77 protein-coding genes, 2 tRNA genes and 1 pseudogene (1 of these 80 running past the window's edge) are annotated in these 115,343 nt (G+C 67.6%); 41 read left to right on the plus strand and 39 right to left on the minus strand.

Going from position 1 to position 115,343, the window contains the following annotated elements; genetic code table 11:
• Positions 1-183 precede the first annotated feature (183 nt).
• From D187_RS47380 to D187_RS47390, 3 genes are read left to right on the plus strand one after another with little or no spacing between them, the layout of a single operon-like run.
• Positions 184-1,047 carry a ParB/RepB/Spo0J family partition protein gene (locus D187_RS47380; RefSeq protein ID WP_043435644.1) on the plus strand — a complete coding sequence of 288 codons (864 nt, stop codon included), beginning with the start codon at positions 184-186 and terminating at the stop codon, positions 1,045-1,047.
• 2 nt (positions 1,048-1,049) lie between these two features.
• Entirely contained in the window at positions 1,050-1,613 is a 564-nt protein-coding gene (pyrE, locus tag D187_RS47385) for an orotate phosphoribosyltransferase (RefSeq protein WP_043435571.1), read from the plus strand.
• A complete protein-coding gene (locus D187_RS47390; RefSeq protein ID WP_043435573.1) occupies positions 1,610-2,239 on the plus strand; it encodes a hypothetical protein in 630 nt (209 codons plus the stop codon). The genes pyrE and D187_RS47390 overlap by 4 nt, the downstream gene beginning before the upstream one ends.
• A gap of 17 nt (positions 2,240-2,256) precedes the next feature.
• On the opposite strand, the gene D187_RS47395 is transcribed toward D187_RS47390, so the two are convergent.
• Positions 2,257-2,850: an LOG family protein gene (locus tag D187_RS47395; protein ID WP_002624374.1), complete on the minus strand. Its 594-nt coding sequence runs from the start codon at positions 2,848-2,850 to the stop codon at positions 2,257-2,259.
• A gap of 28 nt (positions 2,851-2,878) precedes the next feature.
• Positions 2,879-4,468, minus strand: coding sequence for an L-aspartate oxidase (nadB, locus tag D187_RS47400; RefSeq protein ID WP_002624375.1), 1,590 nt, complete (start codon positions 4,466-4,468; stop codon positions 2,879-2,881).
• Positions 4,469-4,555: 87 nt separating this feature from the next.
• Between nadB and D187_RS47405 the strand changes: the two genes are divergently transcribed.
• From D187_RS47405 to D187_RS47445, 9 genes are all read left to right on the plus strand, one after another.
• Entirely contained in the window at positions 4,556-5,245 is a 690-nt protein-coding gene (locus D187_RS47405; protein WP_002624376.1) for a transglycosylase SLT domain-containing protein, read from the plus strand.
• The gene (locus D187_RS47410) at positions 5,199-6,680 is read left to right on the plus strand and encodes a tetratricopeptide repeat protein (protein ID WP_020918759.1); all 1,482 of its coding nucleotides are present in this window, start codon (positions 5,199-5,201) and stop codon (positions 6,678-6,680) included. The genes D187_RS47405 and D187_RS47410 overlap by 47 nt, the downstream gene beginning before the upstream one ends.
• 11 nt (positions 6,681-6,691) lie before the next feature.
• The gene (gene pgsA / locus D187_RS47415) at positions 6,692-7,381 is read left to right on the plus strand and encodes a CDP-diacylglycerol--glycerol-3-phosphate 3-phosphatidyltransferase (protein ID WP_002624378.1); all 690 of its coding nucleotides are present in this window, start codon (positions 6,692-6,694) and stop codon (positions 7,379-7,381) included.
• Positions 7,382-7,462: 81 nt separating this feature from the next.
• A tRNA-Gly gene (locus tag D187_RS47420) sits at positions 7,463-7,537 on the plus strand.
• Positions 7,538-7,552: 15 nt separating this feature from the next.
• Positions 7,553-7,627 (plus strand) — tRNA-Gly (locus D187_RS47425).
• Between the two features lie 177 nt (positions 7,628-7,804).
• The gene (locus D187_RS47430) at positions 7,805-8,584 is read left to right on the plus strand and encodes an ABC transporter permease (RefSeq protein WP_002624379.1); all 780 of its coding nucleotides are present in this window, start codon (positions 7,805-7,807) and stop codon (positions 8,582-8,584) included.
• Between the two features lie 6 nt (positions 8,585-8,590).
• The gene (locus D187_RS47435) at positions 8,591-9,946 is read left to right on the plus strand and encodes an ABC transporter ATP-binding protein (RefSeq protein WP_002624380.1); all 1,356 of its coding nucleotides are present in this window, start codon (positions 8,591-8,593) and stop codon (positions 9,944-9,946) included.
• A 161-nt stretch (positions 9,947-10,107) separates the two neighbouring features.
• Complete coding sequence (locus tag D187_RS47440) at positions 10,108-13,911, plus strand: rhamnosyltransferase WsaF family glycosyltransferase (protein WP_002624381.1); 3,804 nt, start codon at positions 10,108-10,110, stop codon at positions 13,909-13,911.
• 2 nt (positions 13,912-13,913) lie between these two features.
• Positions 13,914-17,687, plus strand: a complete 3,774-nt coding sequence (locus D187_RS47445; protein ID WP_245592016.1) for a rhamnosyltransferase WsaF family glycosyltransferase — start codon at positions 13,914-13,916, stop codon at positions 17,685-17,687.
• 30 nt (positions 17,688-17,717) lie between these two features.
• Here D187_RS47445 and D187_RS47450 read toward each other — a convergent pair whose 3' ends face one another.
• Positions 17,718-18,179, minus strand: coding sequence for a hypothetical protein (locus D187_RS47450; protein ID WP_002624383.1), 462 nt, complete (start codon positions 18,177-18,179; stop codon positions 17,718-17,720).
• Positions 18,169-19,719 (minus strand): glycosyltransferase, encoded by a 1,551-nt coding sequence (locus tag D187_RS47455; RefSeq protein WP_020918761.1) that lies wholly within the window; start codon positions 19,717-19,719, stop codon positions 18,169-18,171. The genes D187_RS47450 and D187_RS47455 overlap by 11 nt, the downstream gene beginning before the upstream one ends.
• Before the next feature lie 146 nt (positions 19,720-19,865).
• Here D187_RS47455 and rfbB point away from each other — a divergent pair, with 146 nt between their 5' ends.
• From rfbB to D187_RS47480, 5 genes are all read left to right on the plus strand, one after another.
• Positions 19,866-20,885 carry a dTDP-glucose 4,6-dehydratase gene (gene rfbB / locus D187_RS47460; protein WP_002624385.1) on the plus strand — a complete coding sequence of 340 codons (1,020 nt, stop codon included), beginning with the start codon at positions 19,866-19,868 and terminating at the stop codon, positions 20,883-20,885.
• A gap of 16 nt (positions 20,886-20,901) precedes the next feature.
• Positions 20,902-21,801: an SDR family oxidoreductase gene (locus tag D187_RS47465; RefSeq protein ID WP_002624386.1), complete on the plus strand. Its 900-nt coding sequence runs from the start codon at positions 20,902-20,904 to the stop codon at positions 21,799-21,801.
• Positions 21,802-21,901: 100 nt separating this feature from the next.
• A complete protein-coding gene (gene rfbA, locus D187_RS47470; protein ID WP_002624387.1) occupies positions 21,902-22,783 on the plus strand; it encodes a glucose-1-phosphate thymidylyltransferase RfbA in 882 nt (293 codons plus the stop codon).
• A complete protein-coding gene (gene rfbC / locus D187_RS47475) occupies positions 22,780-23,331 on the plus strand; it encodes a dTDP-4-dehydrorhamnose 3,5-epimerase (protein WP_002624388.1) in 552 nt (183 codons plus the stop codon). The genes rfbA and rfbC overlap by 4 nt, the downstream gene beginning before the upstream one ends.
• A 118-nt stretch (positions 23,332-23,449) precedes the next feature.
• On the plus strand, positions 23,450-24,487 hold the full coding sequence (locus tag D187_RS47480) for a YihY/virulence factor BrkB family protein (RefSeq protein ID WP_002624389.1): 1,038 nt from the start codon (positions 23,450-23,452) through the stop codon (positions 24,485-24,487).
• On the opposite strand, the gene D187_RS47485 is transcribed toward D187_RS47480, so the two are convergent.
• From D187_RS47485 to D187_RS47510, 6 genes are all read right to left on the minus strand, one after another.
• Entirely contained in the window at positions 24,484-26,082 is a 1,599-nt protein-coding gene (locus D187_RS47485; protein WP_002624390.1) for an ABC-F family ATP-binding cassette domain-containing protein, read from the minus strand. The genes D187_RS47480 and D187_RS47485 overlap by 4 nt on opposite strands.
• Positions 26,083-26,266: 184 nt before the next feature.
• Entirely contained in the window at positions 26,267-27,475 is a 1,209-nt protein-coding gene (locus tag D187_RS47490) for a cytochrome P450 (protein ID WP_043435580.1), read from the minus strand.
• Between the two features lie 49 nt (positions 27,476-27,524).
• A complete protein-coding gene (locus tag D187_RS47495) occupies positions 27,525-28,742 on the minus strand; it encodes a cytochrome P450 (RefSeq protein WP_002624392.1) in 1,218 nt (405 codons plus the stop codon).
• A 56-nt stretch (positions 28,743-28,798) separates the two neighbouring features.
• Entirely contained in the window at positions 28,799-30,019 is a 1,221-nt protein-coding gene (locus tag D187_RS47500) for a cytochrome P450 (protein WP_002624393.1), read from the minus strand.
• Positions 30,020-30,162: 143 nt separating this feature from the next.
• Positions 30,163-31,380 (minus strand): cytochrome P450, encoded by a 1,218-nt coding sequence (locus D187_RS47505; RefSeq protein WP_002624394.1) that lies wholly within the window; start codon positions 31,378-31,380, stop codon positions 30,163-30,165.
• 73 nt (positions 31,381-31,453) lie between these two features.
• Entirely contained in the window at positions 31,454-32,050 is a 597-nt protein-coding gene (locus D187_RS47510; protein ID WP_002624396.1) for a TetR/AcrR family transcriptional regulator, read from the minus strand.
• Positions 32,051-32,242: 192 nt separating this feature from the next.
• Here D187_RS47510 and tgt point away from each other — a divergent pair, with 192 nt between their 5' ends.
• The 5 genes from tgt (at position 32,243) to D187_RS51450 (ending at position 41,662) form a co-directional block, all read left to right on the plus strand.
• Complete coding sequence (gene tgt, locus D187_RS47515) at positions 32,243-33,421, plus strand: tRNA guanosine(34) transglycosylase Tgt (protein ID WP_043435590.1); 1,179 nt, start codon at positions 32,243-32,245, stop codon at positions 33,419-33,421.
• The gene (locus D187_RS47520) at positions 33,422-34,267 is read left to right on the plus strand and encodes an MnmC family methyltransferase (protein WP_002624403.1); all 846 of its coding nucleotides are present in this window, start codon (positions 33,422-33,424) and stop codon (positions 34,265-34,267) included.
• A gap of 219 nt (positions 34,268-34,486) precedes the next feature.
• A complete protein-coding gene (locus D187_RS56160; protein WP_162159771.1) occupies positions 34,487-39,253 on the plus strand; it encodes an NACHT domain-containing protein in 4,767 nt (1,588 codons plus the stop codon).
• A 419-nt stretch (positions 39,254-39,672) separates the two neighbouring features.
• Positions 39,673-40,725, plus strand: a complete 1,053-nt coding sequence (locus D187_RS47530; protein WP_002624409.1) for an Rpn family recombination-promoting nuclease/putative transposase — start codon at positions 39,673-39,675, stop codon at positions 40,723-40,725.
• A 163-nt stretch (positions 40,726-40,888) separates the two neighbouring features.
• On the plus strand, positions 40,889-41,662 hold the full coding sequence (locus D187_RS51450) for a hypothetical protein (RefSeq protein WP_002624411.1): 774 nt from the start codon (positions 40,889-40,891) through the stop codon (positions 41,660-41,662).
• A 103-nt stretch (positions 41,663-41,765) separates the two neighbouring features.
• On the opposite strand, the pseudogene D187_RS58595 reads toward D187_RS51450, so the two are convergent.
• Positions 41,766-41,849, minus strand: a pseudogene (locus D187_RS58595) (hypothetical protein); the annotation flags it as partial.
• An 86-nt stretch (positions 41,850-41,935) separates the two neighbouring features.
• Between D187_RS58595 and D187_RS47540 the strand changes: the two are divergent.
• Entirely contained in the window at positions 41,936-42,412 is a 477-nt protein-coding gene (locus D187_RS47540) for a hypothetical protein (RefSeq protein ID WP_043435599.1), read from the plus strand.
• A gap of 321 nt (positions 42,413-42,733) precedes the next feature.
• Here D187_RS47540 and D187_RS47545 read toward each other — a convergent pair whose 3' ends face one another.
• Positions 42,734-43,129 carry a hypothetical protein gene (locus D187_RS47545; RefSeq protein ID WP_002624415.1) on the minus strand — a complete coding sequence of 132 codons (396 nt, stop codon included), beginning with the start codon at positions 43,127-43,129 and terminating at the stop codon, positions 42,734-42,736.
• 39 nt (positions 43,130-43,168) lie between these two features.
• Positions 43,169-44,218 (minus strand): hypothetical protein, encoded by a 1,050-nt coding sequence (locus D187_RS51455; RefSeq protein ID WP_155894068.1) that lies wholly within the window; start codon positions 44,216-44,218, stop codon positions 43,169-43,171.
• A 289-nt stretch (positions 44,219-44,507) separates the two neighbouring features.
• Here D187_RS51455 and D187_RS47555 point away from each other — a divergent pair, with 289 nt between their 5' ends.
• On the plus strand, positions 44,508-45,548 hold the full coding sequence (locus D187_RS47555; RefSeq protein ID WP_002624420.1) for an Rpn family recombination-promoting nuclease/putative transposase: 1,041 nt from the start codon (positions 44,508-44,510) through the stop codon (positions 45,546-45,548).
• Positions 45,549-45,883: 335 nt separating this feature from the next.
• Here D187_RS47555 and D187_RS47560 read toward each other — a convergent pair whose 3' ends face one another.
• Together D187_RS47560 and D187_RS56175 are read right to left on the minus strand one after the other, a co-directional pair.
• Positions 45,884-46,603 carry a siderophore-interacting protein gene (locus D187_RS47560; protein ID WP_002624422.1) on the minus strand — a complete coding sequence of 240 codons (720 nt, stop codon included), beginning with the start codon at positions 46,601-46,603 and terminating at the stop codon, positions 45,884-45,886.
• 184 nt (positions 46,604-46,787) lie between these two features.
• Entirely contained in the window at positions 46,788-47,033 is a 246-nt protein-coding gene (locus D187_RS56175) for a hypothetical protein (RefSeq protein WP_155894069.1), read from the minus strand.
• A gap of 52 nt (positions 47,034-47,085) precedes the next feature.
• Between D187_RS56175 and D187_RS58600 the strand changes: the two genes are divergently transcribed.
• The 5 genes from D187_RS58600 to D187_RS56185 all read left to right on the plus strand — a co-directional run bounded on the left by D187_RS58600 (position 47,086) and on the right by D187_RS56185 (position 50,732).
• Positions 47,086-47,265 (plus strand): hypothetical protein, encoded by a 180-nt coding sequence (locus D187_RS58600; RefSeq protein WP_002624426.1) that lies wholly within the window; start codon positions 47,086-47,088, stop codon positions 47,263-47,265.
• A 340-nt stretch (positions 47,266-47,605) separates the two neighbouring features.
• The gene (locus D187_RS47570) at positions 47,606-49,231 is read left to right on the plus strand and encodes an HAL/PAL/TAL family ammonia-lyase (protein WP_002624428.1); all 1,626 of its coding nucleotides are present in this window, start codon (positions 47,606-47,608) and stop codon (positions 49,229-49,231) included.
• An 83-nt stretch (positions 49,232-49,314) separates the two neighbouring features.
• Positions 49,315-49,470, plus strand: coding sequence for a hypothetical protein (locus D187_RS56640; RefSeq protein ID WP_002624430.1), 156 nt, complete (start codon positions 49,315-49,317; stop codon positions 49,468-49,470).
• A 391-nt stretch (positions 49,471-49,861) separates the two neighbouring features.
• On the plus strand, positions 49,862-50,482 hold the full coding sequence (locus D187_RS47580; protein ID WP_081714141.1) for a malectin domain-containing carbohydrate-binding protein: 621 nt from the start codon (positions 49,862-49,864) through the stop codon (positions 50,480-50,482).
• An 82-nt stretch (positions 50,483-50,564) separates the two neighbouring features.
• The gene (locus D187_RS56185) at positions 50,565-50,732 is read left to right on the plus strand and encodes a hypothetical protein (RefSeq protein WP_002624434.1); all 168 of its coding nucleotides are present in this window, start codon (positions 50,565-50,567) and stop codon (positions 50,730-50,732) included.
• Between the two features lie 25 nt (positions 50,733-50,757).
• Here D187_RS56185 and D187_RS56190 read toward each other — a convergent pair whose 3' ends face one another.
• The 6 genes from D187_RS56190 to D187_RS56195 all read right to left on the minus strand — a co-directional run bounded on the left by D187_RS56190 (position 50,758) and on the right by D187_RS56195 (position 57,785).
• A complete protein-coding gene (locus D187_RS56190) occupies positions 50,758-51,096 on the minus strand; it encodes a hypothetical protein (protein WP_155894071.1) in 339 nt (112 codons plus the stop codon).
• Between the two features lie 483 nt (positions 51,097-51,579).
• Complete coding sequence (locus D187_RS47585) at positions 51,580-52,791, minus strand: FAD-dependent monooxygenase (protein ID WP_002624438.1); 1,212 nt, start codon at positions 52,789-52,791, stop codon at positions 51,580-51,582.
• A 57-nt stretch (positions 52,792-52,848) separates the two neighbouring features.
• Entirely contained in the window at positions 52,849-53,346 is a 498-nt protein-coding gene (locus tag D187_RS47590; RefSeq protein ID WP_002624440.1) for a MarR family winged helix-turn-helix transcriptional regulator, read from the minus strand.
• Positions 53,347-53,686: 340 nt separating this feature from the next.
• The gene (gene yghU / locus D187_RS47595) at positions 53,687-54,544 is read right to left on the minus strand and encodes a glutathione-dependent disulfide-bond oxidoreductase (protein WP_002624442.1); all 858 of its coding nucleotides are present in this window, start codon (positions 54,542-54,544) and stop codon (positions 53,687-53,689) included.
• Between the two features lie 702 nt (positions 54,545-55,246).
• Complete coding sequence (locus D187_RS47600; RefSeq protein WP_002624444.1) at positions 55,247-57,478, minus strand: sensor histidine kinase; 2,232 nt, start codon at positions 57,476-57,478, stop codon at positions 55,247-55,249.
• A gap of 136 nt (positions 57,479-57,614) precedes the next feature.
• Positions 57,615-57,785 (minus strand): hypothetical protein, encoded by a 171-nt coding sequence (locus D187_RS56195; RefSeq protein ID WP_155894072.1) that lies wholly within the window; start codon positions 57,783-57,785, stop codon positions 57,615-57,617.
• 35 nt (positions 57,786-57,820) lie between these two features.
• Between D187_RS56195 and D187_RS47605 the strand changes: the two genes are divergently transcribed.
• On the plus strand, positions 57,821-58,960 hold the full coding sequence (locus D187_RS47605) for a sensor histidine kinase (protein ID WP_002624449.1): 1,140 nt from the start codon (positions 57,821-57,823) through the stop codon (positions 58,958-58,960).
• Between the two features lie 103 nt (positions 58,961-59,063).
• On the opposite strand, the gene D187_RS47610 is transcribed toward D187_RS47605, so the two are convergent.
• Complete coding sequence (locus D187_RS47610; protein WP_002624450.1) at positions 59,064-59,429, minus strand: hypothetical protein; 366 nt, start codon at positions 59,427-59,429, stop codon at positions 59,064-59,066.
• Positions 59,430-59,452: 23 nt separating this feature from the next.
• Positions 59,453-60,367 carry an SDR family oxidoreductase gene (locus D187_RS47615; protein WP_043435605.1) on the minus strand — a complete coding sequence of 305 codons (915 nt, stop codon included), beginning with the start codon at positions 60,365-60,367 and terminating at the stop codon, positions 59,453-59,455.
• 76 nt (positions 60,368-60,443) lie between these two features.
• On the opposite strand from D187_RS47615, the gene D187_RS47620 reads away from it, so the two are divergent.
• Positions 60,444-61,346 (plus strand): LysR substrate-binding domain-containing protein, encoded by a 903-nt coding sequence (locus tag D187_RS47620; protein ID WP_002624454.1) that lies wholly within the window; start codon positions 60,444-60,446, stop codon positions 61,344-61,346.
• 320 nt (positions 61,347-61,666) lie between these two features.
• A complete protein-coding gene (locus tag D187_RS51460; RefSeq protein WP_002624456.1) occupies positions 61,667-63,547 on the plus strand; it encodes an NBR1-Ig-like domain-containing protein in 1,881 nt (626 codons plus the stop codon).
• Between the two features lie 121 nt (positions 63,548-63,668).
• Here the strand turns inward: D187_RS51460 and D187_RS47630 are convergent, their stop codons facing one another.
• A complete protein-coding gene (locus tag D187_RS47630; RefSeq protein WP_043435666.1) occupies positions 63,669-64,889 on the minus strand; it encodes an adenylate/guanylate cyclase domain-containing protein in 1,221 nt (406 codons plus the stop codon).
• A 422-nt stretch (positions 64,890-65,311) separates the two neighbouring features.
• Between D187_RS47630 and D187_RS47635 the strand changes: the two genes are divergently transcribed.
• A complete protein-coding gene (locus D187_RS47635) occupies positions 65,312-65,674 on the plus strand; it encodes a hypothetical protein (protein WP_002624458.1) in 363 nt (120 codons plus the stop codon).
• A gap of 170 nt (positions 65,675-65,844) precedes the next feature.
• Here D187_RS47635 and D187_RS47640 read toward each other — a convergent pair whose 3' ends face one another.
• Positions 65,845-66,540, minus strand: a complete 696-nt coding sequence (locus D187_RS47640; RefSeq protein ID WP_155894073.1) for a DJ-1/PfpI family protein — start codon at positions 66,538-66,540, stop codon at positions 65,845-65,847.
• 342 nt (positions 66,541-66,882) lie between these two features.
• Here D187_RS47640 and D187_RS47645 point away from each other — a divergent pair, with 342 nt between their 5' ends.
• On the plus strand, positions 66,883-67,608 hold the full coding sequence (locus tag D187_RS47645) for an SCE4755 family polysaccharide monooxygenase-like protein (RefSeq protein WP_002624460.1): 726 nt from the start codon (positions 66,883-66,885) through the stop codon (positions 67,606-67,608).
• Between the two features lie 126 nt (positions 67,609-67,734).
• Here D187_RS47645 and D187_RS47650 read toward each other — a convergent pair whose 3' ends face one another.
• From D187_RS47650 to D187_RS47690, 10 genes are all read right to left on the minus strand, one after another.
• Positions 67,735-68,274, minus strand: a complete 540-nt coding sequence (locus D187_RS47650; protein ID WP_002624461.1) for a GNAT family N-acetyltransferase — start codon at positions 68,272-68,274, stop codon at positions 67,735-67,737.
• Positions 68,275-68,309: 35 nt separating this feature from the next.
• Positions 68,310-69,329 (minus strand): SRPBCC domain-containing protein, encoded by a 1,020-nt coding sequence (locus D187_RS47655; RefSeq protein ID WP_043435612.1) that lies wholly within the window; start codon positions 69,327-69,329, stop codon positions 68,310-68,312.
• A 94-nt stretch (positions 69,330-69,423) separates the two neighbouring features.
• Complete coding sequence (locus D187_RS47660; protein ID WP_081714142.1) at positions 69,424-71,883, minus strand: acylase; 2,460 nt, start codon at positions 71,881-71,883, stop codon at positions 69,424-69,426.
• Between the two features lie 214 nt (positions 71,884-72,097).
• A complete protein-coding gene (locus tag D187_RS47665) occupies positions 72,098-72,853 on the minus strand; it encodes an amino acid ABC transporter ATP-binding protein (protein ID WP_002624464.1) in 756 nt (251 codons plus the stop codon).
• Entirely contained in the window at positions 72,850-73,548 is a 699-nt protein-coding gene (locus tag D187_RS47670) for an amino acid ABC transporter permease (RefSeq protein ID WP_002624465.1), read from the minus strand. Before D187_RS47670 ends, D187_RS47665 begins: the two co-directional genes overlap by 4 nt.
• A gap of 1 nt (position 73,549) precedes the next feature.
• Entirely contained in the window at positions 73,550-74,245 is a 696-nt protein-coding gene (locus D187_RS47675; RefSeq protein ID WP_002624466.1) for an amino acid ABC transporter permease, read from the minus strand.
• Positions 74,246-74,297: 52 nt separating this feature from the next.
• Positions 74,298-75,131: an ABC transporter substrate-binding protein gene (locus D187_RS47680; RefSeq protein WP_002624467.1), complete on the minus strand. Its 834-nt coding sequence runs from the start codon at positions 75,129-75,131 to the stop codon at positions 74,298-74,300.
• Between the two features lie 133 nt (positions 75,132-75,264).
• Positions 75,265-75,495: a chloromuconate cycloisomerase YkfB1 gene (locus D187_RS56200; RefSeq protein ID WP_020918764.1), complete on the minus strand. Its 231-nt coding sequence runs from the start codon at positions 75,493-75,495 to the stop codon at positions 75,265-75,267.
• 98 nt (positions 75,496-75,593) lie between these two features.
• Positions 75,594-76,166, minus strand: a complete 573-nt coding sequence (locus D187_RS47685; RefSeq protein WP_002624468.1) for a CPCC family cysteine-rich protein — start codon at positions 76,164-76,166, stop codon at positions 75,594-75,596.
• Positions 76,156-76,824: a TetR/AcrR family transcriptional regulator gene (locus D187_RS47690; RefSeq protein WP_002624469.1), complete on the minus strand. Its 669-nt coding sequence runs from the start codon at positions 76,822-76,824 to the stop codon at positions 76,156-76,158. Before D187_RS47690 ends, D187_RS47685 begins: the two co-directional genes overlap by 11 nt.
• A 103-nt stretch (positions 76,825-76,927) precedes the next feature.
• Here D187_RS47690 and D187_RS47695 point away from each other — a divergent pair, with 103 nt between their 5' ends.
• Positions 76,928-78,304 (plus strand): carotenoid oxygenase family protein, encoded by a 1,377-nt coding sequence (locus tag D187_RS47695; protein ID WP_002624470.1) that lies wholly within the window; start codon positions 76,928-76,930, stop codon positions 78,302-78,304.
• Positions 78,305-78,344: 40 nt separating this feature from the next.
• Here the strand turns inward: D187_RS47695 and D187_RS47700 are convergent, their stop codons facing one another.
• The 4 genes from D187_RS47700 to pigA all read right to left on the minus strand — a co-directional run bounded on the left by D187_RS47700 (position 78,345) and on the right by pigA (position 85,706).
• Entirely contained in the window at positions 78,345-80,201 is a 1,857-nt protein-coding gene (locus D187_RS47700) for a HEAT repeat domain-containing protein (RefSeq protein ID WP_002624471.1), read from the minus strand.
• Between the two features lie 67 nt (positions 80,202-80,268).
• A complete protein-coding gene (locus D187_RS51465; RefSeq protein ID WP_002624472.1) occupies positions 80,269-82,869 on the minus strand; it encodes a hypothetical protein in 2,601 nt (866 codons plus the stop codon).
• A gap of 174 nt (positions 82,870-83,043) precedes the next feature.
• Complete coding sequence (locus tag D187_RS47710) at positions 83,044-84,573, minus strand: amino acid adenylation domain-containing protein (RefSeq protein WP_002624473.1); 1,530 nt, start codon at positions 84,571-84,573, stop codon at positions 83,044-83,046.
• Positions 84,570-85,706, minus strand: a complete 1,137-nt coding sequence (gene pigA / locus D187_RS47715; RefSeq protein WP_002624474.1) for a prodigiosin MBC biosynthesis dehydrogenase PigA — start codon at positions 85,704-85,706, stop codon at positions 84,570-84,572. Before pigA ends, D187_RS47710 begins: the two co-directional genes overlap by 4 nt.
• A 403-nt stretch (positions 85,707-86,109) precedes the next feature.
• Between pigA and D187_RS47720 the strand changes: the two genes are divergently transcribed.
• The 6 genes in view from D187_RS47720 to D187_RS47745 are tightly spaced (at most 9 nt apart) and all read left to right on the plus strand, a layout consistent with a single transcriptional unit that may run on beyond the window.
• On the plus strand, positions 86,110-88,287 hold the full coding sequence (locus tag D187_RS47720; RefSeq protein WP_002624475.1) for a beta-ketoacyl synthase N-terminal-like domain-containing protein: 2,178 nt from the start codon (positions 86,110-86,112) through the stop codon (positions 88,285-88,287).
• On the plus strand, positions 88,287-92,636 hold the full coding sequence (locus D187_RS47725; protein ID WP_211241665.1) for an SDR family NAD(P)-dependent oxidoreductase: 4,350 nt from the start codon (positions 88,287-88,289) through the stop codon (positions 92,634-92,636). The genes D187_RS47720 and D187_RS47725 overlap by 1 nt, the downstream gene beginning before the upstream one ends.
• On the plus strand, positions 92,633-101,545 hold the full coding sequence (locus D187_RS47730) for a hybrid non-ribosomal peptide synthetase/type I polyketide synthase (protein ID WP_002624477.1): 8,913 nt from the start codon (positions 92,633-92,635) through the stop codon (positions 101,543-101,545). Before D187_RS47725 ends, D187_RS47730 begins: the two co-directional genes overlap by 4 nt.
• Before the next feature lie 9 nt (positions 101,546-101,554).
• Positions 101,555-107,116, plus strand: coding sequence for a type I polyketide synthase (locus tag D187_RS47735; protein WP_002624478.1), 5,562 nt, complete (start codon positions 101,555-101,557; stop codon positions 107,114-107,116).
• 7 nt (positions 107,117-107,123) lie between these two features.
• Complete coding sequence (locus tag D187_RS47740) at positions 107,124-112,637, plus strand: type I polyketide synthase (protein ID WP_043435619.1); 5,514 nt, start codon at positions 107,124-107,126, stop codon at positions 112,635-112,637.
• Positions 112,634-115,343, plus strand: partial view of a non-ribosomal peptide synthetase gene (locus D187_RS47745; protein WP_002624480.1) — the 5' portion only. The gene runs 1,613 nt beyond the window's last position; 2,710 of the gene's 4,323 nt are visible here — the first part of the coding sequence; its start codon is at positions 112,634-112,636; the stop codon falls past the right edge of the window. Before D187_RS47740 ends, D187_RS47745 begins: the two co-directional genes overlap by 4 nt.

Below are 115,343 nucleotides of genomic sequence, written 5' to 3' on the forward strand. Positions count from 1 at the left end.
CGCCGCCCGGGCCGCCGAGCCGACGCGTCCCGAGCCTCCCCGGCCGCCCCCCGCGGCGCCGCTTCCTCCCTCGGTGGCGGAGGGGGCTCGCAAGAAGGTCGTCGTGAAGAAGAAGGGTCGTTGAAGCGTTGGGGGTACCCGTCCCTAGGTTGACGGGTTGAGCCAAGGGTGCGGATGAACGCCATGAACGCCGAGAACAGGATCGACGAGGTGGACGCGGAGCCGAGCACCCAGGCGGAGGTCGCGCCCGGGGTGGATGCGGCCGAGCCGTCCGGCGCCTCCGCCGATGCCGTGCAGGAGCCCACGGGCACGGTGTCCGGGGGCGAGGAGTCCAACGCCGGGATCGCGTCCGAGGAGGGCGCGTCCCAGGCTGGCGCGTCCGAGGGCGAGGCGCCCGCCAAGGCCGTCGAGGAGAGCCTCGAGTCCGCCACGCTGCGCCGTCATGGCCACGTGGCGCCCGCCCACCTTCCGTTGGAGCGGATCGACGAGGACACCACCTTCCAGATCCGTCCCGCGGGGGACTTGTCCGCGCTGGCCACGGATCTGGCGCGGTTGGGACAGCTCTTCCCGGTGGACGTGCGCTTCCGTCCGCCGGATCGCTTTCAAATCATCTCCGGCTTCCGGCGCGTGGCGGCGCTGCGCTTCCTCAAGCGCGACCGCGTCCTCGCGCGCCTGCACACGGACCTGTCCGACGAGGACGCACTGCTCCTGGCGCTCGCCTCGGCCATCCACGCCGAGCCGGTGAGCCGCGAGGAGCTGGAGGCACGCCGGGACGAGCTCGAGGCGGAGGGGCGGCTCACGCCCATCGCCCGGGACATGCTGGACAAGGCGCTGGCCACCGACGAGTCGCTGGCGCCGGAGACGGTGGAAGAGGAGGTCGACGCGGACGAGCTGGCCGTGGAGGCCACCCAGCGGCTGGTGGACATCAACCAGGATCTGGCGCTGCTGGCGGATGTGTTCGCCGACCTCGACGAGACGCGCAAACAGGAGCTGATCACCCAGCTGCGCTACTCCGCGGATCTCGTGGCCTGGCTGGAGAAATTGTGAAGATGGACACGCCCACGCGTGACAGGGACCGGCTGCTGCAACTGCTCACCGAGCGCTCCTTCGAGCGGCGCAAGGTGGTGCTCTCCTCGGGCAAGGAGTCGGACTTCTACATCGACTGCAAGCGCACGGCGCTGCTGGCCGAGGGGCACTACCTCATTGGCCGGCTGCTGCTGGACGCGGTGCGCCGCGAGGCCCCCGAGGCCGTGGCGGTGGGGGGCCTGACGCTCGGCGCGGATCCGCTCGCCTCGGCCGTCAGCCTCACGAGCTACCTGGCCCAGACGCCGCTGCATGCCTTCATCGTCCGCAAGGAGCCCAAGGGCCACGGCACGGGCCAGTGGATCGAGGGAATGAAGGCGCTCGCCCCCGGTGCGCCCGTGGCCATCCTCGAGGACGTGGTCACCACGGGCGCCTCCACGATCAAGGCCATCGAGCGCGCGCAGATTGAAGGGCTGCGGGTGCTCGGCGCCTTCGCCCTGGTGGATCGGCTGGAGGGGGGACGCGAGGCGGTCGAGGCCAGCGGCCACAAGCTCCACACCCTGTTCACCCGCCGGGACTTCATCCCATGAGGACGGGGTTGCGGTTCGGGGCGCTGCTCCTGGCGCTCGCGGGCTGTGTCACCGTGCCGCCCCAGGTGGGGGACTCGGCGCCGGTGATCAAGGACGAGCGCCAGGAAGAGGCCTACCAGAAGGTCCTGGCGCGCTACTCGGGCCGGGACGAGATCTTCAAGGGCTTCGACACCATCCTCTTCGCCACGGCGACCCTGCAGACCGACGCCTTCCGCGAGGCCCGTCTCCAGCGTCAGGCACTCTTCAAGGTGCTGCCGCCGGAGCGCGTCCGGGAGAGCCTCGCCCAGGAGATCTCGGCGGCGACGGGAACGCACGAGCTCTTCCTCGGCGTCTACGTCTACGACTACCACTACGACGACTTCGATCGTCCCAACTCCATCTGGAACGTGGAGTTGGTAACGCCCGCGGGCACGGTGCGGCCCCTGAGCGTGGAGCGGGTGGGCCGGGCCGACATGGAGATGCGCGCCTACTACCCGTACACGGGCGTCTTCTGGGTGGGCTACCGCCTGCGCTTCCCCGCGCTCTTCGCCAACGGGGCGCTCGTCATCCCCGCGAACGCCGAGTGGGTGCTGCTGCGCCTGGCGTCCACGCTCGGCAAGGCGGAGATGCGGATGCAGACGCGCTGAGACGGGGCCCGTGCGGCTCAGCTCTGCGCGGGGCCCAGCACGGGCGTGGCCGGGGTGAGCGGCTGCTCCGCCTTCAGGAGGGACTCCAGCAGGGCGACCGGCGAGGCGTCATGGACGAAGGGCTGGGCGCGGGCCTCTAGAATGAATCCTTCCTCCACCGCGCGCCGCATGAGGGCGAGCAGGGGCCCGTAGAAGTCCGCCACGTTCAGCAGGCCGATGGGCTTGTGGTGCAGGCCGAGCTGGGCCCAGGTGGTGATCTCGAAGAGCTCCTCGAAGGTGCCCACGCCGCCGGGCATGGCGATGAACGCGTCGGCGCGCTCGGCCATCATCGCCTTGCGCGTGTGCATGGAGTCCACCAGGTGCAGCTCGGTGAGGTTCTTGTGGGCGATCTCCCGGGACTGGAGCAGGTGGGGCAGCACGCCCACCACCTGGCCGCCCTCGGCGAGCACCGCGTCCGCCACGGCGCCCATGAGGCCCACGCTCGTGCCTCCGTAGACGAGGGTGAGCCCCCGCCGGCCCAGCTCCGTGCCCAGGGCGCGCGCGGCCTCGAGGTACTCCGGCCGCGCGCCTATGCGCGAGCCACAGAAGACGCAGATGGATCGGATGCTCATGTTTCGTCGGTTCCTCGGAGCGGGGGGTTCACGGATCGCGCCGCACCACGGTGTCGCGCTTGCCGCGGTGATCGTCGCGCTCCGGGTAGTCCAGGGTGAAGTGCAGGCCGCGGCTTTCCTTGCGCCGGCTGGCGCAGTCGACGATGAGCGTGGCCACCTCGCAGATGTTGCGCAGCTCGATGACGTCCTGGGTGACCTTGAAGCGCCAGTAGTAGTCGCGGATCTCCTCGCGCAACAGCTCCAGCCGGCGGCGCGCGCGCATGAGGCGCTTGTCCGTGCGCACGATGCCCACGTAGTTCCACATGAGGCGGCGGATCTCATCCCAGTTGTGGGCCACGACGACGCTCTCGTCCGAGGCCACCGCGCTGCCCTCGTCCCACTCGGGCGGATCCACCTGGGGCGCGGCGAGGGCGCGCGCCTCCTCGGCGCAGACGGCCGCGGCGCGATGACCGAAGACGAGCCCCTCGAGCAGCGAGTTGGAGGCGAGCCGGTTGGCGCCATGCAGGCCCGTGTGGGCCACCTCGCCGATGGCGAACAGGCCGGGCAGGGTGGTGCGGCCATTCAAGTCCGTCACCACGCCGCCGCACATGTAGTGGGCCGCGGGCACCACGGGGATGGGCTGCACGGCCATGTCGATGTTGAAGGCCTTGCACGTGGCGTAGATGTTGGGGAAGCGCTCGGAGACGAAGGCGCGGCCCAGGTGCGTCATGTCCAGGTAGACGCAGTCGTCGCCCGTGCGCTTGAGCTCGGCGTCGATGGCGCGCGCCACCACGTCGCGCGGCGCCAGCTCCCCCAGCCGGTGGTAGCGGTCCATGAACTGCGCGCCCCCGCGCAGCCGCAGCTTGCCGCCCTCGCCCCGCAGGGCCTCGCTGATGAGGAAGCTCTTGGCCTCGGGGTGGAAGAGGCACGTGGGGTGGAACTGGTAGAACTCCATGTTGGCCACCTCGGCCCCGGCCCGGTACGCCATGGCCACGCCATCCCCCGTGGCCACGTCCGGATTGGAGGTGTAGAGGTACACCTTGCCCGCGCCTCCCGTGGCCAGCACCGTCCCCTTGCCCAGGAAGCGCTCGATCTTCCCCGAGGGCATGAGCGCGTACACCCCCAGGCAGCGTCCCGGCGCGCCCGGCCCGTGCCGCCGCTCGAGGATGAGATCGATCGCCGCGGTGTTGGGGAAGAAGGTGATGTTGGGCTGCTCGGCACATGCCGCGAGCAGGGCGCGCTGCACCTCGCGCCCGGTGATGTCGCCCGCGTGGACGATCCTGCGCTCGGAGTGCCCGCCCTCGCGCGTGAGATCGAACTCACCGGAGGCGCGCCGGTTGAAGTCGGCGCCCAGCTCCACCAGCTCGCGGATGCGCTCGGGCCCCTCGCGCACCGTCACCTCCACGGCGTCCAGGTGGTTGAGGTCCGCGCCGGCCTCCAGGGTGTCCTGGATGTGCGCCGCGAACGTGTCCGTGGGGGACAGGACACTCGCGATGCCTCCCTGGGCATAGGCGGTGTTGCTCTCCTGCGGCTCGCGCTTGCTGAGCACCGCCACCGTGCCATGCCGGGCGGCCTGGAGGGCGAAGGAAAGGCCCGCGACGCCACTGCCAAGGACCAGAAAATCAAACCGATGGGGCATGTGTGGGAGCCTTAACGACTGTAAGTGCCGGAAACAAGGCGATTTCTTGAGGACTTTCGGGCGGGGAATTAAGGTTGGAGCGCTACCATGCGACCCCTCCTCCTTCCCTTGCTCTGCGCGCTGAGCCTGGCCCCGCTGGGCGCCCGTGCCGAAGGTGGCATCTACCGGTACGTGGAGAAGGATGGGACGATCGTCTACACGAACGTGCCTCCGGGGGGAGCCAAGAAGGCGAGCCGTCTCAAGGGCACCTTCTCCGAGGCGCCCAAGGACACCGCGCCGGTGAAGGGCCGCTCGCGCACGCCCGAGGAGTTCGAGGCCCACATCACGGCCGCCGCGACGCGCTACAAGATTCCGTCCGCGCTCGTGCGGGCCATCATGCACACGGAGAGCAACTTCAACACCAACGCGCTCTCGCACAAGGGAGCCAGCGGGCTCATGCAGCTCATGCCCGCCACGGCGTCGGACATGTACGTGCGCGACATCTTCGACAGCCGGGAGAACATCGAGGGGGGGGTGCGCTACCTCCGGGTGCTGGCCAACCTCTTCGACGGCGACATGGTGAAGATGGTGGCCGCGTACAACGCCGGCCCCGAGGCCGTGCGCAAGTATGGGGGCCAGGTGCCGCCCTACCCGGAGACCCAGGCCTACGTGCGCAAGGTGCTCCAGCTCTACTTCCATTACAAGGAACGCGAGCGGCTCTCCAAGGACGAGCCCCGCGGGACGACTTCCGATGCCGACGACGCGCGTGATGGGGCGGGGGCCCAAGAGCCCCGTTGACGAGGAGTTCCTCAAGCAGCTCTTCCAGGGCGGCGAGTTGCTGGCGCAGGGCCGTCTGGACGAGGCCCGGCGGTTGCTCGAGCGGGCCCACCAGCTCCAGCCCCGCAACGAGAAGGGCCGCAACATGCTCGGCCTGGCCTACTTCAAGCTGGGCCACTTCGACCGGGCGGCGGAAATCTACGAGGCGCTGGTGCGCGACAACCCGGTGGACGCCACGCTGCGCGTCAACCTGGGGCTCGTCTACCTGAAGACCAACGCCCTGCAGCGCGCGATGCGCGAGTTCGCCACCGCGACCGATCTGCAACCGGATCACAAGAAGGCCCACAACTACCTCGGGCTGGCGCTGGCCCAGGCGGGCGAGTATGGCCGGGCCCGGCAGCACTTCCTCGTGGCCGGCAGCGAGGCCATGGCCCAGAAGATGGCCCGGGCCATCGCGGGGAACTCCTTCGCCCGGACGCCAGCCAGGGCCGCCACGCCCGCGCCGATCCCGGCGCCCGCGGCGCGTCCGCCTCCTCCACCTCCCACGGAGGGCCAATGGGGCGCCCAGTTCGGCCTGGACGAGGTGCCCCCGGCCACCGACGACGAGTTGCGCTTCGACGAGGACGAGGGACCCGGAGCACTCCCCGCCTCCGACTCGGGAGACGGCGCGCACGCACCGGACGGGACACCTGGGGACGAGGCCCGGGCGACCTCATGGGCCTCGGCCTCGCAGCCGGACGGCGAGCGGTTGCCCGAGTCCCTGGATGGGGCCACGCCCGAGCTGCCCCCGCAGTCTCCGGTCTTTGCTGCCACCGAGGAGGTGCCGCTGCTGGCGGAGCTCACCCCGGCGCTGGCTCTGGAGGGCGCGAGCCCCACGCAGCGCCTGCGCGTGGGCGGTGGCAGCTTCTCCGTCTACGTGGAGGGTGAGCTGCTCACGCGGCTGGAGGGGCTGGTGGCCTTCAGCGGACAGCTCGAGTTCGAGCCGGAGCGCAAGCGCTTCCGGGGCCGCGCCACGGACGAGCCCTTCGGCCAGGGCTCGGCCCGGTTCACCCGGGCGAGCGGCCGGGGCGTGCTCTTCCTGGAAGCCGCCGAGGGGCACTCCTTCCTCGCGACGGACCTGGGGGACACGGGCGTCTACGTGCGCGAGGAGTGCGTCTTCGCCTTCGAGGAGGTGGTGGCCTTCGAGAATGGCAAGGTGCCCTCGGACGTGCCGCCGGACCTGGACCTGGTGTACCTGCGCGGGCAGGGCAGGGTGGTGCTGCGGGTGCGCGGCGCGCTGCGCTCGGTGGGCGTCACGCCCGAGGCCCCGGTGACGGTGCCCATGTCCTACCTGGTGGGCTGGCAAGGCTCGGTCACCCCCCGGGTGGTGTCGCTGTCCCGGGACAACCCTCCGCCCGGCGTTGGAGTGGAACTGAGCGGCGAAGGATTTGCCCTCATCTCCCTGCCACTCCGCTAGAACGCTCCGCCATGGATCGAGCGGAGCGAGCGGTACGGAAGCAGCGCAAGAAGGAGGAGCGGGCACGGCGTCGTGCGGCGCGCGAGCCCAGCATTCTCGTGCAGGAGTTCTGGAACCTGCCGAACATGCTGACGCTCGGGCGCATCGTCCTCATCCCCCTGTTCGTCTGGCTCACCTACGAGGCGGACCCGCTCGACTCGCTGCTGGCGGCGGCGGTGTTCGCGGTGGCCGCCATCACCGACATCGTGGATGGCTACCTGGCGCGGCGCTGGAACCTCATCACCGTGGTGGGCAAGTTCATGGATCCGCTGGCCGACAAGCTCATCGCCATGGCGGCCCTGGTGATGATGGTGCGGCTGGGGCGCATCGCGGCCTGGGTCGTCATCGTGCTGCTGGCGCGCGAGTTCATCGTCAGCGGCCTGCGCACCATCGCGGCGAGCGAGGGCATGGTCATCGCCGCGGGGCAGGAGGGCAAGTGGAAGACGTCCCTGCAACTCGTGGGCATCATCTCCCTGTGCGTGCACTACGAGCACTGGGTGGACATGGGCGTCTACGCGGCGCCGGTGAACTTCAACAAGGTGGGCCAGGTGCTCGTGTACCTGTCCGGGGCGTTCTCCGTGTGGAGCGCCGTCGTGTACTTCCGGGCCTTCCTCTCCATGCTCGCCCGGCGAGGTGGCGGAGGGGGTGAACAGAAGGCTTGACGCCTCCGGATGCGGGGGGTATACCGCCCTCACTTTCGACGGCGCCGCGAGGCACCGCCGAAGGGAATCAGGAGTCGAGACGCGGGAATAGCTCAGCGGTAGAGCATCGCCTTGCCAAGGCGAGGGTCGAGGGTTCAAATCCCTTTTCCCGCTCCAACACTCCAACCTGATGCGGGAATAGCTCAGCGGTAGAGCATCGCCTTGCCAAGGCGAGGGTCGAGGGTTCAAATCCCTTTTCCCGCTCCAAAAAAGGCCCCCTGGGAAACCAGGGGGCTTTTTTGTTTTCCTGATCCAGGTATCGAGCGGAGCAGCCCGGCGGGGGGAGGCTTGCTTGACCGGTAATCGGGCGTCCTCTAAGGTCCGCCCCCCCTGCGCGGCAGGCCTCGCCTGCGGGAGGGGACCTGCGGTAAATGGTGCCGCCACATGCTTCGCAACTTCCGTGAACTCTACCAGTACCGCGGGCTGCTCTTCAGCCTGGTCCAGCGGGAGTTGAAAGCTCGTTACCGGGGGTCGGTGCTGGGGTTCTTCTGGACGTTCCTCAACCCCACCCTGCAGATGCTGGTGTACGCGCTGCTCTTCAGCGTCTACATGCGGCAGAACCTGCCCCACTACACCTTCTTCATGTTCGTGGGCCTGCTGCCCTGGAACTGGTTTTCCAGCTCCTTGGGGGCCGGCGCGAGCGCCATCAGTGATCGGCGCGACCTGATGACGAAGGTGCGCTTTCCCGCCCAGGTGCTGCCCACCACGGTGGTGGTCACCAACCTGTGCAACTACGTGCTGTCACTGCCCCTGATGGTCGGGCTCGGATTGTTCTTTGGCGAGCTGCCCACCTGGCACGTCGTGGCCTTCCCGCTGGTGCTCGTCACCCAGCTCTGCTTCACCCTCGCCGTCGTCTACTTCATCTCGGCGCTCAACGTCCGGTTCCGAGACCTGCAGCACATCGTGACGAACCTGCTCATGATGTGGTTCTTCCTCACGCCGGTGCTGTACCCGGTCACCACCATCCCGGAAGCATTCCGCCAGGGGCTGGTGTTGATCAATCCCATGGCCATCCTGGTGACGTCCTATCAGGCCATCTTCTACGAGCACCGTCTGCCGGACTTCGGGACGTTGTTGGCCCTGCTGGTCGGTGCGTTCGCGCTTCTCTGGGTGGCCTCGCAGGTCTTCGAGCGTCGCCGTGAAGAGTTCGCCGAGTCCATCTAGTCGCCCATGACAGACAACGCCGACGCCATCGTCATTCGCGATGCCGTGAAGAGCTTCCGGAAGAGCACCATCCGGCGCGAATACACGACCTTCAAATCGGAGCTGGTCCGCTTGATTCGTGGCCAGCGCCAGCAGGGGGAGCTGCGCCTCATCGAGGCGTTGCGCGGAATCAACCTGCGGATTCCCAAGGGACGCACCGTGGGGATCCTCGGCCGCAACGGCTCCGGCAAGAGCACGCTGCTCAAGCTCATCACCGGCATCTACTCCCCCACGTCCGGGAGCATCCAGGTCAATGGGCGCATCTCCGCCCTGCTGGACCTGGGCGCGGGCTTCCATCCTGACTTCTCCGGGCGCGAGAACATCCTCATCAACGGCATCATCCTCGGCATGTCGCGCGCGGAAGTCCAAGCGCGCATGGAGGATATCATCGCCTTCAGCGAACTGGGCGACTTCATCGACGAGCCGGTGCGCACGTACTCGAGCGGAATGTACATGCGTCTGGCCTTCTCGGTGGCCACGCACGTGGATCCCGACATCCTCATCATCGATGAGATCCTCGCCGTGGGCGATGAGCACTTCGGCAAGAAGAGCCTCGCGAAGATGACGGAGTTCAAGCAGAGGGGAAAGACGATCGTCCTGGTGACGCATGACCTGAACACGGTCGAGCGCTGGTGCGACATGGCGGCGTGGATCGACGCCGGGCGCATCCGGCGCGTGGGCACGCCCGCCGAAGTCGCCCACGAGTACCGCCAGGCCGTGGCCCTCGCCCAGGAACAGTCCATGGTGATGCGGCCTCCGGCGCTGTCGGCGGACGGGGGCGCGCTGCCCTCGCTCGCGGTGCAAGAGGGCCCGCGGCCCCTCACGGGACCCCAGGTCCCGCCCCAGAAGCGCTGGGGGAGTTTCGAGGTGGAGATCTCCGGCGTGCACCTGCTCAATGCCCAGGGCGCCGCCGTGACCTCGCTGGACACCGAGGATCCCTTGGAGATCTCCATCGACTTCAGCACCCGGCAGGTGGTGAAGGACGTGGGCTTCGGCATTGCCCTGTTTGATCAGCAGGGGACGAAGGTGTATGGCACCAACACCTTCGTCGAGGCGGTGGCGCTCCCGTCTCCGCTGCCAGCCGCGGGAAGCGTGCGCTTGTCGTTCCAACGCATCGGCCTCATGCCTGGTGTCTATAGCCTCGATGTCTGCGCGCATCCGGCCGAGGGGCGTGAGTACGACTATCACCGGGGGCTCTACCAAATCACGGTCAGCTCTTCCCAGCAGGATTCGGGGCTGGTGCGTCCGCCGCACACCTGGTCGGTCCACTCCGCCGAATCCCTTCCGCTCAATGTCCTTCCCATGCGCGTGCAGGCGTCCTGAGCGCCCACCGCATCCCCAAAATCATGTCAACCAAGACATCCTCCAACCTCCGTGCTGTTCCGCCCGCTGGTGAGAAGAGGCTGCAGGCTTTCCAGCGTTCGCTTCCGACGCTGGGAGCACTCAGCGCCCAGCGTCCTTCCTCTCCGGCGAAAGAGCCCACCATGTTGGAACTGGCGGAGATGGTGGCCGCCCAGAGAAGGGTGGTGGAGGAGCTGCGGGAGTGCACGGGCTCGAGGTGCACCGAATTGGTGGCCCACGAGCGCATGCTGCGCTGGCTGACGGAGGAGTTGCGCCAGAAGTCGGGTGCCCTCAAGGCGGCCTCCACGGAGATGGCGCCCATGGCGGACCGGGGCATCGCTCCCTCGCCCGTGAGCTCGCTGGCCAGTGCCGCCAACGTCCTGGTCTTCTCGGTGCCGGACTCGCACCGGCGCACGGTGGGCAAGGCCGTCACGGCCGCGAAGCGGGCGTTCGTCGAGGGACTGAAGCCCTTCCACATGGAGTCCATGCGGCCGCAGTACCGCTTCAACCAGGAGCTCGTCGCGGTCCTGAACGAGCTGGTGGCGCTGCGCGCGGGCTCCGGAGACCGTGAGCGTGCGGAGCGCGTCTGGAGCCGGCTCGTGCCCATGGCCAACCCCACCGAGTGGAACGTGCGTTCCCACCGGGGGCGGGGTTTCGGAATGGTGGTGAAGCTGGCCAAACACTCCTACCTCTCCGCCCTGGGTCCCCTGCTCAAGGCCCTGTTCCAGGGACAGTCGGAGTGGAACACCAAGGCCATCGAGGCCGTTGCCCGCTTCGCGCATGTCGAGACCTCGTCGGTCGCGGGGACGGGTGCGCTCATCGAGGAACTCCGGCGGTTGAGCGATCCCTTCGCGCGCCCGGAGATGCCCGCTGGCGTGAAGGTGATCTCCTCGCTGTGGCGGGAGGTGTTCCGCAGGCAGACCGCCTTCAATCAGGAGCTGACCGAGTACCTGCGCCAGTTGCTGGATGTGCCCGCTCCCGTGCCGACCCTGGGCGTTTCGGAATACGAGTCCTGGTGTGCGCGAAGGGAGCCCGCGCAAATCACCCAGGCCGCCCAGGCCGCGGCCCAGTTGGCGCGCCGGCCCCGCCTCAGCGTCCTCCTGGTGGCGGGCAATGCCTCGGAGGTGCAGCTCCAGGACTCCATCGACTCCCTGGCCCGCCAGTCCTACCCCGAATGGGAAGTCCGCATCGCGGAGGGCGACGTGCCCCTGCGGCCCCTGGTGGCGCGGTGGGTGGAGCGGTATGGATGGGACGCGCACCGGCTCCAGCTCGTCTCCCAGGTGTGGGGAGAAGAACTCGAGCGGGCGCAAGGGGAGTTCTGCGCGCTGTTGACGCCGGGGGATGTGCTGGCTCCCCACGCGTTCGCCCTGGTGGCCTGCCGCGCGAACATGGACGTGGACTTCGATGTCCTCTACGTGGACGAGGACCACCTGGATGAGAAGGGGCTCAGAAGCCAGCCCTTCTTCAAGCCGGATTGGTCCCCGGATCTCCTGCGGACCTGCAACTACTGGGGGGAGTTCCTGGTCGTGCGAACGTCCCTGCTCCGGGAGGTGGGGGGCTCGTTGTCCGGCCTGACGGGCCCGCATGCGCATGAGCTATCGCTTCGACTGAGCGAGCGCACGGCGCGGATCGCCCACCTGGCTCGCGTCCTGGTCCATCGTCGCATGGGGTCTCCCTCCCTCTCCGAGGGCATCGCGGCGGCCCAGGTGGGGCTCGGACGGGTCGTGCTCGCCGAGCACCTCAAGCGCATGGGGGAGGAGGCAGACGTGGAGCTGTCCCCCTCGGGCTTCTTCCGCGTCCGCTACCCCGTTCAGGGCACGCCCCGCGTGTCCATCATCGTTCCGTTCAAGGACAAGCCCGAGTTGCTCAGGACGCTCGTGTCGAGCCTGTTCCGGTACACGCGCTACGAGAACCTGGAACTCCTGCTCATCTCCAACAACAGCACCCAACCCGAGACCTTCGCGCTCCTGGAGCAGTTGACGGATCCCCGCATCCGCAAGCTGACGTGGGATCACCCGTTCAACTACTCGGCGATCAACAACTTCGGTGTCCAGCACGCCACCGGCGAGCTCCTGCTCTTCCTCAACAACGATATCGAGGTCATCGAGCCCGACTGGCTGGAGGAGTTGATCAGCCAGGTGCAGCGGCCCGAGGTGGGCGTGGTCGGACCGCGGCTGCTCTACCCCAACGGTACGCTCCAGCATGTGGGCGTGGTCGTGGGACAGCAGGGCTTCGCCGGTCACGCGTTCGCGGGTCTTGCTCCCCATGCCAGTACGGCGCAGGGGCGGGCGGACTGGACCCGGAACTACCTCGCCGTCACGGGCGCCTGCCTGATGATGCGCCGCGATGTCTTCGAGCGCATCGGCGGCTACGACGAGAGCTTCATCGTCTGTGGCAGTGACGTGGAGTTGTGCCTGCGTGCCGTTCAGCATGAGCTGCGGGTGGTCTACACGTCTCACTGCACGCTGGTTCATCACGAATCGGTGACACGCCGGGCGGATGCCATTCCGGAGAATGACTTCTGGCGGTCCTTCGTCGCCTACCGGCCCTATCTGACGGGCGGGGATCCGTTCTACAACGAGAACCTCTCCCTGCTGTCCTCCCATGGCGCGCTGCGCGAGGCGGGCGAGGATGCCGAGACCTTCGCGCTCCGTGTTCTCACCAGCGAACTGCCGAGCAGCCGGATCGATGATGTCACCGGCACGCGGGCCAATCAGCTCCGGCACCTGTCCGAGCACATGCGCGCGTTGGACTACTCCCTGGCCGACGTGGAGAAGGCGCGGGAAGAGGCTCCCAAGCGGATCGCCGCCCTGCGGGCTGGCTCGCTCGAGCGGGTCACCTGGTTCGTGCCCGGCTTCGGCCATCCGTATGGAGGTGTCCACACCATCCTGCGCTTCGCGGATCTGCTGCGGCGGCGCTACGGGGTCGAGAACAGCTTCGTGGTGTACGACAACAACCAGGTCACCGCCCGGGAGATGGAAGCGCGTGTGATGACGCTCTTTCCGGAGCTGCCGGGCCGCTTCCGGATCATTCAGCGCGCGGATGAGTTCGCCGATCTGCCGCCGTCCGATCTGGCCATCGCCACCTTGTGGACGAGTGCCTACGCGCTGCTCCAGTACCCGCATGCCAAGGCACGCGCGTACTTCGTGCAGGACTTCGAGCCCCTGTTCTACCCGGCGGGTAGCTACTACGCCCTGGCGGAGCAGACGTACCGCATGGGTCTTCATGGCATCTTCAACACCAAGGGACTGCATGACCACGTCACCTCGAACTACCCGATGACGGGTTGCTGGTTCGAGCCCACGGTGGAGCGCCATGTCTTTCATGACAAGCGGCCCGTTCGTTCAGGACCCGTGCGGATCTTCTTCTATGGACGCCCTTCGACGGATCGCAACGCCTTCGAGTTGGGAATGGCGGCACTGCGCCAGTTGAAGCTGGAGTTCGGCGCCGAGGTGGACATCGTCACGGCGGGCGAGAAGTGGGATCCCTCGGTCTTCGGTCTGGCGGGGACGCTCAAGAACCATGGGGTGCTGCCCTACGAGAAGACGGGAGATCTCTACCGGGAGTGCGATGTGGGGCTGTGCTTCATGTTCACCAAGCACCCCTCGTACCTGCCGTTCGAGATGATGGCGTGTGGCGTGACGGTGGTGACGAACAACAACCCCGCCAATCTCTGGCTGCTCGAGCATGAGCGGAATTGCCTGCTGGCCGAACCGACCTACTCGTGCGTGTTGGAGCAGTTGCGGCGCGCCGTGCGCGACGCACAGCTTCGTGACCGCATCGGGAAGGCCGCCGCCGAGCGTGTTCGCCGCACGAGCTGGGAAGAACAGGTGGATCAGGTGTACGCGACGCTGATGGGACGTCCGGTGCAGGCCGGAATGCAGGGGGCTGGCTCCAGCCAGCCGGACGCTGGAGTGCGGGTCAAGCCGGTTGCTGGTGGAGTCTGAGCTTGGCTACCCGTTCGTCTGGACGTTCGGAGGAGACCGCTGGTGAGATCGCCCAGATGATCGCCAGCCAGCGCCGTCTGCTGGAGCAGTTGCATCCCTGTGATGGTTCCCGGTGCCAGGAGCTGTTGGCGCACGAGCGCACGCTGGTGTGGTTGATGGACCGGCTGCGTCAGGAGACCGCGGAGGGGGGTGCTCGGGCCCAGGATCCGCTCCAGGCGGCGCAGGAACTGGCCGATGTCCTGCGCTTCGAGGTTCCTCCCTCGCACCGCGGCTTCTACGGGGTTCCAGTCACGGTCGCGAAGCGGGGGGTCGTCCGGGCGCAGACGCCCTTCCTCATCGAGTTGATGCGCCCCCAGTTCGCCTTCAACCGGGAGGTTGTTGGCGTCCTCGAACAGCTCACGGCCCGCCAGCGCGCGGGCAGTGTCGTGGAGCTCTCCGCGTGGGTCGGCAAGCGTCTGCGGTCCATGGTGGATCCCACCGCCTGGGATGTTCGCTCGCCTCGTCAGCGAGTGACGGCGCGGGCCGTCGAAACGGTGAAGCAGGGCTACCTGAGGGTGATGTCCCCCCTGGTGCGCGAGCTGCTGGACACCCAGCGTCAGTGGAATGAGCTGTTGGTGAGCATCCTCGTCACCATCGCGGGTTCGCGACGCCCGGAGACGGCCGAGGCCGCCGCGCTCATCGCCCGGCTGGAAGCCTTGAGCGATCCCCTGCGAAGGGCCGACAATCGGTTGTTGCTCGTGCGCGCCTCCAAGCCCTTCTGGCGCGAGGTCTTCCGGCGGCAGATCGCCTTCAACCACGAAGTGGCCGTGTCGCTCGCCAACCTCCTGGAGACGCATGCTCCGGCGGGTGCTCCTCCGTCGCTCGAGGACTATCCCCGATGGTTCGCCACGGTGGAGCCCGCGCAGATCCAGAAGGCCAGGGCGGCGCTGGGTGGATTGCCGGCACGGCCCCTCATCAGTCTGGCCATGCCCGTCTACCGCACGCCAGAGCCCGTGCTGCGCACCTGCATCGATTCGGTGCTCGCCCAGCGCTATGAGCACTGGGAGTTGTGCATCGCGGATGATGGCTCGGGCTCCCCGGAGCTGACCACGCTGCTGGAGGAGTACGCGCGCAAGGATCCGCGCATCCGCTTCCGGCAGCTTCCCGCCAACGTGGGAATCGCGCGCGCGACCAACGCGGCCCTGGAAGACTGCCGTGGCGAGTACGTGGGGTTCATCGATCACGATGACAGCCTCGCGCCGCACGCGCTCGCCGAGGTCGTTCTGCGCTTCGCGGCCGAACCCGAGCTCGATTGGGTCTACTCGGATGAGGATCGGCTGGATGCCGAGGGACGGCGCTTCCACCCCTTCTTCAAACCAGACTGGTCTCCGGAGCTGCTCCGGGCCTGTAACTATATCTGTCATTTCGTCGTGGTGCGGCGTCAGCTCATGGCGCGGACCGGAGGGCTGCGCGAGGGCTTCGAGGGCTCGCAGGACTACGATTTCCTGCTCCGGCTGAGCGAGCACTCCAACCGTGTGGGCCACATCCCGCGCATTCTCTATCACTGGCGCTACTCCCCCCTGTCGCTCTCGCATGATCAGCGCAAGCTCGAGGCGGCTTCACGGGCGGGGCGGCGCGCGCTGGCGGAGCACCTCGCCCGGTGCCAGGAGCAGGCCGACGTCGTCGACCTGGGCGAGACTTCCTACCGGGTGCGCTACCGGGTGCGGGGCACGCCCCTCGTCTCCATCATCGTCCCCTTCAAGGACAAGCCGGAGCTGCTGGACACCCTGGTCCGCTCGTTGCTGGAGAAGACCCGCTACCCGCACTTCGAGCTGTTGCTCGTCTCCAATCAGAGCTCACGCCCGGAGACCTTCGCGCTGCTCGAGCGCTTGGTGGATCCCCGCATCCGCAAGCTGAACTGGGACGAGCCCTTCAACTACCCGGCGATCAACAACTTCGCGGCGCGGCAGGCCCGGGGCGAGCTGCTGCTGTTCCTCAACAACGACATGGAGGTGACGGAGGGCGGCTGGCTGGAGGAGTTGATCGCCCAGGCGCAGCGGCCCGAAGTGGGGGCGGTGGCGCCCAAGCTGCTCTTCCCGGATGGCTGTGTGCAGCACGCGGGCGTGGTGGTGGGCATCACGGGCTTCGCGGGGCATCCCTTCTGGCGGCTTCCCAATGATGGGAGCTGGACGCCCTTCGGGCATGCCGACTGGCCCCGGAACTATCTCGCGGTCACCAGTGCCTGCATGATGGTCCGCCGCGAACTCTTCGAGGAGCTGGGTGGCTACGACGAGTCCTTCCAGGTCGTTGGAAGCGACATCGAGGTGTGCCTGCGGATGGTCAGCAAGGGGCTCCGGGTGGTCTACACGCCCTATACCCGGTTGACCCACCACGAGTCCGCCAGCCGCCGCCTGGATGCCATGCCGGAGGATGACTTCTGGCGGTCCTTCGTGGCCTACAGGCCGTACCTGCGTGGGGGAGATCCCTTCTACAACCCCAACCTCACCCTGAGCTCCACGAGTTGTGATTTGCGTTGGCACTCGGAGGATGGCGAGGCCCTGGCCTTGAGGACCCTGGCCTGGGAGCTGCCCGGGGCCCGCGCGCGGGAAGGCGCGGCGATGGGGCGGTACCGGCGCCATCTGGCCGAGCACCTGCCAGGGTTCGATTCGTCCCCCTTGCTCGCCTCGTCCCGCCGCGCTCCTGCCGAGGCACGTCCGCCGCGGCGGATGCAGTGGCTGATTCCGGCGGCGGACCGCGTCACCCCGGGACTTGAACTGGTGGCGCGCATGGCCTCGCTGATGCACGCGAGGCACCACGTGGAAAACCGGTTCATCGTCTACGATGCCCCGTGGCAGGACGCGCACCGGATGGAGGCCCTGCTCACCATGGCGGGTGGCGAAGGTCACGTCCAGGTCTTGCGGAACGAAGGCGAGCTCGCGGAGCTGCCGGCCTGTGATGTGGTCATCGCGACGCATTGGACGGCTTCCTGGCTGGCCCTGAACCATCCGGGAGCGGCGAAGCGGGCCTATCTGGTCCAGGACTTCGAACCCCTGACCCATGCGGCCGGCACCCTCTACTCCCTGGCGGAGCAGTCCTACCGGCTCGAGCTCCTCGGGCTCTTCAACTCTCCGGGCGTCCACGCGTTCGTGACGCGCAACTACCCGCTCAAGGGCGTTTGCTTCGAACCCACGGTGGACCCGCTCTTGCTGCAACCGCGTCCAGCGGCCGGCTCCCGCAAGAGCCGCCTGCTGTGTCTGGCCCACCCGCTCGTGCCGGAGTCGGGCTTCGAGATGGTCCTGCCAGTCCTCCGGCGGATCAAACAGGAGCTTTCCCACGAGGTGGAGATCCTCTGCGCGGGACAGGCCTTCGAACCGGAGCGCTTCGACGCGGGTGGCGTTCTGGAAAGCCACGGCGTTCTGACGCCGCGCGAGGCCGCCGAACTCTACCGCACGTGTGACGTGGCCCTGGGGTTGTCGTTCACCCTGCATCCAACGCAACTGCTGCTGGATGTGATGGCCAGTGGCGTCGCGGTGGTGGTCAACGACAATCCGGCCTTCCGTTGGTTGCTCGAGCCCGATCGGAATTGTCTGGTGTCCGAGCCCACGGCTTCCGAGTTGACCCGGCAGGTCCTGCGTTGCCTGAAGGATCGGGCCTTGCGCGAGCAGCTCGCCGCAGAGGCACGGCGGCGCATGGGCACGAGCACCTGGGAGGAGCAGGTGGACCGCGTGTATGCCTATCTGTCGGAGCCGGGCCAGTCGCGGGACGACCGGCCGCACGGTGAAGAGCACGCGCGCTGAGCCCCGGCTCCAGGGCAACAGCCACCGGGCTCAGGACCCGCGCTTGTCGTCCCGCGCGGTCTTCTCCAGGGCGGCGAGCCGCTCCATGACCTCGCGGCGCCAGGCCGTCTGGGCCCGGGACTCCTCCCGCTGGTGCTCGTAGAGCAGCGCCAGCGAGTCGAGGATGGCCTCGTTGAATTCCACCTGCTTGCGCAGCACCTCGTTGATGAAGGGCTGGAAGGCGAGACGGAAGGCGCGCTTGGCTCCCACCAGCAGTGGGCCCGTCACGCCGGAGCGGTGGGACGTGGGCGGTTCCGCGTAGCGGCTGTCCTTCTTCGCGCGGGGCGCCTGGAGCAGGGGCGGCCACTCGGTCTCGGCCGGGGCACGCTGGGAGGCCTCCAACAGCCGACGCACCGACTCCACCTGCTCCGGTTCCGGCTCCGGCAGCCGTGCCGCCGCCTCCATGAGGCGCTCGGGCGCTGGGGACGTGGTGAGGAGATCTTCAGGTCGCACGGAGGGCTCCAGTGGCGCGCAGGGCCTGGATGAGCGCGGAGAGGGTGGGTTCCAGCTGCTCGGGGTCGATCGTGGCGCGCACGCCCCAGGACGCCACGGAGAGGCGGGCACGGGTCTCCCGCGCGACGAGCGAATCCTCGGGCAGGAAGACGACGGGGGCCCGAGAGGAGAGCAGGGCGGTCTCGAGCGCGGACGAGCCGGGGAGCTCCCGGGCCGCGTCCCGGGGCAGCGGCTCGTCGGGGGTGAAGGCGCGCACGTCCAGCCCCTCGACGGACAGCGCGCGCGGGGCCAACTCCACTGGCTGGGGGTTCGGATCCAGCGCCAGGACGCGGGCTCCGGGAAGCTCCCGCGCGAGCCTCCGCGCGAGCCTGGACTCGAGGGCGTCGGGATGGGCCACGAAGCCGGGGCACACGAGGGACACGGTGGGCGCCTGCTCCCGGCTCCGCGCCGCGTGGGGGGCGCCCTCCAGGAAGGGCTGGAGCCTTTCCCGGATGGCCTCCGCCACGGCCTCCTGTCCGAGCCGCGCCACCCGAGCGCGCTGGGCGCGGAGCATCTCGTCGCGCAGCGCCGGGGTACGCTCCAGCACGGCGAGCAGACGGGCCACTTCCAGGGGCTCGTGGGTGAGGCTGGCCACGCCCGCGCCGCCCATCGTCTCGGGCACGGCGGCGGCGCCATACGCCAGCACGGGAACTCCGCGGTACATGGCCTCGAGCAGGGGTACGCCGAAGCCCTCGTGCCGGCTCATGGAAAGATAGGCGGTGGCCACCGAGAAGCACGCGGAGAGCTGCGCGGCGCTCACCCGCCCGAGGAACTGGACGCGCTCGGCCCCGAGCATCTCCTTGAGTCCATACAGGTAGGCCCCATAGGGCGACTCGCGGTTGAGGTAGCCGGCCACGATGAGCCGGCTGCGCGGCTGATGGAGCCGCTGGTACGCGGTGAAGACGCGCAGCACGTCGTCCACGCGCTTGCTGGGCACCGCGCGGCCCACGAAGAGGATGTTGGCGTGGCCGTCATCCAGCTCGGCGCGCAGCACCGGATCCGGCGCCACGTCGAAGGCGCGCCAGTCCACCGCGAAGGGCAGCACGGAGACGCCGTCGTAGCCCGCCGCCACCAGCTCCTCGGCGCTGAAGCGCGAGTAGGCCCACGCGCGCTCCACCCACGGCCGCATCTCCCGCAGCTCCTCGCGCGCCGCCGTGCAGGCCTCGGCCACCTTGCGCTCGAAGCCCTCGAAGAGCCGCGAGGGCGTGACGTTGTGGTAGACGACCGCCTTGCGTCCCGGAGCGCGGGCGATGAGCGGCACGAGCCTCGACTCGAAGCTGTGGTGGATGAGCAGGGCGCTCCTGTCATCCGCCTCGCGCGGGTAGTCCTTCGCGGGCCGCACCAGTGGCCGGCATTGCTCGTCCCATTGCTCCGCGTAGATTTCCGAGGCGTAGCCCCAGCCACGCAGCAACTCGCGCAGGTAGCGCACCTGATTGCCGACCGCATCGCCCCATGCCAGTCGAGGGACCAACTGGTGGACCGCCTGGCTCGTGGGTGGCACGGCGGATCGTCTGCTGCTCGAAAGGTTCACGATGACTTCAGCGTCTACCTGCCGACACGTCCTCGCACAAGGCTGCCTTGACGTCCCCGGGGCCCTTCGCTAGTGAGGTCGGAATCTTCTCCTCCCTTCACTCTCCGAGTCCGTTGATGAACGTCCTGGTCACAGGTGGCTGCGGTTTCATTGGGTCCAACCTCGTCAAGTACCTGCGCCGGGTGCGGCCCGATTGGACGATCATCAATTTCGACAAGCTCACCTACGCGGGCAACCTGGAGAACCTCAAGGAGCTCGAGGGCGACCCGAAGCACGTCTTCGTGCGCGGGGACGTGGCCAACCGCGAGCTCGTCGAGCACCTCATGAGCGTGCACCAGATCGACGGGGTGATGCACCTGGCGGCCGAGAGCCATGTGGACCGCTCCATCCTGGGGCCCGAGGCCTTCATCCAGGCCAACGTGCTGGGCACCCAGCAGTTGCTCGAGGCCAGCCGCGTGCGCGGCATCAAGCGCTTCCTGATGGTCTCCACGGACGAGGTGTACGGCTCGCTCGGCCCCACCGGCTACTTCACCGAGACCTCGCCGCTGCAGCCCTCCAGCCCCTACTCGGCGTCCAAGACGAGCTCGGATCTGCTCGCGCTCGCCTGGCACCACACCTTCGGCATGGACGTGGTGGTGACTCGCTGCTCCAACAACTACGGCCGCTACCAGTTCCCCGAGAAGCTCATCCCCCTCATGGTGGTCAACGCCCTGCACGACAAGCCGCTGCCCGTCTACGGCGACGGCGCCAACGTGCGCGACTGGCTCCACGTGGAGGACCACTGCGCGGCGCTGCTCGTCGCGCTGGAGAAGGGCAAGGCCGGTCAGGTCTACAACATCGGTGGCAACTCCGAGCGCAAGAACATCGAGATCGTCAAGGCGATCCTCGGCCTGGTGGGCAAGCCCGAGTCCCTCATCAAGTACGTGAAGGATCGGCCGGGGCACGATCGGCGCTACGCGATTGATCCGACGAAGATCCGCACGGAGCTGGGCTGGACGCCCGCGCATACCTTCGAGCAGGGCCTGCAGGAGACGGTGCGCTGGTACGTGGACAACGCGGCGTGGTGGGAGCGCGTGATGAGCGGCGCCTACCGCCAGTACTTCGAAACGCAGTACCGCACCCGCCTCAATGGCTGAGCAAGGGACTCCTTCCATGCGATTTCTCGTCACGGGTTCCAATGGATTGGTGGGCAGCCGGGTGTGCGCGCTCCTGGAGAAGGGGGGCCACGAGGTGGTGGGGCTGGGGCGTGGCCCGCGGCGCACGGAGGGAGCCTATCGCTACGTGGAGTGCGACCTCACACGCGACACGGACGTGGCCGCCGCCCTCGAGGCCGCGGCTCCCGAGGTGATCATCCATCCCGCCTCCATGACGGAGGTGGACGCCTGCGAGCGTGACCCCGAGCAGGCGTACGCGGCCAACGTCGCCGCCGTCGCCGCGGTGGGCCGGGGCGCGCGCAAGCTGGGCGCGCACCTGGTGCACGTGTCCACCGACTACGTCTTCGACGGCGATCACGGCCCCTACGACGAGCAGGCGCTGCCCAACCCGCGGGGGGTCTACGCGCTCACCAAGCACATGGGCGAGCAGGCGGCGCGGACCTTCGTTCCGGGCTGCGCCATCGCGCGCACGGCGGTGGTGTACGGCTGGCCCGCGGCGGGCCGTCCCAACTTCGGCGCGTGGCTGGTCGGGGCCTTCGAGAAGGGGCAGCAGGTGCGCCTCTTCGAGGACCAGTTCGTCTCCGCGAGCTTCGCGGACAGTGTGGCCGCCATGCTGGTGGAGCTGGGCGAGCGCAAGCTCGGCGGCATCTGGAACACCTGCGGCGCGGACGTGGTGGATCGCGTCAGCTTCGGCCGCTCCCTCTGCGAGGTGTTCGGCTTCGACCCCGGCCTCATCACGCCTACCCGTCTGGTGGACATGAAGCTGGCAAGCCCCCGTCCGCTGCGCAGCGGTCTCAAGGTGGACAAGGTCCGCTCCCAGTTGCGCACCCAGCCCCTGTCGCTTTCCGAGTCGCTGGCGCGCTTTCACGCGGCGTGGATGGCGCAGCGGGGTGCTTGAACCGGATGCACCGGGCCGGTATAGGCCGGTCAGGTCTGCGTTCGAGTGCTTCGAAGGGCCGGAGTGCACCGCTGAGGGCAGGACCTCGAGGGACACGTCAATGAAGGGAATCGTTCTCGCCGGGGGTTCCGGCACGCGGCTGTATCCGCTCACGCGCGTGGTCAGCAAGCAGCTGCTGCCCATCTACGACAAGCCGATGATCTACTACCCGATCACCACGCTGATGCTGGCGGGGATCCGGGACATCCTGATCATCTCCACGCCCACGGATCTGCCGCGCTTCGAGGAGCTGCTCGGCTCGGGTGAGCAGTGGGGGGTGAACTTCCAGTACGCGGTGCAGCCCAGCCCGGACGGACTCGCCCAGGCCTTCATCATCGGCCGCGAGTTCGTGGGCGGGGATCCCGTGGCCCTCATCCTGGGAGATAACATCTTCTACGGCCACGGCTTGAGCGAGCAGGTGCAGCGGGCGGGGACCCGCACCTCGGGCGCCACCGTCTTCGGCTACTACGTGAAGGATCCGGAGCGCTACGGCGTGGTGGAGCTGGACGCGGAGGGCCGCGCGTTGAGCCTCGTGGAGAAGCCCGCCCAGCCCAAGTCCAACTACGCGGTGACGGGCCTGTACTTCTACGACAACCAGGTGGTGGACATCGCCCGGGAGCTCAAGCCCTCGCCGCGCGGCGAGCTGGAGATCACCGACGTGAACATCGCCTATCTGCGCAAGCAGCAGCTCCACGTGGAGCTGTTGGGCCGTGGCTACGCGTGGTTGGACACCGGCACCCACGAGTCGCTGATGGAGGCCTCCAACTTCATCCAGATCATCGAGCACCGGCAGGGTCTCAAGGTGGCATGCCCCGAGGAGATCGCCTTCCGCATGGGCTACATCACCGCGGCCCAGGTGGCCGCGCTCGCCCACCCCATGCGCAAGAACGAGTACGGGCGCTACCTGATGGATCTCATCGAGAAGAAGGGAGCGCGGACATGACGCGCCTGGACACCGCACTGCCCGAGGTCATCCTGCTCGAGCCCAAGCGCTTCGGGGACGACCGCGGCTTCTTCATGGAGATGTTCCATGCGAAGCGCTACGCGGAGTTGGGCATCCCGGGCCCCTTCGTGCAGGACAACTTCTCGCGCTCGGCCAAGGGCATCCTCCGGGGTCTGCATTTCCAGGAGCCCAACGCCCAGGGCAAGCTGGTGCAGGTGCTCGCGGGCGCCGTCTACGACGTGGCGGTGGACATCCGCCGGGGCTCGCCGACGTTCGGCCGGTGGGTGGGCGTGGAGCTGTCCGCGGACAACCGGCGCCAGTTGTGGGTGCCCGCGGGCTTCGCGCATGGCTTCTGCGTCCTCTCCGAGAGCGCGGACTTCCATTACAAGTGCACCAACTTCTACTCGCCCGGCTCCGAGCATGGCATCGCCTGGAACGACCCGGACCTGGGCATCCCCTGGCCGGTGACGTCGCCCCTGTTGTCCGCCAAGGACAGCGCCGCCCCGCGTCTCAAGGACGCGCCGCTGCTGCCCACCTACGCGGGTTGACGCCCCCTCGCTCGTCCTGGGGGGGTAGACAGGCGAGCATCCTCGTCCCATCTGGGGGTGAGGTGAGGTAGGCGCCCGGCGTGCGCATCCTTCTGCGAAGTTCACGGGAGGACGCGCGATGGTCTGGCCTGGCAAGGGGATGAGCTGGAAGGAGTTCTTCACCGAGCTGAAGAACGAGTACGTCAACGACAACGTCAGCAACGTGGCGGGCGCGGTGACGTTCGCCGCCCTGCTCGCCATCTTTCCCTTCCTCCTGTTCCTCGTGGCCCTGGCGGGCCTCATCATCGATCCCGCCCAGGCCCAGGTGCTCATCCAGGAGCTGGGCAAGGTGGCTCCCGCGGCCGTGACGGACATCCTGGGCCAGCGGATCAATGATCTCGCGGCGAGCAACAGCGTGGGGCTCTTGACGGTGGGCGGCCTGGGCGCGGTGTGGGCCGCGTCGGGCGGCGTGGTGGCGATGATGGACGCGCTCAACACCGTCTACGACGTGAAGGAGAGCCGGCCCTTCTGGAAGATCCGGGGCATCGCCATCCTGGTGACACTGTCCGGCGCGGTGCTCTCCATCCTCGCCTCGGCGGCCATGGTGGCCACGCCCGCGGTGGCGGGCTGGCTGGGCGAGCCGCTCGGCACCGTGGTGATGTGGCTGCGCCTGCCCTTCGCCGGCCTGGTGATGATGCTGGTGTGGGCGATGATCTACTACGTGCTGCCGGACGTGGAGCAGGACTTCAAGTTCATCACCCCCGGCTCCGTGGTGGGCGTGGTGCTCTGGCTGCTCGCGTCCTTCGGCTTCTCCGTCTACGTGCGTAACTTCAGCAGCTACGACGTGAGCTATGGCGCGCTCGGCGGTGTCATCGTGCTGCTCATGTGGATGTGGATCTCCTCCCAGGTCATCCTCCTGGGCGCGGAGATCAACGCGCTGCTCGAGCACAAGTCACCCGAGGGCAAGGCCCCCGGCGCCAAGCGCCTGGACGAGCCGGGCCCCAATGTGACCAAGGGCGAGCTGCGCCGGGCGGAACAGGAGGAGATCGCCCTGCTCCTTCAGCAGCCGCCGCCCCCGCCGCCCGTGCCTCCTCGCATGTCGCCGCTGAGGGCGGCGCTCACCTGGGCCGCGGGCTTCGGCGTGGGGCTGTTCCTGATGCGCCGCTCCGAGCGCTAGCGACGCGCGGTGTGCACGGGGTGCTTCGCCGTGTACTCCGCCCAGTTGCCGTTGAAGTCGACGATGGGCTTGCCCGCGCCTTCCAGGCTCCAGATGCGGGTGGCCACCTCGGACACCAGCTCCTGGTCGTGCGTCACGACGATGACCGTGCCGTCGAACTTCTGCAGGCCCTCGGACAGCGCGCTGATGGACTCCAGGTCCAGGTGGTTGGTGGGCTCGTCGAGGATGAGCACGTTGTCCTGGTCGAGCATGAGCTTGCACAGCAGCAGGCGCACCGTCTCACCTCCGGACAGCGTGTCCGTGGGCTTCATGCGCTCCTCGCCGGAGAAGAGCATGCGGCCCATGACGCCGGAGATCTCCTCGTTGGTGAGCTTCACCTTCACGTCGCGCAGCCAGCCGAAGGCGGTGGTGCCCTTGCGGATGGTGCCGTGGTGATCCTGCGGCAGGTAGCCCACGCTCGCGTTGTGGCCCCAGATGAGCTTGCCGGTGTCCGGCTCGAGCTGCCCGGCGAGCATCTTCACCAGCGTGGACTTGCCCACGCCGTTGCGGCCGATGACGCAGATCTTCTCGCCCTTCACGATGAGCGGGCTGAAGGGCTTGATGACCTTCTGGCCGTCGAAGGATTTGCTGAGGTCCTCCACGGTGAGCGTCTGCTTGCCGCTGGGCTCCGCCTGATCGAAGCGGATGAAGGGGCGGGCGATGTTCGAGCGCTTCAGGTCATCCGACTTGAGCTTGTCGATCTGCTTGATGCGGCTCTGCACCTGGGAGGCGCGAGTGCCGGCGTGGAAGCGGGCCACGAAGTCCTGGAGCTGGGCGATCTTCTTCTTCTTCTCGCCCACCTCGGACTCGATGCGGCTGCGCACCTGGGACTTCTGCCGCACCATCTCGTCGTAACCACCCGTGTACTGGATGATGGTCTCGTAATCGATGTCCGCGATGTGCGTGCAGATGGAGTTGAGGAAGTGCCGGTCGTGGCTGATGGTGATGAGCACGCCCTCGAACGCGGTGAGGAACGACTCCAGCCAGCGGATGGAGTCGATGTCCAGGTTGTTCGTGGGCTCGTCGAGCAGCAGGCCTTGGGGCTTGCCGAAGAGCGCCTGGGCGAGCAGCACGCGCAGCTTGAGGCCGCCCGTCAGCTGCTTCATCGGCCCCTCGTGGCTCTCGGTGGGGATGCCCAGACCCTCGAGCAGCGAGGCCGCCTCGGACTCGGCGCTGTAGCCGTCCTCCTCGGCGATCACCATCTCCAGATCACCCAGCCGGTTGCCATCCTCCTCGGTGATGTCGGACTTGGCGAGGATGGTGTCCTTCTCCTTCATCGCCTCCCACAGGGCCTTGTTGCCCATGATGACGACGTCCAGGACGCGGTTGTCCTCGTAGCGGAACTGATCCTGGCGGAGGATTCCCAGCTTCTTGGGCCGGGAGATGGTCCCCATGTCGGCTTCCTCGTCTCCGGCGAGGATCTTCATGAAGGTGGACTTCCCCGCCCCGTTGGGGCCGGTGAGGCCGTAGCGGCGTCCGGGCGAGAACGCGACGTTGACGTCCTCGAAGAGCTTCTTGGGCCCGTAGGCCTTGGAGACGTTGATGATGGAGAACATGGGGGGCGCTTTCTAGCGGAAGGGGAAGGCGTCCGGAAGACAGGTGACGCATCGAGTCGCCGGTATGGGCGGCGGACAAAGGCTTACAACCCCCCGGAAGGCACTTTCATGCCCTCCGAGGACGTCTCACCTGATACCACCCCGGTCTCCAGGCCCCTGGATGCCCGCCAGGCCGCGGCCCGGGTCAGTTCTTCTGGAGCCAGAGCGAGCGGGGGCCGCGCAGGGCGAACGAGAGCCCGTAGTCGACGTGCTCGGGCTGGCGCGGCGAGAAGCCCAGACGGGGGGTGCGTGCCATCAACTCCTGCAGGGCGACCGGGGCCTCCACGCGGGTGAGCGGCGCGCCCAGGCAGAAGTGGATGCCGTGGCCGAAGGACATCAGGCCGGCCGTGTCCCGCCGCGGATCGAAGCGCTCCGGGTCGGGGAACTTGCGCGGATCATGGTTGGCCGAGCCGAGCAGGAGCGTCACCGTCGACTCCGCGGGGATCTTCCCGCCACTCACCTCCACCTCCTGGGTGGTCCGGCGAGAGATCGCCATCACCGGCGAGTCGAAGCGCAGGGTCTCCTCGCACACGGCCGCGCAGGCGGCGGGGGAGGGATCGCGCCGCAGCCACTCGTACTCCTCCGGGTGGCGGATGAGGGTGTGGAGGGTGTTGCCCAGCAGGTTGGTGGTGGTCTCGTTGCCGGCGATGAGCAGCAGCACGGTGAAGGCATTCACCTCCTGGGAGCTCAGCGCGGGGACGCCGTCGGACTCCTGGACGAGCAGGGAGATGAGGTCGCCCCGGGGCGCGCGGCGGCGCTCCTCGGCCACCTGGGTCATGTAGACGAGCATCTCCTCGCGGCAGCGGCCGACCTCCTCCGGCTCCTGGCCCGTGCGCATGGTCGCGGTCAGGCCGGAGAGGATCGTGTCGCTCCAGCGCTTGAAGTCGCGGCGGCGCACGGCGTCGATGCCGAGCATCTCCGCGATGATGGTGACGGGCAGGGGCGAGGCCAGCCCGTCCATGAAGTCGAACTCCGGGCTGGCCGTCATCTCCGCGATGAGCGCCCGGGACAGCTCGCGCACGCGCGGCTCCATCGCGGAGATCTGCTTGGGGGTGAAGGCGCGGCTGACCAGGCCGCGCATCCGGGTGTGGACGGGAGGGTCCGAGGAGATGAGTTCGGCCACGGATTCAACCTGGAAGAAGCCCCGCTTCCGGTTGCCGAGCCGGACGTCGGCGGAGGAGAACAGGGCGGCGTTCTTCAGGGCGAACGCCACGTCCTCATGGCGGCTGAGGACCCACGACTTGAAGCGCTCGTTCCAGAACAGCGGAGCCTTCTCGCGCATCTCGGCGAAGTAGGGGTAGGGGTGCTGCTTGAACTTCGGATCGAGGAAGTCGAAGCCATCGAGCAGGCTCATGGGGACGCTCCAGGAAGAGACGGAGAAGGGCACGACGGCCCGCTCGGGCTCAGTTCTTCTGGAGCCAGAGCGCGCGGGGGCCGCGCAGGAAGAACGAGGCCCCGTAGTCGATATTCTCGGGCTGGCGCGGCGAAAAGCCCAGACGGGGGGTGCGCGCCATGAGCTCCTGCAGGGCCACGGGGGCCTCCAGGCGGGCGAGCGGGGCACCGATGCAGAAGTGGATGCCGTGCCCGAAGGACAGCAGACCGGCCGCGTCCCGCCGCGGATCGAAGCGATCCGGGTCGGCGAACTTGCGCGGATCATGGTTGGCGGACGACACCAGCACCATGAGCGTGGTCTCCGCGGGCACCTTGCCGCCGCTCAGCTCCACCTCCTGGGTGGTGCGGCGGCTGAGCGTCAACACGGGCGAGTCGTAGCGCAGCGTCTCCTCGATCACGGCGGCGCAGGCCGCGGGGGAGGGGTCTCGCCGCAGCCACTCGTAGTGCTCCGGGTGGCGGATGAGCGTGGTGAGGGCATTGCCCAGGAGGTTGGTGGTGGTCTCGTTGCCCGCGAGCAGCAGCAGGATGGCGAAGGAGTTGACCTCCGGGGGAGTCAGGGCTTCCTGGCCCTCGCTGTCCTGCACGAGCAGGGAGATGAGGTCACCCCGGGGCTCGCGGCGGCGCGCCTCGGCCACCTCCGTCATGTACGCGAGCATCTCCTTGGCGTTGCGCACCACCTCCTCGGGGGCCTTGCTGGTGAAGGTGACGTTGCTGGAGTTGACGATCGCATCGCTCCAGCGCTTGAAGTCGCGGCGGCGCGAGGTGTCCACGCCCAGCATCTCCGCGATGATGGTGACGGGCAGGGGCGAGGCCAGGCCGCTCATGAAGTCGAACTCGTCGCGGGTCGTCATCTCCGTGATGCACTCCCGGGACAGCTCGCGCACGCGCGGCTCCAGGGCGGAGATCTGCTTGGGGGTGAAGGCACGGTTGACCCGGCCGCGCAGGCGCGTGTGCACGGGAGGATCCGTGGTGAGCAGGCTGTCCACCCCGTCGAGCCCGGACTCCTGGTTGCGCTCCTTCGGGAGCTTGCCGGCGATGCGGACATTCAACGAGGAGAACAGGGCGGGGTTCTTCAGGATGTACGACACGTCCTCGTAGCGGCTGACGAGGGTGGCCTGGAGCTTCGCGTCGTAGTGCAGGGGCGCCTTCTCGCGCATCTCCGCGAAGTACGGATAGGGATTGCGCATCACCTCGGGGTTGAAGAAGTCGAAGCGGCTCAGCAGGTCCATGTGTGGCTCTCCTCGGAGAGGAACCAGTGGGGTGGGACGGCGGAAGTCCAGGGGACTCAGTTCTTCTGGAGCCAGAGCGAGCGGGGTCCGCGCAGGAAGAACGAGCTGCCGTAGTCGATGGCCTCGGGCTGGCGCGGGGCGAAGCCCAGGCGGGGGGCGCGCTCCATCAACTCCTGCAGCGCCACGGGGGCCTCCACGCGGGTGAGCGGGGCGCCGAGGCAGAAGTGGATGCCGTGCCCGAAGGACATCAGGCCCGTGGTGTCCCGCCGAGGGTCGAAGCGCTCCGGGTCGGGGAACTTGTGCGGATCATGGTTGGCGGAGGCCAGCAACACCATCACCGTGCTGTCCGCGGGCAGCTTGCCCCCGCTCAACTCCACCTCCTGGGTGGTGCGGCGCATGAGCCCGATCACGGGCGAGTCGTAGCGCAGCGTCTCCTCGGCCACGGCGGCGCAGGCGGTGGGGGAGGGCTCGCGCCGCAACCACTCGTACGCCTCGGGGTGGCGGATGAGGGCGTGGAGGGCGTTGCCCAGCAGGTTGGTGGTGGTCTCGTTGCCGGCGATGAGCAACAGGACGGTGAAGGAGTTGACCTCCTGGGGCGTCAGGGCCGCCACGCCATCGGTTTCCTGGACGAGCAGGGAGATGAGGTCGCCCCGGGGCTCGCGGCGGCGCGCCTCGGCCACCTCCATCATGTACGCGAGCATCTCCCGGGCGCTGCGCTCGACCACCTCGGGCGTCTTGCCCGTCTGCAGAGCGGCATTGCCGGCTTGGATGAGGGTGTCGCTCCATCGCTTGAAGTCGTGGCGGCGCGATGCGTCCACGCCCAGCATCTCCGCGATGATGGTGACGGGCAGGGGCGAGGCCAGCGCCTCCATGAAGTCGAACTCGGGCCGGGAGGTCATCTCCGCGACGAGCGAGCGCGACAGCTCGCGCACGCGCGGCTCCATGGCCTGGATCTGCTTGGGGGTGAAGGAGCGGCTGACGAGTCCCCGCATGCGCGTGTGCACCGGAGGATCCGTGGTGACGAGGTTGGAGACCGAGCCCAGCTCCTGCACGGTGGCGCGCTCCTCCTGGAGCTTGCCGGCGACGCGGATCTTCGTGGAGGAGAACAGGGCGTGATTCTTGAGCACGAACGACACGTCCTCGTAGCGGCTGAGCACGTGGGCCTGGAGCTTCGCGTCGTAGTAGATGGGGGCCTTCTCGCGCATCTCCGCGAAGTAGGGGTAGGGGTTGCGCATCACCTCGGGGCTGAAGAAGTCGAAGCGGCTCAGCAGGTCCATGAAGGGCTCTCCTCAGTGAGGAAAACGGCGGGGAGGACGGCGGAAGTTCATGCTACGGAGAGGCAAGCCAGGAAGCGAGCGGGCGCGGAGGAGCACGCCCACCCTTCTTCGTCCCCGCGCTCCCTGGCTTGGGGGGGACGCGCTCAGTTCTTCTGGAGCCAGAGCGCGCGGGGGCCGCGCAGGGCGAACGTGGCGCCGTAGTCGATGTGCTCGGGCTGGCGCGGCGAGAAGCCCAGGCGGGGGGCACGCACCATCAACTCCTGCAGGGCCACGGGAGCCTCCAGGCGCGCGAGCGGAGCGCCCAGGCAGAAGTGGATGCCGTGGCCGAAGGACATCAGGCCCGTGGTGTCCCGCCGCGGATCGAAGCGATCCGGGTTGGGGAACTTGCGCGGATCGCGGTTGGCGGCCGACACCACGGCGAACAGCGTGGTGTTCGCGGGCACCTTGCCCCCGCTCAGCTCCACCTCCTGGGTGGTGCGGCGCACGACCGTGATCACGGGCGAGTCATAGCGCAGCGTCTCCTCGGCCACGGCGGCGCAGGCGGCCTGCGTGGGGTCGCGCCGCAGCCACTCGTACTCCTCGGGGTGGCGGATGAGGGCGGTGAGGGCGTTGCCCAGGAGGTTGGTGGTGGTCTCGTTGCCGGCCAGCAGCAGCAGGATGGCGAAGGAGTTGACCTCCGGGGGAGTCAGGGCTTCCTGGCCCTCGCTGTCCTGCACGAGCAGGGAGATGAGGTCGCCCCGGGGCTCGCGGCGGCGCGCCTCGGCCACCTCCGTCATGTACGCGAGCATCTCCTTGGCGTTGCGCACCACGTCCTCGGGCGTCTTGCCGGTGATGCTGGCGTTGCCGGAGTTGGCGATCGCATCGCTCCAGCGCTTGAAGTCGCGGCGGCGCGAGATGTCCACGCCGAGCATCTCCGCGATGATGGTGACGGGCAGGGGCGAGGCCAGGCCGCTCATGAACTCGAACTCGTTGCTGGCCGTCATCTCCGCGACGAGCTCGCGCGACAGCTCGCGCACGCGCGGCTCGAGGGCGGAGATCTGCTTGGGGGTGAAGGCGCGGTTGACCCGGCCGCGCAGGCGCGTGTGCACGGGAGGGTCCGTGGTGAGCAGGCTGTCCACCCCGTCGAGCCCGGACTCCTGGCTGCGCTCCTTCTGGTGCTTGCCGGCGATGCGGACATCCACCGAGGAGAACAGGGCGGGGTTCTTCGTGACGTACGTCACGTCCTCGTGGCGGGTGAGGACGTGGGCCTGGAGCTTCGCGTCGAAGTGCAGGGGCGCCTTCTCGCGCATCTCCGCGAAGTAGGGGTAGGGGTTGCGCATCACCTCGGGGTTGAGGAAGTCGAAGCGGCTCAGCAGATCCATGTGTAGCTCTCCTGTGGGATGGAGTGGTGGGGGGTTGTTCGTGGAGGGTTGTTCGTGTGGGGTTGGCGGACGCTCACCCGGGGCGCGGGCTGGCGCCCTCCAGGAAGCAGCGCAGCAACAGGGCGATCTGCTCGTCGACGGGCGTGGGCTGTCGATCGAGGAACTGCCGCAGCAGGGTGCTCTGCAGCATGCCTAGCAGCAGCGTGGGGTAGTGGGGCGCGTCCTCGGGCCGCAGCACCCCTTGCGTGAGGCCCTCGGGGTTGAGCGAGCCGATCCGCTCGGTCAGCGCGTTCACGAGTCGCTGATGGCGATCCAGTTCCTCGCTCGAGGCGGCCACGCGCAGCGATCTCTCCTCCAGCAACAGGGAGAGGAAGCGGAAGTGCTTCTGGGCGTGCTCCAGGATGGCGCGCAGCAGTCCATGCAAGCGCGTGCGGTAGGGCGCACCCCGGCTGCGCTCCAGCTCCGTGTCCAGCACGGCCATCAACTGTTGAGCCTGCGCGTCGAGCAGCGCCTGGAGCAGCCGCTGCCGATCCTCGAAGTAGTTGTAGAGCGTGCCGACCGAGACGCCCACCCGCGTGGCGATGTCCTCCATCCGCGTGGCGGACAGGCCCTGCTCGGCGATCACCTGCTCCGCCGCCTCGAGGATGGCCACCCGGGCCTCCTCCTTCATCCGCTCCCGGAGGGGCTGAGGCTTGCTTCGCGGTGCTGAGCGAGGACTCATGCCGCTGAATATGATTCAGAAAACGGTAATTCGCAATAGCCCCGTGGGGTGGGGAGAACGGGGGGCTGGTGGTCTGGTGGGAGGGGGGCCGGGCGGAGAGGGGGCGTGTCCAGGCTCGGCCACGGGTATAAGGGGACGCACATGGCCGTCCGCTTCGAACTCGTCACCACCGACCCCACGGGGGCCCGCGCAGGCGTGCTGCACACCCGGCGGGGCTCCATCCCCACGCCGGTCTTCATGCCCGTGGCCACCCACGCCTCCTTCCGCCACCTGGGCATGGAGGAGATCAAGGCCACCGGCTCGAGGATCCTGCTGTCCAACACGTACCACCTGATGCTCAAGCCGGGCATCGACGTGTTCCGCCGCTTCAATGGCATCCATCCCTTCATGCAGTGGGATGGGGCGGTGCTCACCGACTCGGGTGGGTTCCAGATCTTCTCCCTGCCGGAGGATCGGCTGATCACCGAGAAGGGCGCCCACTTCCGCAGCTTCCACGACAACAGCCGGCAGCTGCTCAGCCCCGAGTCGAGCATCGCCATGCAGCAGGCGATCAACTCGGAGGTGATGATGGTGCTGGACGTGTGCATCGACTCGCGCACGGACGAGGCGGGCACGCGCGAGGCGATGGAGCGCACCCACCGCTGGGCGCTGCGCAGCCTGGCGGCGAAGAACCAGGTGGACACGGGCCAGGCGCTCTTCGCCATCGTCCAGGGCGGCGTGCACCCGCACCTGCGCGACGAGAGCGCGGGCTTCCTCACTCAGCACGCCTTCGACGGCTTCGCCATCGGCGGGCTCGCGGTGGGCGAGACGAACGAGGAGCGCAAGACGATGACGGCGCGCGCCGCCGCCCAGCTCCCCCAGGACAAGCCGCGCTACCTCATGGGGGTGGGCACGCCCACGGACCTGCTCGAGGCCGTGCTGCGGGGCGTGGACATGTTCGACTGCATCATCCCCACGAAGATGGCGCAGCAGGGCTACGCGTATACCTTCCAGGGGCTGGTGCGCATCACCCGCCAGGCGTTCCGCCTGTCCGACGAGCCGCTCGACGCGACGTGTGACTGCTACGTGTGCAAGCGCTACAGCCGCGGCTACCTGCAGCACCTGATGAGCGGCAAGCACCACACGGGCTCGCGCATGCTCTCGGTGCACAACGTGCACCACTACCAGATGCTCACCTGGAAGATGCGCGACGCCATCCTCCGAGGCTCCTACGCGCAGGCCTACCGCGAGCTGAAGCAGGCGGTGGCGACGCCCAAGGACCTGAAGGAAGCGCGGCTGGAAGTAGGCGCCAACGCGGTGACGCTCAAGGAAGTGGGCTGAGTGGAGACGGGCAACCCGAGGGACGGGGACTTCGAGCTGGTGACGCTGCGCAATGGGGCGCGCGCGGTGCGCCACCTGGGGCATGGGGAAGTGATGCACCCGGCGACGGGCCCGTGGCAGGAGGCGCAGCGGCTCTACGTGGAGCAGCCGCGCCTGGCCGAGCGCCTGCGCACCCCGGGCGAGCCGCTCGTCATCCACGACGTGGGGTTGGGGGCGGCCACCAACGCGGTGGCGGCGCTCACGTGCGCGAGGGAGCTGGGCGCCGAGCGCCGGCGGGGGCTGGAGGTGGTGAGCTTCGAGGTGGACCTGGCGCCGCTGCGGCTGGCGCTGGCGGACGCGGCGGGCTTTCCCTTCCTGCAACCCTTCCGGGACGCGGCCGAGGCGCTCATGCGCGACGGGGCCTGGGAGGAGGCGGGGCTGCGCTGGCGGCTGCACCTGGGGGACGCGCGGGGGCGGATGGAGGGGGTGCCCCGGGCGGACCTGGTGTTCTTCGACCCGTTCTCCCCGGCGAGCAACCCGGAGATGTGGACGGAAGAGGTGCTCGCGCGGGTGAGGGTGGGGTGCCGGGAGGACGGGGAGGGGGCGCTGCTGATGACGTACAGCGCGGCGACGCCCACGCGGGTGACGCTGCTGCTGGCGGGCTTCTACGTGGGGGCGGGGGTGTCCACGGGGACGAAGGGGGAGACCACGGTGGCGGCCACGCGCCGGGCCGCGTTGGGCTCACCCCTGGGCGAGCGCTGGCTGGAGCGCTGGCGCCGCTCCTCCTCGCGCGCTCCCCACGGGCAGCCGCTGACGCCGGAGGCCGAGGCCCGCGTGCTGGCCCATCCTCAGTGGTTCGGGGACTGAATTTTTGGATGGATTTCTAAAATTCATCAGCTAGCGGGCAAGGTCTTCTTTGCAAGTCGGATGATATCGGCCATCCGATTGCCGCCCGCGCCAAGTTATTCAAATGTACGAAGCTTCGTCTGCGAACAGATGCTTAACTCAGAATCTGAAAAAACAGCGGAAGCTTTGGTCACACAAAGGGTAAAGCAAATGACGGGACGAGTGGCTCGATCGGGTTTCTTGTTCTCGGATTACGTCCTTATCGAACGTATCCTAAGGCACATCGTTCATATTCGTGTTGCAAGCATAGAAGACAGGCCGCCACCCATAACACCGATATTCAGGATCGAGGCGCCAGTAGCACCTGATCTACCAGTTGAATGGGACGTTCAAGAGGAACTCACAGGCGATCCGAAGATCCTGATTTTTGAGGAGGTGAAAAGCGGCGATCTTAAAAAGAAAGATCGTTTGGCACTTTGGACCAGGATTCGCAAAACCGCAGTAGCGCTAGGTACAGAGCAAAAACTCATTCCTCGTCTCAAGGTAAATTCAGACAATTTGCCGTCAAATCCCAATAGATGGCGTGCGCTCGGCTCGAATGCCATGACGGCGCAAGGGACTCGACCAATTAAGAAGGTGAACTCTGCGTCCAAGTTCGCAGAAGAGGCGCTTTACACACTCACCCACGCCAAGGGGGAAGCACCTCTCTCAATCGAGCAGGCTCGAAAAATATTAAAACTTTTTGTCTTTGACGAGACAATAGGGGCCGCAAAGCTCATAGAGGATATCGAGGACCAGATAAGGAAATTGGCGGTTGGCCTCGGAATAGAGGAACTCCGTGCCATGCTCCTAGGATTCGTTAGTGAATTTGGTGCCTCAAGTACTCCTGCACGGCATGAGTTTCGGCCTGAAGAGCTTGGAGCAAAAATTGGCATCATGGAAAAGCTCATCAAAGTCGATCCGTCCAGCGCCACTGCTTGGCGCCAGTTGCGAGGTGGAAACAGTAGAATAGCGGCAGGAAAGACAGCTGTTGTGCCTTTTTCTCCAGGTGCGCTCGCATACCAAGATTGGAGAACAGTGCAGCCTAGCGTCTCGCAGGAGTTCATCGACAGGCCAAGCCTTGTAGCCATTACAGGGCGTGGTGGACTGGGGAAGACGGTTATCCTCAAAAAGCTCGCTGAAGAGGCTGAGGAAAAAAATCGTTTAGTTGTTCGCCTTGAGGGTAACGACCTTCGGGCCTATTCGCCAAACGAATTAGTGCAAGCTCTCGAACTCGGGGCTTTTGTGGGGGCCAATGAGGGACGTCCTTTAGAGGTTTACATAGATGCATTCGAAAACGCAGCAGATGAATCAGCCAGATTGAAAGAGTTTATAGCCGCACTATCAAGCGTTTCAAAAGGGAGCCATGTTCGGGTGCTGCTCTCCATTCGCGCGACGGAATGGACGCAAATAATGGGCTCTCAAGAGAGAGTCCCAAGCTGGCGCCGAGTTCAATTGCTTGACTGGAGTAATGAAATCGTCTCTGCGCTCGCCATAACGAGCAGGCGGAAAGCCGAACCTTCCCTGCTCGCCTTGCTTCGCACGCCACTTGTCCTGGATTTGTTTCTGCGAACGTTCAGCGCTGAGAGTAGTGTGCCGGAAAATTTGCAGACTCGGCACGCATTGCTTCGCGCGTACTGGGAACGACGGGTGTTGCCCTCCGACAACGTTTCTGCTCCCGCCAGACGGCATCTCTTACTTCGTTATGCAGAAGAGGAAGCATCAGGAGTCTTTATACACGAATCTCAGGACGAAGCTGCTCAGCAACTCGCATCTGAGGGCGTCCTGATAGGAGAAGGAGGGGCATTCGCATTTCGACATGCGCTGCTGCGCGATTTCACTATAGTGATGTGGCTTGCAGTTAGTGAGGGCGGTGCCACAGGGATCATTAACCGACTCGCCAAAATTAAGAACGGAGTGGCACGCTGGCAAAGCGCACGTGCATTGATTGATGCGTCCAACTCGGAACGGGGCTCCCTATTTGGTTCACTACCGACGTATTGGGAACTAGTCCGAAAGATGGTGCAATCACCAGGAATGATTGAGGTGGCTTCGGATGCCCTCTGCGAACTTGAGGATCCATCGAACTTGGATCTGACAACTCTAGTGGAGGGGGTCAATGAGTCTGTGGCTGCAACGTTCATTGTTCGGCTATTAATTAGTGCCAAGTCATCTGCAAATATAAGATGGCTAGTTCCGTTGGCCTCGCTGCCGGAAGATGCCGACTGGGCACAACGAACTGACTGGATCCATTCTGAATTCCTGCGGCACGCGGCTGACCTCCTTGAGTTTGTATGGAAGGAGGCCAATCATGAGGACTGCAGTCGTTTCGCGGGATCAGCAAAAGCCGTGGCGATCCGTCTTCGTGAATGGTCATCAGCGACAAAGTTTCGAGATTTGATGAAAAATTTCGAAGGCCACTTGATGATAATTGTTGCTCAGCACGCACCAAGCGTATCAACACTCAATTGGTTGCGCGACCGCAGCGACGGCAATAGTCGCTACTGGTTCACTCGCTGGAAGGCGCTTGAGGCTCTTCTTTTCTTGGTATCTGGAGCCCAAGCAATCGGCTTGACGCTTCGCGAATCCGATGTGTTGGCAGTGTATCTTTTTGGCTCAGGATTGAAATTGGTGGATGGGGTTGTAAGTTCAGATGCGTCAATAGGCAGTTGGCCAAATCAGGATTACGAACGAACAAATATTGCCTTGCTGGGAGAAGGTATCGACAAGCATTCCCTTGGTTTGCTTGATGCCCTTCCAAATACTTTTCTTCCCATTGTGTTTGGAATGCTCGTAGGATTGGCTCAAGAGGAGAATGAGCGAAGCAGGGAAGCGCTCCGAAATATTCGGACTGGGCTAGAGAGCCTGTTTCCATCAGAGACCTCATTTGTCGATAATTCTGAAGCTGGTACGCTTGAGAGAACCCTTCAAGCCCGCGCAGGAACGCCTCTGCGTCAAGAGGATGTGCTGGATCGGCTTGTTGATGACGTTGATGGGTATGACATCAACGATCACGCCGATGAAAGAGGCCGCCTCATCCATGCACTTGAAATTCGTCTCACTGACAGTGCCAATACTGGCGACGATTTTATTGCAAAAAAATATTGGCCAGCGTGCAAATGTTCACGTTCGGCAACGGCTTGGCTCTTGCTTCTTGAAGCTGAAGCTAAAAATGGATTTCCCCATCCTGAAATCGTAGATGAGTTGTTGGCAAAAAAACCATTATATCATATCCAACAGGCCACGTCTTGTTTGCATGTTGCCATAAAGGCCCGTTGGACGGGCATGTCGTCCGATACGCAAAAATGCGTAATAAATCGGATCGCTGAACGCAGACGATCACCTGTCTTGGGGTTGTATGATGTCGCGCCCCTCTTGGTGGCCATACCAGTTCGTGATCAACCAGAAGAATTGAAAGACTACATACGCCTTTACGAACTCAGGGGGGTTGATCCCGCCCCCAATGAAAAGCAAGAAAACATCAAGGTATTCCACGAAGGCGCAAAAACAAGCCAGCATGAGTCAGAACCTAAAAATCCGTGGGAAAAATTTTTTGCACTATCTAGAATATCCATCAATTCAGATGAGTTTATCATTGCTGCCGCGACTCGAAGCCTGAAGGATGCCATTGGGGTGGAGTTTCCAAGCATGCAGATGCTTGAGAAAGATGCAACTCCTCTTGTTGCTATTGAGATGTTCTTGGAGACACTTCGCAGGAGGGTGGCGGCAGGAAGGCAGGAAGTCAGTGAGGCTTTGTTGCGAGATGAGCTTGTTGGAATTGCTTGTTGGGCTTTTGATGTAGCTCGGAGTTGCTCAGTCGCACGGTTAAACGCGGATAGGGAAATTGTGAGCGTGAGACAAGCGCCTCAAGACAAGCATCTTTCCCCGTGGCGAAATGCGATTGGGGTCATTGATGAGACATTGAAACATCCGAGTCTCATTGGGAACCGAGAGTTGACCGCTAGATTGATGGAGGAAGTGCGGAGAGTGTCGCACGATGTTTCACCAAAGGTTGCGGCGTGCATTTTTCTCACAGTTGGGCCCAACCACTGGAGACAGGGAGGGTTTGCTGAAATAACGCTCTTGAATGAACTGTTATTGAGTAGCATCGAAAGCCCTGGGGGGCTTGACTTGGGCCTCGCGAATGTTGCTTGGGTCTTGCCAGAAGATAAATTCCAACGGCTTGCCGAAACAATACTGGCCCGAGGCCGCGCTGCGGAATATACCAGAGTTGCAAAGACCCTCGGGCAACAGATGGGGGCGCGAGCAATGCTCCGCGTCAGTGGCGAACGGTCATGCATTATGGTCCTGATTCTCCAATGGCTGAGGGCTCGCCCAGTCAGTGGATTGTTTGAACAGGAATCAATTTACAAGCTCTGGGTCCAGAGTGTTGCGCTTGGCGCTCAAAGCCTTATCTTTTCCAGGTCGTGGGAAAATGAAATAGTTGTGGACTATGTCCTCTTGGTTGAATCTTGCTGGAACGCACTCCGCACAGTTCCTGTGGAGTCGGTTCAAATGTTTGTCAACAGTGTGTTCCTGCCTGTGTTCAATATCCCTAGGGAGCAAGGTCGCCCTCAAACAGAAGTCCGAGCGCTCTGGCAACGACTGCTGCCAATGGCCTCCTCTGTTGCCCTGGAAGGAAAGGAAGACGATGTCTTCAGTCTCGTGTTTCCGCTACGCGGACATCAAGTTGTTGAGCAGTTGGGCGTTGAGTCTTTGCGCCCTTTGATTGATGGACTGGATCAACGAGCAGTGCGTCTCGGGGAACGTTTGAGGTCCGCGCCATTGAATAATGGTCATTATTGGTTGGATGTTTATGGATACGCGATAAAATTTCTTCAGACAGTCGTCACGGCAACGGGGGGTGATCAGCTTCGTGAGTATGTGCATGAAGTGCTGCAGCGATGGTCTCGATTGGGAATTGAAGAGGCCGTTCTTGCTGCTCGGAAAATTCGAGATTATTCATAAACTGGTCAACTGTCGCTCGGGATTGGGATGCGCGGTATGTTTTCTACCGTGTCATGCCGTCGCCCTGCGATGCCCGCAGTACTCGGAAGGGTGTCCGGAAGGGTGTCAGACGACTCGTGTAGGTAGGCCCCCACCTGACACCCTGGGTACCTCCTGGAAGTGGGAGGACGGGGAGGGGTGCTGCTGATGACGTACAGCGCGGCGACGCCCACGCGGGTGACGCTGCTGCTGGCCCCCGGAGAAGGTGTCAGACGATTTGTACGAGACGGTTCGTCTGTCTCGGGCGGGCCCGTGGGAGACCCCTCCCGGGAGAAGGGCGTCTCGCCGACGAGACCACGGGAGCGCAAGCGGACGTCCACCGCTTGCTGGCTCCCCACGAGGTGCGACTGGCCCGCTCCGTGCTGAAGGCGCCGTGCGCCATGCCCGGACCTCATGACCTCTTCGCCCGCTATACTTTCGGCCGTCCCGAGCGGGCGGAAGCCGAGCTGCGTGCCGTCCTTCCCGCCCAGGTCGTCTCCGCGGTGGACTGGTCCAGTCTGCGCCTGGAGCCCGGCAGCGTGGTGGACCCGGAGCTACGCGAGACGGAGAGCGACCTGCTCTTCACCGCCCGCCTGCGCACGGGCCGCCCGCTGCTGCTGTACGTCCTGCTGGAGCACCAGTCCACGGTGGACCGGTGGATGGCGCTGAGGATGCTGCGCTACGTGGTGCGTCAGATGGAGCGCTGGCGTCAGGAGCATCCGGAGCACTCCCGGTTGCCGGTCATCCTCCCACTGGTGATGTACCACGGGCCGGAGGGGGCCTGGAGCGCGCCGAGGCGGGTGGAGGACCTGTTCGAGCTGCCAGGGGAGAGCGAGGAGGAGCGGGCGCAGTGGCGAACGTGGGTGCCACGCTTCGAGTACCTGCTCGATGACCTGACAACCGAACGGGAAGAAGCGTTGAAAGCACGACCCGGGCCTCCGCTGGCCCGGCTGGCGTGGTTGGTGCTGCGCTACGGACGTACGGGGGAACTGGCGCGCAAGTTGCCGGAGTGGGTGGGCCTCTTCGCCCAGGTGCAAGCGGCTCCAGAGGGCGCCGAACACCTGCGGGTGGTCATCCGTTACCTGCTGTGGACCGGGGACAAGGCCGTCCACAACGCTACAGGTCAGGTGCTACATTCAGTGCTGGATGAGCAACGCGCGGAGGAACTGATGCGGAGCTATGGCGAGGAACTCATCGAGCAGGGACGTCAGCAGGGGCTGGAGAAGGGGTTGGTGCGAGGCAGGCAAGAGGGTCTGGCACAGGGACGTGCCGAGTCCATCCTGCGGATTCTCGCCTTCCGCGGGATTCACGTGGAGGAAGGAGCCCGGCAGCGCATCCTCGACTGCACGGACGTGGACACGCTCGACGGCTGGTTCGACCGGGCCCTCCAGGCCACGACCCTCTCCGAGGTGCTGGACGGCGGGGCACACGCCTCTCGGCGGAAAGACTCGTGACCCGGCCTTCGCTCGCGTGCCTCTGACGTGGTGGCGGCGGGAATCGAACTCGTGTGGGTAGGCCCCCAGCTGACACACCAGTTACCTCCTGGAAGTCGGGCGCGGTCCATGCGAGCACCGGAGCTTGGCCTCCAGCATGCCGAGAGGCCAGTGAGGAGCACTCATGGACGAGGCGAAGAAGTCCCAGGCGAGCGGTGAGGAACCGGAGCGATTGGGGCCGTACCTGATTCAGGAGCAGGTGCAGCAGTCCCATGACAGTCAGGTGGAACTCTACCTGGCTACGAACGAGACGAGTGGGGCCACGGCCCTGGTGCGCAAGCACACCGCCGAGGAGGTCGCGGCACCGGGAAAGGACTGGCGGGTAGTCTTCGGAGCCTGGGCCTCACGGGGCTACTCCGTCATGGAAGTGGAGCACACCGCCTGGGCCCGGGCCCAGGGCAGGCAGTCGGCGGAGTCGCTGCTGCTCACGTTGGAGGAGGTGCTCGAGGAAGCGCGGCGCATGGCCCGCGCCGTCGCCGCTCCCCGCGAGCCCCGCCTCCGGTGGCGCTTGGTGACGGGAGTGGTGAGCGGCGCCACGGTGTGTGCCCTGCTCCTGGCGTTGGTGGCCTCGCTGTCCCACTCCCCGAACACCCCGCCAGCGCCCATGAGCCACGAGGAGTCCACGGCCGCCGAGGTGCCCACTCCCTCCATCGATAGGGTGCTCGCGGACACCACCTCCGAGGAGCCATTCGTGCTCGTCCGGCCTCTGCCGAAAGAGCCCTACAAGGGACAGAAGCGTCCGCCCTGCGCGCGCTACTCCGAGGTGGAGCTGGTGGGCGGGTGCTGGATGCCTCATGAGCTGAAGGCGCCGTGCCCGGACTCCCTCCACGAGTACCAGGGCAAGTGCTACGTGCCCTCGTTCAGCGCGAAGCCGTCGCCCTCGTCGCTGGGTCAGTGAGTGGGGCGGGCGCCTGCGGGCTTCACTGACAGCCGTCCGTACGTGAGGCCACGGTTCCCGTGGAACGAGCGGCCAGTGCCATGCCAATGTCCGCGAGTTCCCTTCACCGAGCGGTGGTGGACCGCGAAGATGACGCTGTCCCCGGCCCCAGCGGCATCACCTCCGAGCGGGACTGATTGCGCGGGCGTTGCTCGGTAAGGACGAACTCGCCGCCATCAGGGAGACGACCCGGTACTTGCGCGAAAAGCGCGCGGGGCTCATAGACTTCACGTCATGGCATGGCATCCCAGGCTCGTCGTGCGGTTTGGCAGGGGGCGAAGCATCGCGTCGCCAACCAACAGCACCGGTTACGATTTCCAGGGAGTCCTGGCCACCTTCATTGCCTGTGGGCTCGTCGCGGTGGCGGCCTCGGGGGAGCCCCTCGTGCTCCTGGCGCTGGCCCTGCCGGGCGTATTCCTGTGGGACGCCTGGGCCTGGTTCGCCGCGACCGAGGAAGAGCGGGCCTCGTTCCGTGCCGAGGTCGAGCGCCTGAAGGCCCGTGGCTGGAGGCCGCCTCCGGACCAGGTCGTTATCAGAGCGCGCTGGGGCTGGCGGGCAGTTGTCGGCCTCCTGGCGTGTCTTGCCCTGTCCATCGCCCTGGTCGCCTTCGTCCACCCCGCGTTCCTCGTCGTGACGCTGTTCATGGCCGCCTTCCTGGCCGCCGCGCTTTTCGATTGTCTGCGCGAGCGGACCCACAAGAGCACGGCCTGAAGCATCAACGTCAGGAGACGGAGGAGGTGAGGGCGGGGTGCCGGGAGGACGGGGAGGGGGCGCTGCTGATGACGTACAGCGCGGCGACGCCCACGCGGGTGACGCTGCTGCTGGCGGGCTTCTACTGGGGGCGGGGTGTCCACGGGGACGAAGGGGGAGACCACGGTGGCGGCCACGCATCGGGTCTCGTTGGGCTCACCCCTGGGCTAGCGGGTGGAACTGTCCAAGCTGTAGCGCGCCGAGCCGGGAGTGATGAGGCGTGCGGCACGCCGCCGTCCACGTCCATTTCTGAGAGCGCGAGGGGTCGATCGTGGCAGCGGTTCAAGCGTCGTCAGGCAGGAAGACGAGGTGATCCTTGGGCAGTCGGCCCGAGCCCGCCAACTCGAGGTATTCATCGCGGCTGCGGACGGTGGCGACGACCTCCGGGGTTCCGTTCTTCATCACGACCACCGCGCCGATGGTATCGGGCTCCTCGGCGTTGAAGATCGCGCTGAGCGCTGCCTGCTGCATGGGGGAGGGGCGTGCGCGGAGTTCGCGGATGAGCGCGACGACGATCCCCGTGACGGCGGTCGACAGCAGCGCAACGAACAGCCAATCCACCTGCCCCGCGGACCCGGGCTCGCGTGAGCTCACGTAGAAGACCAGGCCCGTGACGATGATGGAGGTACCCAGCCATAGCGGCCCCGCGAGCAACCACAGTGGAGTCTGTCTCTTCACCCGCTACCCCGCTAGCCCGTGGTGGCCCTGCGCCCGAGCTCACCGATCCATTGCCTGGCGGACCCCTTGCTCGACTTCATCACCCGCCAGGGCGTCCACGATGTAGTACCCTGCGAAGCCGATGATGAACCCAACGGCATTCCCAAGCAAGGGAACCTCCGAGCCGGCGAGCGCGCCGATAGCCCCCGCTGACAACGCGCCGCCGATGGTGCCCGCGACGGCGGCGCGAGTCCCCGTGGCGACATAGTCCGTCGTCGAGTGTTCCTGATCATCGAGCGCCAGCATGGCCATCGAGAAGACGGGAGCCGCCACGCCGCCTCCCGCGGCCCCGCCTATTCCTCGGCCAAGGCTGGAAGCCGTCCAGGAGCTGGTTCCTCGACTGGTGAGCTGACGTGCCAGAGCGCTTCCCATGTTGCCGGCGACAAGGTTCTCGGTGATACCACCCGTCAGCCCCGACGCACCGCCCGCGAGCCCTACCTTTCCCAGACGAACACCCGCGTTGGATGGCAACCGGTTCAGCAGCATCCCCCCTCCTTCGAAGGCCATGGAGACGAAGGCACCGCCCATCGCGCCCCGCCCCCCTGAGATGCCCGCGGACGCCAGGTTTCCCTGCAGTCCTCCACCGTACCTCTGGGCCATCAACAGCTCTGGGAAGAGCCACGTCCTGAGCTGGGCAGAGGACATCTCGGGGTTGGCGAGGCTCACCTGCCGACGGAAGTTGAGTAGGCGGCTGAGGTGCAGGCTGGTGATACCGTTGGACCGGACACAGCTGGCCAACTGCTGCCGCACGCCGCGAAGCTCGTGCTCGATCTGCTGGCGCACCGTGGATTGGGTCCCGGAAGCTTGCTGGAGACTCGTCAGCGTCTGGTACGAGCGGTACGTCACGCCGTTGATTCGCACGGGCTTTGCGTTCAGGAGCTGGTCGGCGAGCTGCGAGTAGGCCTTCTTCGTGTAGTTGGCGGGGTCCTTCAGCGCGGACTGGAATGACTCGACGTGGTTGGCATTGATGGAGATATATCCATCCCGCATCATCAATGCCCTGCCCTCCGCCGCGGGGAGTTGGGGGTACAGCAGCGTACGTGCTTTCACGAACTTGCCGCTGCTGTAGTCCATCCGGGAAGGACGGTCGCAGGGGCGCGGGTTTTCTGGGGCGCTCGGCGAAGGTGTCAGACGATTTGTATGAGACGGTTCGTCCGTGTCCAAGGTGTCAGACGATTTGTATGAGACGGTTCGTCCTAACTCGGGCGGACAGTAGGAGATCCCTCCCGGAACAAGGGCGTCTCGCCACCGGGACCAAGGGGGCGCAAGCGGACGTCCATGGCCTGCTGGCTCCCTGCAGGGAGCAACTGGCCCGCTCCGTGCTCAGGCGCCGTGTGCCATGCCCGGTCCTCATGACCTCTTCGCCCGCTATACCTTTGGCCGCCCCGAGCGGGCCGAGGCCGAGCTGCGTGCCATCCTGCCCGCCCATGTCGTCTCCGCGGTGGACTGGTCCAGTCTGCGCCTGGAGCCCGGCAGCGTGGTGGACCCGGAACTGCGAGAAACGGAGAGCGACCTGCTCTTCACCGCCCGCCTGCGTACGGGCCGCTCGCTGCTGCTGTACGTGCTGCTGGAGCACCAGTCGTCGGTGGACCGGTGGATGGCGCTGAGGATGCTGCGCTACGTGGTGCGTCAGGTGGAGCGCTGGCGTCAGGAGCACCCGGATCGCTCCCTGTTGCCGGTCATCCTCCCGCTGGTGATGTACCACGGGCCGGAGGGGGCCTGGAGCGCACCACGGCGGGTGGAGGACCTGTTCGAGCTGCCAGGGGAGAGCGAGGAGGAGCGGGCTCACTGGCGAGCGTGGGTACCGCGCTTCGAGTACCTGCTCGATGACCTGACGGCGGAGCGGGAAGAGGCGTTGAAAGCACGGCCGGGTCCTCCACTGGCCCGGCTGGCGTGGTTGGTGCTGCGCTACGGGCGTACTGGGGAACTGGCGAGAAAGCTGCCGGAGTGGGTGGGCCTCTTCGCCCAGGTCCAGGCGGTTCCAGAGGGCGCTGAACACCTGCGGGTAGTCATCCGTTACCTGCTGTGGACCGGGGACAAGGCCGTCCACGAGGCCACGGGCCAGGTGCTACATTCAGTCCTGGATGAGCAACGCGCGGAGGAATTGATGCGGAGCTATGGCGAGGAACTCATCGAGCAGGGACGCCAGCAGGGGATGGAGAAGGGGTTGGAGAAGGGACTGGCACGGGGACGTGCCGAGGGCATCCTGCGGATTCTCGCCTTCCGAGGGATTCACGTGGAGGAAGCAGCCCGGCAGCGCATCCTCGAGTGCACGGACGTGGACACGCTCGACGGCTGGTTCGACCGGGCCCTCCAGGCCACGACCCTCTCCGAGGTGCTGGACGGCGGGGCCCACGCGTCTGGGCGCAAGGACTCGTGACTCGGCCTCCGCTTGCGTGCCTCTGACGTGGAGGCTGGAAGGCTGCCTGGTGGACGCGGTGCACCAGGGCCTGCGCCACGTCGTCCCGGCCTGGACGGCGCGGCTCTCGGCCGTGGCCGCGCGTGTCCGGGAGCTCGGGATGAAGCGCCTGGCGGATGACCTGGGAGCGCTCGCCACCAGCCTCGTCCGCGGCCCGTGCCTCGGGTCAGGCCGCGGACGAGGCTGCGCTCGCTGCAGCGTGGACCGATGCGGCCCTCCGCGTCACGGTGGGGCTAGAACAGCTCGGGACGTGAGCCTTCGGATACGAGCCATGCTCGGCGAGAAGTGAGGGTTGTTCAGTCGAGCCCGCGCTTCCCCGCGGACCAGTACGCCTTCACCTTCTGCGCCGCGCCCACGCCGTCTTGCCGGAGCCGTGCGCGCAGCGCCTGGATGGCCTGCGCCCGACCCGTCATGACGAGGTGCGCGCCCGGATGCCGCCTCAGTGCGGCGCCCAGGCGCTCCGCCACCGCGGGCAGGTGTCCTTCGTCGGGCGCGCGCTCCACCAGGGCGCTGTCCGACAGGTGGAACTCGCGCAGCACCGACTCGGACGCGTCTCTGGAGGAGACCTCGAACACCGGCTCGACACCATCCGCACCGGCCCGCAGGTTCCGCAACGTGTGGGCCACGGCGAAGGACGTCTCGTCTCCGAACAGCACCACGGGCCCTTGAAGGGACGAGAGTGCCAGGGAACCGCGAGGCCCCATGAACTGGCAGCGGTCCTCCACCCGCACGTTGCGGCCCCACTCCGCGCCGGGGCTGTTGCCATGGAGGTAGACGAGCAACTGCATCGCCCCGCGAGCCGAGTCCCACGCCAGGGGCGTGTACGTCCGCATCCCTTCGCGTGGAAGGAACACCTGCACCTTGTCCCCCGCGTTCCAGGAGACACCGCGCAGCGCCTCGCCTTCCAGCTCCATCCAGCGAAAGCGAGGTGAGACGTCACGCACCTGCGCTACCCGCGCGTCGCGGAACAGGAACCGCCCCAGCATGCCTCCGAGAATCGCCTTTCCTGACGCCATTCCGTATCACTCCCGGGGCTTCCTGCCCCTTTCATGCGGGCCATCCTCGCACCGGCCCGCCAGCGCGGGAATGAACTCGTGTGACGGGAATATGAAGAAGCGTGAAGCACTCGGGCGCGACCTCCGGAGAGAGACCACGGTGGCGGCCACGCGCCAGGCCGCGTTGGATTGGGCCGCCGGTAGCTCACGGGGTGAGGCGCGGCGGTCCCAACTCCAGTGGATCCCAGATGTAATCCTCGGTGGGGAGCAGCAACATGTTCTTCAGAGCGTGCCGCTCCACGAAGTGAACGAAGCGCGCGGAGACCACCGCTCTGCCTGGCAAGCCGCGGGCGAAGGGCATCCGGGGACACTGGGCCACCTCGCGCCTGCTGCCCCCGGGCTTCGGCGTCGAGGCCTCGTGGCGGCTCTGGCGCGATCCCCGGCCCGGCACGCGTCTGCTCTACGAGTGCCGCGCGGGCGACCACAACCTGCTGACGCCGGACGTGAACTGCGAGGGGCTCCAGCCGCTCGGACCCGTGGGCTACATCCACACGAGCCAGGTCGCGGGCACCGTGCCCCTCTACCGCTGCCGCGTCGGCGCCGGGCAGGACCACTTCGTCTCCCCCGCCTCCAACTGCGAGGGACACATCCTCGAGCAACTCCTCGGCTACGCGGTGCCGTGAACCCCGGAGTCAATCCCCCCGCTCAGCGGCGGACGTTGTCTGCCGCTGCTGGCCCCGGCGCGCGAGCCCCCTGAGGCCGCGGGGTGTTGAGGCTCGAGCCACCCCAGCCCAGAGCGCCAGGCCTCTGCCGCGCACCTGCTGGGAGCGTGGCCAGGGCCGGCGTGTACCCCAACGGGCTGCGCGGCTTCTCCACCGACTGGCGCACGGCTCGGGCGGCCCCCGTCCGCGGCCCTCCTCGGCTCCTCCGCTCCAGTCCACCCCCTCTCCACAGGCCTTCCATCCATCCTATGCTCCAGTGGTTCGAATCCGGCGCCAGGTAACACAGAGCAGAAAGACATTCATGACTACGACACTCATCGACGGCTTCAATCTCAGCGCGGAACACGTGGTCGCCATCGCCCGCGATCCCTCCATCAAGGTCGGCCTGGCCGATTCCGCCCGCGCCGCGCTCGAGGAAAGCCGCGACTACATCGAAGCCACCTGGATGCATGACGAAGCGCCGATGATGTACAGCTTCAATACCGGCGTCGGCCTGCTCAAGGACACCCGCATCAAGGTCGAGCATATCGAGCTGTTCCAGACCCAGATGATCATGGCGCATGCGGCCGGCATGGGCGAGCCTTTCTCCGAAGAGGTGAGCCGCGCCACCATGCTGCTGCGGGCGAACGCCTTCGCCAGCAATTATTCGGCGCCGCGGGTCGAGGTGCTCGACCGCCTGCTGGCCTTCCTGAACGCCGGCATCCATCCGGTGATGCCGCAGAAGGGCTCGGTCGGCGCCTCCGGGGACCTGGCGCCGCTGGCTTACCTGGCCGCCGCCATCACCGGCTTCGACAAGGCGGAAGTGATTTACCAGGGCCGGCGCATGAGCGCGCCGGAAGCGATCGCCAGTGCCGGCATCACTCCCGTCAAGTTCGACCTCAAGGCCAAGGATGCGTCGGCGCTGATCAACGGCTGCACGGTGTCGCTGGCGGTGGCGGCGCTGGCCGCGAAGGATGCCCGCGACCTGCTGGCCGACGCCTGCCTGTCGCTCGGCCTGACGTTGGAAGCGCTGCGCGCGGAGATGTCCGGCTTCGACGACCGCATTCACAAAGCGCGCCCGCATCCGGGCCAGATCAAGACCGCCGCCATCATCCGCAATTTGCTCAAGGGCTCAACCCGCACCAGCCACGAGGCGCGCGCGGTGCAGTTCCCGGAAGAGCTGCGCCGCACCGATATCCCGTACACGCCGCGCATACAGGATGTGTATTCGCTGCGCTGCGCGCCGCAGGTCTACGGCCCGGTGTTCGATGCGCTCGATTATGTCGACACCATCATCGGCAACGAGATCAATTCCGCCACCGATAATCCGCTGATCTTCGGCAAGGAAGGCGGCGGTTTCGAGATTATTTCAGGCGGCAATTTCCACGGCCAGTACCTGGCGCAGGCGATGGACCTGCTGGCAATGGCGGTGACCGACCTCGGCAGCATCTGCGAGCGCCGCATCGCGCGCCTGATCGATCCCACCCTGTCCTGGGGCTTGCCGCGCAATCTGATGACCGGCATCCGCGGCGTCAACACCGGCTATCCGGTGGTGCAGTGCTCGATGAGCGCGCTGGTGATGGAAAACCGCACGCTGTGCATGCCGGGCAGCGTGGACAGCATTCCGGCCAAGGGCAACAGCGAAGACCACATCTCCAACTCCACCTGGTGCGCGCGCAAGGCGGCCACCGTGGTGGCCAACACCCAGTACATCGTCGGCGTCGAAATGCTGATGGCGGCGCAGGGTCTGACCATGACCGAAGCGCTGCTGCCAGGCTTCGTGCTGGGGCAGGGCACGCAGGCGGCGTATGAGGAAATCCGGCGCCAGATCCCGGCTTGCCTCGACGGCGACCGCTGGTTCCATGACGATATCGCGACGGCGCGCTCCTTCGTCACCACCGGCTCGGTGCGCGCGGCCGTGGAAAGGAAGATAGGCAGCTTCGCCTGAAGGCAGGGCGCCAAGAAGGGTGTCAGACGACTCGTGTGGGTAGGCCCCCAGCCCTTGGCCTGGCCTATGTCTTCGAGGAACTGGTGAGCACCCTGCTTGAGCAGGGCCGTCTGGTGCGGGTCATCGAGGACTGGTGCACCGACTATCCTGGCTTCTTCCTCTACTGCCCCAGCCGCCGCCAGTTTCCGGTGGCGCTCCGGGCCTTCATCGATTTCACGAGGACCGGGCGGTCTGTCTAGGCCGCCGCCTCGGACGGGCGACGGAGAGCACCAGGGCCGCTGCGAGACTCGCCTGGTTCAGGTCAGCACCTTCTCGATTTGTAAGCATAAGACGAATGGGGGCCTTTTCGACGTGTTCGCCCGCGTGAGGTGTGGAGGCAGTCGGCGGGGAGATTTCTTGAATTCTTATACGCGGATGACCAGCAGCGCACCCAGCCAATCTGCGACGAGAGCGACCCGGGCGTCGACGCTCGCCGCTGCCGCACTCACCCAGCGCATATTGTCTGTCATGGTGCGTACGCAGTCCTATGGCACGCGTTGAAAGTTGCGCCGTCCGCGCGCGCCGTGTTAGCCACGACGCGACGAGCGCGCCCCAACGTCGATTCGTCATTCATATTCAAGGAACTCGATCATGAAGGTTGTATCTCAGGTTCTTGTCTCGCTGTTGTGCTCGGCCTGTGTTGCTGGCTGCCTCTCGCCAGAGGAGCCGAGCGGCCAACTCGACACCGCACTCTCGGAGACCGCGGCGGCTGTGACCGACGGCGCCAGCGTGGAGCGCACCGTGCTGCCGCCGCATGATGTCTACGCGGTGAACGCTGGCGGTGACGCGGCGGGTGGCTTCACCGCGGATGACTACTTCACGCAAGGCGACGTGTTCTCGAATGTCTCCCAGCCAGTGAACACCACGGATGTGTACCTCGCGGGGCCGCCCGAGCTCTACTCGGATGCGCGCCAGGGTGGTCAGTTCGGCTACTCGTTCACGGGGCTGACGCCGGGGATCAATTACGCCGTGGTTCTCCACTTCGCGGAGCTGTACTTCTCGTTGCCGGGTCAGCGCCGGTTCAATGTGTCCCTCAATGGGAGGGTGTATACCAACATCGATATCGTTTCTCTCGCGGGCGGTCCGTTCAAGGCAACGACTCTGCTGTACTTCGTGCGTGCGGACGCCAACGGCACCATCAACGTGGACTTTTCGCGCGGAGCGAACGATCAGCCCATGGTGAACGGCATCGAGGTGCGTGTCATCGAGTGAGAACACCGCGCCGCGGTGGGGGCAATGCGCATGTTGTCCGGGGGGGGGGCGACGTCCTTCTGGTTGAAGCAATTGAATCACCGTGCCTCCGCAGGACGGAAAGCACTGGACGTCGGACATCGTCCAGACCTACCCGATGGTCGATTTGTTCCTCATCCTGGTGGACCGCGATGGCGAGGAGATCGAGCTCTGGAGGCGCTTGCTGCCCGTGCGCAAGGCGGAGCACTTGCCGCAATCCTTCAAGCAGTGACTTCGTAACGGTCGAGCCAAGCCGCTCAGGGACCGCAGACCCATTGGCCGACAATATTGGAGGTCGTGCTGCCGCTGCGCTCATGACGCAACGTGGCCGGCCGGGGCGGCGATTCGCCTCCGCCAGTCGCTGGACCCGTGAGGGTAATCCGGAGGGTGTGGCCACTGCCGGAAAAGGTCGCGCCCTTCACCATCCCGTTGAAGCCGCCCGGACTGGAAACGCGCGTCACCACACCGTCAATCTTGACGAGCGCCTCGGCGGGCACCTTCGACGCCACATTCCCGGCGGCAATCAGTAGGAGCGGTCCATTCGCTGTCGTTCCAAAACCGCACCGGAGTTCGCCGTTCAGTGGCTCGTTCTGCATGTCTGACTCTGAAAGCGATGCCAGACCCGGCTGACTGCCCGCTCCCTCAGGAGGGGGTCCACCATCCGTGACGGGCGGTATTGCTGGTGCAGGTGTTTCAGCCACTGTGCCGGTCCCCGTCCCACTGTCCTGGGGTGATGGAACAGCGACGGTGGCCCCGGGTTCACGATGAACCGCCGCGCCGTCCGGTCTTGTGCAGCCGAGCAGCAGAAGTCCCGCGGCAAGTGAGCTCATGCTGGCGCGAACGTTTTTCGCGGGCTTCGCCGGGGTCCATTTTCGAGAACGCATGGCGCCAACCTATGGCTCGTCAGGAACGTTCGCCAGTGGGCCCTGGTGTCACCGCGCAATGCCCGACGGCACGTCAGCGAGGTGGCTTCTCCTCCCTGCGAGGAGTGGGTGCTGGCGGACGTGAAGGGAGAGGGAAGGGGGCGCGCGAGATGATGCGCCCCTTGCGCCCCTCGCGACGGTGAAGGGGCGGGGGGCTCAGGCGGACGTCGCGTGCCCCACGTGGGAGTAGTCCGGCAGGGTGATGCTCTTGTCGGAGGTGGAGAGCAGATGGCCCAACAGCCGGCTGATCACGGGCCGGGTGGCGACGCGCAGCAGCGCGTGCTCGATGGCGATGCCCGCCCGGGTCTTCGGGTTGGCGAGCCGCGGGAGGCCCGGAGGCAGCGACTGGGCGCGCGTGACGTAGGGGCGCAGGAGCGCCTCGTAGGACTCGAACGCGGCGCGATGGTCCGCGTGCCGCGCGAGCTCTCCGGCGAGCACATAGGCGCCCACCATCGCGAGGCTGGTGCCCATGCCGGTGAACCCCGAGGGGCAGTAGCCCGCGTCGCCCACCAGGGCCACTCGGCCCCGGGACCATCTCGGCATCTTCACCTGGGCCACGGTATCGAAATAGAAGTCGGGCGCCGTCTCCATCTCGGACAGCACCCGCGGCGCCTCCCAGCCGACATCCGCGAAGACCCGCCGCAGCCGGGCCTTCTGCTCGGCCGGCTCGAGCCTGTCGAGTCCCCGCTCCCGACTGAAGAAGCCCAGGAAGGCCCGGGTCGTCCCCTGGTTGTCGGGACGGAGGATCACGCTGCGGCTCCCGGGCGCGTTGAGCATCCGGCTCCACGTGCCATCCGAGCCGAGGCGCGGAATGGTGAAGTAGGCGACGTAGGCGCCGAAGCTCTTGATCTCCGCCTCGTCGGCGAACACCAGCTCCCGGGTCTTCGAGCGGATGCCATCGGCGGCGATCACGAGATCGAACGCGCGCTCGGGCCCCTTGAGGAATTGGACGTGGACCTTGTCTCCCCGCTCGACGAGGCCGGCCACCCGGTCTCCGAAGAGATACTCGGTGTCATCGCGCGTGCGCTCGTACAGGAGCTTGGCGAGCTCCCCGCGGAGGATCTCCAGCTCCGCGACCAGGCCTTCCCCGCCGAAGGCCGTCGCGGGGAGCGAGGCGCGCGTGCGGCCCGCCTCATCCACGAAGTGGATGCCCTCCTCCGTGGTGTTCCGCGCGCGGACCTCGTCCTCGAGGCCCATGAGGCGCGCGACCTCCCGGCCCCCGCCGCGCAGGTCCACGTTCTGGCCACCGGTGCGCAATTCCTCCGCGCGTTCCACGAGGGTGGTCTTCATGCCGTAGCGGTTGAGCCAGTAGGCCAGCGCGGGACCGGCGATGCCCGCTCCGGTGATGAGGATGGATGCGTGTGTCATGAGGTTGCTCCTGCAGGTATTGACTGCGCTCCGGGCGGCGACCGCGCCGCTGGAGGATTACTCCTCGGACCGCGCGGGACGGACCGCGGCCCGGTAGAGCTCCACGAGCTGGCCGAGGAAGCGTTCGATCACCTTGCGCTCGGACGCACTGAGCTGGCCGAAGAGCGCCTCCAGGTCGTCGAACGCCGGGGTCATTTCCGCGAGGGCGCGTTGCACGGAGGCCATGGCCGGCACGACGAGCACCTTGCGCCGATCCGCGTCATGTCGTTCCCGGGAGACATGGCCCGCACGCTCCAGCCGATCGGTGATTTGGGTACTCGCCGCGGTGGTCACCCCGAGTTGTGTGGCCAGGACGCCAGGGGTCAGCGGCCCATGGGTTATCAACTGCTCCATCGCCGCCAGGTCCGTGGCGTTCACCTCCAGGACCTCGCCCAGCTTCCTCTCGATCTGGCGCGTGAGGATGGAGATCTCCTGCAGCCGCTGGCCAATCGGATCCTCCGCGACTCGCGCGGCACTGCCCGACAGCCCTCCTCGAGATGAACCCTTTTTCGTCATCGCTGGACCACCGCTCGGAGCCCCGTCCGGGAAATCTAAATTTATTTATTACTAAGTTACTTAAATATGTAGAGATGAGGAGGAGGGCGCGCAAGGGAATCGTCCCGCTGTCGCGTGGGTGCGCCTCATGGACCGTGTCAGGGGAGGTGGGCGGGCAGGGGCATTGCGTGGAGCGCGTCGCCGCATACGCGGGCCGGGGGTTGCTCTGCCGCGGCGAGCCCACGAGCTCGTAGCGGCTCTCGGTCAACGATGGACGTGGGGAGAGAGCCTCCCGTGGTGCGAGGGGCCCGCGGAGCGCGACACCGGCGCCAGGGAGGCCTCGGGAAACAGGACAGCAGGCTCAGTCGAGATCCGAAGCGTCGTGGCGCTCCGCTACCTGCTCTCCCGGCGCGCCGCGCACGCGGTTGACCTTGCGGCCGCGGATCACGGCCGGACGGGCGGCGACTTCGTCGGCCCAGCGGCGCACCTGCTGGTAGTGGTGCACCGACAGGAATTCGGCGGCGTCGTACAGTTCGCCCAGCACCAGGCCGCCGTACCAGGGCCAGATGGCCATGTCGGCAATCGTGTACTCATCGCCAGCGACGAAGCGACGCTCGGCCAGCAGGCGGTCGAGCACGTCGAGCTGGCGCTTGGTTTCCATCGCGTAGCGGTTGATCGGGTATTCCAACTTTTCCGGCGCGTAGGCATAGAAATGACCGAATCCGCCACCCACGAAGGGCGCCGAACCCATCTGCCACATCAGCCAGTTGAAGGTCTCGGTGCGCGCCGGGATGTCCTTTGGCAGGAAGGCGCCGAATTTCTCGGCCAGGTAGACCAGGATGGAGCCGGACTCGAACACGCGCACGGGCGTCTCCCCGCTGCGGTCGACCAGCGCCGGAATCTTGGAGTTCGGGTTGATGGCGACGAAGCCGCTGCCGAACTGGGCGCCTTCGCCGATCTTGATCAGCCAGGCGTCGTATTCGGCACCGCTGTGGCCGGCCGCGAGCAGCTCTTCGAGCATGATGGTGATCTTCTGGCCGTTCGGTGTGCCGAGCGAATACAGCTGTAGGGGGTGTTTGCCGATCGGCAGTTCCTGCTCGTGGGTGGCGCCGGCGATCGGGCGGTTGATGTTGGCGAAGGCGCCGCCCGACGGGGTGGCCGGGGACCAGACCCGTGGCGGGACGTAAGGCGAGAATGGGTTCGAGCTGCTATCGGTCATCGTGTTCTCCTTGTGTGAGTGCTATCTGGGAGAGCGATGATGCCGGAAAATCCGCGGGCTTGCCGGACATGTTTCACGGATGAGGGCGAGCGCTACGCGGTCACGGAGGTGGAGTGCGCTGGCCTCAACGAAGAGCAGTTCGTGAAGCTCAAGGGGGCCGATGCGGCACCGGCGGTTGCGCTGGTTCGCTGGTTCCTGGTCGGCACAGCCCGTACGTGGATCCCGTGCGGCCGATGCGGATAGACTGGATGCAACCTGGCGAGGCGCTACGAACCACCCTGGATGGATTCCGCCACGAGGACTTCGCCGGCCACTTCGCCATACGGGCGATGTGTCCTGTGTCGATCCTTGGTGGGAACGCGTTCTCTCTTCTGCGCCACTTCCCTGGGTTCGACGCCTATCAGATAACCAGGTGTGTTCTCACCTGTGATCGCGCGTCACTTCCGGGGGAGCTGCTTCATCTGAGCTGTGTACGGGAACGGGCTGACCATTTCATGGTCACGGCCCATGATAGCAAGGGCAAGCTCCTGTCCACATTTCACATTGATGCGCGAGCACACCGGCGCTGATGCAAGGCCATCAATGCCTCGCAAGAGAAAGATCCATGCTCAAGGACAGACTCGTCGGCATCTGGCAGCTCGTATCCGTGGAAGGCCTCCTGCCTGATGGCAGCCGGAACTACCCCTACGGGCAGACGCTGGCTCAGCGTTTCACGTCCGCTCGGGGGAGGACCAGCAGGAACTCGGTGTATTGCCCTTCCACGGAGTCGAGCCGGAGCTCTCCCCTGTGCTGCCGGACCACGATGTCATGGCAGATGGCCAGCCCCAGTCCTGTCCCCACTCCCGCGGGCTTGGTGGTGAAGAAGGGGCTGAACACCTTGTCGTGGAGCTTGCGCGGGATGCCGGTGCCGTTGTCGCGGATGAGAAGCCGCACCCGAGAGCCCTCGCTCCGGCTGCTCACGGTCAACTCGGGAGTGAAGCCCGGCCCCACCTGCTTCCTCTGCTCCGCCACGGCGTACAGGCTGTTGTTGAGAAGGTTCAGGAGGGCCCGCCCAACGTCCTGCGGAGCCAGCTTCACCCACCCCAGGTCGGGATCCAGATCCTTGTGGAAGAGCACCTCCAGGCCCGGGTGGGTGCTCCGAAGACTCTGGGAGACCAGGCTCAGCTGCTCCTCCACCAGCGCATTCAGGTCCGTGAGCACTCGCTCGTTGGCCCGCACGTGGGAGTGTAGCTGCATGGTGCGCAGGATGCTGTCGGCTCGCTTGCCATGCTCTTCGATCTTCCCGACGTTCTGCTCGAGCCAGCTCAGCAGCTCATCCATCCGCTGAAGCGAGGCGCCCCCCTGGCCTGACGGCTGCTCCTTCAGCTCCTCGCGCAGCTCCTTGACGAGACCCGCCGAGAGCTGGGCGAAGTTGTTCACGAAGTTGAGCGGATTCTTGATCTCGTGGGCAATGCCAGCCATCAGGGCACCCAGGGAAGCAAGCCGCTCCTTTTCCACCAACAACTCCTGCGCTTCCTCGAGCTGCGTCAGCGCCCCCTCGAGCTCGAGATTCTTCTCCCGCAGCTCCCGGGTTCTCGCCTCGATACGGCTCTCCAGCCCTTCGTTGGCCTCCCGCAGGGCCGCCTCGCGCCGTTGGAGCTCGTGGGCCATCAGCTCGAAGCCCCGGGCCAGCTGCCCCAGCTCGTCGTCGCGCGAGTCGCGGAAGACGACCTGGAAGTCACCAGCCGTCACCTGATCGGTAGCCTGGGTGAAGGCCCTCAGCGGATGGGAGATCTGCCGCCTCAGCACCCAGGACATGATGAGCAGCTCCATGACCAGTGACGCCAGACCAAAGACCAGGACATAGCGCGCGGCCCCAAAGGCCGCCGAGGACACGGTGCTCTGGGGCAGCACCGTCACGAGGTTCCAGTCCGGGCCTTCCAGCCACGCCACGGCGAGGTACTCGTCGTACTCCGGCAGCTCCAGCACGGTCTGTCCGGGCTCGCGGCTCTTCACCCGCTCGAAGATGGCTCGCACATGGGTTCGCTCCTCCGTGGAGAGCGCCTGATCGAAGATGGCCTCCAATGGCCGCTCCTCGTTCAGGATGTCGTAGGCGAAGGCCCCGGTCTTCATCCTCATCTCGGGGTGGACGATGAGCTCGGCCTGGTTGCTGAAGATGAGGTTGTAGGCCCCAGGTGGGCTGTCGTTGAGGGTGCGGGCCTTCAACTCCTCGACGAGGATGTCATGACCGATGGACGCGACGTGGCGGCCGTCCAGATCCACCGGTGTGGCGAGCGAGATGGAGATGGGCTCCACCGTGATGGCCGTCCAGGTCATCCGTCGCTGGGGATTGAGCCTGGGCGTGCTGACGGTGAAGAGCTCGAAGTCAGGGTCCATGGAGGCTGGATCGACATCCCGGCACCACGTCGGCTGCTCCGGCCAATAGATGACGATCGCCGCCTCCGGCAGGAGGATGTATGTATTCGTGAAGCGAACGTGGAAGGCGGGCCCATACAGGTCCACCACGTCATACGCGGCCAGGATCCGGCGGCGGAAGTCGTCATCGACCGTCACGCTGCTGGGAATGAAGACCCCTGGCATGCTCGTGCCATCGAAGCTCTCGGGGCGATTGCGGATCGTCCCATCCGGCAAGGATATGAACAGACTGTCGAAGCGGGGTCGGGGGTCCAGCGCTTGCCAGGCCCGAAGCCGCTCCTGCATGGCCTTCCTGAGAACGACGTGGTGGCCCTCCGCTTGAGAGCGGATGGCCTGCTCCTGCTGGCCGCGCCTGAGGACACTGCGCTCCAGCTGTCCGAGGGCATCCTCGCGGAAGGCCCTGAAGATGTGGAGGTAGCTGAGGAGGGTGGCCAGGGCGATGATCACCGCGACACGCACGCCCATCTGCGTGAGGGTCGAGCGGGCGAGCGAGGAGCGTGGACGGTGAGCCGACAGCATGAAGAGGACTCCTGCGCTGCCTGACGAAACCCACCGTTGTGACACGGCGCCCCTCCGTCCCAAGAAGCGCCCGGAAATCCCAGATACACAATCGCGGATCCCGCGGCAAGGCGGGCAGGTGCAGGAGGAGCGTGGCTCAGGCGGTGATGGACGTCCCGTCGAACCGGGTGAGGTGGAAGCCCTCGAAGCGCTCGGGGTAGAGGGCCTTCTCCTCGCGCAGGACGCGGATGGCCACCTCTTTGAGCGCGGGCCCGTCCACGCCGGGCCTCATGGCCAGGGGGACCCGGTCCTGGTACAATCGGCGCATGGGGGCAACGTTGAGCTGACGGGAGTCCCCACGAGATGTGCGCACTCGAAGTCCCGCCCCCCGTGCCCCACCCCCTGGAACCAGCCGAAGAGTTGCTGCAGGTGGTGCTCGGCCTCACCGACAGCCTCGTCTTCGAGTTCGACGCCGAGGGTCGCTACCTCTCGGCGTGGGCCGGGTCCGACGCACTGCTGGCGGCACCACGGGAGGCGTTCCTGGGACGCCACATCTCCGAGGTAATGGACCCCGCGATCGCGGCGCGGACCCTGGAGAGCATCCAACGCGTGCTGGCCCGGGGAGAGCCCGAGCGCTTCGAGTACTCGTTGGAGCTGGAGGGTGGGCGCCGCTGGTTCAGCGCCGATGCGATGCGGGTGCCCCAGCGTCCGGGCGTGGCCTTCCTGGTCCGGGACATCACCCGGCAGAAGACGCTCGAGCTGAGCCTGCTCCAGGCGGACCGGCTGGCGGCCCTGGGGACGTTGGCCGCGGGGGTGGCGCACGAGGTGAGCAACCCCCTGGGCTACATCTCCTCCAACCTGAACTTCATCGAGGAGGGACTGGCCGAGGTTCGCCAGGCGCTGGCGGGCGCGCCCGGACTCGATCCGCAGGTGCTCACGCTGGAGGAGTGCGCGGAGGCGCTCACCGAGGCACGGCAGGGCACCACGCGCATCCGCAACGTGGTGGGCGACCTGAAGACGTTCTCGCGAGGAGAGGACACTCGCCCGGGTGAGGAGCGGGCGGAGGTCCGGCGGGCGCTGGAGATGTCGCTCAACATGGCCATGCCGGAGCTCCGGCACCGGGCCCGCGTGGTCTGGCAGGCGGAGGAGGTGCCCCCGGTGCGGGGCAGCGAGTCGCGCCTGGGGCAGGTGTTCCTCAATCTGCTGCTCAACGCCGCCCAGGCCATCCCCGAGGGCGCCCCGGGAGAGAACACCGTGGAGGCCCACCTGCGGGCCGAGGACGGCAAGGTCGTGGTGGAGATCCGGGACACTGGCCACGGCATCCCTCCCGAGAACCTGAAGCGCATCTTCGAGCCGTTCTTCACTACCCGGCCCGCGGGCGTGGGGACGGGCCTGGGGCTGGCCATCTGCCACAGCATCATCATCGCGATGCGGGGTGAGCTCACCGTGGAGAGCACCGTGGGCAAGGGCACCTGCTTCCGCGTGCGGCTGCCCACCGACTGACGCCGCCCACCTGACTTCCCCGAACTCATCACATCCTTGTCGCCAGCCTCGAACAGGGCGCCACCTGCGCTTCCTCGCCCGGCACTCGGCCTCGCACGGGCTCCTATCGACGCCCGGTTAGCGCGGCGGCCACGACCAGGACGCCGAAGATGGCCGCGTTGAACTTGGGCTGCCAGTACTCGATGAAGAGGACCGCGATGGCGAGCCACCCAACGGCGGCGATCAACGACACCGTCACGAAGGGGAGTTCCTTGAGCAGGTCCAACGCGCGCCACGCGAGCCATAGCCCGAGCAGACCGAACACGAACTGCCCGAGCGCGAACGCCGAGTGGAGGCCGTAGTAGAGGGTCGTCTCGGTGCTGGGGACGTGCTTGCCACGCAGGTGCTGGGACACGACGTCGATGACGAAGTGCATCACCCCAGTGAAGGTCAGCCAGCCGTATGCCGCGTAGACGATGGTCTTGTGCATGTCGTGCCCCGAGGGATTCGCGCTTATTGGAAGGTGACTCCGGTGAGCTCCTCGGACACGCGCCAGAGGCGGTTGGCGGCCGTTCTGTCTTCCGCTCGCGGAGGCACCTTCGCCAGCGCCGGAAAGCCACGCATTTCGTTCAGCTTGTCGGGGCCGTAGTAGGCGCCGGCCCTCGCCTCGGGCGAGGTCGCGGCGAAGAGCGTGGGGAGCGCCCCCTGCGACGCGGGCTGGAACATGAACCACATGAGCGTCCGCATCATGCCAGCGCCACTCCAACGGCCGGGAGCGTTGTGTAGCAGGTCGGTGCGCGAGATGCCGGGGTGCGCGGCGATGCTGGAGACGCCCCACCGATTCGCCTCGCTGCGCCGCTGCAGCTCGAAGGCGAAGAGCAGGCAGGCGAGCTTCGACTGGCCATAGGCCCGCATCGGCTGGTAGCTCCGCGTCGCGTGCAGATCGTCGAAGTCGATCGCGCCGTCCCGCGCGGCCACGCTCGACAGCGTGACGACGCGCGCGTTCGCCCCCTTGCGCAGCAGCGGCATGAGGTGGGCCGACAGGGCGAAGTGGCCGAGATAGTTGGTGCCGAATTGCAACTCGAAGCCATCCGAGGTGGCCTGCCGCCTCGGCGGGGTCATCACGGCGGCGTTGTTGATCAACAGATCGAGGCTCTTTCGCTGCCCCTTCAGCCGTGCGGCGAAGTCGGCGACGGACTTGAGGCTGGCGAGATCGACCTGCTCGAACCGGACATTCGCGGAGGGGACTTCGGATCGGATTCTCGCGACAGCCTCCGCGCCTTTCTGTGGATTGCGGCCCGCGAGGATGATCTCACCGCCTGTCCGTGCGAGTTCGAGGGCATCCTCGAGTCCGAGACCTCCGGTCCCGGTGATGACGGCTGAACGGCCCTTCTGCGAAGGCATGTCGGAAGTGGTCCACTTGGTCATGCGCCGTGATGTAGCGTCCCACGCGGGTGACGGTAAATCGCGAGACGTCCGACACACTGTCTGGTAAATCAAGACAATGCGCCTGGACCTCGATGCCCTCAAGATCTTCGTCCGAGTGGCGGAGCTGCGGAGTTTCACTCAGGCCGCTCACCAGCTCGGCATGCCCAAGGCACGCGCGTCCGCGCACGTGCGGAAGCTCGAAGCCGAGCTTGGCACCCAGCTCCTCCAGCGCTCGACCCGCATCGTGCGCCCCACACCCGAGGGAGAGCAACTGCTGAAGCGTGCCCACGCTTTTCTCGCGGAGGCGGAGGAGATCGCGGCGCTCTTTCATGCGAGCCGTGCGTTGCGTGGACGGGTGCGCGTGGAGCTCCCCGTCCTCATCGCGCGCGACTTCGTCATGCCTCGACTGCCCGAGTTGCTCGCGCGCCATCCGCAGCTCCAGTTGGACATCTGCGCGAGCGATCGGCTCGTGGCGGCGGTGCGTGAGGGGTTCGATCTCGTGCTGCGCGTGGGGCCGGTCAACGAACCGGGGCTCGTCGGGCGCCGCATCGGCGAGGCGCCGATGATGAACTGCGCGAGCCCCTCGTACCTGCGCCAGCATGGTACTCCGCGCACGCTGGACGATCTGCGCGACCACTTCGTCGTCCACTACGCCACCGACCCGGTCCCGGTCTTCGAGTACCTCGACGGCGAGACGTACAAGGAGCTCCCGATGCGCAGCATGGTGACCGTCGACAACTTCGACGTGTATGAGGCGGCGTGCATCGCGGGCCTGGGCATCGTGCAGGTGCCGCGATCCGGACTGGAGCGGCACGCGAACACGCTCGTCGAGATTCTGCCGGAGTTCATCGCACGACCGGTGCCCATCACGCTGCTGCACACACACGGGCGCTCGGTGCCGCGTCGCGTGCGCGCCGTGATGAGCTGGCTGATAGAGTTGCTAGCGCCCACCGTGGGTGAACTCGTGAGACCTCGATGAAATCAGTGCGGGTCCGTCGTCTCGCTGGGTTTGCCGGGGCCCAGCTCCTGGCAAGCTGCCACCGAGGAGGTCGCGGCAGCGGGGAAGGACTGGCGGCTACTCTTCGGCTCCTGGGCCTCCATCTCCGTGGGCAGCGATGCGCCCCTGCGCGCTCTGGCCTCTCCCCCCCAGCAAACACCTGACGGGACACGCGCGCGGGGACGGTGACCCGGAAATGTTTTTACGGATATTCAGGTATTTAATGCATCGTTTTCGTGCTCGCTGGCTCATCCCATTCGCAGGGGCCAGTCTGGCCGCTCAATTCGAGGGAATACGCCCCCATGAAACTACCAATCGCTCCCTTCTTGCTTCTCGCGAGCCTTTGCCTCGCCGCGCCCCCAGCCTTCGCGGGCGACAGCGCGGTCTTCGTGTCCCAGACCGTACCGACGTCGCTCACTACAGGTGAAGTCCGCACGGTCTCGGTGACCCTGCGAAACAATGGCACCACGACCTGGACCCGAAGCGGCGAACTTGGATACAAACTGGGAAGCCAGAACCCTCAGGACAACTCCCGGTGGATCTACAACCGGATCTACCTCAATGACGGCGAGTCGATAAGCCCCGGTCATTCAAAGACCTTCACCTTCAACATCACCGCGCCCCCGACCCCTGGCACCTACAACTTCCAGTGGCGGATGCTCCAGGAGAATGTCGCCTGGTTCGGAGACTTCTCTCCGAACGTGACCATCCAGGTCGCAGCGCCGGTACCTCATAACGCCCAGTTCGTCACACAATCGGTGCCGGCGACGCTCGTCGCCGGGCAGAGTGCTTCCGTATCAGTGACGATGAAGAACATTGGCACGAACGTCTGGACGGCCGCCGCGGGCTACAGACTCGGGTCGCGGAACCCTCAGGACAACCTGACCTGGGGCATCGGCCGGGTGGACCTGGCGCCGCAAGAGTCGATCCGCCCGAACGAGCAGAAGACCTTTACCTTCAACATCACCGCGCCCTCGGTTCCTGGCACCTACAACTTCCAGTGGCGGATGCTCCAGGAGGACTACATCTGGTTTGGAGACTCTTCTCCGAACGTCGCCTACCCGCTGCCGGTGACGCTCTGTCCCGGGGTCTCCGTGGTCCCGGATGGCATGAGCGATCTGGGCCCGTCACTCCAGACATGCATCAACAACCTCCCATCCGGCGGTACCCTCGAACTGCCACCCGGTGCCTACGGTATGGGCACCCAGGTTCTGATCAACAAGCCGTTCACGTTGCGAACCCGGGGGCTCGAGAACTCGGCCGCCAACTGCGAGGAGCCTGGCATCAACTGCGCCGTGCTCAAGGCGCTTCCCTCATTCAACGCCAAGGTCGGCGGCTTCCTCGCCGCCGAGGCGACCCAGAACGTGACCTTCGACCACCTGATTCTGGACGGTAATCGCGCCGCCCGCCTCGGTACGACGGCCGCGTCGCAGTGCCCCATGGGCTCGGACAACAACAGATGGGGCTTCAACGCGCGGATGAGCGACTGCGCCTTCTGCCGCTTCACCCATGGCGTCAGCAAGAATGCACTCTGCGGCACCGCGCTCGAGTTTCGCGGCAATGACGGCACGATCACGAACAGCGTCTTCCGCTCCAACGGGCAGAACTCGGTCCCGGGGATGTGGGCGGACGGGCTGACGATCCACTTCTCGGATCGCGCCACGGTCACCCACAACACCTTCGTCGATAACAGCGACGTGGCCTTGATCCTGGGTGGCGGCCAGAACGCCGTGGTCACCCACAACAGGATCAGCCAGCCCGGCCAGGTGGCCTTCGCCGGCCTGATGCTCGACAACTTCAACACCCCTGCGTGGGGTAACTTCACCGGTGCCGTGGTCAGTGGCAATACGATTGACTGTTCGGCGGCCCGTAACTGCCACTTTGGAATCGAGATTGGACCTCACCCCTGGTACTTGCCGCCCACGAATATCCAGGGCGGCGACGTGCACGGCAACAGTGTGAGCTCCGCGCGGCAGGGGATCAACGTCGATGGGGCCGGCACGACGCAGGCGCCGCTCCTCCTCTATGGCAACACGGTCACCAACGAGGCGCCCGGGTCGGCCAGCTTCAACTGTGGGGTCCACAGCACCTCGCGCCTCAACATCAATACCGCCGACTCGGTGGTGGACCGCAATGGAGACACCACTCCCATGACGACCTTCGAGTGGCACCTCTGCCCGTAGCAAAAGGTTCACATGCATCGGAACGAAACCTGATTCCGTTTGGAGCGCTGGCGTCAGGAGCAGGGCACACGCCTCTCGGCGGAAGAACTCGTGACACGGCCTCCGCTCGCGCGGAGGCGTCTCACCGTGCTGGAACAAGTCCCGGCGCGCGCGCCGGCACGAACGTCACCACCGGAGCCGTCTTCCCCGCGACGGGAAGCGGCTCCGCGGGTTCGAAGCGCAGGGCGTCGTCACAGCGCTCCCGGGTGGCCTCGGACACGAGCAGCGACACGCCGACCTTCTTGGTGAGCCCCTCGATGCGGCTGGCGAGGTTCACCGCGTCCCCGATGACGGTGTACTCGCGGCGCTGCGCCGGGCCCACGTCGCCGATGACCACACGCCCCGTGTGCACGCCAATGCCGATGCGCAGCGGCTCCTCACCGCGTGCCTGGCGCTCGGTGTTGAGGCCCTCCAGCGCCTCGAGCATGGCGAGCCCGCAGGAGACCGCCGCCTGGGGATGGCCGGGCAACTCCAGGGGCGCGCCGAAGTAGGCGAGGATGCCGTCGCCGATGAACTTGTCGAGCGTGCCCCCGTGGCGGAACACCACCTCCACCATGCGCGCGAGGTACTCGTTGAGCAGCCGCACCACCTGGGGGCTCTCCAGGCGCTCGGACAGCGAGGTGAAGCCGCGGATGTCGGCGAACAGCAGCGTCACCTCGCGGTGCTCGCCCTCGGCGTGGCTCGTGCCCACCTCGATGATGCGGCGGGCGACCTCGGGGGAGAAGTAGCGGCCCAGGCGCGTGCGGTGCGTCTGCTCCTGGGAGACCTCGAGCACCAGACGGTACATCTGCCGCCGGGTGAAGCCCGCCACGCCCGCCGCGAGGGTGAGCACCAGGGTGACGGCGGGCAGCGTGTGTTCCACCGGGAGCCCCGCCCGCCAGGTGAGCGCCGTCTCCAGGACGATGCCGAACCCGGTGGCCAGCACCAGCCTCGGCCAGGAGGTCCCCAAAAGCGCCATGAGCATCCCGATGAGGATGAAGATGCCCACCGAGATGCCCGAGATGACCTGGGCCTCGGCGGAGATGGACACCGACGACCACTGGATGAGGAAGATGGCGGGCATGTCGAGCAGCAGCACCGCGAGGTCCGGCTGACGTCGCACCAGGGGCACGACGCGCGAGCCGGCCCAGGAGGCCGCGGCGAACAGCAGGTAGGCCGCCACTCCCGCCAGGGGCATGGTCCACTCGAAGAAATAGACGCACACCAGCCATCCGAGTGCGCCCAGGGCGCGGAAGCGGTACACCCAACGCCCCATGCGCTCGCCCTGCGCCTCGAGCCGCTGGCTCAGGATATCGTCGACCATGGACTCCGGGAGCACGGTGGTGCGCACGACATGGCAGGGTAGTCCAGTCCACCCGGCTTCTCCAGGTGGGTGAAGTGCTACGTGGCCTCGTTCAGCGCGAAGCCGCCGCCTTCGTCGCCTGGGCAGTGGGTGGTGCGGCGGCGGCCTCGTTGCTGGCCGCACGCAGCCCGTGTCGCTGGAGATCAATGGCTTCAACTACACGGATTTGTATATCGATGGTCTCCGCGCTCGGCTGAGGTGCGTGTCCTGCGAGGGGCCACGTGGCCTGTCCACCGACCGTGCTCCGGAGCTCCTCACGGTCAGGAGGGCTCGCCACAGAAGGGCAGAAGACGTTACGAGTCGAGCGCCTGACGGAATCCATGAAAACCTGGGTTCATGGTAAAATTGGAAGCTCCTCTTTTCGACGCACGCGGGAGCTTCCGATGACGATTCTTCTTCGAGGTGGGTGGTGCGTGGCCGGGGTGGTGGGCCTGCTGGCGGGGTGTGGTTCGCTGGAGGTCCAGGAAGAAGCAGGGTCCACGGGCGCCCTCGCCGAGGCGCTCACCAACACCTGTCAGAATCCCGGGCGCGACTACACGTTCACGTGCGCCACCGTGTACGTCTACGAGACGGCCAACTCCACCAGGCCCATCGACACGATCCCCTGTGGTGGCGCCTACTGGGTCGCGAACCTGGTGGAGTCGTGCCCCTCGAATGGGCGCTTCCTGGCGGACTACCGCAAGGACTTCGATCCCACTCCCGCCCGGGGATGGATCCACCGGACTGTCCTCGCGCCGACGCCTTGAACGCGCGTCTTGACGCCCTGGAAGTGGGAGGCCGGGGAGGGGTGCTGCTGGCAGGCCTGGGGCAACTCACGTGAGGAGCCGCTGGAGATGCACGAAATGTAGGTCGCCAGGCCGCGCACCTTGGCGCCCCCGAAATACACATCCGGAGGCTTCTGTTTCGCGGCCCGCGCTCAGCTGGCCCGGCGCGAGGGCAACTCCCGCACCGTCCGGCGGGTCCCCTCGGTGAAGTGAGCGAAGAGCTGGAGCGCCTTCCTCGTCAGTTCGGGTCCGGCGAGCTCCGGGCTTCCGGTGCCGAAAGGAGGCTGGGCAATGTACTCCATGCTCAGCTCGCTGATCTTCGCGGCCTCCTCCCCCCGCAGCTTCTCCAGCACCCGCAGGCCACAATCGAATCCGCCAGTGGCCGGCCCCGAGGTGTAGCGGTTCCTGTCGATCACCACGTTCTGCCTGGTGGGAATCGCCCCGAAGTGAGGCAGGAGATCCATGACGTGGAAGTTGCTCGTGGCCCGGTATCCCTCGAGCAGGCCCGCGGCGCCCAGGATGAGCGAGCCACTGCAGACACCGACGAGGTAGCCCGCGCGGCTGCCCCGATCCTTCAAGAACGCGAGCGTCTCTTCATCGCGCAGGATCTCGTCGGGGCAGGCTCCGACGCACAGGACGTCGAAGTCCCTGGGGCTCTCGCTGAAGGTGGTGGTGGCGTGCACGGGGAAGCGTGGAATGGCCTCGATCATGCCCTTGTCCTTCCACAACAGGTGCACCTCGGCATCGGGAGTGAAGCCAAACACCGAGTGGATTCCAATGGTATCCACGATGGCGAATCCCGGACACACGAGGATTCCCACCTGAAGCTTCTTCGTCTGTTGAGACATCTGGGGACCATGGCTTTCAGCGAACAATCGGAACCATCCCGCGTATCGAGGGCTCGTGTTCGATGTCTGCCATTATGAAGGACGGGCCCCATCTGACGAGTGGCCAGAAAGCCATTTTTCGACGACTTCTGGCCACCGTGGGAAGCGACACTGACCTTCAACACGATCGTGAAGGTGGCCGTGGAACCCGGAAGCATTGCCCCCCAGGAATCCAGATCGGGAACCGGGTCATCTCCTGCCCAGGAGAAGGCGGCATGGTGGGTCGGCGTCGACACAAGGTTTTAGGGCCTGTCTCCGTTGCGAGGTAGGCTGCCGCCAGCTCTCGGGCCTGGAGAAAACCCCATGAAGAAACCATCCCTGACCCCTTCCCTCATCGCCGCGTCGACGGCGCTCCTCCTTTCCGCCGCGCCGGCGCGCGCCCACTTCAGCATCCAGCAGCCGGCGAGCTGGGCGGAGCAAGACTTCCTCGGCAACCCGCAGAAGAGCGAGCCCTGCGGCCAGGCCGACCCCGGGCAGACGGCCCAGCCCACCGGCGCGGTCACCACCTACCGCCCGGGGCAGATGATCACCATCGCCCTCACCGAGACGATCTTCCACCCCGGCCACTACCGCGTCTCGATCGCCCAGGACATGAACTCGCTGCCCCCCGACCCGCCGGTCACCCCCGGTAGCACGCCGTGCGGCAGCACGCCCATCAACGAAAACCCGACGCTGCCGCTCCTCGCCGACGGCCTGCTCGTGCACTCCTCGAAGCTCTCTGGTCCGCAGACGGTCCAGGTCCAACTGCCGCAGGACTTCACCTGCGACAAGTGCACGCTGCAGATCACCCAGTTCATGTCGAACCACGCGATCAACAATCCCGGCGGCTGCTACTACCACCACTGCGCCACCGTCACGATCGCCCCGCCTGGAGACGGCGGCGGCACGGGCGGCGACGGCGTCCCGCCGAGCGACGGGCCCGGCAGTGGCGGCGGCTGTCAGCTCGGCGGCGTTCCCGGCACCGCGGCCGCACCGGCCGCCGGCCTGATCATGCTGGCGCTCGGGCTCGTCCGCCGCCGCCGCGCCTGAGCGGCGCCGGGGCTCAGCATTCCGGCTGGAATGACCGCATGGTGACACTCGCGGCGGATGACTGGGATTGGCTTGTCTCGGACCGTGGCAGGGGAGACAGATTCGAAGCCTGTCTCCCGCGCCCGCTCACCTGGTGCCGGGAACCCGCTCGAGCATCAGCGTCGGCTCGCCCTTGTACGAGCCGCGTGCGAATTCACGGAACCCGCACTTGTGCGCGACCTTGAGGGACGCCTCGTTCCCCGGGTCGATGATGCACACCACGCGCTCCGGACCGAACCCGCCGTCCGCCCACCTCAGCGCCGCGCTCACCGCCTCCGTGGCGAATCCCTTTCCGTGCGCCCACGGAGACAGCGCCCAGCCCGCCTCCTTCGCCCCCTCGAACGAGGGTTCGATCTCCCGCCGGAAGTCCGCGAGTCCCACCTCGCCGACGAACCGGCCCGTGCTCTTCTCGCGCACCACCCAGAACCCATACCCCATCACCGCCCAGTGGCCCACGTAGCGCAGCAGCCGGGACCACATGTCCTCGCGCGTGGATGGCCTGCCACCGATGTACCGGGTCACCCGTGGGTCTCCCCACATCTCGAACGATTCCTCGAAGTCCTCGCGTCGCGGGCCGCGGAGCGTGAGGCGCTCGGTGTCGATGGCGGGAATGTCGATGGCGGGCACGGGCTCCACTCCTTGGGGGTTGAACCCTCCCCACACTACTCGCGAAGGAGTCCTTCGAGCACCCGGGACCAGTGCTCGCGCATCGCCTCGCGGGCCTTCGCGTCCGGCAGTTTCTCCAGGTGCACGTGGAGGGAGGCGCCTCGTGCCTTGGGCACCAGGGTGAGCTGCAGCGTCGCGGGTTTCTTCCAGCCATCTGGCTGCCAGGTCATGCGGATGCGCTGCCCGGGCTTCACCACCCGGACCTCGCCGCGTACGCCGGAGGCTCCACGGCGCTTGGGAACTTCGTAGCCCGCTCCCGGCTCGAGTGTCAGCTTCGCGCCAGCACCGAGCCACCGCTCCGCCTGGGTGGCAATCCGCTCCCACAGTTCATCGGCACGCAGCGGCAGCGTGCGCACGACGCCCACCTGGAAGCCCGTGGCCGCCGTCTCGCCCACGACCCGCTTGCCGTGGGCCTGCTCGTACGCCACGGCAATGGACTGCTGCCACCACGTGGACTCCACCTCCCGGGCCAGGTGCGCGACGAGCTGCTTGTGGTTCAGCTCGCCCGCCCCCGCCGCGTCCAGCGCGCGCATCCACCCCTTCCAGTCCCGCCCGGTCGCCTCCTTCACGGCGCTGTCCGTCACGCGGTCGGTGACGAGCGCCTTCTTCTCGGTCGCCTTCTTCTTCACGGCCGAGGGCTTCTTCCCGCGCGCGGCGATCTCCGCGAGCCGTGCCTGTACCAACGTCTTCACCAGCTTCGCCGGAAGCGGCTTGTCGGGCGGGAAGGTCACGCCGCTCTTCGACGTGGTGTAGCCGTCCAGTTGCTCCTTCAGCGCCGGCACCACGCCGCCGCTGAAGGGGTAGTAGCCGCAGTGGGTCTTGAAGAAGGCGAAGCCGGCCACGGCGTTCCCGTCCACCTTGAAGGTGGGCATCTGGTAGCTGATGGTCTCGACCGCTCCCGGAAGCAGCTTGCGCAACTGCATGCGCAGCGCCCCCAGCGTCTTCTTCGCCGCCGGGTTCTCCAGTCCCGCCAGGTATGCGTCGATGGGCTGCACACCTCTACGCTTCGTCGCCATGGTTTTCGGCCCCCGGGTGTTCTCGGAACGGATTGTCTCCCTCCAGCGCCTCCAGCGCCACCGCGACGTCCCTGGTCCATGGGATGCGCTCGGCTCAATCCCGGGTGACGGTCGTCGTCTCGAGCACCGGAGAGCTGGCGATCTCCTGCTCGGAGAAGAGGATGGGCCGCCACTGCTTCTGGGCGAAGAGCTGGAGCTGGTCGTTGAGGTGGGACGGGTCCTCGGACTCGCCGTAGGTGAGCAGGGCCTGGGCCTCCAGGCCGCTGTCGGTGTAGTGCATGGCCATGAGGAAGCTCGTCCCATAGTTGATGACGTAGCCGTCGGTGGTGAGGCCCGACGTGGAATTGATGACCGTGCCGCGCGGTGTCGGCCCGTCCAGGGTGGACTGCAGGACGCGGTAGCTGACGACATTCATCGTGCCATCCACCGCGACGCCACCATGGAGGGCCGTGCGCGAGCCACCTCGTGGGGTGAACTGCACCTGGCCCAGCGGCGCATCCACCGCGATGCTCGCATCCCCCAGTCGCAGCACGGCCTCGGCCAGCTTGTCCAGCAGCGGATCCGCTCCCGTCGCGGGCGCCGGTACGAGCGTGTTCGGCGTCTCCATGGGCTGAGCGGGCGAGAAGGCCGTGGCGAAGAGGGTGCCCGCGTTCTGCAGGGCCGCGGTGCCGTAGATGCCCATCAGCTCGCGCCAGAGGGGAGCGCCCACGCTGCTCGTGTCGTAGCGGCCATTCCACGCCGCCAGCACGGCACACGCCTGGGTGAGGTCCACGGCCTGGCCCCGAGCGCTCCCCGTGGGGTTGCCCTGGCAGCGCTGGACCACCTGCGCGCGCAGCAACTCGGCCGTCATGCCGCGGTTGTCGAGGACGGTGGCCCGCAGCTCCTCGAGGGTGAACCGGCCATCGGCGCCGGAGGCGCCTCCCTCGCGCACCTCGGTGAGCGCGACGAGGTTCATCCGGGTGCGGGCCGTCTGGGGCACGCGCTCGAAGCCGTGCAGGGGGGAGAAGCCCTCCAGGGGCTGCGCGGGGTTGGCCAGCCAATAGCTGTCATTGGCGTTGAAGACGAAGTCGCGGCGGGACCGCTGCGGCACCCGGGCGAAGGGAACGAGCCCCGGGCTGCGCGCTCCGGGCTCCACCACCCACTCGTTGACGGCGGTGCTCCCGTCGAGCAGCACGAAGCCCTGGGCCAGCAGCGCGGCCTGCGGCGAGCCGGGCGTGGCGACGGCCTGTTGCCACTTCGTCAACGCCTCGGCGCTGAGGTTGGGCGTGGACGAGGCATCCGTGTACCAGACGTTCCCCTCGCGATCCGCGGCCATGGTGTTCACCCAGGGGCTGCCCTGCACGGTGGCGAAGACCTCCTGGAACTGCTGGAGGCTGGTGGCCCGTCCCATGCGCAGGAACTGGGTGAAGAAGGAGGTGTTGTCGAGGTTGGCGTCGCGGTAGCTGACGGCGACGGAGCCGGTCCAGCCCAGGCCGGGCAGGGCCAGCAGGGGTCCATGGTGGCTGCTGTAGAGGGTGCGGGAGACGTCCTTCAGCGAGCCATCGGGCTGCAGCACCGGGAGGGTGAAGGTCCGGGCCGTCATCTGCCGCTCCTGACCCTCATACACATACGTGGTGGGCTTGCCGGGCACGAGCTTCAACAGATAGGCCGTGAAGCGCGAGCCGGACGAGAAGGTATGCGTCCAGGCCACGTCCTGGTTGAATCCGATGACGACACCGGGCACGCCGAGCAGGGAGACGCCATAGACGTCGAGCTGGCCGGGCACGGTGAGGTGGCTCTCCCACAGCCGCAGCTCGCCCTCCCAGGGGAAGTGCGGGTTGGCCAGCACCATGCCGCGCCCGTTGGCCGTGCGCTCGGCGCCCAGGGCCCAGCCATTGCTGGCGAGGCCCGCCTCCTCGCGCGGTGGCAGCGCGGGCGGTACGGACTGCTCGCCCTTGGGGCTGGGGGGCTGCGCCGCGGCGATGGCGTCGACGAGGCGGTAGCCGCTGGCCGTCAGCGAGATGTTGATCAGATAGGCCACCATCTCGTCCGCGCCAAGGGGGCGCAGCCAGGGCTTCCCGGCGCAGGGCAACCGAGTGGCTCCGGTGCTCTCCAGGAAGTGGTTGTGGCCGGCGGTGAACCCTTCGAGGAACTGACGCGAGTCCTCGGGCTGGGCCTCGAGGCCGGCCCGGCCGCGCTCGAGCAGATCCAGGGCGTGGTAGGCGAAGTCGCTGGAGAGGTGGGTGTCCCCGGGGCCAGCCCCGAAGAAGCGGGCGCGCTCGCCGCGAATCTTGATGAGCTGATCCGCCAGGGTGCAGGCATGATCCTGGGCGAAGGCATATCCCTGACCGAAGCCCACGCCGCCGAGGTTGGAGGCGCTGATATGGGGAATGCCGTGGGCGGTGCGGCGGATGGTGGCCCGGTAACGGGGCTCGGGCTCGGGGGGCTTCGGCTCCGGATCCGGGCAGCCCGTGGAGGCCACCAGAGCCAGGGACAGGAGAAGGGTGGGCCAGCGAGGCGGACGCGCGGACGCGTCAGACCGTACGAAGCAGTCCGAAGAGGAGTCGGTGGGCATGGGGATGACTCCGAGTGTAGCGACGCCGTCGCCCCCGTTCAATTTACCAAGGAGTATCTGAATCGATGCGAACACCTCTCTCGAACAGACCCGAACCCCAGGAGCAGGCGACGTCGCCAATGGCTCGCCGCCGGAGGCATCCTCGCCGGCCTGGAAGAACTCCGCGGGCCAGAGCACCCCGGCGAGTCCGGCCGGGTGCGCTCCCGTCTGTCCCTCAGGGGCTCGTGTCGGGAATGCCCTGCCAGGGAGACAGCACGTCGGCCAGGAACTTCTGCGCGCGCGGGTGTTCCGGCCGGCTGAAGAAACGCTCCGGCGTGGCGCGCTCCAGGACGCGGCCCTGGTCCATGAACAGCACGCGGTTGCACACGTCCCGGGCGAAGCCCATCTCGTGCGTGACGACCACCATGGTCATGCCATCGCGCGCCAGCCCCTTCATCGCCTGCAACACCTCGCCGACCATCTCGGGGTCGAGCGCACTGGTGGGCTCGTCGAACAGCATCACCGGCGGGTTCATCGCGAGCGCCCGGGCGATCGCCACCCGCTGTTGCTGTCCCCCGGAGAGCTGCGCGGGGTAGGCGGACGCCTTGTTCGCGAGCCCGACGCGGTTCAAGAGCGACATCGCCAGCTCGTGTGCTTCTTTCGGCGGGAGCTTGAGGAGGTGGGTCGGCGCCAGCGTGCAGTTCTCCAGCGCGGTGAGGTGGGGGAACAGGTTGAACTGCTGGAAGACGAAACCGATGCGGCTGCGCAGCGCGTTGACGTCGACGCCCTGGCCGTAGATGTCCTGGCCGTCCAGCAGGATGCGGCCCTTCTGGATCGGCTCCAGCCGGTTGATCGTGCGGATCAGCGTGGACTTGCCGGAGCCGCTGGGGCCGCACACGACCACCACCTCGCTCCGGGAGACCTCCTCGGTGATGTCGACCAGGGCGTGGTAGTCGCCGTACCACTTGTTGACGTTCTCGAGCTTGATCATCGCGTTCCCGGGTGTGCGGCGCCCGCGGCCAACCGCCGCTCCAGCCAGAAGGCGAAGCGCGACAGGCTGAAGCACAGCACGAAATAGGTGAGCCCCAGCAACAGATAGACCTCGGCCGGCCGGGTCAACAGCTGGGTGTTGATCTGGGTCGCGACGAAGGACACCTCGCCGAGGCTGATGATGTAGCCGAGCGAGGTCTCCTTGATGGTCGACACGAACTGGTTGACCAGCGAGGGCAGCATGTTGCGCAGCGCCTGCGGGAGGATCACCAGCCGCATGGCCCGCAGGTAGTCGAACCCGAGCGAGCGGGCGCTCTCCATCTGGCCCTTGGGGATGCCCTGGATGCCGGCGCGGATGATCTCCGCGAGGTAGGCGCCGTCGAAGATCACCAGCGCCGCCAGCATGGTGTTGAACTGGTCGGTCGTGTGCCCGGTGAGTGTCGGCAGCAGGAAGTAGGCCCAGAACACCACCATCAGCAGCGGCGTGCCGCGCACCACGTACACCACGGCGGTCACCGGCCAGCGCAGGAGGCGGTAGGGTGAGAGGCGGCACAGCGCGAGCACGATGCCGACCGGCAAGGCGAGCACCAGGGCGAGCGCGGCCAGGGCCAGCGTCAGCGAGAGGCCCCCGAGCGGACCGTCCGGATACTGTCCGATCAAGTAGTACAGCCAGTAGGTCTGGAGGATCTCCCACATCTCAGGCGCTCCGCACCGGATGGTGATGGTGGTACCAGGCGGAGGCCCCGGTGATGGCGAGGGAGATCGTCAGGTAGGCCCCGGTGGCGAAGGCAAAGGACTCGAAGCCGCGGAAGCTGGCGCTCTCCACCTGCTGGGCCTGGTACATCAGTTCGGCGACGCCGATCACCATGGCGATGCTGGTGTTCTTCCACAGGTTGAGCGTCTGGCTGATCAACGGGGGCACCGTCAGGCGCAGCGCCTGCGGGAGGATCACCAGCCGCATGGCGCCGAGGAAGCTGAAACCGAGCGCGCGACTGGCCTCCATCTGTTCCTTGGGAATCGAGCGGATGCCGCTCCGGATGTCCTCCGACATATAGGCGGCGGTGTACAGCACCAGCGCGATCACGGCGCTGGCGGCCTCGACGTCGCGCTCGTACAGCCAGGCCTTGAGCGGCTCTGGCAGCACCTCCGGCGCGCCGAAGTACCAGAACAGCATGTGCGCCAGGAGCGGCACGTTGCGGATCGCCTCGACGAACACCACGCCCACCGCCCGCAGCACCGCGAGCGGCGCGAGTCTCAGCACCGCCACGAGCAGCGCGAGGGGCAGGGCGATCACCAGCGTGATCAACGCGAGCTTGATGGAGAGGGCGAAGCCGCTCACGAGCCAGTCGTGGTACTGGCCGGACAGCAGCAGCGAGACATCGAATGAGTTCATGGGCCGCTCGGGACGACGGCCCGCCCCGTCGGGGGCGGGCCATCCGCCGGGCTCAGTCGATCTTGTCGGTCTCGAGCTTGAACGGGCGGCTCGGGAACTTCATCTTGGTGGTCGGGCCGAACCACCGGGTGAACAGCTTCTCGGCCTCACCCGTGGCTTCCAGGTCACGCAGCACCTTGTTCACCTGCTCCCGGAACGCGGGCTCGCCCTTCTTCAGACCCAGCGCGAGATGCTCGGTGGACAGGTTGTGGGGAAGGATTTCGTAGTCCTTGGCCACGGGGCCCAGCTTGGAGAAGTCGTCGATCAGCGAGGTCTCGTCGTTGACGTAGGCCACGCCCTTGCCCTGCTGCAGCGCGAGGAAGGCCTGCGGGCTGTTGTCGAAGGAGATGATGACGGCCGTCGGCACCGCCTTCTTGATGTTCTGCTCCATGGTGGAGCCCTTGACCGTCAGCACCTTCTTGCCAGCGAGCTGGTCCAGGCGGGTGATGCCGCTCTGCTTCTTCACCAGGACCTTCTGACCGGTGATGAAGGTGGACAGCGAGAAGTCGATCAGCGCCTCGCGCTCCTTGTTGTGGGTGAGCGAGGCGGCCAGCAGATCGACGCGGCCCTGCTGCAGCTCGGGGAGACGCGCGGACACCGCCAGCTGCTTGAGGGTGAGCTTCACGCCCAGGCTCTTCGCCACCGCGTTGCACAGGTCCACGTCGTAGCCGACGAGCGCGCGGCTGGCGGGATCCTGGATGAAGCTGAAAGGCTCATCGGTACCGAGCACGCCACAAGCCAGCTCGCCCTTCTTCTTGATGTCCTGCAACTGGTCGGCGTGCGCCGGCGACAACGGAACCAGCGAGAGGGCACCTGCCACCAGCAACATCAAACGCTTCAACATCATGGACATCTCCTTCGGGCCGGAGGCGCCGCACGAGGGGAGGGGGGCGGCACGATTGGGGGGGGAGCCAGCCTAGCCCGGGGCAGCGAAAAGCCCAACAGGCAACAGTCGATGCGGGGGCGGAGGGCGTGCCCCCCTAGGCGGGGGCGTGGAGTTCCTCGAGGTCCAGCATCTCCCGGGACAAGCCGCCGCCCCCTTCCACGCCCTCGCGCACGTCACCGACATGCGTCCGTCCTCGGCATGGGCCCGGCGCAGGATGAGGCCCTCCTTCTCCAGCCCGTCCAGCAACCCGGTCATCGCGGGTGACGCCCGTGCGCTCGGCCAGCTCGGCGGGACGCAGGCCCTCCTCCTCGCGCTGCAGTTGCATGAGGACGATGAAGCGCGCCTGGGACAGCCCATGCCGTGCGAAGTGCGCCGCATAGGCTGGGCATCGTGCGCCCTGGGAGGCCTGGTTTCGAGGGGGCTCTACCGTGGGAAGCGCTCGTACTTGTGGAGGCGCTCGGGATCGCCGGAGTGGAGAGCCTCCTCACGCTGGCGTTCGTACTGCCTCCGGTACTCCGCGCGAGTCATGTGGTTGGGCGAGCTGAAGCGCGCCAGCTTCTCGGGCCCGTCATCGAAGGCATCCTCACCGCCGTCATCCTCCCACGAGCAGACGGGACACACGTCGTACTCCCCACGCCACTCGAACGTGCGAAAGCCGCAGCAGGGGCAGGGCTCGGCGGACGCGGGGGCCCCCTCGACACGGTCTACTTCGACTCCCAGCTCCCTGGCCTCCGCGAGCAGCGCCTCGTTGCGCACCAGCTTGCGTGCCTCTTCCTCGGCAATCTCGAAGAAGGTGTCATAGGTCGAGCGCCACAGCTTCGGCGGAGAGCCCGGGCGCTGGAGCATCTCCTGGCGGACCGACGAGGGCAGCCGCCACCAGTCTGGCGAGTCCTCGTCCCAGCCCCAGTATTCGTACAGCCCCGACAGCTTCTCGTGCGGAGGGCGGCGAGCCACCACCTCCCGGGCAATGAGCCGAACGAGCTGTTCACGTCGCACTGGAACCCCTCCGCGGCGGGGGATGGCTCCGGCGCGGCGTGGCTGGGACGTCCTCCCCCGTCACCGCCCGTGCAATCCGCTCCGCGTCCGCGGTGGTGATGCCGAGCGAAGCGAAGACGCCACTGACGAAGAGGCTGGCCATGCCTTGAGCCAGGGCGCGGCCTTGCAGTTGCTGAACCAGGGGATGGGAGGCGGGGAGGGCGGCGCCCGAGCGCACCAGGGCCGCCAGCTCCGGCCAGAACGTCTCCATGGAGCCCTTGAGGGCTTCCGGGGCATCGACGTCATGAGACGTCGCCGTGTAGTCGACGTGCGCGGGATCCGTCGCGATGCGGTAGAGGGCCGGGTTCTCCGCCGCCCAGCGGATGTAGGCCACGCCCGAGAGCCGGAAGGCCTCGTGCGGATCGGTGCTCCCCTGTGTCGCCGCGACCATTGCCTCGCCGAGCCGCCGGTTGCCCTCCTTGGCGAGCGCGCCCAACAGCGCCTGGCGGTCCGCGAAGTGCTTGTAGGGAGCCGCGGAGGACACGCCAACGCGGCGGCCGACCTCGGCCACGGTGAGCGCGTCCACGCCTTCCTCGCGGATGAGCTCGAGGCTCGCCTCCAGCAGGGCGCGCTTGAGGTCCCCATGGTGGTAGGGGCGCGTGGGCGTCTTTCGAGTCATGAGTGGCACCGGATTGGACCGGAATCGAAGTCCATTGCAAAGTAAGTAAGACTCACTTACTTTCAATCCAGTCGCGGGTCCACCCTTCCGAGGAGCAGTGTCGATGAGCAGCCAGAACGCCGTGAGTCCTCTGCTGCGGTCCCTCTCGCGGCCCCACGGCTTCGAGCCGTTGCGGGTCGAGGGCCGGCTTCCCGAGCCGCTTCGGGGCACGCTCTTCCGCGCGGGACCGGGCCTCTTCGAGCGCTTCGGCGCGAGCCTCTCGCATGCGTTCGAGGCGGACGGAGCGATCACGGCGGTGCGTTTCGAGGGCGGTGGCGCGCGGGGCGCCTGCCGCATCGTCGAGAGCGCCGGCTACCGCGCGGAGGAGAAGGCGGGGCGGTTTCTCTTCAACTCGGCGGCCTCGTGGCTGGACCGCATGCGCGCCGCGCGCGCCGCCACGGCGAAGACGACGGGGAACACCTCGACCTTCTGGTGGCAGGACCGGCTCTTCGCGCTGATGGAGGGGGGACTGTTGCAGGAGATGGACCCGGGCACGCTGGACACGCTCGAGGCCACGGACCTGGGCGTGGTGACAGGCGCCTTCTCCGCGCACCCGCACCGCGTCGCCTCGCTGCGGACGACGTTCAACTTCGGCGTGCGCTACGGCCCGAAGATGCTCATCGACCTCTACGCGCTGCCGGATGAGGGAGCCCCCTCGAAGCTCGGCACGGTCGAGGCGCCCTGGCAGGCCATGCTGCACGATTTCATCGCGACCGAGCGGCACCTCATCCTCTTCCTGGGGCCGGTGAAGCTCAATCTCCTGCGCGCGATGATGGGCCTCGCCGACTTCACGAAGCTCTTCCAGTGGAAGCCGGAGCTCGGAGCGCGGCTCATCGTCGTCCCCCTGGACGACATCCAGAGGCCACGCACCTTCGAGCTCGATGCCTTCTGGACCTGGCACTTCGCGAATGCCTTCGAGGAGGAAGGCGGTCCGTGCATCGACCTGTGCCGCTACCCGGAGTTCTCGCTCGACGGCATCGGCGAGACCGAGGAGAAGGGACCGCCCCCGCTGCTGACGCGCCTGCACCTGGACCTGAAGACCGGGAGGACGCGTGAGACGAAACTCTTCGACACGCCCTGTGAGTTCCCTCAACTGCACCCGCGGGTGCACGGGGCGCGTTACGGCACCCTCTTCGCGCAGACCGAGCGCCAGGGCGCGGACCGGAAGTACCCGGGGATTACGCGCATCGCGCTCGACGGCGGGAGCGGCGCGGAGTGGGCCGTGCCGGCCGGGCATGTGCCGAGCGAGCCCGTGCTCGTGCCGCGCGGCGAGGCGGAGGATGACGCCTTCGTGCTCGACCTCGTCTACGACGCGAAGAGCGACCACTCCTATGTCGCCGTCCTGGATGGACAGCACCTCGAGGACGGTCCCGTGGCGACCGTGCACTTCGACCACCCCATCCCCGTGACGTTCCACGGGGGCTTCGCCGCCGCGAGCTGAAGCACCCTGGCGGAATTCGACTCCAGGGTGGAAGACCGCGTCAGGTCTCCAGCAGGCCGCGGATGCGTGAGCGGATCTGTCGGTCCGGTACGTCCTGGGTCAGCAGGAACTCCAGCAGATCTCGCACGGTCGGCTCGGTTTGCAGGTAGGGCGCCACCAAAGACACGAGCGGATGATAATTCTCGGTCTTCATTCCGCCGGCCAGGGCCACATCACGCAGCCGCACGAGGGTGTCCGAGTCCAGGGGACGCCGGCCCAGCGAGTCCATCGCCGCGGCCTGGACGGGAGCCTCCGCGTCCGCCACCAGGGACATCAGGGTGCTGGCCGCTTCGGGCGTCTGGATCTTCCGCAGCGCCTTGGCCGCGGCGCGTCGCACCTCGGCGCTGGACGAGCCGGCATGGCGGGCGATGAGCGGGGTCTGCTCGGCGATTCCCGCGTTGCCCAGTCCGAGCAGCAGGTGGCTCTGCTCCGAGGGCGTCCGGGCCTCGCCCAGGTCCGAGGCCAGACGCCGTACCGCGGCGAGGGCCTCGAGGGACTGCTCCTGACGGTAGAGCGCTCCAGCGGTCGCGCCCAGCGCGTAGGCGCTCGACACATGGAGGTCTCCCTGGGTCGCCCCGTAGGTCCGCTCCGCGAAGCGCACCGTGTCCACGGTGGGCTCGCTCACCAGGGACAGGCGGCTGAGCAGCATGTGATAGCGCGCGTCGCCCCGCGCCTCCTTCGTGGAGAGCGCCTGGACGAGCGCGGCCTGGGCTTCGGGCGTGCCCGTGCCGGCGAGCAGATCCAACACCAACGCGCGGCCCCGGGTGTCCAGCGAGGGTCGCTGGAACAGCTCCACCATCTTCGCGCACAGCTCGGGGTGCTGCTCCAGCAGTCCCGTGGCCTGGAGCAGGAAGTGGTTGTGATCCGGCAGGACGCCCCCGTTGGCGTGGAGCTCGAGCAGGGCGAAGAGCCGCTCGGCCGTCATGCCATCCACCTGCTGGGTCAGCATCTGCGCCCGTACCTTGGGGTCCACCACCAGGACGCCTGGCGCCAGCCGCTGGTTCGCGGCCGTCCGCGCGGAGTCCTCCCGCTCGACATGGCCGTGGGACCCGCGCACCAGGCTCACCCGGACCTGGGTGGAGGCCGTGGGCTCACCGTTCACGCCCAGGCGCTCCACGGTCTCCTGGCCCACGAGCCGCTCCCAGAGGCCCTCGTGGGCCAGGGATACCTCGAAGCGCGAGGCGAGCCGCACGCGTCCGTCTTGCCCCAGGCCCCGGAGCTCCGTGTACCGCGTGCGCCGCTTGAGCAGCCGCACCCCCGACGCGTCCTCTCCCAGCCGCTCGTACTCCGTCAGGGCGCGGCCCCGCGAGGTGCCCTCCTCCACCGTCCACGCGGCGCCGTCCTTCACCACCACCTGGAGCTCTCCCACCAGGGTCTGCACGGTGTTCTTGAAGAGCGAGGGGTCCTCCTCCCGGAAGGAGACGGCCTGGACGAGGCCCTCCTCGCTGAGCTCCAGCACCGCCTCGCGTCCGCCGAACACCGCCTCCACGGCGGCCGTGTCCGGGAGGACCTCCTGGCCGAAGACCCGCAGCGAGTGCCGCTGGAGGTTCTCCAGCCTCAGACCCACGAGCCACGAGCCGCCGCGTGTCCCCTGACCGCGGAGGACCAGGTCCCCCACGAGGTGGAGTCCTCCGGCCAGCGCCTGATCCTTCTGGGGCCCGGCGAGCTGGACCTGGGTCTGGGCCTCATAGTCCAGTCGGTATGTCCAGCGCTGTCCGGTGGGAACGTGGAGGCGGAAGGGCGCGGGGGAAGAGGAGGAGTCCTGGGCGGGAGTGGGCGAGCCCAGACCCGTCCAGAGGGCGAGGAGGGAGAGCAGCGCCAGCGGGATGCCGACGACGAGCGCCTTGCGCGGGTTCATGAGGAGGTTCCGGGTGGGGGAGGGGAAGGGCGGGGCTCCGGTGGGACCGGAGCCCCGAGGAGCGCGGTTACAGCAACTCCTGGAGGTCCGCGACCGGCACCGAGAAGTCCCGGTCGAAGAGCTTCAGGTCGTAGTGCAGGCCGTCCCAGCTGATGAGGGTCTGCTCGAAGTTCTTCTCGAAAGGCCAGACGCCCACCTCCGCGTAGCCAGCGATGCTTCCGGACAGGAAGGTGAACTTGAGATCCGCGCGGCCGGCGAGCTGGAGCCCGAGTTGTTGGCTGTTGTTGGCGCCGTAGGACAGCTCCGCGACGGTGTTGAGGGGGATTCCCGCGTGCACCAGCTGGAGCTTGCCCTTGACTCCCGCCTCGACGATGAAGAGGTCCACGCCCGCGTACAGCTCGGCGTCCACCGAGGCATAGGGCTCCACCCGGCCGTTCACCCCGATGGAGGACACGACGCAGCTCGTCGGCGTCGGCCGGGTCAGCTTGTGCGAGGCGCCGAGGGCGTAGTTGAGGCCCACCGTGCCGGCCACCTTGGCGCCGAGCGTGACGGGCACCACCACGATGACGAAGTGGGTCTGCACGTCCACGAACGTCTTGCTGGCCGACTTCGCGCCGGACACCAGGTTGTACGTGCCGGCGATCAAGTCCTTGTGCTCGTCCACCAGGTGGATGGTGTTGTCGAGGACATCCAGATCGATGTCGGCCCGGACATCGGACACCGTGGCATCCGCCTGGATCAGGGAGACACCGTGGCCGAACGCGCTGCCAGAGGCCTTGAAGAAGCCATGGACCCGGGGAGACATGACACACGCATCGGTCTTGCTCAGGTTGTCGATCGACAGGGACACGTTGTATTCGGCGGAGGCGCCAAAGGTGTCATTGCCCATGCTGTAGCTGTCTCCCGACTCCCACTTCAGGCGCGGCTGGTCCGTGACGGGATCCAGCAGCCCTCCGGCCACGGTGGACAGGGCCTTGAGGTAGAGATCCCGGCGGGTGAAGTACGTCTCCAGCAGGGTGGGGCTGAGGGTGTAGTTCGTGGGCGGGTAGTTGACCGTGCCCGCCGCCATGGCCTTGTTCTTGAGGGCGGCGAAGTTGTTGTCGGTGTAGTCCATGCACCTGGCGTGCTTCTGCTCGCGGTTGCCCTGGTACAGCGAGGTCACCCGCTGCGCGAAGCGCTTGGGGGACCAGTCACACGCGGCGGTGCCTCCGCCGCGCTGGAAGGAGAGGCAGCCGCGTGCCTTGGCGTTGAGCAGGGCCGCCTCGATGGCGTCGTCCAGGGCCTCCAGCCGGTAGAGCAGGCAGATGATCTGATTGCCCGAGCAGGCCAGCGACACCACCGGGACGTCGAAGATGGGGACGGTGGGGGTGATGGGCGGAAGGGTCGGCGGAAGGGCCGACTGGGTGGCGGCCACGGGAGTGGAGGCCGGGGCGAGGCCAGGCAGGGACATCGGAGACAGCACGTCCAGGTCCAACCGGGCCGCTTGGAACACGCTCGAGGGGTCCGGGTTCCAGATCGGATCCCTCCAGTACTGTTCCGAGAAGCGGCCCGGACCCGTTCCTCCGGCGGAGTACACGGGCGGGGGTTTGGGCTGGAGCTTGGCGGCGAGGGTCGCCGCCAGGGACTCGCGCTGGGCGAGCAGCGCGGCGAAGTCCTCCTGCAGCCGGTCCATCTCATACATCTGCTCGTCCAGCAGCCCCGCGTTGAGCTCGCTCATCGCCTTGTGCCAGCTCCAGCTCTCGTTGTAGTAGCTGGCGCCCTGGTCGATGGTGGGCGCGAGCGTGCTGTCAGTGAAGACGACACCGGTGAGCGACAACCCCTTGCGGTGCAGGTTCTTCAGCGTGACGGACACCAGGCCCGGCAGGATGGTGACCTGATCCTTGTCACCAATGCTGATCGGAACCTTGTCGCCCGCGGGCAGCGGTACCGTGAAGAATTGATTCTTCGGCAGACCCGCCTGGAAGGGGATGTTGGGAGTGAAGGGCGTACCGTCCTTGCCGCGCAGCACGGGGTTGACGATGCCCCGCGTCCCGATGGCCGAGGCCGGGATGACGCCATTGACCGCGGGCGCATACGCGGTGTTGAAGATGGCGCGGTAGTTGCTGCCCAGCTTGACGAAGGCATCCTCGAAGACGCTGTAGTCGTAGTACTTCTCGTAGACGTACTCGTTGCACGAGTCGATGACGTTGCCGTTGGCGTTCCACGCGGCGCGCTGCTGCTGGCGCTGGCTCTCCAGGAGGCTGGCGTACAATCCGGAGGAAGGCAGATAGGTCTGGGCCTTGTGCACGCCCCCCAGGTAGAAGCCAGACAGGCCACTCATGGTGCGTGTGTTGGGGTCCTCGTTCTGGATGTAGGCGAGCTTGGTGGCGGCATCCGGGGTGATGCTCGTGTTGCTCGCGTTCCGGGTGGGGGGCACCACCACGGTGCGCTGGGGCGTACGGACCGGGAGGGAGTTGGCCGCCTGCTGGATGAGGGTGTTGCAGGTGGCGTTGGGGTCCGTCCTCGCCTTCTCACGGGCCTGGAGGGCGCACTCCGTCACGGGGTTCTGGCAGTCCGCCAGGGTGGGGAGATACCGGCCGCACTCCGCGGCCTCGGCCTGGGAGAGCGGGGACATGAGGATTCCGCTCGCGGCGACGCCTGCCGCGAGTCGGCGGATGGGGGAAGACATGCGGGACTCCGTTCGAGGAAGAGACGGCTCCGCTCGCGCCCCGACGTCAGGGCACGACGGGAGCCGGAGCTGTCCGGAGGAGGGCCTCGCGCGCGGCCTCCCCCTCGGCTCTCCTACGCGCCTTTTCCTGTTTATTCCCGGCGGGATTTCTGGAGTGGGGCCGGGCCGGCCCGCTCATTCGCCCGACGGGCGCCGCTGCGCCAGTTCACGCAGCGCTCGCCGATCGAGCTTGCCGTTCTGCGTCCGCGGCAGCTCCGGCAGCACGCGGAGCTCGTCGATGATCATGTACCTCGGTAGCCGATCGGCGCAGTGCCGCTTCACCTTGATCAGCGAGGGCGCTGTCTCGGAGGCGCTCACCAGGAAGGCCACCAGCCTCGCCTCGATGCCGGAGCCCGCGGCGACCACGCCCACTTCGCGGATGTCCGGGTGGGTGAGCAGCGCCGCCTCGATATCTCCGGGCTCGATCCTCCGTCCCCGCACCTTCAGCATGTTGTCGCGGCGCCCGAGGTACTCGAAGCTGCCGTCCGGGAGCTGGCGGCAGAGGTCTCCGGTCGCATACGGCCGGTCCTCTTGGGGCGGCTGGCCCCAGTAGCCCAGCATCACCGTGGGCCCCTCCACCATCAACTCACCCACCTCGGCGTCGCCCCCCTGCCGTGCTTCCTCGGAATCCGCTGGCGGCCGGGCCAGCCAGACCCGATTTCCGCAGCTCGCACGGCCGATCGGAACCGGCTCGGTGCGCTCGGGGGCAATGTCCGTCACCTCGTGGAAGGTGCAGACGTTCGTCTCGGTGGGGCCGTAGAGGTTGAAGAACCGTGCGCCTCGCAGGTGCTCCCGCAGGGGTCTCAGGTGCTTGATGGGGAAGGGCTCTCCCGCGAACAGCATGGCTCGGAAGGGCAGCTCCGGGTGCCTCAACAGCCCACCGTCCTGCATCATCAGGATGAGCGCCGAGGGCACCGAGTACCAGATGGTGAACCGCTCTCGCAGCACCAGCTCCACCAGCTTCTCGGGCGCGAAGGCCAGCGTTTCGGGGATCAGGGTGACGGAGGCGCCCCCGAGGAATGCCGCATAGAGATCCAGGACCGAGAGATCGAAGAAGAACGGGGCGTGGTTGCTGAAGCGATCGGCCGGGGTGGTGCCCAGCAACTCGTGACACCACTGGATGAAGGCCAGCGCGTTTTGCTGGCTGATGCACACGCCCTTGGGCGTTCCCGTGGAGCCGGACGTATAGAGGATGAAGGCCAGATCGTGGTCGCCCGAACCGTGCCAGGGCAGCGGCTCCGAGGAGAAGCCGGACAGCCGGGCCCATGACAGCTCCGGGCCCTCGTCGTCCACCAGCAGGACGCGGAGCCGGTCCATGCCGCCGCCGCGCAGCCCGGCTGCGTGTGTGGCGTTGGTCACGAGCACGTCAATCCGGCAGTCATCGAGGATGAGCCGCGTCCGCGCCGCCGGGTTCAGCGGATCCAGCGGCACGTAGGCGGCACCGAGCCGGGCGATGCCCTGCATCGCGGCCACCGCGCGCGCGGACTTCTCCGTCCACAGCCCCACCCGGTCCCCCTTCTTCACCCCCATCCCCTGCAGGGCGCGGGCGATCCGGTTGGCGAGCGCGTCCAGTTGGCCGTAGGTGAACGTCTCATCCGGGCCCTTGACGGCGATGGCCTCGGGGGTCCGCGCCGCGGTGCGGCTCACGATCTGATCGAGTGTCATAGGCCCAGGTGGCTGGCGATGATGTCGCGCTGAATCTCGGAGGTGCCGGAGAAGATCGTGCTGGGAATGGCGTCGCGCAGCACCCGCTCGATTCCCGTCTCGGTCATGTACCCCATTCCGCCGTGGATCTGGATGGCGTCCAGGCCGCACTGAACCGCGGCCTCGCTGATCGCCAGCTTCGCGAGCGACACTTCCATCACCGCCTCCTCGCCCCGATCCATCCGCCAGCAGGCCTGGTACAGCAGCAGCCGCGAGGCCTCGAGCCGCTGCTTCATGTCCGCCAGCCGGTGGGAGACGGCCTGGTTTTTTCCGATCGGTCGCTTGAATTGCTTGCGCTGCCGGGCGAAGTCCACCGTCTGCTCGAGCACCCGCTCCATCACGCCCACGTAGGCGGCGAACAGGCACGCTCGCTCCCACTGCATGGAGCGCTTGAAGAGGGGAGCGCCGTGACCCTCGGCACCCAGCCGAGCGGAGGCGGGCACCCGGCAGCCCTCCAGATAGATGGGGGAGGTGGGCGAGGTGGACAGCCCCATCTTCTCGAAGGGCCTTCCCACCGAGAGGCCCGGCGTGCCTCTCTCGAGGAGGAAGGCGCTCAAGCCCATGTAGCCGTGCGCGGGGTTGGTGACGGCGTAGACCAGGAACACGTCGGCGGACGGGCCGTTGGTGACGTAGCTCTTGCCCCCATCGAGCACGTAGCTGTCGCCCTCGCGCACCGCGCGCGTCTTGAGGGCGAAGACATCGGAGCCGGCCTCTGGTTCGGAGATGGCGTTGGCGCCCACCCACTCCCCCGAACACAGCCGTGGGAGGTAGCGGGCCTTCTGCTCCTCGTCCCCACTCTCCAGGATGGGGAGCACGCACGCGAAGAGGTGGGCTCCCACGGAGAAGACCAGGCCCGTGTCGGCGCAGCCACGCCCCAGCGCCTCCATCACTCGCGCGGTCGTCAGCGTGTCCAGCCCTAGTCCTCCGTGGCGCTCGGGCACGGGCAGGCCCAGGAAGCCGAATTCACCACACCGTTGCCACAATTCTCGCGGGAGCCCCTGCTCGGTGCGTGTTTCCTCGGGCAGCTTCGCCCGGGAAAAGGCCACTGCTCGCTCGTACAACTCCACCTGCTCGCTCGTCCAACTGAAGTCCATGCGTTCCTTGACGCGCCGGTGGACCTCCGGGACGAAGGACTGCGCGCTCCGGAAGCCTGGCGCCTGCGTGCGGTCTGGGCCGCGAGGCTGCGTACCGAGACCTCTCTGGATGTCCCCGGACTCTCTCCCTCTCTGGCGCGAACCGTCAAGGATCATGGTGGACGTGGGGCGAGCGTCACGATAGGCAATCTTTCAGATGGAGAAGATGGATGTGCCGGAATGTGAGTCCTTCCGGTTGGCTGGTTTGGGGCCGTAGGAAAGACGGGCAAAGTCCTTGACGCTCCAAGTCACCGTACCCTAGGGTAGCGGGAGATTGTTGAATTCCGAGCGGATTGGGTGGGGCTAGAAAAGCGCGGATTTTATGCAGCATGAGTCGATAGCCATTGTTGGAATTGGGCTCCGAATGCCTGGGGCGGAGTGTTCGCGTTCGCTGTGGAAGCTGCTATGCAATGGAATTGACGCGACCCGGGAGATCCCCTCTGAACGCTGGGAGCTGGGGTCGCTCCATGATCCGGCTCCTGACCGCCCGGGGAAGATCCGCAACCGCCACGCTGGATTGATCGAGGGCGTGGAGACGGCGGATCCCAATGCCTTCCGTCTGTCCAAGCGAGAGCTGCGGAGCATGGATCCCCAGCACCGTGTGCTGTTCGAGAGCGCATGGCACGCGCTGGAGGATGCTGGAATTCCTTTCGACGCCCTGCGCGGGAGCCGCACGGGGGTCTTCGTGGGCATCAACTTCAATGATTATCAGCGGATGCTCGCGCGTGACTGGGCGGCGCTCGATGGGTATGCCCTGCTCGGCACGACGGCCTCGTTCGCGGCGAACCGGATTTCCTATGCATTTGATCTCCGGGGCCCCAGCACCTGTTCGAGTGTGGGATGTGCCTCCTCGACGACCGCCCTCCACGAAGCCTGCCGAAGCCTGACGCTGGGCGAGGTGGAACTGGCGCTCGTCGGCGGTGTGGAGCTCATGCTCTCGCCCGAGAGCAGCATCATGCTGTCCCAGGCGGGCGTGTTCTCGGCGAGGGGGCAGTGCCGGACGTTGGATGCACAGGCCGATGGCTACATCCGCGGTGAGGGCGCTGGAGTGGTGGTGCTCAAGCCCCTGTCCAAGGTGGACGCCAGTGATCGCGTATACGCGGTGATTCGCGGCAGCGCCGTCAACCACAACGGGCGCAACGAGTGGATCATGGCTCCCAGCGCCCCGGCGCAGGCGGAGGTGATCCGCCGGGCCTGTGAGTGGGGGGGCGTGGAGGCCGCCAGCCTGGACTATGTCGAGCTCCACGGCTCCTCCTTCCTCAAGGGGGACGCGGCCGAGGCCATCGCCATCAGCGAGGCGCTCGGGGAGCGGCGGTCCTTTCCTTGCCGGCTCGGCGCGGTCAGCAACAACCTGGGCTACATGGGAGCGGCGGCGGGGATCGCGCAGTTCATCAAGGTGTGTCTGTCCCTGTACCACCGCACCTTGCCGCCGACGATCCACGTGGACGCGCCCAATCCCCAGATCGCATTCGAGGCGCTCGGGCTGACGATCCAGTCGAAATTGGAGCACTGGCCCGAGCGGGGGACGGGAGAGCCGAGGCGGGCCGGTGTCGTGTCCACTTCGCTCGGTGGTTCCAACGCCTTCCTGGTCCTGGAATCCGCTCCGGAGGTCCGTGTGGCGGAACCGTCCGGAGTGGAGGCTCCCGGTCATCTCCTGGTTCTCTCCGCGCTCACCCCGGAGGCGCTCCGCCAGCAGGCGATGCGGCTAAGGGACTTCCTCGCGGAGACGCCCGCCAGTGACCGCACGCTGGAAGATGTCTGCGTCACGGCTGCGTTCAAGCGGCAGCACCACCGCCACCGCGCCGCGGTGATCGCCCGGGGGCGGGACGGACTGGTGAGGCTCCTCGGTGAGCTCGCTCGCGTCTCCGGGCAGGCGCTCCTGGTGGAGGAAGGGCAGCTCCCTGGGCTCGTCGAGGCCGGGCGAGCCTATGTCGACGGTGGCTCCCTCTCACGGGAGGCCTTCCCTGGATCCGGCGGGCGCTGTGTGAGCCTTCCGCTCTACCCCTTCCAGCGGCAGCGCCTGTGGCCAGAGTGGCTGTCTCCCCAGGAGGTGTGCCGCGCGCCCACGGACTCGCGGCCAGCGCCGCCCGTCGCACCGCCTTCCGAGGTGGTTGTCTCCCGTCGAGTCCAGGAGGCCCCCGCGGGCGAGCGCGAGGCGCGGCTGATGGAGTTGCTCCGCGCCCAGGTCGCGGACGTGCTGGAGGTGGACCCGGCCGAGCTCGACACGCGAGGAAGGACCTTCTTCGAGCTGGGGCTGAACTCCATCGGCGCCACGGTGTTGAAGGAGCGCATCTCGAGAGAGCTCGGCGTCACGTTGTTCACGACGATCTTCTTCGAGCACCCACGGCTGGAGCTGCTGGCGAAGCGGCTGCTGGCCCTCGTGGATTCCCGGACCGGAGTCAGCTCGGAGGTCGGGAGCCTCGCGAGCGCGCCCGCCCAGGAGGAGCAGGAGTTGAGGGAGCGCATCGCCGGGCTGTCCGAGGAGCAGGCTCGAGAGCTGATTGCCCGGAAGCTGGCCGAAATCAGCATTGAGGTCGACTGATGAGTCGGAAGGACGGTTCGCCGATGGAGCTGACGCCCCTGCAGCAAGCCCTGCTCACGATCGAGAAGCTGCAGAAGAAGCTCGCGGCTGGCACTCGAGCGGAGGATGGCGCGATCGCGATCATCGGCATGGGCTGCCGGTTCCCAGGTGGCGCGGTGAGTCCCGCGCGTTTCCAGGAGCTGCTGTGGGGAGGCGTCGAGGCGGTGACGGAACTCCCGGCCGACCGGCGGGCGCTCCAGGGACTCTATGATCCCGATCCCTCCAAGCCCGGGAAGATGTACTTGCGCCGGGCGGCCTTCGTCGACGGCGTTGACAGGTTCGACGCGGAGTTCTTCCGGATCTCGCGGCGGGAAGCCGAGGGGATGGATCCGCAGCAGCGCTTCTTCCTGGAGGTGAGCTGGGAGGCCCTCGAGAACGCGGGAATCCCGCCGCACCAGCTCGTGGGGTCGCGGACCGGCGTGTTCGCCGGAGTCCATGCCAAGGACTATGCGTTCGCCTTGGAGGGAGGACTGGAGAAGGTCGGTGCCCACTACTCCACGGGGGTGGACGCCAGTTATGTCGCCGGGCGGCTCTCCTATCTGCTTGGGCTCGAGGGTCCCAGCATGGCCGTGGACACCGCCTGCTCCTCCTCGCTGGCCGCGGTGCATCTGGCGTGTCAGAGCCTGCGCACGGAGGAGTCAACGCTGGCCATCGCGGGGGGCGTGAAGCTCATCCTCTCCCCGCAGCTCAGCGTGTTCCTGTCCAAGGCCGGGGCGCTCTCCCCGAGCAACCGCTGCCGCGCGTTCGATCGCGCGGCCGACGGCATGGTGCAGGGCGAGGGCTGTGGCGTGGTCATCCTGAAGCGCTACCGGGATGCGGTTCGCGATGGGGATCGGATCCTCGCGACGATTCGCGCAACGGCGATGAACCACGATGGCGCCAGCGGTGGGCTCACGGTGCCGAACGTCCGGGCACAGGAGTCGCTGTACCGGCTCGCGCTCCAGCGTGCCGGTGTCGAGCCCGGGCAGGTGGACTACCTGGAGGCGCATGGGACGGGAACCCGGCTCGGGGATCCCATCGAGCTCGAGGGTGTGTCGCGGGTCTACGGTGGCTCGAGGCCTCCGGAGCGGCCGCTGTGGGTTGGCTCGGTGAAGCCGAACATCGGTCACACCGAGGCGGCCGCGGGGATCGCGGGGCTGATCAAGGCGGTGCTGGTGCTCCAGGCTGGAGAGCTGCCGCCCTCCATTCATTTCGAGCACCCGAACCCCGAGTTCGCCTGGGAAGGCTCGGGGCTCGCGGTCCCTCGGGAGCGCACGCCGCTGGCGGGCAAGGCCACCCCGCACCTGGTGGCCGTGAGCTCGTTCGGGATGAGCGGCGTGAACGCCCATGCGCTCGTCGAGGCGTCTCGTGAAAAGGCCTCGGAGCACGCGGATTCCGGGCCGTACCTGCTGCCACTCTCGGCGCGCGGAGAGCCGGCCCTGCGTGAGCTCGCCGGAGCCTGGTTCCGTGAGCTCACGGCCGGCTCCCCGCGGAGCCTTCGGGATTGCTGCTTCACGGCGGGGGCGGGGCGCTCGCATCACGAGCAGCGTCTGGCGCTCGTCGCCCGGACGCCCGAGGCGTTGTGGGAACTGCTGCGCAACGCCGCCGATGGGCGTGGCGGCGAGGGGCTCCTCCGCGGACAGGTCAAGGCCGCGGGAGGGCGTGAGGCGGTCTTCGTCTTTGGAGATGCCGGAGCCGGGAAGGCCGGGGCCCTTCGCGAGCTGCTGCGGGAGGCCAGCTTCCGTGGCCACGTCGAGAAGCTGGATGGGGTGATCCGCCAGGTGGCGGGGGGGTCGCTCATCGAGCACGTGGAGCGGGATGCCGCCAGCCCCGTGGCCCTCCTCGCCTTCCAGCTCTGCCTGGCGGAGCTGTGGCGGTCGTATGGCGTCGAGCCCGCCGCCGTCGCGGGCTACGGCAAGGGAGAGGTCGCCGCGGGCGTCGTCGCGGGGGTGCTCGGAGTGGAGGAGGCGGTCCGGCTCGTGCTCCAGGGACCGGCGGCCCCGACGATTCGTTCCCAGCCGGCGAAGTGCCCGTTCCTCTCCCTCTCCGAAGAGGAGTGGATCGGAACGGGCGGTACGGTGCCGGCCGAGTTCTGGACGAGACGGCAGGCGTCCAAGGGCAGGCTGGAGCTGGATCTGCTCGCCGAGCACCTCATGGAGCGGAGCGCGTCCGCCTTCCTGGCGTTCGCGTGCGATGCCTCGCTGGGCGAGGAGCTGGAGGCCGCGGCGCAGCGCCGGAGCGGGAAGGTGCTCGTGCTGCCCGCGAGCCCCGCGGAGGGCGATGTCCGGTACGGAGTCCTGAGCAGCGCCGCGCGGCTCTACTGTGAGGGATTTCCAATCCGGTTCGAGAGCCTCTACCCCGGAGCGAGGAAGGCGGTCCTTCCGACGTACCCCTGGCAGCGCGAGCGCTTCTGGTGGGATGGGGAGCGGGAGTCCGTGAAGGTGGAGCCCGTCGTGGTGGAGGGCGGGGTGGAGAACGCGGAGGCCCTGCAGGGGCTGTTCTGTGAGCTCGCATGGAATGTCCGAGGGGCGAGCTCCGAGCAGGTTCGGGCGGACGGGACGTGGCTCGTCATCGCCGAGAAGCCCGAGGCCGCCGCGGAGCTCCGGGAAGGGTTGGTGGCGGCGGGCGGCTCGGTGGTCGTGGCCAGCGCGGGTCCCTCTTATGAAAAGGTGTCTGCCCGGGACTACCGCCTCGAGCTGACCGGCCGGGAGTCCTTCTCCCGCCTCCTGGCGGAACTGGCTGCGGACGGCCAGTCGCTCCGGGGAGTCATCTTCCGAGCGGGCTCCAGCCACCCGGAGACACTCGAAGGACCGCGCGCGGTGGTCCGGCGCGAGGCCATTGCCGTGACGTCGCTCGTGCAGGCCCTGGCGCACATGGCCGCGCCGAAGCCTCCGCGTCTGTATCTCATCACCCGGGGCGCTCAGAGCACGGGGAGCGAGGCGGGGCCCGGGTCGATCGCGGGAGCGCCACTCTGGGGGCTTGGGCGCGTCATCGCGTACGAGCATCCGGAGCTCGCGTGCAAGCGGATCGATGCCGATCCCGCCTCCGGCCCGGAGTCGCTCCGTGAGCTCGTCGTCGAGCTCGGACGCCGGCTGGCTCCTCCCCTGGACGATGATGAGGTCGTCCTGCGCGGAGACAGACGCCTGGTCCCTTCGCTCACCCAGGGCCGGCGGACGCCGGGAAGCGCGGGCGCGTTCCGCCCCAGGAAGGACCGCACGTACCTGATCACGGGAGGGCTCGGAGGCATCGGGCTTCGCCTGGCCTCCTGGCTGGTGAGCCGTGGTGCGCGGTACCTCGCGGTGTGTGGACGGAAGGGAGAGACGGCGGAGTCCCGTCAGGCCCTGGCGCCGCTTCGGGCAGCGGGGGCGCGGGTGGAGACCTTCCAGGTCGATGTGAGCCGACCGGAAGCGCTCGCGGCCATGCTCGAGAACCTCCGGCGTACGGGGCCCTCCCTGGGGGGCATCTTCCACTGCGCGGGCGTCCTGGCCGACGGCTCGCTGCTGCAGCTCGAGCCTCGGAGCTTCGAGACCGTCATGGGTCCGAAGGTGGATGGCGCCTGGAACCTCCACATGCTCGCCACGGATGCATCGATCGAGCAGTTCGTCCTCTTCTCCTCGACCGCATCGCTGATCGGCTCTCCCGGACAGGCCAACTACGCCGCGGCGAACGCCTTCCTCGATGCGCTGGCCCACCTGCGGCGCTCGCGTGGCCTGCCGGCGCTCAGCCTCAACTTCGGGAGCTGGGGAGAGGTGGGCATGGCCACCACGGACGAGCGACGAGGGGGGCGGCTCGCGGAGCGCGGCATGGCGCCCATGTCCGTCGAGGAGGCCCTGGCGGCGATGGCCCTCACTCTCGCCGACGGCCCCGTCACCCGCGGCATTGCCCGCCTCGATGCGGAGCGGTGGGGGAAGAGCCACCCGTCCGTGGCGGCCTCCTCCCTGTTCCGCGGCCCGGTCGCCCAGGAAGAGGAGCGCGTCGTGGACAAGGCGCCGCGCAAGCTGCGCGATGCTCTGCTCTCACTCGATAGCTCCGAACGGCACGGCGTGTTGGTGGCTCGCCTCAAGGAAATGGTGGGGGAGGTGAGCCGCAACCCTCCGGAGCGCTTCTCCTCCAAGGACACGTTCGACTCCCTGGGGTTCGACTCCATCATGGTGCTCGAGCTGAGGGACATGGTGATGGGGGAACTCGAGGTGAGCTTGCCACTCAAGAGTTTTGTCGATGAGCGCTCCATCGAGCAGGTGACGGTGGAGTTGCTGGAGAAGCTCGCCGTCGCGAGCGTGCTCGGCGCGGCCTCCTCGGAGCGTCCTGACTCGAAGCGGGTGCTGCTATGAACCTGGGAGAACTCCTTCAGGAGTTGGCCCACCACGGCATCAAGCTGTCGGTGGAAGGCGAGAACCTGGCGGTCGACGCCCCCTCCGGCGAAATCCCAGCAGGGCTGCGCGAGAAGCTCGTGGCGAACAAGGCGGCGCTGCTGGCCCTCCTGGCCGAGCAGCACGCGCCTCTGGCGGACTCCCCACCGCAAGCCGTGCCCCGGCCCGAGGAACGGTACGAGCCGTTCCCCATGACCGAGATCCAGCAGGCCTATAGCGTGGGCCGGCAGGCAGGGCTCGAGATGAACGCGGCGATGCACGCGTTCAACGAGATAGACTGTAGCGAGCTGGATCTGGCGCGTTTCGAGGAGGCCTGGAACCAGGTCATCGCCCGCCACGAGATGCTGCGCGCGGTGGCGCTCCCCGAGTTCCAGCAACGCATCCTGCCCACCGTCCCGCGCTACCAGATCCCGGTGGAGGATCTGCGCGGATGGAGCCAGGAGGAGGCGGAGGCGCGGTTCCTGGCCATCCGCGAGCGGCTGTCCCAGCAGGTGCTGTCACTCGAGCAGTGGCCCTTGTTCGAGCTGCGCGTGTGCCTGCTCGACAACGGCCGGGCGCGCCTCTTCATGAGCGTCGATGGAACCTTCATCGACGGCTACAGCTTCCAGATCCTCTATCGGGAGCTGGTGCACTTCTACAAGCACCCCGGGGTGCCTCCCACGCCCGCGCGGCTCGAGCTGTCGTTCCGGGACTACGCGCTGGCCGTGCATCAGGCGCGTGGAGCGCGCCATGCGCGGTCCCTGGAGTACTGGCGGTCCCGCCTGCCCAACCTCCCACCGGCGCCGGATCTCCCACTCGAGCGGGATCCCAGCACGCTGCGGCGTCCCCGCTTCCGCCGCTGGTTCGAGCGCCTGGAGCCCGAGGTGTGGCAGCGCCTCAAGCAGCGCGCGCGCGCGCGCCGCCTGACGGAGCCGGAGTTGCTGCTGGCGGCCTATGCCGAGATCATCGCCCGCTGGAGCCGGAGCCCCCGCTTCACGCTCAACGTCCCGCACTTCAACCGCCTGCCGATCCATCCGCAGGTCAATGACATCATCGGGACCTTCGCCAGCTTCACCTTGATCGAGGTGGATCACCGGCCGGAGCGCAGCTTCACCGAGCGGGCGCTGGCGATCCGTGAGCAGCTCCTCCTCGCGCTCGAGCACCGCGAGGTGAGCGGCGTCGAGCTGCTGCGAGAGCTGTTCCGGCTCCAGGGCAAGATCTCCGGCGCGATCATGCCGGTGGTCATGACGAGCTTCGCCTCCCACTCCAAGAGCCGGGACTCCCACTGGGTCGACTTCCTGGCGAACGAGTTCGGCGAGCTCATCGAGGCGCTCACCCAGACACCCCAGGTGTGGATTGATCTGCAGATCGTCTACCAGCAGGGCGGCGTCTTCCTGAACTGGGACGTGGCGGAGGAGCTGTTCCCGCCCGGCATGATCGAGGACATGTTCGCCAGCTTCTGCGCGCTGCTCCGCCGCCTGTCGGAGGACGACGGGGCCTGGGAGCAGGGGGGCGTGGACACCTTGCCCGCCCGGCAACGCGAGCTGTTCTCTCGTGTCAACGGCACGGTCCGCCCGCTGAGCGGACAGCTGCTCCATACCGGCTTCTTCCGGAATGCCGCCGCGCGGCCGGAGGCGCTGGCGCTGGTCTCGTCGACCGTCTCGCTGAGCTACGGCGAGCTGGCCCGTCGCTCCAGCCGGCTCGGGCACGCGCTGCGTGAGCGAGGGACCGCGCCCAACCGCATCGTCGCGGTGGTGATGGAGAAGGGGTGGGAGCAGGTCGTGGCCGTGCTGGGAATCCTGAGCTCCGGCGCGGCCTACCTGCCCATCGACGCCGGGCTGCCGCTCGAGCGCCGCTCCTACATGATGGAGAACAGTGGCGCCACGTGGGTGGTGACCCAGCCGAAGTTCGCCCAGGAGCCGTGGCCGGAAGGCACCCAGGTCCTGGTCATCACTCCCGAGGCCTTCAGCGAGTACAGCGATGCGCCGCTGTCGCCCGTGCAGCGCCCCGAGGACCTCGCGCACATCCTCTACACCTCGGGCTCCACGGGCCAGCCCAACGGGGCGATGCTCACCCACGCGGGGATGGTCAACGCGATCGAGTGGACGAACCGGAAGTTCGGCGTGGGGCCGGACGACCGACTCATCGCCCTCAGCGCGCTCCATCATGACTTCTCCGTCTATGACATCTTCGGGATCCTGAGCGCGGGCGGCGCGATGGTGATGCCGGGCGCCTCCACGCGCCGCGATCCCTCGCACTGGGCCGAGCTCATGGCCCAGCACGGCGTCACGATCTGGAGCACCGTGCCGGCGATGATGGAGATGCTGCTGACGTACCTCGAGGGAGGCAACGTCCGGCTCTCCTGTCCGCTGAGGCACGTGATGCTCGGCGGAGACTGGATCGCCGTCACCATGCCCTCGCGGCTGCGAGCCCGATTCGGCGATGTGAAGGTGGTGAGCGTCGGAGGCCCGACCGAAACCTCGCTGTGGAACATCACCCACCCCGTGGTGGAGGCGGACGAGCGCCGCCGCAGCATCCCGTACGGAAAGCCGATCCCCAATACGAAGTACTACGTGCTGGACGAGCATCTGGACGAGCGGCCCATCTGGGTACCGGGCGAGCTGTGCTGCGCGGGCATCGGCGTGGCGAAGGGCTACGTCGGCGCGGGGGCGGGCTCGAAGAAGTTCACCGTCCATCCGCGCACCGGGGAGCGCATCTATCGCACGGGCGATCTCGGGCGCTACCTGCCCGACGGGACCATCGAGTTCCTGGGTCGCGTCGACTTCCAGCTCTCCATCCGGGGCCAGCGCATCGAGCCAGGCGAGATCGAGGCCGCCCTGTTGCAGGAGCCGAGCATCCAGGCGGCCGTGGTGGGGGCCGTTGGCGAGCACCATGAGAAGCGGCTCGTCGCCTATGTCGTCCCCGTGGAGGTGAAGCGGGGAATCGACACCCAGCGGATCCGCGCGTTCCTGGCGCGCAAGCTGCCGGAGCACATGGTGCCGGCGACCTATGTCGTGCTGGAGGCCCTGCCGCTGACCCGCAACGCCAAGGTGGATCGTCGGATGCTGCCGCATCCGGATCAGGTCCCCCAGGCGAAGAAGAGCGTGGAGCGCAGCCCGGCGGTCGCTGGAGGCGGCGGCGAGACGCGAGCGCTCCAGCGTTCCCTGGCGAAGGTGGTGGGAGAGGTGTTCGGCGTCCCGGAGGTCCCCCCGGAGCGGAACTTCTTCGAGCTCGGTGCCAACTCCGTCCACCTGGTCAAGCTTCACCTCCGACTCAAGGAGGAACTGGGCGTCCTGGTCCCCGTCGTGGATCTGTTCGGGCACCCGACCGTTCGGGCGCTCCTGGAGTATCTCGGCGCCACCGGAGCGGAGCTGAAGCCCGAGGCGAGCAGCGAGCCCGAGGTGGAGGCGCCGCCGAAGCAGGAGGGTCAGGACATCGCCATCATCGGGATGGCCGGCCGCTTCCCCGGGGCCGCGAACCTCGAGCAGTTCTGGCGGAATCTGGTGGAGGGAGTCGAGTCGATCAGCACCTTCACCGATGACGAACTGCTGGCCGCTGGCGTGAGCGCGGCCGCGTTCCAGGATCCCCGCTACGTTCGCGCGTCGGCGGTGGTGGATGGCTTCGACCAGTTCGACGCCGACTTCTTCTCGTTCACGCATCGCGAGGCGCGCTCGCTGGATCCCCAGCAGCGCGTATTCCTGGAGTGTGCCTGGGAGGCGCTCGAGCACGCGGGCTATCCGCCCAATGGCTGCGAAGCCGTGGTCGGCGTCTACGCGGGCAAGAGCGTGAGCCACTACCGCTATCCCTACCCGGATCTGACGCGGCCGATCAGCTTCTTCCAGGACCTGGTCACCCAGGACAAGGACTTCCTGGCCACTCAGGTCTCCTACAAGCTGGATCTGCGTGGGCCGAGCGTCAATCTCCAGACGGCCTGCTCGACGTCGCTCGTCTCCATCTCGGCCGCCTGCGATGCGCTGCTCAATGGGAGCTGCGACATGGCGCTCGCGGGTGGAGTGGCGCTCAAGGTTCCCCATCGAGTGGGGTATCTCTTCGAGGAGGGCAGTGTCTTCTCCGGAGACGGCCACTGCCGGCCCTTCGACTCGAGGACCAGCGGCACGGTTCCCGGGAGCGGGGCGGGAGTCGTGGTCCTCAAGCGCTTGAGTCAGGCTCGCGCGGATGGTGATCGGATCCTCGCGGTCATCAAGGGGAGCGCGGTCAACAACGACGGGCATCGCAAGGTCGGGTTCATGGCACCGGGCCTCCGGGGCCAGGTGGACGTGGTCCGGGGGGCGCTCCAGCGGGCGGGAGTCGACCCACGGACGGTCTCGTACATCGAGGCGCACGGAACGGGGACCGCGCTCGGCGATCCCATCGAAGTGGCCGCGCTGACCCAGGTGTTCGGAGCGGAGGGGACGCCCCGGTCGTGCGGGCTCGGTTCGGTGAAGAGCAACATTGGCCACCTCGACAGCGCCGCGGGGATCGCGGGGCTCATCAAGGTCGTGCTGGCGCTCCAGCACCGCACGCTGCCGCCCTCGCTCCACTTCGAGCAGCCGAACCCGCGGATCGACTTTCAGCGGAGCCCCTTCTACGTGGTCAACGAGGCCACGCCCTGGGTGGTGGAGAACGGCCCTCGCCGCGCGGGGGTCAGCTCCTTCGGGATTGGCGGCACCAACGCCCACGTCGTGCTGGAGGAGGCGCCCCCATCGTTGGTGGAGGCCGGAGAACCACGGGTGGACCGCTCCCGGCATGTCCTGGCGCTCTCGGCGCGGAGCGAGGCGGCGCTGTTGCAGCTCGCGGGGCACTACCGGGCGCTGCTCGAGGGCTCCGAGGTGTCACTCGCGGACGTGTGCTTCTCGGCGAACACCGGCCGCACCGCCTTCGAGCATCGGCTCTCCGTGGTGGGGTCGGATCGCCGCCGTGTGGCCGAACTCCTGGGCGCGGCGGAGCGCAAGGAGGCGCACCCGGGGCTGGTGCAGGGGACGATCGATCCGAAGCAGTCGGCGAAGGTCGCGTTCCTGTTCTCGGGGCAGGGCTCGCAGTACGTCGGGGCCGCGCGCGAACTCTACCAGGTGCATCCCGGCTTCCGCCGGCGCATCGATGCGTTCGATGAGCTGCTCCGGGCGTATTGGGATCGCTCCCTGCTCTCCGTGCTCTATGCGGAGCCGGGGCAGGCCTCGCCCATCGATCAGCTCGACTACGCCCAGCCGGTGATCTTCGTCCTCGAGTACGCGCTGGCCGAGCTGTGGATGTCCTGGGGCATCCAGCCGGATGTCCTGCTCGGCCACAGCACCGGTGAGCTGGCGGCGGCCTGCATCGCGGGGGTGTTCAGCGTCGAAGACGGGCTGAAGCTGGCGGTCCATCGCGGCCGTCTCATCAACAAGCTCCCCGCGGGCGGCAACATCGCGGTCTCCGCGGGCGAGGCGGAGATGCGCGAGCTCCTGTCCCGTGGCGGTTGGACGAGCTCCATCGCGGCACTCAACAGCCCCGACAACGTGGTCATCTCCGGTGTTCCTGGTGAGATCGACGCACTGGCCCATGAGCTGGAGGAGCGGGGCTTCAAGGTGAAGCGCCTGAACATCCCGCGCGCCGCCCACTCGGCCATGGCGGAGGCGATCCTGCCGGAGTTCAGGGCCGTCGCCTCCACGATCCGCTACTCGCGCCCCTCCATTCCGATGATCTCGGGAATGACCGGCGAGTCCATCACGGAGGGCATCACCGATCCGGAGTACTGGTGCAGCCAGATCCGGAATCCCGTGCGCTTCGCGGATGGGGTGGCCTCTCTGCACCGGGATGGAATCCGGGTGTTCGTCGAGATCGGCCCGAAGGCGACCCTGCTCGGAATGGCGGCGCGGTGCCTGCCGGAGGGAGAGGGCACATGGCTGCCCAGCCTGCGACAGGATGATGGGGGCTGGCAGCAGATGCTCGAGAGCCTCTCGGGGCTGTTCGTCCGAGGCGCCCGGGTCGACTGGGCGGCCTTCGATGCCAGCTACTCGCGGCGCAAGGTGGCGATTCCGACCTATCCCTTCCAACGTCAGCGGTTCTGGGAGGAGGGGGCCGGGCTGCAGCGCCCCAACGGCAGGAGCATGTCCCAGGCGGAGCACCCGCTGCTCGGAAACAGGGTGCCGCTCGCGGTCCTCGAAGCCGGCGAGCTGTTGTTCGAGACGACGCTCGGGCCCTCGGCGCCGGGCTTCCTCGGGCAGCATCGCGTCTTTGGCACTCCCACCCTCCCGGCCACCGCCTACGTCGAGATGGCACTGGCCGCGGGAGCGAGTCTGCTCGGGACGCGAGAGCTGGGTTTGACGGGCTTGTCCATCCTCGGTGCGATGACCTTTCCGCGTGACTCCGAGCGGAGGGTCCAGTGCGCGGTGAAGCGCACGGAGAACGGCCGGGCCGAGGTCCGGATCTTCAGCCGTGCCGTGGATGGCACGGAAGAGGGTTGGAGCCTGCACGCCACGGGGATCCTGTCGGTCTCGCGCGAGGACGAGACGCCCGCCGCCGAGCAGTCGTTCGAGGGAGTGCTCGCGGAGCTGCGGGCCGCGCCCCTGGTCGAGAACTACTACCAGAGGGCCCAGGACTTCGGCGTCGACTTTGGTCCGGAGTTCCGGGGCCTCACGGAGCTGCGTCAGGCCGGGGAGCAGCTCCTGGGTCGCATCGAGAAGCCCGCGGAGCTGGGGAGCAGCGGCGCCTGGTTCGCGCATCCCGCCCTGCTGGATGCCTGTCTCCAGGTGGTGGGCGGCGCCTACCCGGACTCCGACGGCTCCGAGCTCTACGTGCCCATGAACATCGAGAGCCTCGTGCTCTCGGGAGGGCTCGAGGACGGAGTGTGGAGCCACGCAGTGGTGCGGCCGCTCGACGAGGCCCGGAAGCGCCTGCGCGCCGACGTTCATCTCTTCGGTGGCGATGGGCGGTTGCGGGCGCGGGTGCGGGGACTCGAGCTCCAGCGCACGAGCCGGGAAGCGCTGAGCGCGGCGGTCGCGACTTCGCTGGATGACTGGCTCTATGAGCGCCGGTGGGAGCCGCTCGCCCTGGAGGGCACCGCCCCCACCTCGCCGGTCGGTGGCAGTGGGCCCTGTCTGATCCTCGCGGATCGCGCGGGGCTCGGGCGCCAGCTCGCGCGAGAGCTCGAGCGGGACGGACGGACCTGTTTCCTCGTGTTCCAGGGCCCGGTGGCTCGCCGGATCGACGAGACGAGCTTCGAGGTGCCGGGAGAGCCTGCGGCGCTCGCCGAGGCGTTGCGTGCGTTGGACCTTCCGGGCTCGCTCTCGGATGCCATCCTGCTGTGGGGGCTCGACGGTCCCGATGCGGAGCGCCTGGAGGAGGAGAATCTGGGCCAGGCCGCGCTGCTGGGGTGTGGCGGCGGCCTGGGGCTCCTGCAGTACTTGATCGGACGTGGTTACTCGAATGCGGTGTGGCTGGTCTCCCGCGGCGCGCAGCCCGTGGCGACGGGGCAGCCGCTCCCGGGGATTGCCCAGTCGCTGCTCTGGGGGATGACGCGGCCCCTCGCCATCGAGGCCTCCGAGCTGGACTGCCGCTGTGTCGATCTCGATCCGCGGGGAGAGGCGAAGACCCAGGTCGACGCGCTCGTGCAGGAGATTCGCCGCCGCTCCAAGGTGGCCGACAACCAGGTGGCCTGGCGTGACGGACGCTACGTCGCCCGGCTGCGCAGGGCCGAGGCGCGCACGCTGGTGGCCTCGCCCGTGGCGCGGACGGAGCTCTTCCGTCCTGATCGGAGCTACCTCGTGGCCGGAGGGCTCGGACGGCTGGGACTGCTGACGGCGGAGCTCCTGGTGCACCGGGGTGCGCGCAACCTCGTCCTGACCGGACGTGGCCCCGTGGGACCGGACGCGGCCGAGCGGCTGGCGCGCTTGCGCGAGCTGGGCGCCCGCGTCGAGTACCGACAGACGGACATCGCGGATTACGGCCAGCTCGCGGAGCTCCTCCGGGAGATCGCGCGGGAGATCGCGCCGCTGGGAGGCGTATTCCACTCGGCTGGCGTTCTCGACGACGGCGTGCTGCGGCAGCAGAGCTGGGAGCGGTTCGAGAAGGTGCTGCGGCCCAAGATGAGGGGTGCCTGGAACCTGCACCTGCTGACGGCGGGGCTCGCCCTCGAGCACTTCGTGCTGTTCTCGTCGGTGGCCTCGCTGGTCGGCTCCGCGGGCCAGGCGAACCACTGCGCGGCGGCGGCCTTCGAGGATGCACTGGCGCACCACCGCCGGGCCCTGGGGCTGCCCGGCTTGAGCATCAACTGGGGCGTGTGGGCGGGAGACGCGGGGGCCCGGGTCGATGTCAGCGAGCAGGCTCGCACCCCGGGGTTCGGGGTCATCCCGAAGCAGCAGGGGGTTCGCGCGCTCGAGGTCCTGCTCACGGCCCGGGTCGCGCAGGCCGGGGTCGCCGCGATCGACTGGGCGGTGTTCGGGAGTGGCCGGCCCGCGCCGTACGACGCGGAGCTGCGGCAGAAGGCCGGCGGACGGACGGTGGCCCGCGCGACGTTCCTGGAGAAGCTCGCGGAGGCGCCGGTCGCTCATCGCCGGAAGCTGCTGATGGACTACCTGCGCGAGCAGGTGGCCTGGATGCGGGGCCTGGGCTCCAGCGAGACGATCGACCCGGAGCAGGGCTTCCACGAGATGGGGATCGATTCCCTGGCGGCGCTGCAGCTCAAGAACCGGCTGCAGACCGGGCTTGGCCTCTCGCTGCCCGCCACGCTCGTCTTCAACTACCCCACGACCGAGAAGCTCGCGGAGCAGCTCGTGAACACGTTCATCCCCCTGGAGTTCGCACGGGAAGAAGCCCCCGGACCGATGGAGGATGTCCCGGCCGAACAAGCCCTCCAAGGCCTGAGCGAAGCCAACCTCGCCCACATGCTCGCCGAGCAGCTTTCGAAGATGAACTAGGACGACGCCATGTCAGGGCAAGGAAACGATACGAGCTACGGCGACTTGATGAAGCGAGCGCTCCTGAAGTTGCAGGAGGCGCAATCGAAGATCGACTCCTACGAGCGGGAGCGGCACGAGGGCATCGCCATCGTCGGCATGGGGTGCCGGTTCCCGGGTGGGGTCTCGGACCCGGCGGGCTACTGGCGCCTGCTCTCCGAGGGCACGGACACCATCACCGGGGTTCCACCCGAGCGCTGGAACGCGGACGGCTTCTACCACCCCGATCCGGATCAACCGGGGAGGATCTATTGCCGGTACGGCAGCTTCCTGCGGGAGATCGACCAGTTCGAGCCGAGGTTCTTCGGGATCTCCCCGCGCGAGGCGGCGCGGATGGATCCCCAGCACCGGCTCTTGCTGGAGGTCGCGTGGGAGGCGATGGAGCGCTCCGGGCGCAGTCCCTCCTCGCTGAGCGGGACACGGACGGGCGTGTTCATCGGCATGATGGGGCAGGACTACACCCAGATCGCCACCCAGTCCCCGGAGCTGATCGACGCCCACACGGGCTCTGGGAACAGCCCGAGCATCGCCTCGGGCCGTCTCTCCTATACCTTTGGCTTCCAGGGCCCCAGCCTCACGCTCGACACGGCGTGCTCCTCGTCGCTCGTCGCGGTCCACCTCGCGATCCGGAGTCTGAGACAGCGTGAGACCGATTTCGCGCTCGCGGGCGGCGTGAACCTGGTGCTCTCTCCGATCGCGACGTTGATCGAGTCGCGGACCCACATGCTCTCGCCTGACGGGCGCTGCAAGACCTTCGACGCCGCGGCCAACGGGATTGGAAGGGGCGAGGGCTGCGGACTGGTCTTCCTGCGACGCCTCTCGGATGCCCTGGCGGACGGCGATCCCATCATCGCGGTGCTCCGAGGCTCGGCCGTCAACCAGGATGGCCGGACCAGTGGGATCACCGTTCCGAACGGGCTCGCCCAGCAGCACGTGATCCAGGATGCGCTCCGGGATGCCCAGGTCGAAGCACGGCAGGTGGGCTATGTCGAGGCGCACGGCACCGGGACGGCGCTCGGCGACCCCATCGAGTTGGAGGCGCTCGCCTCCGTCTACGGTGACAGGGCCAGTCGGAAGCAGCCGCTGGTGGTCGGCTCGGTGAAGACGAACCTGGGCCACCTCGAGGGAGCGGCGGGGATCTCGGGCTTGATCAAGTCGGCCCTGTGTCTGGCGAACGAGGAGATCCCGCCTCACCTCCACTTGCGCAACCCCACGCCCCACGTCGACTGGAGCCGGCTGTTCGTCGAGGTTCCGACCACGCGGCGGAGCTGGCAGGGGGCGGAGCCGCGCTTCGCCGCCGTGAGCTCGTTCGGCTTCTCGGGGACGAATGCGCACATCGTCCTCGAGTCGGCGCCGCGCCCGCGGGAGCTCCCCCAGGGCGTGGAGCGCCCGCTGCACCTGTTGGCGCTCTCGGCCCGGTCGGGTGGGAGCCTGCGCCGGCTGGCGGACTCGATCGCGGAGGAACTGTCCGGGGCGAGCAAGGGAGCGCTCGCGGACGTCTGCCACACGGCGAACCTCGGACGGAGCGCGATGGAGGAGCGCGTGGCCTTCGTGGCGCCGGGCGCCGAGGAGATGGTGGCCGCGCTGCGCGCGTTCGGCCGCGGCGAGCCCGGCACCCCCGAGACTCGCGCCGAGGGACGGAAGGAAGCCGGGGCGCCGCGCATCGCGTTCCTCTTCACCGGCCAGGGAGCCCAGTACGTGGGAATGGGCCGGGAGCTGTTCGAGACGCACCCGGGCTTCCGTCGCGACCTTCTCCGCTATGAAGAGATCCTGAAGCCTCACCTCGAGCGGCCGCTGACCGAGGTGCTCTTCCAGGAGGGCAGCGGTGCCCTGGACGAGACCCGGTACACCCAGCCGGCGCTCGTGGCCCTGGAGCTTGCCCTGGCGGGACTGCTGCGCTCGTGGGGGCTGCGGGCCGATGCGGTCCTGGGCCACAGCGTGGGCGAGTACGCGGCGGCCATCTTCGCCGGAGCCTTGGAGCCCGAGGCGGGCCTGCCGTTGGTCGCCGAGCGCGCCCGGCTGATGCAGGGGCTGCCCGAGCGGGGCGCGATGCGGGCCGTGTTCGCCGAGGAGGCGCGCGTGGTCCGGGCGATCGCCGGCCATCCCCGGGTGAGCCTGGCGGCCATCAACGGGCCGCGCAACATCGTGATCTCCGGAGAGGAGGCCTCGGTCGAGGCCATCGCCCAGGAGCTGGCCGCCGAGGGAATCGAGAGCCGACGCCTGAAGGTCTCGCACGCGTTCCACTCGCCGCTGATGCAGCCGATGGTGGCGGAGTTCGAGCGCGCGGCCAGCCGCGTGCGGTTCCAGACGCCTCGGGTCGCGTTGATCTCCAACCTCGATGGCGCGGAGGGGGGTGAAGCCCTCACTCAGCCCGGCTACTGGGCCCGTCACGTCCTCCAGCCCGTTCGCTTCGCCGACGGGATCCAGGCGCTCGTCCGCCGAGGCGTGCGCGTCTTCCTCGAGATCGGCCCGAAGCCGTCCTTGTTGAACCTCGCGCGGGATGTCGTGGCCTCGGGGGAGGCGCTGTGGCTGGAGACGCTGCACGCGCGCCGCTCGGACTGGGCGGGCCTGCTCCGCTCCCTCTCCGAGCTCCACGTGCGCGGCGCGGGGGTGGACTGGGCGCGCTTCGATGCCGGCTACGGTCGCGTGCGGGTCGCCCTGCCGACCTACCCGTTCGAGCGCCAGCGGTACTGGCTGGATGCCCCCGCGCCCTGGTCCCGCCAGGGCAGACGCTCCGCGCTCCACCCCTTGCTGGGTGCCCGGTGGGACTCCGCGGCGCTGAGGGAGGGGACCACGGTCTTCTCCAGCGAGCTCACGGCGGGAGCCTTGCCCTTCCTGACCGATCACCGCGTCTACGGCAAGGCGGTGGTTCCCGCCGCGGCGCTCGTGGAGATGGTGGCCTCGGCGGCGGCGCAGCAGCTCGGCACGGACGCCCTGACGTTGGAGGAGCTCTCGATCCACCAGCCCCTGGTCCTGCCCGAGGCGCAGGCGCGGGTTGTCCAGACCCTCCTGGAGAGCCAGGGGGAGGCGGGCTTCACGTGCAAGGTGGTGAGCAAGGGGGACGAGCGCTCGGAGGAGGGAGCTGGCGCGCGCGCCCCTTGGATCACCCACCTGACCTGCCGTGTCTCGGCGCTGAGCGCGCTCCCACCCTCGGCCGAGCGGGAGGCGTGGCGCCAGAGCTGCCCCACACCCGTCTCCATCGAGGAGCTCACCGCGGCGATCGGCCAGCGGGGACTGGACTACGGGCCCTCGCTGCAAGTGCTGTCGTCGCTCCACCGGGGACCAGGCGCCGCGCTCTCGTTCAGCCAGGTGGAGGAGCGGAGCGGGAGCTACCGCGTCCATCCGGCCTTGTTCGACGCGTGTCTGCGGACAGGGGCCGCGATCACGCCGCTGTCGCCAGGCGATGCGCTGCACCTGCCGGTCGGCCTCCAAAGGCTCGAGCTCTACCGGCCGCTGCCGGAGCGGATCTGGACCCATGCCCGGCAGCGTGTCGTGGAGGGCTCGGTGGGGCACCCCGTCACCGACATGACCCTGTGTGCCGAGGACGGCACGGTGGTCGCCGCGCTCACGGGGCTCTCCGTGCGCAAGGCCGAGAGGGAAGTGTTGCTGCGCGGCCTCGACAGCGACTTCATGGATTGGCTGTACCAGCTCACCTGGACCCCGCACGCGGCCACGGAGGAGTCCCGCCCCGCCAGCCAGAGCTGGGTGCTCTTCGCCGATGAGGGGGGCTTCGGCGCCGAGCTCATGGAGGTGCTCACGCAGCGTGGGGATCGCTGCACCCTGGTGCGCAGGGGGCACGAGTTCAGCAGTGGCCCGGACGGAGTTCGTCTCGATCCCGGCTCCGCTGCCCACTTCAGTCAGTTGCTGTCGGCCTGGGAGGGCGAGCCCCCCACCGGACTCCTCTACCTGTGGGGGCTCGATGAGGACCTGGATACCGGGTTCTCGCTGGCCGGGCTCGAGGCCGCGCAGATCCCAGGTTGCCTGGGCGCGCTGCACCTGACGCAGGCCCTGGGGCGGACCTCGTGGGCCACGATGCCCCGGCTCGTCATCGTCACACGGGGGACCCAGCGCCTGCCCTCCGACGTACGGGCTCCGCGCATCGCCCAGGCCCCGCTGTGGGGCTTCGGCCAGGCCGTGGCCACCGAGCTGCCGGAGCTGCGGTGCCTTCGCGTCGATCTGGCGGGGGAGCCGCGTCGCGAGGAACTCGGAGCGTTCGTGCGCGCTCTCTTCCTCCCGGAGGGAGAGACCCAGGTGGCCGTGCGCGGCGGGGCCCTGTACACCGCGCGGCTCGGGCGCGCCCGGCTTCGCGCGAGCCCGGAGAAGAAGTCGGCCATCTCCGCGGAGGCTTCCTATCTCATCGCGGGTGGTCTGGGTGGGCTCGGGCTCCGTCTCGCCGTGTGGCTGGCGGACCGGGGGGCCCGTCACCTCGTCCTGCTGGGGCGACGGGGTCCTTCACCAGAGGTCCAGGGGCAGCTCGAGGCGCTGGAGGCGCGGGGGGTGCGCGTCCAGGTCGCTCTCGTGGATCTCTCCTCGCGCGAGGAAGTGGCGGAGGTCCTGAACGGGATGCGAAGTACGCCGCCCCTGCGTGGCATCTTCCACTCCGCGGGGGTGCTCCGCGACGGCACCATTGGCAACCAGACGGCCGAGCACTTCCGCGAGGTCATGGCCTCCAAGGTCCAGGGCGCATGGAATCTGCACGAGCTCAGCGCTGGGCTGGAGCTGGACTTCTTCGTCTGCTTCTCCTCGGTCGCCTCGCTCATCGGCACTCCAGGCCAGTCCAACTACGTCGCCGCGAATGCCTTCCTCGACGCGCTGGCCCACCTGCGGCACGCTCAGGGCAAGCCCGCGACGACGATCAACTGGGGCTCCTGGGCCGAGGCTGGAATGGCCGCGCGGCTCGTCCAGGCGGACACGGGGCGCCCGGGTGCCCTGGGCTTTGGATTCATCCCGGTGGCGCAGGGGCTGAGCATCCTCGAGCGGCTTCTGGGCGGGGCGAGCCCCCAGCTCGGCGTCTTCCCCGTGGACTGGACCCTCCTGACGCAGCAGTTGCCGGGATTGGCGAGCCAGGCGCTCATCCAGGCCTTCGTCGGTGGGGTGCCACTCCGGGAGCAGCCTTCGGCCTTCCGCCAGCAGTTGGACGCGGCCCTGCCGAACCGGCGGATGGAGCTGCTGCGCCAGCATGTGGAGCGGCTGGTCGCCACGACCCTGGGCCTGGCGGAGTCGGAGAAGATCGCGGGCGGTGAGCGTTTGTTCGAGCTGGGTGTCGACTCGCTGCTGGCGGTCGAGCTCAGGAACCGGCTCATGAGCAGCCTCGGCAGGAACCTCCGTTCGACCCTCGTCTTCGACTTTCCCACGGTGAACGGGCTCGTCGCGCACCTGGCCGGAGAGCTGGGAATGGGCGTGGATGCTCAGAAGCCGGAGGAGGCCCCGCGGCAGGCGCAGGAGGCGCTCGCCGCCGAGATCCAGGGTTTGTCGGAGCAGGAATTGACCTCACTCATCGACCAGGAGCTGGAGAGCGCGCTCTCCAGCTGAGGACGTGATGGCGAAACTATCCACACGCATTTCAGAGCTACCCCCCGTGAAGCTTGCCTATCTGGCGAGCCAGCTTCGCTCCAAGAAGGAACTCCTGGCCGCGGAGCCGATCGCGGTGGTCGGGATGTCCTGCCGGTTTCCGGGAGGAGGGGGGCTGCCCGAGACCTTCTGGGAGTTGCTCAAGGAGGGGAAGGACGCGACCCGGGAGGTCCCTCCGGATCGCTGGGACATCGACGCGTTCTACGATCCCACCCCGGGCGTCCCGGGCAAGATGTACACGCGCCGTGGCGCCTTCATCGAAGACGTCGACCTGTTCGAGCCCGGCTTCTTCGGGATCCCACCGCGTGACGCGAAGGACATGGATCCGCAGCAGCGCCTGCTGCTCGAGGGGTGCTGGCAGGCCCTGGAGCGAGCGGGCCTTCCTCCCGCGGAGCTCGTCGGGAGCCGGACCGGCATCTTCGTGGGGATGATGCACAACGACTACAACCTGCTCGGCATCACCGTGGGCGTGGACATGCAGTCGGCCTCCCTGAACTACCCCTCCATGGCGGCGGGGCGGCTCGCGCACACGCTGGGCTTCCAGGGTCCCGCGCTCACGGTGGACACCGCCTGCTCATCCTCCGCGGTCGCCATCCATCTCGCCTGCCAGAGCCTGCGCAACGACGAGAGTGAGCTGGCGCTCGCGTGCGGCGTCAACCTGAGCCTCTCGCCCGTCACCATGATGTCCGAGTGCCAGAACCGCATGCTGGCGGTCGATGGGCGGTGCAAGACCTTCGATGCGTCCGCGGATGGCTTCGCGCGCGGCGAGGGTTGTGGCGTCGTCGTGCTCAAGCGCCTGTCGGACGCGCTGGCCAAGGGGGATTCGATCCTGGGTCTCATCCGGGGCTCGGCGATCACCCACGATGGTCGGAGCAGCGGGCTGATGGTGCCGAACGGACGCTCGCAGGAGCGCGTCATCCGGATGGCGATGGAGGGCTGTGGCGTGGAGCCCGGCCAGGTGGGTTACGTCGAGGCGCACGGGACGGGGACCTCTCTGGGGGACCCGATCGAGATGGAGGCGCTGCGCGCGGTCTTCGGACGCAAGTCCGAGAGAAAAGAGCCGCTCTTCGTGGGCTCGGTGAAGACGAACATCGGGCACCTGGAGGCCGCCGCTGGGATCGCGGGGCTGATCAAGGTGCTCCTGGCGATGCAGAACGAGGTCATCCCGGCGCACCTCCACTTCGTGCGGCCCAACCCGAACATCCGCTGGGACGATCTGCCGGTGACCATCCCGACGGCCGCGCAGCCATGGCCCCGGGGGCAGCGGCGCCGGATCGCGGGGCTCAGCAGCTTCGGCTTCAGCGGCACCAACGTCCACGTGGTGCTGGAGGAGGCCCCTCTTCTGACCCGGACGCCGGTGGAGAAGGAGCGTCCTGTCCATGTCCTGACGATGTCGGCCAAGACGGAGGCCTCCCTCGACGCGTTGGTGGAAGAGCACGAGCGTGCCCTGCCGGACGACGTGGCGCTGGGGGACTGGTGCTACACGGCCAATGTGGGCCGCTCCCACTTCGAGCACCGCGCGGCCGTGTCGGGAGCCACCGCCGCCGAGCTGCGGGCGGGCCTGGCGCGGCTGCGTGCCGAGAAGATCCGCCCCAAGCGCGAGGCACGGCGGGGGACGGAGAGCCCGAGGCCGGTCTTCCTGTTCACGGGGCAGGGCTCGCTCCATCCGGGCGTGGGCCGGGAGCTGTACGAGACCCAGCCGGTGTTCCGCACGGCGCTGCAGCGATGCTCGAAAGTGCTCGAGGGGCTGCTCGAGCACCGGCTCGAGGCCATCCTCTTCGGTGAGGCGTCCGCCACCCTCCTGGAAGACTCGTGCCATGCCCAGCCCGCGCTCGTGGCGCTCGAGTACGCGCTCTCGGAGCTGTGGGCCTCGTGGGGCGTCGTTCCGGAAGTGCTGATCGGACACAGCCTGGGTGAGTACACGGCGGCCGTCGTCGCGGGCGTCTTCAGCATCGAGGAGGCGCTGCGGTTGGTCGTGGAGCGCGCGCGGCTCGTGAGTCAGGCTCCGGGGGAGGGCGCGATGCTGGCGATCGCCGCCGATCTGGAGACCGTGACCCAGGCCATCGCGCCCTACGCCGGGAGCGTCTCCTTCGCGGCGATCAACGGCCCGGAGGACATGGTCATCTCTGGAGACAAGTCCGCCGTCCTGAAGGTGGCGGAGGAGTTCGAGCGGCGGGGGATCCACCGCAAGCTCCTGCGTATCTCCCAGGGTTACCATTCTCCGCACATGGAGCCGGTGCTCGGCTCACTGGCCGAGGCGTTCCGCGGGGTGGAGTTCTCGGCGCCGCGCATCCCGCTGGTGTCCACCCTGGAGGGCCGGTTCGTGGTCGACGAGATCACCCGGCCCGAATACTGGTGCCGTCACCTCCGGCAGCCCGTCCTCTTCGCCAAGGGGCTGTCTCTCCTGCGCGAGCAGGGACACCGGATGTTCCTCGAGGTGGGTCCGGCTCCGGTCCTGGCGGGAATCGGGCGCCGGGTCTTCCCGGAGGCGGACGAGCTGAGCTGGAACCCGAGCCTGCGCCCCGCGGAGGGAGAGACGGCGCAGATGCTCTCCAGCCTGAGGGAGCTGTATGTGCGCGGCTGCGAGATCGACTGGGCCGCTTTCGATGTGCCCTTCGAGCGTCGGCCGCTCATCCTGCCGACATATCCCTTCCAGCGAGAGCGTTACTGGATCAATGTCGGGGACGGGGGCTCCGGGCAGTACGGGAAGTACATGGTGGAGCGTGAGTCCTCTGGCGGCAACGTGCATCCGCTGTTGGGCGCCCCCCTGGCGCTCGCCGGAGCGAAGGAGGCACGGTTCGCGGCCCACCTGAGCGCTCGCGAGCCCGCCTTCATCGGAGAGCACCGCGTGCTCGGGGCGACGTTGCTCCCGGCCGCCTGCTACGTCGAGATGGCGCTCAGCGCCGCGCACCATGCGGATCCGCGAGAGCGGCCGATCGAGCTGAAAGCGATCGAGCTGGAGCGGCCGCTGGTGTTCAAGGAGGCCGTGAAGAGTGACGTCCAGACGGTACTGACACCGGAAGAGGGGAGCACTCGCTTCGAGATCTACAGCCAGGGAACCGGCGCGGATCGGAGCTGGGTCCGCCTCGCCCACGGTCGGGTCGCGGAGGGCCTCGAGCGAGGGGCGCGTGTCGAGCTCGCGAAGGAGCTGTTCCCGCGGTTCTCGCCACCGCGCCCGGCCGCGTCGTTCTACGAGATGATGGAGCGCGGTGGGCTCGAGTACGGCCCGTCGTTCCAGGGCATCGACGAGCTGAGGTTCGAGAAGAACGGCTGCCTCGCGCATGTCCGGCTACCCGACAGCCACATCCTGGGAGTGGGGAATTACTGGCTGCATCCCCTGATCCTCGATGCCTGCTTCCAGGCGGTCGCGGCCGTGTTCATGGAGGGGGTTCAGGCCCAGGGGGAAAACCGGCAACGGATTCCAGTCGGGATCGAGCGGCTGCGCTGGTTCAAGAAGCCCGGTAGCAGCGTCTGGGTGCACGTCCGGGGCGACGAGCGTTCCCTGGCTTCCTCCGAGGTGCTGAGCACCGACCTGCGGATCTTCGACGAGGACGGAGAGCCCATCGCCGAGGTGGAGGGCCTGCTGCTGAAGCAGTTCGACCGGAGCGCGGTCATGGCCTCGCTCTCGGACTCATGGCGGGAGTCCCTCTTCGAGCTGGTGTGGCGTGAGCAGCGCGCTCCCTGGGCGCGCGAGCAGATCCCGACCCGGCCCGGTCGCTGGTTGCTGCTGGCGGACTCGGGCGGCGTCGCGACGCAGTTGAAGGAGCGGGTGCTGCAACACTCCGGGACCTGCGTGACGGTGACCCAGGGAGCGGGCTACGAGCGCATCGACCCGAGCCACTACCGTCTCGATCCGACCGATGCGGCGAGCTTCGACAGGCTGCTGCGGGAGGTCTCCGAGGGAGGCGCGGCGCCGACGGTCGTTGCCTGCTTGTGGGGACTCGACGAGCGCGGGGCGACGGAGCTCTCCGCCGAGGGACTGGCGGACGCCACCGCGCGCGGCACGGCGGGAGTGCTCCACCTCACCCAGGCCATGGCTCGCGCCACCTGGGCTCAGCGGCCCGTGCTGTGGCTGGCAACGCGTGGGGCCGTCGCGGCTGCTCCGGCGGATGCCGTGGAGGGCCTCGCCCAGGTGCCGATCTGGGGACTCGGCCGCGCCGCCGCGATCGAGCATCCGGAGTTTGGCTGCCGGCTGGTGGACCTGGACACCCATGAGGATGCGCCCGCGAGGCTGTTCCAACTCATCGTCGAGCCTCCCGAGGAGAACATGATGGCCCTGCGCGGTGGCCAGCTCCTGGGAGCCCGGCTCGCGCGGCCTGGCAAGATCTCGAGCCGGGCCACACCGGTGCGGATCCTGGCGGACGGGACGTATCTCATCACGGGCGGCATGGGTGCCCTCGGGCTGGCCACCGCGCAGTGGCTGGTGAGGTCTGGGGCCCGTCATCTGGTCCTGACCGGCCGTGGGGAGCCGGGGGATGAGGCGAAGGCCACGATCTCCGCGCTGACGGCGAGTGGCTGTCAGGTCACCGTGGCCCGGGCCGACATCTCGCGTCCGGAGGACGTCCAGTGCCTCGTGGAGGAGATCTCCGCTCGCGGACCCCGGCTGCGGGGAATCTTCCACTCGGCGGGCGTGCTGGATGACGGGGTGATGTTGCTCCAGGATCGGGAGCGCTTCTCGCGTGTGTTCGCGCCGAAGGCGCTGGGCGCGTGGAACCTGCACCTCGCCACGGCCCAGCTCCCGCTCGATCTCTTCGTGATGTACTCATCCGCGGCGTCACTCATTGGCGTGGCGGGGCAGGCCAACTATGTGGCGGCCAACGGCTTCCTCGATGCGCTGGCGCATCACCGGAGCAGGCGAGGGCTGCCGGCGCTCAGCATCAACTGGGGGCGGTGGGCAGGGGCGGGAATGGCGTCGAAGACGTCATCCAGGGGGGGCATTTCGGCCTCGGACGCCTCCAGCATCCCTCCCCAGCAGGCGCTGCGGATCCTCGAGGAGCTCCTGGCGCGGGAGGTCACCCAGATGGGCGTGGTGCCCTTCAATGTCTCCGCCACGGAGGCAACCGCCTCGCCGGGCCACGGCCCCTTGTTCTCCGGGCTCATGCCCGAGCAGCCCCGCTCCGTTGGCGCCTCGCGAATGCATGAGCTGCTGGATGAGCTCAAGCGGGCGGACAGCACGCGTCGGCGTGTGCTGCTGGCGCGCTATGTCCAGGGTCGGCTGGCGCCCCTGCTGGGGTTCGCTCCGGAGCATGAAGTGCTGCGGAAGGAGATTTCACTCAACGAGATGGGGCTCGACTCGCTGCGCGCGGTCGAGCTGAAGAACCGCATCGGGCGCGAGCTGGGCGTGGAGCTGCCCATGGCCCGCTTCATCGATGGAACCTCCCTCGACGGAATCGTGGAGGCGCTCCACACGCAGCTCGAACTCGACGCGCTGCTCGCTCGTGCCCCTGCCGCGTCCGACGAACTCGAGGAGCTGACGCTATGAGTCTGGGGGAGTTGCTCGTCGAGCTGAATCGACGAGGCCTCGAAGTCTGGGCGGAAGGCGAGTCCCTGCGGCTTCGGGGCCCGAAGGGTGCCGCCGATGAGGGGCTGCGGAGGGCGCTGGCCGAGCACAAGAGCGGGCTCCTCGAGCTGCTGCATGCGCGCGATCGGCGGAAGTCGACGGTCGCCATCACCCCGGTCCCGCGTGGTGGGCCCGCGCCTCTCTCCTATGGGCAACAGCGGCTGTGGTTCCTTGACCGCCTGGAGCCCGGAAGCTCCGCCTACAACCTGGTGATGCCGCTGCGAGTCGACGGCCACCTCGATGCGAGGCTCTTGGAGCGCTGCTTCATCGAGATCATCCGCCGCCACGAGATCCTCCGCACGCGTTACGCCGAGCAGGAGGGGGTGCCCGTCCAGATCGTCGATCCCGAGCCGCGGATCGAGTTCCGCGTGCTCGACGAGAGAGAGGTGCTCGCCGTCGAGCCGCGAGGGATGGAGGTCTTCCTCCAGCGAGAGGGCGAGCGGCCTTTCGATCTCTCCAGGGGCCCGGTGGTTCGACTCCTGGTGATCGATCGGGGGCCCGAGGGTCAGTTCATCCAGGTCTGCATGCACCACATCGCGGCGGACGAGTGGGCGCGAGGGATCCTCGTTCGGGAGCTCATGACGCTCTACGCCGCCTTCGGCGGTGGGCAGCCGTCCCCGCTGCCGCCCCTGGAGATCCAGTACTCCGACTTCGCCATCTGGCAGCGGGACTTCCTGAAGGGCGAGGGCCGCCGGAAGCTCGTGGACTACTGGCGGAAGAAGCTCGCCGGGTTGCCTCCGCTGCTCGAGCTCCCCGCGGATCGCGCGCGCCCCCGGGTGCAGACCTACGCGGGGGGAGAGGTCCCCTTCGAGCTCGCGCCTCGGCTCACGGAGCTCTTGAAGGCCTCGAGCCATGCCGCCAACGCCACGCCCTTCATGGGCATGCTGGCCGCGTTCTTCGCGCTCCTGCATCGGCTCACGGGACGGGATGACCTGGCCCTGGGGGCCAACTCCATCAACCGGAGCCGGAATGAGCTCGAGCCCCTGGTGGGCTTCTTCGTGGACAACCTGGTGATGCGGGTGGACTGCGGAGGCGGCCTCGGCTTCTCGACGCTGGTGGAGCGCGTCCGCGAGGTGGTGCTCGAGGCCTTCGAGCATCAGGACCTGCCCTTCGATCTCCTCGTCGAGGAGCTGAAGCCACCGAGAAACCCCGGCTACAACCCGTTGTTCCAGACCGTGTTCTCCTGGGTCCGGGTGCCGGGTGGATATCCGGAGCAGGGCGGGGTGAAGCTCCAGCCGCTGGAGTTCGAGACCACCACCTCCCGCTTCGATCTCAACCTCTTCGTGGAAGATCATGGGGACCGGCTCACGGGACGGTTCGTGTTCAACCGCGATCTCTTCGATCGGGGAACCATCGAACACTACGTGGAGTGCTTCCAGACGCTCCTCGAGGGGCTCCTGCGCGAACCCGAGCGGCCGATCGCCGGGCTTCCGCTGCTCTCCGCGGCCAGCCGCGAGCGCGTGCTGCGGCAGTGGAACGACACCCGGAAGGACTACCCTGGCAGCCAGTGTCTGCACGAGTTGATCGAGGCCCAGGCCCTGCGGTCACCCGATGCATGCGCCGTCGTCGTGGATGACTGGGAGCTCACCCATGGCGAGCTCGATCAACACAGTGATCGGCTCGCGGTGTACCTGCAGGAGCTGGGGATCGGGCCCGAGGTGGTCGTCGGCATCTACCTGGAGCGCTCACCGGAGCTGATCGTGAGCTTGCTGGCGGTGCTCAAGGCCGGCGGCGCGTTCCTCGCGCTCGATCCTGGCGAGCCCTCCGATCGGCTCCGGCGCATCCTCGGCGATGCGAGGCCTCGGGTGGTGCTCTCCTCGGGCGAGCTCTCGGGACGGCTCTCGGCGCTGGGGAGCTTCACGGTCATCCCGGTGGACGAGGCGCTCCCGGAATCCACCGGGAAGCAGCTCCGCCGCGAGGTGGGCCCCGATCATCTCGCGTACATCCTCTACACCTCGGGCTCGACGGGGCAGCCGAAGGGCACGGAGATCACCCACCGGAGCATCGTCAACTACCTGAAGTGGTGCGTCGATGCCTACAAGCTCCAGGAGGGCACGGGAAGCCCGGTGCTCGGCTCCGTCAGCTTCGATGGCACCCTGACGAGCCTCTTCGCCCCGTTGCTCGCGGGACGCGCCCTGTTCCTGCTTCCGCGCGGCAAGGAACTCGAGCTGTTGACCTCGGAGGACTATCCCGAGGGGGGATTCAGCTTCATCAAGATGACGCCCTCCCACCTCAGGGCTTTCGATGGCCTCGGCCGTGCCCAGAGGGTACTCGAGCGGGCGCACGCGGCCGTGCTCGGTGGCGAGGGCCTGCACGGAGTGGACCTGACCACCTGGCGGCGGCAGCGCATCGCCACCCGCATCATCAACGAATACGGTCCGACCGAGGCGGCCGTGGCTTGTTGCATCGAGGAGCTGCTCCCGGGTGACGGGCCGCTCCCGGAGCGGATTCCCATCGGCCGGCCGATCGCCAACACGCAGCTCTACATCCTGGACCGGAATCGACAGCCGGTACCCATCGGCGTGCCCGGCGAGCTCCACATCGGCGGGGTCGGACTGGCCCGAGGCTATCTGGGACGTCCGGAGCTGACGGCCGAGCGGTTCATCCCCAACCCCTTCGAGCTGGAGA

The sequence above is a fragment of the Cystobacter fuscus DSM 2262 genome (assembly GCF_000335475.2).
In the GTDB taxonomy this organism is placed as follows: Bacteria; Myxococcota; Myxococcia; order Myxococcales; family Myxococcaceae; genus Cystobacter; species Cystobacter fuscus.

Bases quoted from the DNA above. Each gene is read 5' to 3' on its own strand.
- rfbC (WP_002624388.1), top strand. From the start codon at position 22,780: ATGACGCGCCTGGACACCGCACTGCCCGAGGTCATCCTGCTCGAGCCC.
- D187_RS47495 (WP_002624392.1), bottom strand. From the start codon at position 28,742: ATGGACCTGCTGAGCCGCTTCGACTTCTTCAACCCCGAGGTGATGCGC.
- D187_RS47410 (WP_020918759.1), top strand. From the start codon at position 5,199: ATGCCGACGACGCGCGTGATGGGGCGGGGGCCCAAGAGCCCCGTTGAC.
- D187_RS47560 (WP_002624422.1), bottom strand. From the start codon at position 46,603: ATGGCGTCAGGAAAGGCGATTCTCGGAGGCATGCTGGGGCGGTTCCTG.
- D187_RS47555 (WP_002624420.1), top strand. From the start codon at position 44,508: ATGCCCGGTCCTCATGACCTCTTCGCCCGCTATACCTTTGGCCGCCCC.
- D187_RS47540 (WP_043435599.1), top strand. From the start codon at position 41,936: ATGGCATGGCATCCCAGGCTCGTCGTGCGGTTTGGCAGGGGGCGAAGC.
- D187_RS56200 (WP_020918764.1), bottom strand. From the start codon at position 75,495: ATGCAACTGCAGCGCGAGGAGGAGGGCCTGCGTCCCGCCGAGCTGGCC.
- D187_RS47440 (WP_002624381.1), top strand. From the start codon at position 10,108: ATGTTGGAACTGGCGGAGATGGTGGCCGCCCAGAGAAGGGTGGTGGAG.
- nadB (WP_002624375.1), bottom strand. From the start codon at position 4,468: ATGCCCCATCGGTTTGATTTTCTGGTCCTTGGCAGTGGCGTCGCGGGC.
- D187_RS47655 (WP_043435612.1), bottom strand. From the start codon at position 69,329: ATGGCGACGAAGCGTAGAGGTGTGCAGCCCATCGACGCATACCTGGCG.
- D187_RS47635 (WP_002624458.1), top strand. From the start codon at position 65,312: ATGACGATTCTTCTTCGAGGTGGGTGGTGCGTGGCCGGGGTGGTGGGC.
- D187_RS47480 (WP_002624389.1), top strand. From the start codon at position 23,450: ATGGTCTGGCCTGGCAAGGGGATGAGCTGGAAGGAGTTCTTCACCGAG.
- D187_RS47730 (WP_002624477.1), top strand. From the start codon at position 92,633: ATGAACCTGGGAGAACTCCTTCAGGAGTTGGCCCACCACGGCATCAAG.
- D187_RS47490 (WP_043435580.1), bottom strand. From the start codon at position 27,475: ATGAGCCTGCTCGATGGCTTCGACTTCCTCGATCCGAAGTTCAAGCAG.
- D187_RS47615 (WP_043435605.1), bottom strand. From the start codon at position 60,367: ATGACCAAGTGGACCACTTCCGACATGCCTTCGCAGAAGGGCCGTTCA.
- D187_RS47675 (WP_002624466.1), bottom strand. From the start codon at position 74,245: ATGAACTCATTCGATGTCTCGCTGCTGCTGTCCGGCCAGTACCACGAC.
- D187_RS51450 (WP_002624411.1), top strand. From the start codon at position 40,889: ATGGACGAGGCGAAGAAGTCCCAGGCGAGCGGTGAGGAACCGGAGCGA.
- D187_RS56195 (WP_155894072.1), bottom strand. From the start codon at position 57,785: ATGCGCCGATTGTACCAGGACCGGGTCCCCCTGGCCATGAGGCCCGGC.
- D187_RS47395 (WP_002624374.1), bottom strand. From the start codon at position 2,850: ATGAGCATCCGATCCATCTGCGTCTTCTGTGGCTCGCGCATAGGCGCG.
- D187_RS47590 (WP_002624440.1), bottom strand. From the start codon at position 53,346: ATGACGAAAAAGGGTTCATCTCGAGGAGGGCTGTCGGGCAGTGCCGCG.
- D187_RS47430 (WP_002624379.1), top strand. From the start codon at position 7,805: ATGCTTCGCAACTTCCGTGAACTCTACCAGTACCGCGGGCTGCTCTTC.
- D187_RS47510 (WP_002624396.1), bottom strand. From the start codon at position 32,050: ATGAAGGAGGAGGCCCGGGTGGCCATCCTCGAGGCGGCGGAGCAGGTG.
- D187_RS47505 (WP_002624394.1), bottom strand. From the start codon at position 31,380: ATGGATCTGCTGAGCCGCTTCGACTTCCTCAACCCCGAGGTGATGCGC.
- D187_RS51465 (WP_002624472.1), bottom strand. From the start codon at position 82,869: ATGTCTTCCCCCATCCGCCGACTCGCGGCAGGCGTCGCCGCGAGCGGA.
- rfbB (WP_002624385.1), top strand. From the start codon at position 19,866: ATGAACGTCCTGGTCACAGGTGGCTGCGGTTTCATTGGGTCCAACCTC.
- pigA (WP_002624474.1), bottom strand. From the start codon at position 85,706: ATGGACTTCAGTTGGACGAGCGAGCAGGTGGAGTTGTACGAGCGAGCA.
- D187_RS47585 (WP_002624438.1), bottom strand. From the start codon at position 52,791: ATGACACACGCATCCATCCTCATCACCGGAGCGGGCATCGCCGGTCCC.
- D187_RS47610 (WP_002624450.1), bottom strand. From the start codon at position 59,429: ATGCACAAGACCATCGTCTACGCGGCATACGGCTGGCTGACCTTCACT.
- D187_RS47645 (WP_002624460.1), top strand. From the start codon at position 66,883: ATGAAGAAACCATCCCTGACCCCTTCCCTCATCGCCGCGTCGACGGCG.
- D187_RS47670 (WP_002624465.1), bottom strand. From the start codon at position 73,548: ATGTGGGAGATCCTCCAGACCTACTGGCTGTACTACTTGATCGGACAG.
- D187_RS47735 (WP_002624478.1), top strand. From the start codon at position 101,555: ATGTCAGGGCAAGGAAACGATACGAGCTACGGCGACTTGATGAAGCGA.
- D187_RS47700 (WP_002624471.1), bottom strand. From the start codon at position 80,201: ATGAACCCGCGCAAGGCGCTCGTCGTCGGCATCCCGCTGGCGCTGCTC.
- D187_RS47405 (WP_002624376.1), top strand. From the start codon at position 4,556: ATGCGACCCCTCCTCCTTCCCTTGCTCTGCGCGCTGAGCCTGGCCCCG.
- D187_RS47500 (WP_002624393.1), bottom strand. From the start codon at position 30,019: ATGGACCTGCTGAGCCGCTTCGACTTCTTCAGCCCCGAGGTGATGCGC.
- D187_RS47530 (WP_002624409.1), top strand. From the start codon at position 39,673: ATGCCCGGACCTCATGACCTCTTCGCCCGCTATACTTTCGGCCGTCCC.
- D187_RS47725 (WP_211241665.1), top strand. From the start codon at position 88,287: ATGAGTCGGAAGGACGGTTCGCCGATGGAGCTGACGCCCCTGCAGCAA.
- D187_RS47640 (WP_155894073.1), bottom strand. From the start codon at position 66,540: ATGTCTCAACAGACGAAGAAGCTTCAGGTGGGAATCCTCGTGTGTCCG.
- D187_RS47665 (WP_002624464.1), bottom strand. From the start codon at position 72,853: ATGATCAAGCTCGAGAACGTCAACAAGTGGTACGGCGACTACCACGCC.
- pyrE (WP_043435571.1), top strand. From the start codon at position 1,050: ATGGACACGCCCACGCGTGACAGGGACCGGCTGCTGCAACTGCTCACC.
- D187_RS47660 (WP_081714142.1), bottom strand. From the start codon at position 71,883: ATGCCCACCGACTCCTCTTCGGACTGCTTCGTACGGTCTGACGCGTCC.
- D187_RS51460 (WP_002624456.1), top strand. From the start codon at position 61,667: ATGAAACTACCAATCGCTCCCTTCTTGCTTCTCGCGAGCCTTTGCCTC.
- D187_RS47680 (WP_002624467.1), bottom strand. From the start codon at position 75,131: ATGATGTTGAAGCGTTTGATGTTGCTGGTGGCAGGTGCCCTCTCGCTG.
- pgsA (WP_002624378.1), top strand. From the start codon at position 6,692: ATGGATCGAGCGGAGCGAGCGGTACGGAAGCAGCGCAAGAAGGAGGAG.
- D187_RS56190 (WP_155894071.1), bottom strand. From the start codon at position 51,096: ATGCAGAACGAGCCACTGAACGGCGAACTCCGGTGCGGTTTTGGAACG.
- D187_RS47485 (WP_002624390.1), bottom strand. From the start codon at position 26,082: ATGTTCTCCATCATCAACGTCTCCAAGGCCTACGGGCCCAAGAAGCTC.
- D187_RS47690 (WP_002624469.1), bottom strand. From the start codon at position 76,824: ATGACTCGAAAGACGCCCACGCGCCCCTACCACCATGGGGACCTCAAG.
- tgt (WP_043435590.1), top strand. From the start codon at position 32,243: ATGGCCGTCCGCTTCGAACTCGTCACCACCGACCCCACGGGGGCCCGC.
- D187_RS47570 (WP_002624428.1), top strand. From the start codon at position 47,606: ATGACTACGACACTCATCGACGGCTTCAATCTCAGCGCGGAACACGTG.
- D187_RS47720 (WP_002624475.1), top strand. From the start codon at position 86,110: ATGCCTGGGGCGGAGTGTTCGCGTTCGCTGTGGAAGCTGCTATGCAAT.
- D187_RS47605 (WP_002624449.1), top strand. From the start codon at position 57,821: ATGTGCGCACTCGAAGTCCCGCCCCCCGTGCCCCACCCCCTGGAACCA.
- rfbA (WP_002624387.1), top strand. From the start codon at position 21,902: ATGAAGGGAATCGTTCTCGCCGGGGGTTCCGGCACGCGGCTGTATCCG.
- D187_RS47710 (WP_002624473.1), bottom strand. From the start codon at position 84,573: ATGACACTCGATCAGATCGTGAGCCGCACCGCGGCGCGGACCCCCGAG.
- D187_RS47695 (WP_002624470.1), top strand. From the start codon at position 76,928: ATGAGCAGCCAGAACGCCGTGAGTCCTCTGCTGCGGTCCCTCTCGCGG.
- D187_RS47620 (WP_002624454.1), top strand. From the start codon at position 60,444: ATGCGCCTGGACCTCGATGCCCTCAAGATCTTCGTCCGAGTGGCGGAG.
- D187_RS47390 (WP_043435573.1), top strand. From the start codon at position 1,610: ATGAGGACGGGGTTGCGGTTCGGGGCGCTGCTCCTGGCGCTCGCGGGC.
- D187_RS47600 (WP_002624444.1), bottom strand. From the start codon at position 57,478: ATGCTGTCGGCTCACCGTCCACGCTCCTCGCTCGCCCGCTCGACCCTC.
- D187_RS47465 (WP_002624386.1), top strand. From the start codon at position 20,902: ATGCGATTTCTCGTCACGGGTTCCAATGGATTGGTGGGCAGCCGGGTG.
- D187_RS47580 (WP_081714141.1), top strand. From the start codon at position 49,862: ATGAAGGTTGTATCTCAGGTTCTTGTCTCGCTGTTGTGCTCGGCCTGT.
- D187_RS47630 (WP_043435666.1), bottom strand. From the start codon at position 64,889: ATGGTCGACGATATCCTGAGCCAGCGGCTCGAGGCGCAGGGCGAGCGC.
- D187_RS47435 (WP_002624380.1), top strand. From the start codon at position 8,591: ATGACAGACAACGCCGACGCCATCGTCATTCGCGATGCCGTGAAGAGC.
- yghU (WP_002624442.1), bottom strand. From the start codon at position 54,544: ATGACCGATAGCAGCTCGAACCCATTCTCGCCTTACGTCCCGCCACGG.
- D187_RS47740 (WP_043435619.1), top strand. From the start codon at position 107,124: ATGGCGAAACTATCCACACGCATTTCAGAGCTACCCCCCGTGAAGCTT.
- D187_RS47380 (WP_043435644.1), top strand. From the start codon at position 184: ATGAACGCCGAGAACAGGATCGACGAGGTGGACGCGGAGCCGAGCACC.